The sequence below is a fragment of the Stutzerimonas urumqiensis genome (genome assembly GCF_003640395.1).
Lineage (GTDB): Bacteria > Pseudomonadota > Gammaproteobacteria > Pseudomonadales > Pseudomonadaceae > Stutzerimonas > Stutzerimonas urumqiensis.
In genome coordinates this window covers 336,870-450,410 of the sequence record NZ_RBZQ01000003.1, presented here as the reverse complement: position 1 = coordinate 450,410, position 113,541 = coordinate 336,870, and the positions used below count along the sequence as shown (strand labels likewise).

General features: G+C 67.5%; 100 protein-coding genes. 59 read left to right on the top strand and 41 right to left on the bottom strand.

Going from position 1 to position 113,541, the window contains the following annotated elements; translation table 11 throughout:
- The first annotated feature begins 6 nt into the window (after window positions 1-6).
- From D7325_RS08070 to D7325_RS08015, 12 genes are all read left to right on the top strand, one after another.
- The gene (locus D7325_RS08070) at window positions 7-663 is read left to right on the top strand and encodes a cytochrome c3 family protein (RefSeq protein ID WP_120995126.1); all 657 of its coding nucleotides are present in this window, start codon (window positions 7-9) and stop codon (window positions 661-663) included.
- A 3-nt stretch (window positions 664-666) separates the two neighbouring features.
- Complete coding sequence (locus tag D7325_RS08065) at window positions 667-3,627, top strand: TAT-variant-translocated molybdopterin oxidoreductase (protein ID WP_120995038.1); 2,961 nt, start codon at window positions 667-669, stop codon at window positions 3,625-3,627.
- Window positions 3,624-5,012 (top strand): NrfD/PsrC family molybdoenzyme membrane anchor subunit, encoded by a 1,389-nt coding sequence (nrfD, locus tag D7325_RS08060; RefSeq protein ID WP_120995037.1) that lies wholly within the window; start codon window positions 3,624-3,626, stop codon window positions 5,010-5,012. Before D7325_RS08065 ends, nrfD begins: the two co-directional genes overlap by 4 nt.
- On the top strand, window positions 5,005-5,532 hold the full coding sequence (locus tag D7325_RS08055; RefSeq protein ID WP_120995036.1) for a DUF3341 domain-containing protein: 528 nt from the start codon (window positions 5,005-5,007) through the stop codon (window positions 5,530-5,532). Before nrfD ends, D7325_RS08055 begins: the two co-directional genes overlap by 8 nt.
- A gap of 164 nt (window positions 5,533-5,696) precedes the next feature.
- Entirely contained in the window at window positions 5,697-6,197 is a 501-nt protein-coding gene (locus D7325_RS08050) for a c-type cytochrome (RefSeq protein WP_245962047.1), read from the top strand.
- A complete protein-coding gene (locus D7325_RS08045; protein ID WP_120995035.1) occupies window positions 6,194-7,213 on the top strand; it encodes a hypothetical protein in 1,020 nt (339 codons plus the stop codon). The genes D7325_RS08050 and D7325_RS08045 overlap by 4 nt, the downstream gene beginning before the upstream one ends.
- Window positions 7,210-7,641: a hypothetical protein gene (locus D7325_RS08040; protein ID WP_120995034.1), complete on the top strand. Its 432-nt coding sequence runs from the start codon at window positions 7,210-7,212 to the stop codon at window positions 7,639-7,641. Before D7325_RS08045 ends, D7325_RS08040 begins: the two co-directional genes overlap by 4 nt.
- Entirely contained in the window at window positions 7,641-8,447 is an 807-nt protein-coding gene (locus D7325_RS08035) for an SCO family protein (protein WP_120995033.1), read from the top strand. Before D7325_RS08040 ends, D7325_RS08035 begins: the two co-directional genes overlap by 1 nt.
- Window positions 8,437-9,432 (top strand): cytochrome c oxidase subunit II, encoded by a 996-nt coding sequence (gene coxB, locus D7325_RS08030; RefSeq protein ID WP_120995032.1) that lies wholly within the window; start codon window positions 8,437-8,439, stop codon window positions 9,430-9,432. The genes D7325_RS08035 and coxB overlap by 11 nt, the downstream gene beginning before the upstream one ends.
- Window positions 9,429-11,054 (top strand): cytochrome c oxidase subunit I, encoded by a 1,626-nt coding sequence (locus tag D7325_RS08025; protein WP_120995031.1) that lies wholly within the window; start codon window positions 9,429-9,431, stop codon window positions 11,052-11,054. Before coxB ends, D7325_RS08025 begins: the two co-directional genes overlap by 4 nt.
- A complete protein-coding gene (locus D7325_RS08020) occupies window positions 11,041-11,688 on the top strand; it encodes a cytochrome c oxidase subunit 3 (protein ID WP_120995030.1) in 648 nt (215 codons plus the stop codon). The genes D7325_RS08025 and D7325_RS08020 overlap by 14 nt, the downstream gene beginning before the upstream one ends.
- A complete protein-coding gene (locus D7325_RS08015) occupies window positions 11,685-11,942 on the top strand; it encodes a hypothetical protein (protein ID WP_120995029.1) in 258 nt (85 codons plus the stop codon). Before D7325_RS08020 ends, D7325_RS08015 begins: the two co-directional genes overlap by 4 nt.
- A 148-nt stretch (window positions 11,943-12,090) precedes the next feature.
- On the opposite strand, the gene D7325_RS08010 is transcribed toward D7325_RS08015, so the two are convergent.
- On the bottom strand, window positions 12,091-12,591 hold the full coding sequence (locus D7325_RS08010) for a tRNA (cytidine(34)-2'-O)-methyltransferase (RefSeq protein ID WP_120995028.1): 501 nt from the start codon (window positions 12,589-12,591) through the stop codon (window positions 12,091-12,093).
- Between D7325_RS08010 and D7325_RS08005 the strand changes: the two genes are divergently transcribed.
- Window positions 12,590-13,036, top strand: coding sequence for a hypothetical protein (locus D7325_RS08005; protein WP_120995027.1), 447 nt, complete (start codon window positions 12,590-12,592; stop codon window positions 13,034-13,036). The genes D7325_RS08010 and D7325_RS08005 overlap by 2 nt on opposite strands.
- A gap of 42 nt (window positions 13,037-13,078) precedes the next feature.
- Here D7325_RS08005 and D7325_RS08000 read toward each other — a convergent pair whose 3' ends face one another.
- A complete protein-coding gene (locus D7325_RS08000) occupies window positions 13,079-14,791 on the bottom strand; it encodes an AMP-binding protein (protein ID WP_120995026.1) in 1,713 nt (570 codons plus the stop codon).
- Between the two features lie 258 nt (window positions 14,792-15,049).
- Here D7325_RS08000 and D7325_RS07995 point away from each other — a divergent pair, with 258 nt between their 5' ends.
- The 8 genes from D7325_RS07995 (at window position 15,050) to D7325_RS07960 (ending at window position 25,320) form a co-directional block, all read left to right on the top strand.
- Entirely contained in the window at window positions 15,050-15,994 is a 945-nt protein-coding gene (locus D7325_RS07995) for a LysR family transcriptional regulator (RefSeq protein ID WP_120995025.1), read from the top strand.
- Window positions 15,995-16,141: 147 nt separating this feature from the next.
- Window positions 16,142-16,405 carry a DUF2790 domain-containing protein gene (locus D7325_RS07990; RefSeq protein WP_120995024.1) on the top strand — a complete coding sequence of 88 codons (264 nt, stop codon included), beginning with the start codon at window positions 16,142-16,144 and terminating at the stop codon, window positions 16,403-16,405.
- A gap of 368 nt (window positions 16,406-16,773) precedes the next feature.
- The gene (locus D7325_RS07985; RefSeq protein ID WP_120995023.1) at window positions 16,774-18,111 is read left to right on the top strand and encodes a lysine N(6)-hydroxylase/L-ornithine N(5)-oxygenase family protein; all 1,338 of its coding nucleotides are present in this window, start codon (window positions 16,774-16,776) and stop codon (window positions 18,109-18,111) included.
- On the top strand, window positions 18,108-19,307 hold the full coding sequence (locus tag D7325_RS07980; protein WP_120995022.1) for an MFS transporter: 1,200 nt from the start codon (window positions 18,108-18,110) through the stop codon (window positions 19,305-19,307). The genes D7325_RS07985 and D7325_RS07980 overlap by 4 nt, the downstream gene beginning before the upstream one ends.
- A complete protein-coding gene (locus tag D7325_RS07975; protein ID WP_120995021.1) occupies window positions 19,297-19,875 on the top strand; it encodes a GNAT family N-acetyltransferase in 579 nt (192 codons plus the stop codon). The genes D7325_RS07980 and D7325_RS07975 overlap by 11 nt, the downstream gene beginning before the upstream one ends.
- Window positions 19,872-21,734 (top strand): IucA/IucC family protein, encoded by a 1,863-nt coding sequence (locus D7325_RS07970; RefSeq protein WP_281273498.1) that lies wholly within the window; start codon window positions 19,872-19,874, stop codon window positions 21,732-21,734. The genes D7325_RS07975 and D7325_RS07970 overlap by 4 nt, the downstream gene beginning before the upstream one ends.
- A gap of 123 nt (window positions 21,735-21,857) precedes the next feature.
- Window positions 21,858-23,033, top strand: a complete 1,176-nt coding sequence (locus D7325_RS07965; protein ID WP_120995020.1) for an aromatic ring-hydroxylating oxygenase subunit alpha — start codon at window positions 21,858-21,860, stop codon at window positions 23,031-23,033.
- 97 nt (window positions 23,034-23,130) lie between these two features.
- Entirely contained in the window at window positions 23,131-25,320 is a 2,190-nt protein-coding gene (locus D7325_RS07960; protein WP_120995019.1) for a TonB-dependent siderophore receptor, read from the top strand.
- Here the strand turns inward: D7325_RS07960 and D7325_RS07955 are convergent.
- The 5 genes from D7325_RS07955 to D7325_RS07935 form a co-directional block, all read right to left on the bottom strand.
- Window positions 25,314-26,243 (bottom strand): ABC transporter substrate-binding protein, encoded by a 930-nt coding sequence (locus tag D7325_RS07955; RefSeq protein WP_120995018.1) that lies wholly within the window; start codon window positions 26,241-26,243, stop codon window positions 25,314-25,316. The two genes, D7325_RS07960 and D7325_RS07955, sit on opposite strands and share 7 nt — an antisense overlap.
- Window positions 26,240-28,246 carry a Fe(3+)-hydroxamate ABC transporter permease FhuB gene (fhuB, locus tag D7325_RS07950; protein ID WP_245962046.1) on the bottom strand — a complete coding sequence of 669 codons (2,007 nt, stop codon included), beginning with the start codon at window positions 28,244-28,246 and terminating at the stop codon, window positions 26,240-26,242. Before fhuB ends, D7325_RS07955 begins: the two co-directional genes overlap by 4 nt.
- Entirely contained in the window at window positions 28,246-29,013 is a 768-nt protein-coding gene (locus D7325_RS07945) for an ABC transporter ATP-binding protein (RefSeq protein WP_120995017.1), read from the bottom strand. The genes fhuB and D7325_RS07945 overlap by 1 nt, the downstream gene beginning before the upstream one ends.
- Window positions 29,007-29,762, bottom strand: coding sequence for a siderophore ferric iron reductase (locus D7325_RS07940; RefSeq protein WP_120995016.1), 756 nt, complete (start codon window positions 29,760-29,762; stop codon window positions 29,007-29,009). Before D7325_RS07940 ends, D7325_RS07945 begins: the two co-directional genes overlap by 7 nt.
- A gap of 123 nt (window positions 29,763-29,885) precedes the next feature.
- Window positions 29,886-31,103, bottom strand: a complete 1,218-nt coding sequence (locus D7325_RS07935; RefSeq protein ID WP_120995015.1) for a M24 family metallopeptidase — start codon at window positions 31,101-31,103, stop codon at window positions 29,886-29,888.
- Window positions 31,104-31,344: 241 nt separating this feature from the next.
- Here D7325_RS07935 and D7325_RS07930 point away from each other — a divergent pair, with 241 nt between their 5' ends.
- The 7 genes from D7325_RS07930 (at window position 31,345) to D7325_RS07900 (ending at window position 39,758) form a co-directional block, all read left to right on the top strand.
- Window positions 31,345-31,908, top strand: coding sequence for a helix-turn-helix domain-containing protein (locus D7325_RS07930; RefSeq protein WP_120995014.1), 564 nt, complete (start codon window positions 31,345-31,347; stop codon window positions 31,906-31,908).
- A gap of 232 nt (window positions 31,909-32,140) precedes the next feature.
- Window positions 32,141-33,739: an ABC transporter substrate-binding protein gene (locus D7325_RS07925; protein WP_120995013.1), complete on the top strand. Its 1,599-nt coding sequence runs from the start codon at window positions 32,141-32,143 to the stop codon at window positions 33,737-33,739.
- A gap of 90 nt (window positions 33,740-33,829) precedes the next feature.
- Complete coding sequence (locus D7325_RS07920; protein ID WP_120995012.1) at window positions 33,830-34,840, top strand: ABC transporter permease subunit; 1,011 nt, start codon at window positions 33,830-33,832, stop codon at window positions 34,838-34,840.
- A 9-nt stretch (window positions 34,841-34,849) separates the two neighbouring features.
- Window positions 34,850-35,761 (top strand): ABC transporter permease subunit, encoded by a 912-nt coding sequence (locus tag D7325_RS07915; protein ID WP_120995011.1) that lies wholly within the window; start codon window positions 34,850-34,852, stop codon window positions 35,759-35,761.
- 43 nt (window positions 35,762-35,804) lie between these two features.
- Complete coding sequence (locus D7325_RS07910; RefSeq protein ID WP_120995010.1) at window positions 35,805-36,833, top strand: ABC transporter ATP-binding protein; 1,029 nt, start codon at window positions 35,805-35,807, stop codon at window positions 36,831-36,833.
- Window positions 36,823-37,842, top strand: coding sequence for a peptide ABC transporter ATP-binding protein (locus D7325_RS07905; protein ID WP_120995009.1), 1,020 nt, complete (start codon window positions 36,823-36,825; stop codon window positions 37,840-37,842). Before D7325_RS07910 ends, D7325_RS07905 begins: the two co-directional genes overlap by 11 nt.
- Window positions 37,843-38,177: 335 nt before the next feature.
- Window positions 38,178-39,758 carry an aldehyde dehydrogenase (NADP(+)) gene (locus D7325_RS07900; RefSeq protein WP_120995008.1) on the top strand — a complete coding sequence of 527 codons (1,581 nt, stop codon included), beginning with the start codon at window positions 38,178-38,180 and terminating at the stop codon, window positions 39,756-39,758.
- A 659-nt stretch (window positions 39,759-40,417) separates the two neighbouring features.
- On the opposite strand, the gene D7325_RS07895 is transcribed toward D7325_RS07900, so the two are convergent.
- On the bottom strand, window positions 40,418-41,206 hold the full coding sequence (locus D7325_RS07895) for an IclR family transcriptional regulator (RefSeq protein ID WP_120995007.1): 789 nt from the start codon (window positions 41,204-41,206) through the stop codon (window positions 40,418-40,420).
- A 99-nt stretch (window positions 41,207-41,305) separates the two neighbouring features.
- Here D7325_RS07895 and hmgA point away from each other — a divergent pair, with 99 nt between their 5' ends.
- Both hmgA and fahA read left to right on the top strand, forming a co-directional pair.
- A complete protein-coding gene (hmgA, locus tag D7325_RS07890) occupies window positions 41,306-42,619 on the top strand; it encodes a homogentisate 1,2-dioxygenase (protein ID WP_120995006.1) in 1,314 nt (437 codons plus the stop codon).
- The gene (gene fahA, locus D7325_RS07885; protein ID WP_120995005.1) at window positions 42,616-43,920 is read left to right on the top strand and encodes a fumarylacetoacetase; all 1,305 of its coding nucleotides are present in this window, start codon (window positions 42,616-42,618) and stop codon (window positions 43,918-43,920) included. The genes hmgA and fahA overlap by 4 nt, the downstream gene beginning before the upstream one ends.
- Before the next feature lie 27 nt (window positions 43,921-43,947).
- On the opposite strand, the gene D7325_RS07880 is transcribed toward fahA, so the two are convergent.
- The 6 genes from D7325_RS07880 to glnA form a co-directional block, all read right to left on the bottom strand.
- Window positions 43,948-44,346, bottom strand: a complete 399-nt coding sequence (locus tag D7325_RS07880) for a DoxX family protein (protein ID WP_120995004.1) — start codon at window positions 44,344-44,346, stop codon at window positions 43,948-43,950.
- 143 nt (window positions 44,347-44,489) lie between these two features.
- Window positions 44,490-45,917 carry a nitrogen regulation protein NR(I) gene (gene ntrC / locus D7325_RS07875; RefSeq protein WP_120995003.1) on the bottom strand — a complete coding sequence of 476 codons (1,428 nt, stop codon included), beginning with the start codon at window positions 45,915-45,917 and terminating at the stop codon, window positions 44,490-44,492.
- On the bottom strand, window positions 45,914-46,996 hold the full coding sequence (glnL, locus tag D7325_RS07870) for a nitrogen regulation protein NR(II) (RefSeq protein ID WP_120995002.1): 1,083 nt from the start codon (window positions 46,994-46,996) through the stop codon (window positions 45,914-45,916). The genes ntrC and glnL overlap by 4 nt, the downstream gene beginning before the upstream one ends.
- Window positions 46,997-47,162: 166 nt before the next feature.
- Window positions 47,163-47,798, bottom strand: a complete 636-nt coding sequence (locus D7325_RS07865) for a DUF4124 domain-containing protein (RefSeq protein WP_120995001.1) — start codon at window positions 47,796-47,798, stop codon at window positions 47,163-47,165.
- Window positions 47,795-48,361, bottom strand: a complete 567-nt coding sequence (locus tag D7325_RS07860; protein ID WP_120995000.1) for a DUF4124 domain-containing protein — start codon at window positions 48,359-48,361, stop codon at window positions 47,795-47,797. Before D7325_RS07860 ends, D7325_RS07865 begins: the two co-directional genes overlap by 4 nt.
- 459 nt (window positions 48,362-48,820) lie before the next feature.
- Entirely contained in the window at window positions 48,821-50,224 is a 1,404-nt protein-coding gene (glnA, locus tag D7325_RS07855; protein WP_120994999.1) for a glutamate--ammonia ligase, read from the bottom strand.
- Window positions 50,225-50,552: 328 nt separating this feature from the next.
- Between glnA and thiI the strand changes: the two genes are divergently transcribed.
- Both thiI and typA read left to right on the top strand, forming a co-directional pair.
- Window positions 50,553-52,040 (top strand): tRNA uracil 4-sulfurtransferase ThiI, encoded by a 1,488-nt coding sequence (thiI, locus tag D7325_RS07850; protein WP_120994998.1) that lies wholly within the window; start codon window positions 50,553-50,555, stop codon window positions 52,038-52,040.
- Between the two features lie 114 nt (window positions 52,041-52,154).
- Window positions 52,155-53,975 (top strand): translational GTPase TypA, encoded by a 1,821-nt coding sequence (gene typA / locus D7325_RS07845; RefSeq protein WP_120994997.1) that lies wholly within the window; start codon window positions 52,155-52,157, stop codon window positions 53,973-53,975.
- A gap of 309 nt (window positions 53,976-54,284) precedes the next feature.
- Here the strand turns inward: typA and D7325_RS07840 are convergent, their stop codons facing one another.
- The 3 genes from D7325_RS07840 to D7325_RS07835 form a co-directional block, all read right to left on the bottom strand.
- Window positions 54,285-55,226, bottom strand: a complete 942-nt coding sequence (locus D7325_RS07840) for a DNA/RNA non-specific endonuclease (protein ID WP_120994996.1) — start codon at window positions 55,224-55,226, stop codon at window positions 54,285-54,287.
- 306 nt (window positions 55,227-55,532) lie between these two features.
- On the bottom strand, window positions 55,533-55,676 hold the full coding sequence (locus D7325_RS19265) for a hypothetical protein (RefSeq protein WP_245962045.1): 144 nt from the start codon (window positions 55,674-55,676) through the stop codon (window positions 55,533-55,535).
- Window positions 55,677-55,811: 135 nt separating this feature from the next.
- A complete protein-coding gene (locus tag D7325_RS07835; protein WP_245962044.1) occupies window positions 55,812-56,597 on the bottom strand; it encodes a serine hydrolase domain-containing protein in 786 nt (261 codons plus the stop codon).
- 147 nt (window positions 56,598-56,744) lie between these two features.
- Between D7325_RS07835 and D7325_RS07830 the strand changes: the two genes are divergently transcribed.
- The 4 genes from D7325_RS07830 (at window position 56,745) to D7325_RS07815 (ending at window position 60,246) form a co-directional block, all read left to right on the top strand.
- Window positions 56,745-57,203 (top strand): DUF3859 domain-containing protein, encoded by a 459-nt coding sequence (locus tag D7325_RS07830; RefSeq protein WP_120994995.1) that lies wholly within the window; start codon window positions 56,745-56,747, stop codon window positions 57,201-57,203.
- A 184-nt stretch (window positions 57,204-57,387) separates the two neighbouring features.
- Window positions 57,388-58,158, top strand: a complete 771-nt coding sequence (locus tag D7325_RS07825; protein WP_120994994.1) for a substrate-binding periplasmic protein — start codon at window positions 57,388-57,390, stop codon at window positions 58,156-58,158.
- A 1-nt stretch (window position 58,159) separates the two neighbouring features.
- Entirely contained in the window at window positions 58,160-59,500 is a 1,341-nt protein-coding gene (locus D7325_RS07820; RefSeq protein WP_218565176.1) for a GGDEF domain-containing protein, read from the top strand.
- A 14-nt stretch (window positions 59,501-59,514) separates the two neighbouring features.
- Window positions 59,515-60,246, top strand: coding sequence for a substrate-binding periplasmic protein (locus D7325_RS07815; protein ID WP_245962043.1), 732 nt, complete (start codon window positions 59,515-59,517; stop codon window positions 60,244-60,246).
- 87 nt (window positions 60,247-60,333) lie between these two features.
- On the opposite strand, the gene sugE is transcribed toward D7325_RS07815, so the two are convergent.
- On the bottom strand, window positions 60,334-60,654 hold the full coding sequence (sugE, locus tag D7325_RS07810) for a quaternary ammonium compound efflux SMR transporter SugE (protein ID WP_120994993.1): 321 nt from the start codon (window positions 60,652-60,654) through the stop codon (window positions 60,334-60,336).
- 567 nt (window positions 60,655-61,221) lie between these two features.
- Between sugE and D7325_RS07805 the strand changes: the two genes are divergently transcribed.
- Entirely contained in the window at window positions 61,222-61,803 is a 582-nt protein-coding gene (locus D7325_RS07805; protein ID WP_120994992.1) for an antibiotic biosynthesis monooxygenase, read from the top strand.
- A 38-nt stretch (window positions 61,804-61,841) separates the two neighbouring features.
- On the opposite strand, the gene D7325_RS07800 is transcribed toward D7325_RS07805, so the two are convergent.
- Both D7325_RS07800 and D7325_RS07795 read right to left on the bottom strand, forming a co-directional pair.
- On the bottom strand, window positions 61,842-62,855 hold the full coding sequence (locus D7325_RS07800; RefSeq protein WP_120994991.1) for a sensor histidine kinase: 1,014 nt from the start codon (window positions 62,853-62,855) through the stop codon (window positions 61,842-61,844).
- A 9-nt stretch (window positions 62,856-62,864) separates the two neighbouring features.
- Window positions 62,865-63,278 (bottom strand): response regulator, encoded by a 414-nt coding sequence (locus D7325_RS07795; protein WP_120994989.1) that lies wholly within the window; start codon window positions 63,276-63,278, stop codon window positions 62,865-62,867.
- 155 nt (window positions 63,279-63,433) lie between these two features.
- Between D7325_RS07795 and D7325_RS07790 the strand changes: the two genes are divergently transcribed.
- Complete coding sequence (locus D7325_RS07790; protein ID WP_120994987.1) at window positions 63,434-64,165, top strand: carbonic anhydrase; 732 nt, start codon at window positions 63,434-63,436, stop codon at window positions 64,163-64,165.
- A gap of 25 nt (window positions 64,166-64,190) precedes the next feature.
- Here D7325_RS07790 and D7325_RS07785 read toward each other — a convergent pair whose 3' ends face one another.
- Together D7325_RS07785 and D7325_RS07780 are read right to left on the bottom strand one after the other, a co-directional pair.
- A complete protein-coding gene (locus D7325_RS07785) occupies window positions 64,191-66,149 on the bottom strand; it encodes a response regulator (protein WP_245962042.1) in 1,959 nt (652 codons plus the stop codon).
- Window positions 66,150-66,276: 127 nt separating this feature from the next.
- Window positions 66,277-68,172: a sigma-54-dependent Fis family transcriptional regulator gene (locus D7325_RS07780; protein ID WP_120994983.1), complete on the bottom strand. Its 1,896-nt coding sequence runs from the start codon at window positions 68,170-68,172 to the stop codon at window positions 66,277-66,279.
- Window positions 68,173-68,428: 256 nt separating this feature from the next.
- Between D7325_RS07780 and D7325_RS07775 the strand changes: the two genes are divergently transcribed.
- The 7 genes from D7325_RS07775 (at window position 68,429) to D7325_RS19050 (ending at window position 75,598) form a co-directional block, all read left to right on the top strand.
- A complete protein-coding gene (locus tag D7325_RS07775; protein ID WP_120994982.1) occupies window positions 68,429-69,511 on the top strand; it encodes an ABC transporter ATP-binding protein in 1,083 nt (360 codons plus the stop codon).
- A gap of 10 nt (window positions 69,512-69,521) precedes the next feature.
- Entirely contained in the window at window positions 69,522-70,619 is a 1,098-nt protein-coding gene (locus D7325_RS07770) for an ABC transporter ATP-binding protein (RefSeq protein WP_120994980.1), read from the top strand.
- Window positions 70,616-71,479: a carbohydrate ABC transporter permease gene (locus tag D7325_RS07765; RefSeq protein WP_120994979.1), complete on the top strand. Its 864-nt coding sequence runs from the start codon at window positions 70,616-70,618 to the stop codon at window positions 71,477-71,479. The genes D7325_RS07770 and D7325_RS07765 overlap by 4 nt, the downstream gene beginning before the upstream one ends.
- 7 nt (window positions 71,480-71,486) lie before the next feature.
- Complete coding sequence (locus D7325_RS07760; RefSeq protein WP_120994978.1) at window positions 71,487-72,287, top strand: carbohydrate ABC transporter permease; 801 nt, start codon at window positions 71,487-71,489, stop codon at window positions 72,285-72,287.
- Between the two features lie 10 nt (window positions 72,288-72,297).
- Window positions 72,298-72,570 carry a DUF2160 domain-containing protein gene (locus tag D7325_RS07755; RefSeq protein ID WP_120994976.1) on the top strand — a complete coding sequence of 91 codons (273 nt, stop codon included), beginning with the start codon at window positions 72,298-72,300 and terminating at the stop codon, window positions 72,568-72,570.
- A gap of 41 nt (window positions 72,571-72,611) precedes the next feature.
- Window positions 72,612-74,351, top strand: coding sequence for an ABC transporter substrate-binding protein (locus D7325_RS07750; RefSeq protein ID WP_120994975.1), 1,740 nt, complete (start codon window positions 72,612-72,614; stop codon window positions 74,349-74,351).
- A gap of 446 nt (window positions 74,352-74,797) precedes the next feature.
- Window positions 74,798-75,598, top strand: a complete 801-nt coding sequence (locus D7325_RS19050) for a DUF6968 family protein (protein WP_162988018.1) — start codon at window positions 74,798-74,800, stop codon at window positions 75,596-75,598.
- 65 nt (window positions 75,599-75,663) lie between these two features.
- On the opposite strand, the gene D7325_RS07740 is transcribed toward D7325_RS19050, so the two are convergent.
- The 4 genes from D7325_RS07740 to D7325_RS07725 all read right to left on the bottom strand — a co-directional run bounded on the left by D7325_RS07740 (window position 75,664) and on the right by D7325_RS07725 (window position 78,563).
- Window positions 75,664-75,999, bottom strand: coding sequence for an EthD family reductase (locus tag D7325_RS07740; protein WP_120994972.1), 336 nt, complete (start codon window positions 75,997-75,999; stop codon window positions 75,664-75,666).
- A gap of 56 nt (window positions 76,000-76,055) precedes the next feature.
- Window positions 76,056-76,589 (bottom strand): lactoylglutathione lyase, encoded by a 534-nt coding sequence (gene gloA / locus D7325_RS07735; protein ID WP_120994970.1) that lies wholly within the window; start codon window positions 76,587-76,589, stop codon window positions 76,056-76,058.
- Window positions 76,590-76,832: 243 nt separating this feature from the next.
- The gene (locus D7325_RS07730) at window positions 76,833-77,507 is read right to left on the bottom strand and encodes a DUF2238 domain-containing protein (RefSeq protein WP_120994969.1); all 675 of its coding nucleotides are present in this window, start codon (window positions 77,505-77,507) and stop codon (window positions 76,833-76,835) included.
- Between the two features lie 45 nt (window positions 77,508-77,552).
- Window positions 77,553-78,563 (bottom strand): SDR family oxidoreductase, encoded by a 1,011-nt coding sequence (locus D7325_RS07725; RefSeq protein WP_120994967.1) that lies wholly within the window; start codon window positions 78,561-78,563, stop codon window positions 77,553-77,555.
- A 184-nt stretch (window positions 78,564-78,747) separates the two neighbouring features.
- On the opposite strand from D7325_RS07725, the gene D7325_RS07720 reads away from it, so the two are divergent.
- Window positions 78,748-78,930, top strand: coding sequence for a hypothetical protein (locus D7325_RS07720; protein ID WP_162988017.1), 183 nt, complete (start codon window positions 78,748-78,750; stop codon window positions 78,928-78,930).
- A gap of 15 nt (window positions 78,931-78,945) precedes the next feature.
- Here D7325_RS07720 and D7325_RS07715 read toward each other — a convergent pair whose 3' ends face one another.
- From D7325_RS07715 to D7325_RS07700, 4 genes are all read right to left on the bottom strand, one after another.
- The gene (locus tag D7325_RS07715; protein ID WP_245962041.1) at window positions 78,946-79,998 is read right to left on the bottom strand and encodes a hypothetical protein; all 1,053 of its coding nucleotides are present in this window, start codon (window positions 79,996-79,998) and stop codon (window positions 78,946-78,948) included.
- A gap of 20 nt (window positions 79,999-80,018) precedes the next feature.
- Window positions 80,019-80,519 carry a curli production assembly protein CsgB gene (locus D7325_RS07710; protein ID WP_120994964.1) on the bottom strand — a complete coding sequence of 167 codons (501 nt, stop codon included), beginning with the start codon at window positions 80,517-80,519 and terminating at the stop codon, window positions 80,019-80,021.
- Window positions 80,520-80,642: 123 nt separating this feature from the next.
- Window positions 80,643-81,029, bottom strand: a complete 387-nt coding sequence (locus tag D7325_RS07705; RefSeq protein WP_120994963.1) for a CsgE family curli-type amyloid fiber assembly protein — start codon at window positions 81,027-81,029, stop codon at window positions 80,643-80,645.
- Entirely contained in the window at window positions 81,017-81,601 is a 585-nt protein-coding gene (locus D7325_RS07700; protein WP_120995119.1) for a helix-turn-helix transcriptional regulator, read from the bottom strand. The genes D7325_RS07705 and D7325_RS07700 overlap by 13 nt, the downstream gene beginning before the upstream one ends.
- Before the next feature lie 287 nt (window positions 81,602-81,888).
- Here D7325_RS07700 and D7325_RS07695 point away from each other — a divergent pair, with 287 nt between their 5' ends.
- The 4 genes from D7325_RS07695 (at window position 81,889) to D7325_RS07680 (ending at window position 86,471) form a co-directional block, all read left to right on the top strand.
- On the top strand, window positions 81,889-83,577 hold the full coding sequence (locus D7325_RS07695; protein ID WP_120994962.1) for an OPT family oligopeptide transporter: 1,689 nt from the start codon (window positions 81,889-81,891) through the stop codon (window positions 83,575-83,577).
- A gap of 99 nt (window positions 83,578-83,676) precedes the next feature.
- Window positions 83,677-84,033: a hypothetical protein gene (locus D7325_RS07690; RefSeq protein WP_120994961.1), complete on the top strand. Its 357-nt coding sequence runs from the start codon at window positions 83,677-83,679 to the stop codon at window positions 84,031-84,033.
- 64 nt (window positions 84,034-84,097) lie between these two features.
- Window positions 84,098-84,370, top strand: coding sequence for a hypothetical protein (locus D7325_RS07685; protein ID WP_120994960.1), 273 nt, complete (start codon window positions 84,098-84,100; stop codon window positions 84,368-84,370).
- A gap of 166 nt (window positions 84,371-84,536) precedes the next feature.
- On the top strand, window positions 84,537-86,471 hold the full coding sequence (locus D7325_RS07680) for an autotransporter domain-containing SGNH/GDSL hydrolase family protein (protein ID WP_120994958.1): 1,935 nt from the start codon (window positions 84,537-84,539) through the stop codon (window positions 86,469-86,471).
- Between the two features lie 583 nt (window positions 86,472-87,054).
- Here D7325_RS07680 and D7325_RS07675 read toward each other — a convergent pair.
- From D7325_RS07675 to D7325_RS07660, 4 genes are all read right to left on the bottom strand, one after another.
- Window positions 87,055-88,236 carry an acetyl-CoA C-acetyltransferase gene (locus D7325_RS07675; protein WP_120994957.1) on the bottom strand — a complete coding sequence of 394 codons (1,182 nt, stop codon included), beginning with the start codon at window positions 88,234-88,236 and terminating at the stop codon, window positions 87,055-87,057.
- A 172-nt stretch (window positions 88,237-88,408) separates the two neighbouring features.
- Window positions 88,409-89,881 (bottom strand): efflux transporter outer membrane subunit, encoded by a 1,473-nt coding sequence (locus D7325_RS07670; protein ID WP_120994956.1) that lies wholly within the window; start codon window positions 89,879-89,881, stop codon window positions 88,409-88,411.
- Complete coding sequence (locus D7325_RS07665; RefSeq protein WP_120994955.1) at window positions 89,874-93,038, bottom strand: multidrug efflux RND transporter permease subunit; 3,165 nt, start codon at window positions 93,036-93,038, stop codon at window positions 89,874-89,876. The genes D7325_RS07670 and D7325_RS07665 overlap by 8 nt, the downstream gene beginning before the upstream one ends.
- Window positions 93,035-94,297: an efflux RND transporter periplasmic adaptor subunit gene (locus D7325_RS07660; protein WP_120994954.1), complete on the bottom strand. Its 1,263-nt coding sequence runs from the start codon at window positions 94,295-94,297 to the stop codon at window positions 93,035-93,037. Before D7325_RS07660 ends, D7325_RS07665 begins: the two co-directional genes overlap by 4 nt.
- Before the next feature lie 313 nt (window positions 94,298-94,610).
- Between D7325_RS07660 and maiA the strand changes: the two genes are divergently transcribed.
- From maiA to D7325_RS07645, 3 genes are all read left to right on the top strand, one after another.
- A complete protein-coding gene (gene maiA, locus D7325_RS07655; protein WP_120995118.1) occupies window positions 94,611-95,243 on the top strand; it encodes a maleylacetoacetate isomerase in 633 nt (210 codons plus the stop codon).
- A gap of 150 nt (window positions 95,244-95,393) precedes the next feature.
- Window positions 95,394-96,473 carry a 4-hydroxyphenylpyruvate dioxygenase gene (gene hppD, locus D7325_RS07650; protein WP_120994953.1) on the top strand — a complete coding sequence of 360 codons (1,080 nt, stop codon included), beginning with the start codon at window positions 95,394-95,396 and terminating at the stop codon, window positions 96,471-96,473.
- Between the two features lie 312 nt (window positions 96,474-96,785).
- On the top strand, window positions 96,786-98,837 hold the full coding sequence (locus D7325_RS07645; RefSeq protein WP_120994952.1) for a TonB-dependent receptor domain-containing protein: 2,052 nt from the start codon (window positions 96,786-96,788) through the stop codon (window positions 98,835-98,837).
- Window positions 98,838-99,282: 445 nt separating this feature from the next.
- Here D7325_RS07645 and D7325_RS07640 read toward each other — a convergent pair whose 3' ends face one another.
- The 5 genes from D7325_RS07640 to oscA form a co-directional block, all read right to left on the bottom strand.
- Window positions 99,283-100,275: a sulfate/molybdate ABC transporter ATP-binding protein gene (locus tag D7325_RS07640; RefSeq protein ID WP_120994951.1), complete on the bottom strand. Its 993-nt coding sequence runs from the start codon at window positions 100,273-100,275 to the stop codon at window positions 99,283-99,285.
- Window positions 100,272-101,147, bottom strand: a complete 876-nt coding sequence (gene cysW / locus D7325_RS07635; RefSeq protein WP_120994950.1) for a sulfate ABC transporter permease subunit CysW — start codon at window positions 101,145-101,147, stop codon at window positions 100,272-100,274. The genes D7325_RS07640 and cysW overlap by 4 nt, the downstream gene beginning before the upstream one ends.
- A gap of 10 nt (window positions 101,148-101,157) precedes the next feature.
- Complete coding sequence (gene cysT, locus D7325_RS07630) at window positions 101,158-101,976, bottom strand: sulfate ABC transporter permease subunit CysT (protein WP_120994949.1); 819 nt, start codon at window positions 101,974-101,976, stop codon at window positions 101,158-101,160.
- Between the two features lie 400 nt (window positions 101,977-102,376).
- Window positions 102,377-103,384 carry a sulfate ABC transporter substrate-binding protein gene (locus D7325_RS07625; protein WP_120994948.1) on the bottom strand — a complete coding sequence of 336 codons (1,008 nt, stop codon included), beginning with the start codon at window positions 103,382-103,384 and terminating at the stop codon, window positions 102,377-102,379.
- Window positions 103,385-103,564: 180 nt separating this feature from the next.
- Window positions 103,565-103,747, bottom strand: a complete 183-nt coding sequence (gene oscA, locus D7325_RS07620; protein WP_120994947.1) for a sulfur starvation response protein OscA — start codon at window positions 103,745-103,747, stop codon at window positions 103,565-103,567.
- Window positions 103,748-104,000: 253 nt separating this feature from the next.
- On the opposite strand from oscA, the gene D7325_RS07615 reads away from it, so the two are divergent.
- Together D7325_RS07615 and D7325_RS07610 are read left to right on the top strand one after the other, a co-directional pair.
- Complete coding sequence (locus tag D7325_RS07615; RefSeq protein ID WP_120994946.1) at window positions 104,001-104,582, top strand: RBBP9/YdeN family alpha/beta hydrolase; 582 nt, start codon at window positions 104,001-104,003, stop codon at window positions 104,580-104,582.
- Window positions 104,583-104,655: 73 nt separating this feature from the next.
- Entirely contained in the window at window positions 104,656-105,294 is a 639-nt protein-coding gene (locus D7325_RS07610) for a peroxiredoxin (RefSeq protein ID WP_120994945.1), read from the top strand.
- A 67-nt stretch (window positions 105,295-105,361) separates the two neighbouring features.
- Here the strand turns inward: D7325_RS07610 and D7325_RS07605 are convergent, their stop codons facing one another.
- Window positions 105,362-106,468, bottom strand: a complete 1,107-nt coding sequence (locus D7325_RS07605; protein WP_120994944.1) for a catalase family protein — start codon at window positions 106,466-106,468, stop codon at window positions 105,362-105,364.
- 422 nt (window positions 106,469-106,890) lie between these two features.
- Here D7325_RS07605 and D7325_RS07600 point away from each other — a divergent pair, with 422 nt between their 5' ends.
- Genes D7325_RS07600 through D7325_RS07585 form a run of 4 tightly spaced genes read left to right on the top strand, consistent with a single transcriptional unit; the run spans window position 106,891 to window position 112,024 of the window.
- On the top strand, window positions 106,891-107,745 hold the full coding sequence (locus D7325_RS07600) for a c-type cytochrome (protein WP_120994943.1): 855 nt from the start codon (window positions 106,891-106,893) through the stop codon (window positions 107,743-107,745).
- A gap of 55 nt (window positions 107,746-107,800) precedes the next feature.
- Entirely contained in the window at window positions 107,801-109,168 is a 1,368-nt protein-coding gene (locus D7325_RS07595) for a cbb3-type cytochrome c oxidase subunit I (RefSeq protein ID WP_120994942.1), read from the top strand.
- A complete protein-coding gene (locus tag D7325_RS07590) occupies window positions 109,168-109,986 on the top strand; it encodes a CbbQ/NirQ/NorQ/GpvN family protein (RefSeq protein WP_120994941.1) in 819 nt (272 codons plus the stop codon). Before D7325_RS07595 ends, D7325_RS07590 begins: the two co-directional genes overlap by 1 nt.
- Window position 109,987: 1 nt before the next feature.
- Window positions 109,988-112,024 (top strand): nitric oxide reductase activation protein NorD, encoded by a 2,037-nt coding sequence (locus D7325_RS07585; RefSeq protein WP_120994940.1) that lies wholly within the window; start codon window positions 109,988-109,990, stop codon window positions 112,022-112,024.
- A 63-nt stretch (window positions 112,025-112,087) separates the two neighbouring features.
- On the opposite strand, the gene D7325_RS07580 is transcribed toward D7325_RS07585, so the two are convergent.
- Window positions 112,088-113,437 carry an esterase-like activity of phytase family protein gene (locus D7325_RS07580; RefSeq protein ID WP_120994939.1) on the bottom strand — a complete coding sequence of 450 codons (1,350 nt, stop codon included), beginning with the start codon at window positions 113,435-113,437 and terminating at the stop codon, window positions 112,088-112,090.
- Window positions 113,438-113,541: the final 104 nt, after the last annotated feature.

The following is a 113,541-nucleotide window of genomic DNA, read 5'->3' as shown; positions in this document are numbered from 1 at the left end:
TCGCCGATGGCACAGCTCTTTCCCCGCAGCGCGGACATGTGGTTCCGCGTGGTCCTGTTCCTGCTGTTCGGCGGGCTGATCGCGCTGTTCGCTGCGTGCGTCGTCTTGCAGCGCTCGGATTACCGCACCGACGAGGGCTGGACGGTGGACCAGCCGGTGCCCTTCAGCCATGAGCATCATGCCGGTGTGCTCAGGATCGACTGCCGCTACTGCCATGACAACGTCGAGACCAGCGCGGTGGCCGGCTTGCCACCGACCCACACCTGCATGAGCTGCCATTCGCAGCTGTGGACCGGCGCCGAGATGCTGGCGCCGGTGCGCCAGAGCCTGGCGCAGGGTGAACCGCTGCGCTGGAACCGCGTGATCGAACTGCCGGACTACGTGTTCTTCCACCACGGCGTACATGTGAACGCCGGCGTGGGGTGCGTCGAATGCCACGGCCAGGTCGACCGCATGCCGCTGATGTACAAGGCCAAGCCCCTGACCATGAGCGGCTGCCTCGACTGCCATCAGGACCCGGCGCCGCGTCTGCGACCGCGCGAGGCGGTGACGGATATGAACTGGCAGTACGAAGGCGATCGCCGCGCGCTCGGCGAGGCGCTGATGCGCAAGTACCACGTCAGGGCCGGCAACCTGACCCATTGCTACACGTGCCACAGGTAGGTCATGGACACTCGACACGACGCCAACCCACAGGACCGCACGCCCCTCGACTGGGCCGCGATCCGCGAGCGGCTGGAGGGCGAGCGCGGACCCAGGTACTGGCGCAGCCTCGAGCAGCTCGCCGACGAGCCGGCCTTCGCCGACTTCATCGAGGCCGAGTTCCCCTCGGTTGCCCCGCAGATGGATCGCCGCCGCTTCCTCCAGGTGATGGGCGCCTCGCTGGCGATGGCCGGGCTGGCCGGTTGCGGCAAGCCGGAGCAGGGCGTGCCCTATGTCGTCCAGCCGGAGAAGATCGTTCCCGGCGAGGCGCAGTGGTACGCCAGTGCGGTGACCTTCGCCGGCTATGCCCAACCGGTGCTCGGCCGCACCCATGTGGGCCGTCCGACCAAGCTCGAAGGCAACCCGGAGCATCCGGTCAGCCGTGGCGCCAGCACCGCCTTCACCCAGGCAGCCATCCTCCAGCTGTACGACCCGGACCGCTCCCAGGCGCCGCGTTACAAGGGTGTCCACAGCACCTGGGACAGCGTCCAGCTCGAAGCCAGCACACTGGCCGAGCGGCTCGACCGGCAGCAGGGCCGCGGCCTGCACCTACTGCTCGGAGCCAGCAGCTCGCCGACCCTGCGCCGCCAGCTCGGCGAATTGCTGCAGCGCTGGCCCGAGGCGCGGCTGTACCGGCATGAACCCTTCGAGGGCGATCACTATCTCGCGGCCGAGCGGGCGTTCGGCCGACCCGTCGAAACGCACTACCGCTTCGAACAGGCCGAGTGGGTGCTGAGTTTCGAACACGACTGGATGGGTGCCGGCCCGCGCGAGCTGCCGCATGCGGTGCGCTGGGGCGAGCGCAAGCGCCGCGCGACGGATGGCGAGGGCGAGGCCCGTTTGCTGGTGGTCGAGTCGGTGCCGACCCTGACCGGCGCCAAGGCCAGCGAGCGCAAGCGCATCGAGCCGGACGAGCTGCCGCGCTACCTCCAGGCACTGGCGACGGCGCTCGGCGAAGGCGCCGGCCCCGCCGAGCCGTTGCCGGCCGAACGTCAGCGCTGGATCGAGTCAGTCGCCCGAGAGTTGCAGGCGCGGGCCGGACGTTGCCTGATCACCGCCGGTGAGCGCACGCCGGTCGATGTGCAGGCCGCGGTGCACCGGCTCAACCGGCAACTCGGCAATGTCGGCCGCACGCTGTACTACACCGATCCGGTGGTCTGGCTCGATGTAGGTGAGCAGCGTCTGGACGACCTGCCGGCACTGGTCGAGGCCATGCGGGCCGGCGCGGTCGAGGCGCTGTTCATGCTCGGCTGCAACCCGGTCGACACGGCGCCGGCTGACCTCGGCTTCGAGCGCGCGCTGGATGCCGTGCCGCTGCGCATCCATGCCGGCCTCTATTACGACGAGACGGCGGCGAACAGCCACTGGCACCTGCCGCTGACCCACGACCTGGATGGCTGGCATGACAGCCGCGCCGCGGACGGCAGCGTCTGTCTCGGCCAGCCGCTGGTGCGTACTTTCTACAGCAGCCGCACGCTGCCCGAGCTGCTGGCGCTGTTGCAGGGCGACCTCAACCCCAGCGGCCGGGCCGAGCTGCGCAAAACCTGGCGGGCACTCGACGAGGCCGCCTGGCGCCGGGCGCTGGAGCTTGGCTTTCTGCCCGACACGGCCCTTGCGCCGGTCGAGGTGAGCGCCGGGCCAATCGCCTGGGAAACGCCGCCCGCCAGGGTCGAGGGGCTGACGCTGCGCTTTCTGCCCGACCCGAGCGTATGGGACGGGAGACTGGCCAATCTCGGCTGGTTGCAGGAGCTGCCCAAGCCGATCACCAAGCTCACCTGGGACAACGTCATCGGCGTTTCGCCCGCGCTCGCCGAGGCGCAGGGGCTCGCCAACGGCGATCGGGTGCGGGTCACGCTCGGGCACAACGTGGTGGTCGGCCCGGTCTGGATCATGCCGGGGCAGGCCGAGCGGACGCTGAGCCTTTATGCCGGTTATGGCCGGACCCGCGCCGGGCGCGTCGGCGATGCGCTGGGATACGGTCTCGCGCCGCTGCGCACGGCGGCCGAGCCCTGGCTGCGCCGTGGCGCGGCGCTGGCGCGGACCGGCGAGCGCCAGCCGCTGGCCACGACCCAGTCGCATCACATCCCGCACGGCAAGGAGATCATCCGGAGCGAGCCACGCGAGACGGCCTACCGCAAGGCCGCGGACAAGCCGACGGTGCGGGCCGAGCCGCGCAAGACGCTCTACCCGTCGACGCCGCCGAACGAACCGGTCTGGGGCATGACCATCGACCTGGAGCAGTGCATCGGCTGCAACGCCTGCGTGGTCGCCTGCCAGGCCGAGAACAACATCCCGGTGGTCGGCAAGGAGCAGGTCGCCAAGGGCCGCGCCATGCACTGGCTGCGGGTCGATCACTACTACACCGGCGACCCGGCCGAGCCCGAGTCCTCGGCCTTCCAGCCGGTGCCCTGCATGCACTGCGAGCAGGCGCCGTGCGAGGTCGGCTGCCCGGTCAATGCCACCGTGCACGGGCCGGACGGGCTGAACGAGCAGATCTACAACCGCTGCATCGGTACCCGCACCTGCGCGTCCTACTGCCCGTACAAGGTGCGCCGTTTCAACTGGTTCGACTGGACCGGCGACGACGAGCCGTCGATCCAGCACCAGCGCAACCCCAACGTCACGGTGCGCTCGCGCGGCGTGATGGAGAAGTGCACCTACTGCGTGCAGCGCATCACCGAGGCGGGCATCGCCGCGCGGATCGAGGACCGCCCGGTGGCCGACGGCGAGGTACAGACCGCCTGCCAGCAGGCCTGCCCGACCCAGGCGATCGTCTTCGGCGACCTGTCCGACCCCGGCGCGCGGGTGCTCAAGGGACGCGACACGCGGCGCCACTACGCGCTGCTGGAGGAACTGGGCACGCAGCCGAAAACCACCTACCTGGGCCTGGTCGAGCTACCGAAGATCGGCGAGGGCAAGGCATGAGCCGCGCAGACGCCGATCCCCATTACCCTGGCGCCGACACGCCGCACTTTCTGCCGCGGCAGATGCCGCTTGGCGAGGTGTCCGACCGGGTGCTGGCCATCCCGGTGGACTTCGCCCCCTATCGCCGGGCCTGGTGGGCGCTGTTCATTTTCAGCTGCCTGCTGCTCGGCCTGTTCGTCGCCTCGGCGGTGGTGGTGCTGTGGCGCGGGCCGGGCGTCTACGGCAACGACAACCTGGTGAACTGGGGCTTTCCGATCCTCAACTACATGTGGTGGCTGGGCATCGGGCACGCTGGCACCTTCATCTCGGCGATGCTGTTGCTGCTCGACCGGCCTTGGCGCAACTCGCTCAACCGCCTGGCCGAGCTGATGACGATCATGGCGGTGGTCTGCGCCGGCATCTACCCGATCCTGCACCTGGGCCGGCCATGGCTGTTCTACTGGAGCGCGCCCTACCCGAACACCATGGAGCTGGGGCCGCAGTTCAAGAGCCCGACGGCCTGGGATTTCTTCGCCGTGCTCGGCTACCTGCTCGTCTCGCTGATGTTCATCTACATCGGCGCCATCCCGGATTTCGCCTCGGCGCGCGACCACGCCCGCAAGCGCCGCTACAAGGTCTTCTATGGCCTGCTGGCGCTCGGCTGGCGCGGCGCCTCCTCGCACTGGGCGCACTGGCGGCGGGCCTACCGCTTCGTCGCGCTCTTGGCCATTCCGCTGGTGTTCGCGGTCTCCAGCGGCTACTCCTTCCTGCTCGACCTCGCGCCGGAAACCGGCTGGCACTCGACGGTGTTTCCGCCGTATTTCGTCGCCGGCGCGATCTTTTCCGGCTTCGCCCTGGTGATCGTCATCGCCCTGGGTCTGCGGCGCTTCTTCGGCTGGCAAGCGCTGATCACCGTCAGGCATCTGGACGTGCTAGGCGTGCTGCTGCTGGCCAGCGGCTGGATGACCGCCTACGGCTATTTCGCCGACACCTTCATCGCCTTCTATTCGGGCAAGGAACACGAGATCACCGTGACCATGGCCCGCCTCGCCGGACCGATGGCCTGGAGCTGGTGGGCGGCGATCTTCTTCAACCTGGTCTGCCTGCAAGCGCTCTGGTGGCCGCAGGTGCGGCGCAACGGCAAGGCGCTGCTGGCGATCGCCGTCGGCGTGCTGATCGGCATGTGGTGCGAGCGCTGGATGCTGATCATCGTCCCGCCGACCCGCGACTACCTGACCTCGATGTGGCACAGCTTCAGCCCGACGCTCTGGGACTGGGCCCTGTTCATCGGCACCTTCGGGCTGTTCCTCGTGCCGTTCTGCCTGTTCATGCGCCTGTTGCCGATGATCTCGACCTTCGAGGTCAAGGAAGCGCTGCACCGCTACCGCGGAGGAGCCGATGACTGAGCGCCGCTACGGCCTGCTAGCCGACTACGCCCATCCGCAGCAGCTGATCGAGGCGGCCCGCGCGGCCCGCTCGGCGGGCTACACCCGGCTGGAAGCCTATAGCCCCTTCCCTCTGCCGGAGCTGGAGCCGGTGCTTGGCCAGGACAGCAACCGGGCCTACTGGGCCGGCATTCTCGGCGCGCTCGCCGGCGGTGGGTTGGGCCTTGCCATGCAGCTCTACGCCAACTGGAGCTACCCGCTCGATATCGGCGGCCGGCCGCTGATCGCGCTGCAGGGGTTCGCCGTCGTCACCTTTCTCATGACCGTCACCGGCGGGGCGGTCGGCGCGCTGTTCGGCGTGTTGTTCCTTTGCCGGCTACCGCTGCTGCACCACCCGCTGTTCGAAATGGAGGCATTTAAACGGGCTACGGATGATCGCTTCCTCCTGTGCATACGGGCGGACGACCCGCTGTTCGACGAGACCGGGACAGCCCTCTGGCTCGCCGAGCGCGCGGTGTCCGTCAGCGAGGTGCCGGCATGACCACGGACCGATTGAGCGCTACTGCGCTTGGCCATGCTGCGTTGAAAGCCACCTCGAAATGCTCACGTACGCTCCGTTTTCTCGGCATCTTTCGCCTTGCCTGCCCGTCGCTCGCTACGCGTTCGGCTGGAAGGTGGTTCGGCGTGTTCCTACCGGTTTGCGTTTTGACGCTTGTTGCCGGCTGCGACCAGATGGCCCGGCAGCCGCGCGCCGATGCCCAGGAGGCGAGCCGGTTCTTCCCCGACGGCAAGGTCAACCAGGCCCCGCCGGTGGGTACAGTGGCGCGCGGCGAGCTGGCCCGGGACGCCGTGCTGGCCGAGCGTCCGCCGCTGACGGCCGCCTTGCTGGAGCGGGGCGAAGAGCGCTACCGCATCAACTGCGTGCCCTGTCACGGCCTGGCCGGCGATGGCCTCGGCACGGTGGTGCAGCGCGGCTTTCCCAGGCCGCCGGATTTCGCCGAGCCGCGCCTGGTGCAGGCGCCGGACCGCCACTTCCTGAAGGTCATCGAGCATGGCTATGGCGTGATGTACAGCTACGCCGCGCGGGTGAAGCCGGCTGACCGCTGGGCGATCGTCGCGCATATCCGCAGCCTGCAACTGGCGCGTACCGCTGACGTGAAGGCGCTGCCCGAGGAAGACCGCCGTGCGCTGGAGGCCCGGCCATGACCGCCTTCGAACGGATCGGCCCGGCACGCATGCGCGCCATCGCCTGGGCTGCGCTGATCGTCGGGGCGACCGGGACGCTCGCCGGCCTGCTGCTCGCACCGCGCGAGACCCTGGCCGCCTGCGTCGCCAGCCTGCTCGGGCTGGCCGGCATTCCGCTCGGGGCGCTGGCGCTGGGCCTCGCGCTGGCGCCGGTCAGCGGCAGTGCGCGCGACCAGCTCTGGCCCTGGACGCTGGTCGCGAGCCGGGCCATGCCGGCGCTGCTGCTGATGGTGTTGCCCGGGTTACTTGGCGCCGGGGTGATCTATGAGTGGATGCACCAGTACAGCAACGGCTTTCGTGCGCTCTGGCTGTGGTGGCCGAGCTTCGTCGTGCGCGGGCTGCTTTATGTCGGCCTGTGGTGGGCGCTGGCGCGCTGGCTGTTGCCGACCACGCTGCGCAATCCGGCCGGCGCCGGGCTGGGGCTGATCGCGGCGGTCTTGAGCGTGTCGCTGGCGGCCTTCGACTGGGCGCAATCGATGGCGCCGCACTTCGCGTCGAGCATCTTTGGCCTGCTCTGGCTGGGCCGGCTGATGCTGTCGGGCATCGCCGCCTGCATCCTGCTGTGCCTGTTCACCGGCGCCACGCGGCCGAGCGTGCTGCGCGGGTTGCTGTCGGCGGCGGCGCTGGCCTGGCTCTACCTGCATTTCATGCAGTACCTGATCGTCTGGTACGGCAACCTGCCCGAAGAGGTGCGCTGGTACCAGGTGCGCGGGCGCGACTGGCCGCTGCTGACCTGGCTGGTGGCGGCGCAGAGCCTGGTGTTCGTCGCCACCTGGTGGCCGCTCTCCGCGCGCCGCCTGCCGCTGGCCGTATTGGCCGTCTGCACGCTGCTGCTGGGGCTGGCCGAGGGCGCCTGGCTCAGCCTCGCGAGCCTGTCCGATCTGCATGCGCTGTGGACGATGTTGGGGATGGTCGCAGCGGTAGCTGCTGGCGGCGGGCTGATGGGAGTGCTGATGCTGCCGAGGAGGTCCGCATGAGCGTGCCGGTCGATCCGCGTTCGAAAGACGATGGCTTCGAACACCATGACGCGAACGTCAAAGTGCTGCTGGTGATTGGCTTCGGGCTGCTGGCGACACTGGCGATCTCGATGCTCGCCGTCGGCCTGCTGGTCGGCTACTACGGCTCGCAGGCCGAAGCGCCGGTGACCGCGCTGGAGCGCGAGCGGGTCGTGCCGCCGCCGCCGCGGCTCGCAACGGCGTTTCGCCTCGGTCGCGAGGGCCGGATCGGCGAGGCCGAGCAACGCCTGGGGGACTACGCATGGGTCGACCGGGACGCGGGCGTGGCGCGCATTCCACTGGAGCGCGCACGCGCACTGCTGCTCCAACGGGGCTGGCCGACGCCGGCCGAGGACAAGGCTGCGGACGACCTGCGCCTGCGACAAGCCAAGCAGCGGAGCGATCCCTGATGACCCGCCTGTGGCTGTTCGTCTCGCTGCTGCTGGTGTTGGCCGTGCCGGCGCATGCGGCCGAGCCGTTCGATCCGTTCGACGCAGCCGGTATCGATCCGCGTCCCGGTGCGCAGCTGCCGCTGGACGTCCCCTTCACGAACGACCGCGGCGAGTCGGTCACGCTCGGCGAGTTGCTCGACGGCCGCCCGGCGGTGCTGGTGCCGGTCTATTTCAACTGCCCGAACGTCTGCGGCGCGCAGCTGGCCAGCCTGTTCAACCTGCTGGGCGCCGTGCCCTTCGCGCTGGGCGAGGACTACGTGGTGATCGCCTACAGTTTCGACCCGCGCGAGACGCCGGCCGACGCCCGTGCCGAGCGCGACAAGCTGGCCAGACGCTGGCCGGCGCTGGCCAACTCGGACGCCGTACACCTGCTCACCGGGCCGGAGACGGCGAGCCGTGCGGTCAGCGATGCGCTGGGCTTTCGCTACCGCTGGGATCAGGCCATCCAGGAATACGCCCATGCCTCGGCAATCGCCACCCTGAGCCCGGACGGGCGGCTGGTGCAGTGGCTCTACGGGCTCGGCTACCAGCCCAACGACCTGCGGCTGGCGTTGACCGATGCCGGGGAAGGCCAGGTCGGCGACTTCGCCGATCAGCTGTTGCTGCTCTGCTACCACTACAACCCGCGCACCGGCGGCTACGACAACTGGGTGATCGGCGCCTTGCAGATCGGCGGTACCGGCACGGCGGCGGCGTTGCTGGGCTTCATCGGCCTGTCGCTCTGGCGCGAGCGCAAGCAACGGGAGGGCGGCGATGGACGATGAATTCCTGCGCCTGTGGCCGCAGGCCGCCTCGGACCATGCGCATGCCATCGACTGGCTGATCTGGTCGTTCACCGGAATGATGGCGATCTTCGTGGTGCCGGTGTTCGTGCTGACCATCCTGTTCGCCATCCGCTATCGCAAGGGCACGCGGGTGTCGCGCGACCATCGCCCGCGCGGCAGCATGAAGGTCGAGATGACCTGGATCGTGCTGCCCTTCATCGGCTCGATGATCATCTACCTGGTCTCGGCGCGGCTGTACTACGAGGTGAAGACGCCGCCGGCCGATGCGATGGTCATCCAGGTGGTCGCCAAGCAGTGGATGTGGAAGTTCCAGCACCCCGGCGGCCAGCGCGAGATCAACACGCTGCATGTGCCGGTCGGGCGGCCGGTGCGGCTGAACATGATCAGCCAGGACGTCATCCACAGCCTGTATTTCCCGGCCCTGCGCATCAAGCAGGACCTCCTTCCGGGCCGCTATACCGCGCTGTGGTTCAGCGCCACCGAGACCGGCCGCTACGAGGCGTTCTGCGCCGAATACTGCGGCACCGACCATTCGAAAATGCTCGCCACGCTGATCGTGCAATCGCCGCAGGAATACCAGCGCTGGCTATCGCAGTCCGGCGCCAGCGAGTCGCTCGCCGAGCAGGGCGAGGTACTGTTCCGCCAGTTCGGCTGCAGTGGCTGTCACGGCCCGGCCGCGGTCGCGAAGGCGCCGACGCTGGAGGGTCTGTACGGCCGTCGCGTCGCGCTGCACGACGGTACATCGGTGATCGCCGACCAGGCCTATATCCGCGACAGCATCCTGCTGCCGCACAAGCAGCTCGTCGCCGGCTACGAGCCGATCATGCCGAGCTTCTCGAACGTGATCGATGAGGAAGGCGTGCTGCGCCTGACGGCCTACATCCAGTCGCTGGGCGAGGGTGAACAGGGCGAGCCGCACGCCGACAGCCCGCGCAACCCGCCGCCCGAGGAGACCGCCCCGTGAGTCAGAAGAACCCCGCCGCCGATCGCGCGCCCAGTTACCTGGCCGACGAGCACGGGCTGCGCACCTGGCTGCTGACCACCGACCACAAGCGCATCGCGATCCTCTACCTGATCAGCGTCACCGCGTTCTTCTTTCTCGGCAGCCTCGCCGCCAGCCTGGTGCGGATCGAACTGGTCACGCCCGAGGGCGATCTGCTGAGCCCCGACGGCTACAACCGCGCCTTCACCCTGCACGGCGTGGTGATGGTCTGGTTCTTCCTCATCCCGTCGATCCCGGCGGTGTTTGGCAACTTCCTCATTCCGATCATGATCGGCGCGCGCGACATGGCCTTCCCGAAGCTGAACCTGTTCAGCTGGTACCTGCTGGTCGGTGGCGGCAGCTTCACGCTCTACGCGCTGCTCGCCGGCGGCGTGGCGACCGGCTGGACCTTCTATACGCCGCTGTCGACCATGTTCAGCAACGGCCACGTGGTGGCGGTGATTCTCGGGGTGTTCATCGTCGGCTTCTCGTCGATCCTGACCGGCCTGAACATCATCGTGACCATCCACCGACTGCGCGCGCCGGGCATGACCTGGTTCCGCATGCCATTGTTCTGCTGGTCGCTCTACGCCACCTCGGTGATCCTGGTGCTGGCCACGCCGGTGCTGGCGATCACCCTGCTGCTGGTGGCCGCCGAGCACCTGTTCGGCATCGGTGTGTTCGACCCGCGGCTGGGCGGCGATCCGCTGCTGTTCCAGCACCTGTTCTGGTTCTACAGCCACCCGGCGGTGTACATCATGATCCTGCCGGCGATGGGGGTGATGAGCGAGCTGGTCACCGCGGCGGCGCACAAGCGTATCTTCGGCTACAGCTTCGTCGCCTACTCGAGCCTGGCGATCGCGGTGATCGGCTTCATGGTCTGGGGCCACCACATGTTCGTCGCCGGGCAGTCGATGTACGCCAGCATGGTGTTTTCGCTGCTGAGCTTCCTGGTCGCCATCCCCTCGGCGATCAAGGTCTACAACTGGACCGCCACGCTCTACAAAAGCAACCTGACCATCGATGCACACTTTCTCTATGCGCTGACCTTCATCGGCCTGTTCGTGATCGGCGGCATCACCGGGCTGTTCCTCGCGCTGCTGGCGGCGGACGTGCACGTGCACGACACCTACTTCGTGGTGGCGCACTTCCACTACATCATGGTCGGCGCGGCGGTGGCCGGGTTCTTCGGCGGGCTGCATTTCTGGTGGCCGAAGATGACCGGGCGGATGTACTCGCAGCTGTGGGGCAAGATCGCCGCGGTGATGATCTTCTGCGGCTTCAACCTGACCTTCTTCCCGCAGTTCCTGCTCGGCTACCTGGGCATGCCGCGGCGTTACCACAGCTACCCGGAAGACTTCCAGTTCCTGCACGTGCTGTCCTCGACGGGCGCGGCCGTGCTGGCGGTGGGCTACGTCATGCCCTTCTTCTATCTGCTCTGGTCACTGCGCTATGGCCCGCAGGCCGAGGACGATCCCTGGGACGCGGCCGGCCTGGAATGGCGGACGTCTTCACCGCCGCCCACGCACAACTTCCTCGAGACGCCGATCGTCGATTTCGATGCCTACGAATACCCGCCCGAGGCGACCCATGGACGTTCGTGAGCAGTACCTGGCCGAGCCCTACCAGACGGCTGCCCAGCAGCGCGAAGCCACCTTTCTCGGCATGTGGGTGTTTCTCGCGACCGAAATCATGATGTTCGGCGGGCTGTTTCTGGTCATCTACTACTACCGCCTGCAGCACCCTGTAGGGGTTGGCGAGGCGGTGCATCACCTGCATTCGATCCTGGCCGCCTTCAACAGCGCGCTACTCCTGACCGGCAGCCTGTGCATGAGCCTGATGGTGCAGGCGTCGCGCCTGGGCGATTACCGGCGCGTGCAGCGGCTGCTCCTGCTGACGGCGTTCTTCGGGCTGGCCTTTCTGGCCGTGAAAGGCTTCGAGTACGGCTGGGAGTATCGCGAGGGCCTGCTACCCGGCATGGGGCCCGAATCGCCGCTGAAGGAGCCTGCGGCACGGCTGTTCATGAATATCTACCTGTTCGCCACGGGGCTGCACGCGGTGCATGTGACCCTCGGCGTCACGATCATCCTCGGCATGGTGGTGCGCATCCACTTCGCCCATATGAAGCTGCCCGAGCGCGCGATCACGCTGGAGATGGTCGGGCTCTACTGGCATCTGATCGACGTGATCTGGATCGTCCTTTACCCCTCGCTCTACCTGGTCGGGAGGGCGGTATGAAGACGCGCAAGCTGCTGCTCATCTACGCCGGGCTGCTGATGCTGCTGGCCATCGGCGCCACGGTGGCGATCCAGTTCCCGCAATGGGCGATGCTGGCGCTTGTGTGCGCCGCGGGGCAGGCGATCCTGCTGCTGTTCGGCCTGGCCGAACTGGGCACGCACACGCCGCTGGTACGCTTTTTCGCGTTCGGCGCAGGCTTCTGGCTGGTGCTGATGTTCACCCTGTCGATCGCCGACCTGCTGACACGCGGGTAGCGGCCGGTCGGTTCGGGATCGGTGGGTGACGCTGCGCGGTTACCCACCCTAGGTCAGCATCGCTTCGGTGCGGGTGCGGGTGCGGAGGGTGGAAAACGGCGCAGCCTTTTCCACCGTCGGGTGCGGAGGAAATCCAGCGCTTCGGCGATCAGCGCGCGCTCATGGGAAAGCCCAGCTGCCGCCAGCCCTCATAGACCGCCACGGCCACGGTGTTGGAGAGGTTCAGGCTGCGGCTGTCGGGCTGCATCGGCAGCCGGACGCGCTGCTCCGGCGGGAAGGCGTCGCGGATTTCCGCTGGCAGGCCACGACTTTCAGGGCCGAACAGGAAGGCGTCGCCCGCGCGGTAGCTCACCTCGTGAAAAGGTTGCGATCCCTTGGTGGTGAACGCGAACACCCGCGGCCCGCCATCGGGCCCGCGCACGCCAGGGTGCGGCAGGCCGAGGCTGTCGAGGCAGGCCTCGAGCGTGGCATGGCGTTGCAGGCTGGCGTATTCGTGATAGTCCAGGCCGGCGCGGCGCAGTCGCTTGTCGTCCAGTTCGTAACCCAGCGGCTCGATCAGGTGCAGCCGGCAGCCGGTGTTGGCGCACAGCCTGATAATGTTGCCGGTGTTCGGAGGGATCTCCGGCTGGAACAGGATGACGTGGAACATGGCGGATACCGAGGCGGACGAGGTTGCGCATTCTAGGGCTACCGACGCCGAGCGGCGACGCTTGCGCTGGCAGTTCTTCGGCTCGCTGGTCCTGCTGGGCCTGCTGTTCGGGCTGATGCTGGGCCGCCTGGTCGATCGTCAACCGACGCTGCAAGGCCTGGCAGCGCGCGACGGCGGCCTGGTGTTGCACCTGAGCGGCCAGGCGGATATCCGCGATGAGCACCGTGCCGGCGTCTACGTCGTGCTGATCGAGGCGCGAGCCTCCGGCGAGACGAAGCGCGGACAGCTCGAACTCGGCGGGCAGCCCGTCAACTGGCAGCTGCGCGAGACCGAGGCAGGGCTGTCGCTGCGGCTGATCGCCGCGCGCCCGCTCACCGGCCGCTGGCACGGCGAAGCGACCGACGACGGCTGGCAGCTGCGGATCGAGGTCGAGCCGGCCCGCTGAGCGCGGCCGGCAGCACATATTCGCGCGACAGCCGATCGCGACTCAGGCGACGCCCGCCGGGGCGCTGGCGAAATCCTCCTCGAAGTATTCGTTCGGCTCGCGCCCACCGGCTTCTCGGCGGCGAGCCTCCTGCGCGCGCAATTCCACGCGGCGGATCTTGCCGGACAGCGTCTTGGGCAGCTCGCTGGCGAACTCCAGCCGCCGCACACGCTTGTAGGGGGCCAGGTGGTCGCGGGCGAAAGCGAGGATATCGGCCGCCAGCTCGGCGCTCGGTTCATGGCCGTGGCTCAAGGTGAGCACCGCCTTGGGCACGCACAGGCGCACCGGATCGGGGCTCGGCACGATCGCCACCTCGGCGACCGCCGGGTGCTCGATCAGCACGCTTTCCAGCTCGAACGGGCTGATGCGGTAGTCCGACGCCTTGAAGACGTCATCGGCGCGGCCGACGAAATGGATGTAGCCCTCGCTGTCGCGCATCGCCGTGTCGCCGGTGCGGTAATAACCGCCACGGGTGACCTCGGCGGTTTTCTCGGGGCTGTCTTCGTAGCCGCACATCAGGCCCAGCGGCGCCGGGTCCAGCCGCAGCGCGACTTCGCCTTCCTCGGCGGGGTTGCCGTCCGGGTCGAGCAGGGCGACGCGATAGCCCGGTAGCGGGCGGCCCATCGAGCCCGGCTTGAGCGGCTGGCCCGGCGTGTTGCCGATCTGCGCGGTGGTTTCGGTCTGCCCGTAGCCGTCGCGCAGCGTCAGGCCCCAGGCGTCGCGGACCTGCTCGATGATTTCCGGGTTGAGCGGTTCTCCCGCGCCGATCACCTCGCGCAGGCGCAAGCGCCCACGGAAGGCCGCCAGGTCTTCCTGGATGAGCATCCGCCAGACCGTCGGCGGGGCGCAGAGGCTGGTGATCCCGTGGCGCTCGAGCGTGCGCAGCAGCACCGGCGCGCTGAAACGCGCCACGTTATGGATGAACACGCAGGCGCCGGCGTTCCAGGGCGCGAAGAAACAGCTCCAGGCATGTTTCGCCCAGCCCGGCGAGGAGATGTTCAGGTGCACGTCGCCGGGCCGCAGGCCGATCCAGTACATCGTCGACAGGTGCCCGACCGGGTAGCTCTGGTGGCTGTGCAACACCAGCTTGGGCTTGGAGGTCGTGCCGGAGGTGAAGTACAGCAGCAGCGGATCGGTGGCGGCGGTCTCGCCATCGGGCTCGAAGGCGTCGGGCTCATGGGCGGTTGCGGCGAAATCCAGCCAGCCCTCGGTCGGATCGCCGATGCAGATGCGCGTATAGCCGCCGTCGATCGACTCGAACTTGTCGCAATGCGCGCAGCCGACCAGCACATGGCCGACGCGGCCGCGTTCGAGCCGGTCGCGCAGGTCGGCGGGCGTCAGCAGGCCGGTCGCCGGAATCACCACGGCGCCGAGCTTGAAGGCGGCCAGCATGGTTTCCCAGAGCGCCACCTCGTTACCGAGCATCAGCAGGATTCGCTCGCCGCGCTTCACGCCGTGGCGCCGCAGGAAGTTCGCCACCTGGTTCGAGCGACGCGACAGCTGCGAGAAGCTGTAGACCTCCTCGGTGCCTTCCTCGCAGAGGATGCGCAGCGCCGGCTGGCTGTTGCCGCGCGCCATGACGTCGAAGTAGTCGAGCGCCCAGTTGAATCGATCGAGCGTCGGCCAGCGGAAGCCGGCCACCGCGGCGTCGTAGTCGTCGGCATGCTCGAGCAGAAAGTCGCGGGCGGTGAGAAAGGCCTGGGTGTTCGGATTCATCGTGATCTCCGTCCTGTACGGCGCCCATCCGGCGCCAGCTCGGGTGAAAGGGCGCGGGCGCAGCAGTGGCCCGGATGTACGGCGTGGCGTGCTCCGAGGGCAGAGGGCGAGTGCTGAAGCGGTGGCGTGCAGGGGCTGGGAAACGGGCGCATGGCTGGCTCTTGTTGTCATTGCGCGGCCCTGACGGCGCCGCGCTGGTCGTTCTGGAGTATAGATATGCAAACTTGTCCGCCAGTCATGTAGAAAAACCGAAGCGATATGCAAAAACCTCACATCACGCCCGGCCAGCTGAACTGGGACGACCTCAAGCATTTCCTGGAAGTGGCCCGCAGCCGCAAAGCGACGGTGGCGGCGGCGCGCCTGGGCGTGGACTACACGACCGTGTCGCGCCGGATTCGCGCGCTGGAACAGGCGCTCGGTGCGCTGCTGTTCGAGAAGTCCCGCGGCACGGGCTTCGTCCTGACCGCGGAAGGCCAGCGCCTGCTGGGGTTCGCCGAAACCTTCGAAAGTACCCTCCAGGCCGCCTGCGAGCAGGTGTCCGGCGCGGGCCTGTCGTTGTCGGGAAACGTGCGGATCGGCTCGACCGAGGGCTTCGGCAGCTTCTTCGTGACGCCGCAGATCAGCCGGTTCCAGCAGCGCTACCCCGACATCTCGGTGGATGTGGTCGCGGTGCCGCACTTTCTCAGCCTGTCCAAGCGCGAGGCCGACATCGCCATCTCGCTCGAACGGCCGACCAGCGGCCCGTACATCTGCTCGCGCCTGTGCGACTACCGGCTGCGGCTGTATGCGACGCCCGCCTACCTCGCCGCGCACCGCCCGATCGGCGCCCTGGGCGATCTCGAAGGTCACCCGTTCTGCGGCTATGTCGACGACCTCGCCTTCAGCCCGCAGCTGCTATATCTCGATCGCGTGGTCCCGCGCGCCGCGAGCCGCCTGCGCAGCACCAGCGTGATCGCGCAGTACCAGGCGGTGCTGCAGGGCGACACGCTGGGCATCCTGCCGTGCTTCCTGGCCGCGCCGGACGAGCGGCTGGTCGAGGTGCTACCCGAGCAGGTCGAGGTGCTGCGGCAGTTCTGGATGTACTACCGGGAGGATCTGGCGAAGCTGCGGCGTATCACGCTCGTCGCGGAATACCTGCGTGCCTGCGCCGAGCGCAACCACGCCTTCCTGCTCGGCGAGGAACGGTCAATGCGCTTCGATTGAGCGCAGCGGCTTAAGCATTCGAGGCGTCTGGGCAGACATCGATAGGCTCGATGGGCACTAGCAGGCGCATCAATTTCAAGCATAAGAACCGTGGTGGTTAGATCGAACCTGTCCCGGCGCGTCGCGCCAATCGATAGGAGAACCACCATGAAACTCATCGCTGCCACCCTCGCTACCCTGACTGCAATCGCACCGCTGGCCTTTGCCGGCACGGCAGAAAAGCCGACCGACCACCACCCGGCCATCACTTACGAATATGGCCAGCCGCTGGACGTGAAAAAGGTCCTGTCGATCACCGATACCTCGCAGGCGGTAGGCATCGTGCCGGTCACGCTGGTGTACGAAGACAGCCAGGGCACGGTCCGCGAGGTGCAGTTCGTCCAATATGGCAGCGCGGGCCGTGAAGGCTGATGGCGCATGCTTTTTCGGACGCAACAAAAAAGGCGCGGGGTTTTAGCCCGCGCCTTTATGTCTTTCCTGTCCTGCCCTGGGTCTTCGTCCTGAAGCGCCGCATCCTTGCAACGTCCTGACCCGCGTCCTGCGGGCTGGTGTCTGTCCTCGACACCTGCAATTAAGTCTACGCAGGCAAGGGGTGAGCAAGAATGGACGAAGTCGGCTCATCGTGTAAGCCATTCGCCATAGCCGCGTCTGCGCCGGAACCGCAGCGCCCGAACAGGGTCTTCGGCCAGATGAAGATAATACTGTTTCTGATTTGACAATGATTCTCATCAACTCTAGCCTCCTCGGACCTCGACAGGTCGCTGCGGAGATGAGAGACGATGAATGAATCGACCTACGATTTCATCGCGATTGGCGTTGGGCCCTGCAACCTCGGGCTTGCTTGCCTGACCGCGCCGCTGTCCGGCGTGCGTAGCCTGTTCCTCGAGCGCAAGCCGGCCTTCAGTTGGCATCCGGGCATGCTGCTCGATGGCACCACGCTGCAAAACCCCTTCCTCGCCGATCTGGTCTCGATGGCCGATCCGACCAGCCCGTTCAGCTACCTCAACTACTGCAAGCGACAGGGCCGGCTCTACACCTATTACATCCGCGAGAACTGGTACCTCGATCGGCAGGAGTTCGACCGCTACTGCCGCTGGGCCGCGGCGCAGCTCGATAACCTGCGTTGCGGGCACGAGGTGCAGGGCATTCGCCATGAGCCGGCGACCGGCCAGTATGTCGTTCGCGGGCGGCGAATCGAGGACGGCGGGACGTTCGAATACCGCGCCCGCAAGCTCGTGATCGGCATTGGCGGCGTGCCGTGCTTCCCCGACGGCTGCGGTGCGCTGGATCGCGAACACCTGGTCCACAGCAGCGGCTACCTCGCCGAACGGGCGCGCTTGCAGGCCGGGCGCAGCATCACGGTCGTCGGCAGCGGGCAGAGCGGGGCGGAGGTCTATCACGACCTGCTGCAAGGCTCCGAGCGTCACGGCTACACGCTGAACTGGGTCACCCGCGCGCCGCGCTTCTTCCAGATGGAAGACGCCAAGCTCACGCTCGAACTCATCACCCCCGAATACGGCGACTACTTCTACGACCTCGACCCGGCGACCAAGGCCGAGGTACTCGACGACCAGCGCAGCATCTACAACGGCATCAACCAGTCGTTGATCGAGCGCCTCTACGCCTTGCTCGACGAGCGCCGCCACCGCGACGCGCCGCCGACGCGACTGCTGACCTGCATGGCGCTCGAAGCCTGCCGCCGTGCGCCGGACGGCCGCGGCTGGGAGCTGGATTTCCGCCACACCCAGCTCGGCCGGCGCTACCGCCACCGTGTCGACGGCGTGGTGTTCGCCACCGGCTATCGCCATCAGGTGCCGGCCTTCGTCGAGGGCATCCGAGCGCGCATCCGCTGGAACAGCCAGGGCCAATATGCCCCCTCCAAGCGCTGGGCGGTCGATCACCACAACCGCGAGATCTTCGTGCAGAACGTGGGGCTGCAAAGCCACGGCCTGACCAACCCCGACCTCGGTCTGGCGTGCCACCGCAACAGCCGGCTGCTGGCCGAGCTGACCGGCCACGACCATTACCCGAGCGAGCCGCGCACCGCCTTCCAGGATTTCGCGCCGGGCGAAGACAGCGGCTTCGTCGCCTTGGAACGGGAGGCCGTCGGCTCGTGACGCTGCGTACGACCATCCTGATCATGTCGGCCTTCGGCGTGATCAGCGACTCGATCCTGATCGCCTTCTACCCGCAGTTCTTCGAGCTGCGCTATGGCCTGACCAGTTCGGTGCACGTGGGTGCCTACATCGCCGCCATCTCCATCGCGGTGATGTGCATGCTGCCGTTCTGGGCGCGGGTGGCGCGGTGCGTCGAGACCATGCACCTGCTGGCCTATACCCAGCTGGCCGCCACCACCTTCTGCCTGCTGGCGATCTGGGCGCCGACGGTCGAGGCGTACTGGCTGCTGACCATGCTCATGTTCATGACCAAGGCCAGCTACCTGCTGATGTTCCCCTACCTGATGCGCCTGGAGCCGGCCGACCGGCACAGCGTGACCATTGGCCTGCTCTCTGTGGTGATTCATATCGGCGCGATCTTCGGCGCCGCGGTGGGCGGGCTGGCGCTGCAGGAGTTCGGCCCGCGGTTCTGCGTCGCGCTGATGGCGGCCGGCGATCTCGCGCAGTTCGGGCTTTGCACCTACCTGATCCGCAGCGGGCGAGTGGTGCGGGTGCTGTCGAGTGACGAGACCGAACGGGCCGCGCCGGCGCCGCGCCGCACGCCTGAGGCCCTGGCGGCGCTGCTCAAGCTGAGCCTGCTGATGTTCCTGTTCGACTTCAGCGCCTACCTGGTGCGGCCGTTCTTCACAGTCTACTGGGAAGCGCGCACCGGGATCGCCGAACAGATGCTCACCGGGCTGGTGTTCGCCATTCCGGGGATCGTCGCACTGCTGGCGCTCGCCGTTCGCTACCGGATCGCCAGCCCGCCACGCTGGGTCGACCACACGCTGTTCAACCTGCTGCTCGGCGCGGTGGGCCTGGCGCTCCAGGCCAGCCCTTCGCCCTGGCTGATCATCGTCGGTCGTTGCCTCTACGGCTGGGCGCTGTATCAGGTGATCGTCAAGCTGGAGGTCACGCTGTTCAAGGTCAGCACGCCCGAGGTCTATGCGCGCGATTTCGGCGTGACCAACTTCTTCCAGAACCTCGGCGTGCTGCTGTCGTCGTTCAGCGCCGGCTACCTGGTCGCGCTCGTTGGCGTGCCGACGACCTTCGCCATTGCGGCCGCCGGAATGGTGCTGACCGCCGTGATCGATCGCGGCTGGTTCGGCGTCGACCAGCGCCACCGCGCCACAGAGCAGGCCTGCCATGCAACCTGAATGGATAACACCGTCCGATAACCGGCTGGCGCTGAACCCGGCCTTCGCGCTGCGACCGCTGGCGATCGAGCAGGACGTCGCGATCATCCAGCCCTGGTACCAGATGGATTACGCGCACTTCTGGAACATGCAGAACATGAGCGTCGAGGCCACCGCCGCGTTCTACCGCGAGGCGGCGCAGCGTGGCCTCGACGCCTACCTCGGGTTCGACGATGGCGCACCGGCGTTCGTCGTCGAGTGCTACGACCCGGCGCGCGATCCGCTCGGCGCGTGCTACCCGGTTCAGCCGGGCGACATCGGCATGCATTTCTTCGTCGGGCCGGCCCAGCGGCCGATCCGCCACTACACCCGCGACGTGCTGCGCACGGTCATGGCCTTCCTGTTCGACGCGCTGGGCGCCGAGCGGGTGGTGGTCGAGCCGGACGCGCGCAACGAGCGGGTGCACCGTCTCAACCGGCTGGTCGGCTTCGTCGACGCCGGGACCGTCCAGCTGCCGGGCAAGACGGCCCGGCTGGCGTTCTGCACGGCACGCGATTTCGCTCACTCACTGGAGGAACAGGCCCCATGACGATGTCTCCAAGCCTCGATCGCCCCGCGTCGGCGGTCACGCATCTGCACCCCGACGTCTGGCGCAAGGTCAACCGGCTGCTGGTACGCAAGGCCATCGCCGAGTTCGCTCACGAGCAGGTGTTCGAGCCAGAATGGCTGGCCGAAGCATCGCGCGCCGGCTGGGGTCGTTACGCGCTGGTGGCTGACACGCAGGGCTGTCGTTATCGCTTCGAGGCGCGGCGGATGGCGCTGCGGCATTGGCATGTGGATGCCTCCACCATCGAGCGGGAGGTCGATGGCCAGGCCCAGCCGCTGGACGCCCTGACCTTCGTCATCGACTTCAAGCGCACGCTGGGGATTCCTCCGGACAAACTGCCCGTCTACCTCGACGAGATCAGCAGCACGCTCTACGGCGCCGCCTACAAGCACGAGCGACCGGCACTGACCAGCGCGGAGCTGGCCGACGCCGACTACCAGACGGTCGAGGCGGCGATGATCGAAGGTCATCCGGGCTTCGTCGCCAACAACGGCCGGCTCGGCTTCGACGCGCTCGACTACCATGCCTATGCGCCGGAAACCGGCTCGCGTTTCGCCATCGTCTGGCTCGCCGTGCACCGGGACAACGCCCACTTCGCCTCGGTCCCCGGACTCGATCACGAGACGCTGCTACGCCAGGAGCTGGGCGAGCGCCAGCTCGTCGAATTCCGTCGCCAGCTGGCCGGCGACGGGCTCGATCCGGCGCATTACCTGTTCATGCCGGCGCACCCCTGGCAGTGGTTCAACAAGCTGTCGATCATGTTCGCCGCCGACATCGCCGAGCGCCGCATCGTGCCGCTCGGCCTCGGTGACGACCGCTACTGCGCGCAGCAGTCGGTGCGCACCTACTTCAACAGTTCGCAGCCCGGCCGTTGCTACGTGAAGACCTCGCTGTCGGTGCTGAACATGGGCTTCATGCGCGGCCTGTCGCCGTACTACATGGCCGGCACGCCGGCGATCAACGCTTACCTCGACCGCCTGATCAGCGCCGACCCGGTGCTGCGCGACTATGGCTTCGGCATCCTCCGGGAGGTGGCGTCGGTCGGTTACCGCAACCGCTATTACGAAGCGGCGCTGGAGACCGACAGCCCCTACAAGAAGATGCTTTCGGCGCTCTGGCGGGAAAGCCCCATGCCGCGGCTGAAGACCGGCGAGCGGCTGATGACCATGGCCGCGCTGCTGCATGTCGATCCGCAGGGTACGCCCTTGCTGCCGGAACTCATCCGCCGTTCCGGGCTGGCGCCGCAGGCCTGGCTGCGCCGCTACCTGCGTGCCTTCCTGGAGCCGGTGGTGCACTGCTTCTATGCCCACCACCTAGTGTTCATGCCGCACGGCGAGAACCTCATCCTGGTCCTCGAAGGCCATGTGCCGACGCGCGTGTTCATGAAGGACATCGCCGAGGAGTCGGCCATCCTCGACAAGGACGCGAAGATGCCCGCCGGGCTGGAGCGCCTCGCCGTCGACGTGCCGGAGGACTACAAGATCCTCGGCATCTTCATCGACATCTTCGACGGCGTGTTCCGCCACATGAGCCAGCTGCTCGACGACAGCGGCTGCCTGGCCGAAGACGCCTTCTGGCGCACCGTGGCCGAGTCGATCCTCGACTACCAGCGCGCGCACCCGGCGCTGGCCGAGCGTTTCGCGCGGTACGACTTCTTCGCGCCGACCTTCCTGCACTCGTGCCTCAACCGCCTGCAACTGAAGAACAACCTGCAGATGGTCGACCTGGCCAACCCGGCCGGCAGCCTGATCATGGCCGACCCGCTGGATAACCCGGTCGCGCCCTATGCGCCGGTGCGGTCGCCGCGAGGCGCCACGCGCGAAGAGGCGCTGCCGGTCTAGCGCCGTCATTGGCAACCGGCCCCTCGGGGCCGAACGCTCCGGGCGATGCCGGGGCAAGGCCTCCGGCTGCCTGCACGGCGCCGGAGCGAGCAGCGCGGGTCACCCGTGCGAAGGAGCCTTTGCATGTTCAATCCCAACCGACTGGCCGTCGCTACGGCGCGTCCGGCCGTCCAGGCACCCCAGCTGCCGGTGGGCGATTACTGCGATCCGGCCGTCTACGAGCGCGAACAGGCGCTGGTCTTCCGACACAGTGCCCGCTACGTCGGGCATGAAAAGATGGTCCCGCGGCCCGGCGACTGGTACGCCCTGCCGCAGGACGAGCACGCCCGCGTGCTGGTGCGCAACGAACAGGGCGTCGAGCTGATCTCCAACGTCTGCCGGCACCGGCAGGCGGTGATGCTCGGCGACTATGGCCCGGACAGCGATCCCTGCGCCATTCGCCGCGGCAACCTGCGCGCGACCGGCGGACGCATCCTCTGCCCGCTGCATGCCTGGACCTACGACGACCGCGGCCTGATCGTCGGCGCGCCGAAGTTTCCGGAGCGGCCCTGCCGCAACCTGCCGCGCTACCCGCTGTTCAACGTCGGCGGCTTTCTGTTCGAGGGCGAGCGCAATCCGGCCGACGACATCGGCCCGCTGTTCGACCGCCCGGAGATGGATTTCGCCGGTTACGAGCTCGATCACGTCGAGGTGCATCCCTGCCGGTGCAACTGGAAGACCTTCATCGAGATCTACAACGACGACTACCACATCGCCTCCTTCCACCCCGGCTTGCGCCGCTACGTGCACAGCGGCGGCCTGAGCTGGGAATACGGTGACTGGTACAGCCTGCAGCGCATCGCGGTGACGCCCAACCTCGCCCGCGCCGGCACCGAGGCCTACCGCGCCTGGCACGAGGGCCTGCTGGCGCACTGCGGCGGGCAATCGCCCGCGTTCGGCGCCATCTGGGCCAGTTACTACCCGACCCACATGATCGAGGTCTTCCCGCACGCGCTGGTGCTCTCGACGGTGTACCCGCAGGGCGTCCACGAGACGCTCAACGTCGTCGAGTTCTATTACCCGGCCGAGCTGCGCCAGACCCACCGCGACCTCTGCGAGGCGCACCGCGTGGCCTACCTCGAGACGGCCCTGGAAGACGACGAGATCGCCGAGCGCACTGACGCCGGCCGCCGGGCGCTGTATCGCCGCGGCGAAGAGGACAGCGGGCCCTACCAGCTACCGCTCGAAGAAGGCATGCAGCACTTCCACCGCTGGTACCGCGCGGTGATGCAACGCGTGCCCGAACCGGGCCTGGCATGACGCCGGCCCTTCACCCACACGAGGAACGGACGCCATGCACTGACCACGACTCCCTTTCGCAAGCACCCGATCAGTCACTCACAAGAATGCCAATCCAATGACCGAACACTCTTACTCGCTGACCACTCAACCGGCCGGGCCGCGGGCGCGGCTGTCCGCCCTGGCGCTGGCCTGCCGGCTGGCCCCCTTCGCGCTGCTGCTGGCGCCGGGCGCCGGCTTCGCGCAACAGACGGACGATCCGCTGGTACTCGACCCGGTGGATGTCACCGCCGAGCGCGCGGCAGTGCCGAACGTCACCGAGCGCAGCGATTCCTACACCATCGGCGCGACCAGCACCGCGACGCGCCTGGACCTCGCACCGCGCGAGACGCCGCAGACTGCCATCACCCTCACGCGTGAGCAGCTCGAGGACTTCAACCTGACCAACGCCACCAGCGCGCTGCAGGCCGCCGGCGTCAACGTGCAGCGGGTCGAGACCGACCGCACCTACTACTCGGTGCGCGGCTTCGACGTGTCGAACTTCCAGATCGACGGGATCGGCCTGCCGTTCAGCTCCGAAGAGCAACTGGGCGACATCGATACCTTTCTCTACGACCACATCGAAGTGCTCAAGGGCGCCAACGGCCTGACCGCCAACCCCGGCAACCCGGCGGCGACCGTCAACTTCGTGCGCAAGCGCCCGACCCGCGACTTCCAGGCCGAGGCCGCGCTGAGCTACGGCTCCTGGGACACGGTGCGCGGCGAGCTGGACGTCTCCGGCCCGCTGGACGAGGCCGGTCGCATCCGCGGTCGCGTGCTCGCCGTGCAGCAGGACGGCGACTCCTACCTGGACCGCTACTCGCTGGAGAAGACGGTGTTCTCGGCCATGCTCGAAGCCGACCTGAACGACCGCAACACCGCGCTGTTCGGTTATTCGGAGCAGCGCAACCGGCCCAACGGCATCATGTGGGGCGCCCTGTCGGTGTACGACAGCGAAGGCGATCCCATCGACTACAGCCGCTCGAAGAGCTTCGCCCCGGACTGGGCCTATTGGGACACGAAGGACAAGCAGGCCTTCGCCGAGCTGACCAGTTGGCTGGGCGGCGGCTGGCAATCGCGGGTGTCGCTGAACTACCGGGAAATCAGCTCCGACGCCGAGCAGTTCCTCGCCTATGGCGTGCCGGACGCAGACACCGGGGCGGGCCTGTTCACCTACGCCTCCAAGTACGACCGCATCGAACGGCAACTGCTGGGCGATGCCTACCTCAAGGGCCCGTTCCAGCTGTTCGGTCGCACCCACGAGGCGGTCGTCGGTACCAACTGGTCGCGCTCGACCACGCGCTGGTCGTCCTACGATGACGCCTTCAACATCCCGCTGCCGGCCGGCTTCGATGGCGACTATCCGCGGCCGGACTTCGACAACGGCCTGACCAGCGGCGCGGACTACACCACCTATCGCCGTAGTGTCTATGGTGCCGGGCACTTCAGCGTGACCGACCGCCTCAAGCTGATCCTCGGCGCCAACCACACCCGGCTCGACAGCAGCGGCTATCAGACCGGCGACGAGCACAGCTACGCCGAATCGAAGACCACGCCCTACGCTGGCGTCACCTACGACTTCGGCGGGCATTATTCGGCCTACGCCAGCTACACCAAGATCTTCAGCCCGCAGCACCTCTTGGGCGCGGACCTGACGTTGCTCGATCCCATCGAGGGCGACAGCGTCGAGGGCGGCGTCAAGGGCGAGTGGTTCGAGGGCCGGCTGAACGCCAGCGCCGGGGTATTCCGCACCGAGCAGGAGAACACGCCCGAGTACGGCGGTTTCGACAGCGGTGCGGGGGTGTCCTACTACAACACCGTGGACGCCATCTCCAAGGGCTACGAGCTGACGCTCGCCGGGCAGATCACCGACAACTGGGAGGCCAGCGCCGGGTTCACGCACCTGTTCTCGCTGGAAGACAAGGAAGGTCGCACGGTGCGCACCTATGTGCCGCGCAACTACCTCTACGTCGCCAGCACTTACCAAGTGCCGCAGGTGCGCGGGCTCGAGGTCGGCGGCAGCTTGATCTGGCAGGACGACACTTCACGGGAGCAGGGCGCCACGGCGGCCGGCGAAACCATCGTCACCCGTCAGGACGCCTATGCGGTGGTCAATGCGATGGCCAGCTACGACATCGACGAGCACTTCAATGTCGCGCTCAACGTCAACAACCTGTTCGACGAGGAGTACTACACCAGCCTCTACTGGGAGCAGACCTACTACGCGGCGCCGCGCAACGCGACCGTCACCCTGACCTGGGCCTACTGAGCCGGCTCGGTCGAGTCGGACCCGCCCGCCGCCTGCACGGCGGTGGGCGGGATCTCCAGCAGGGCCTCGGTAATGGCTTCGGCCAGGAACAGCACGCAGAACACGCCGCCGTGGGTCCAGGTCGAGCGCATCCCGGCGAAGCGTCCCGCCCGGACGAAGGGCATCCCCTGCCACAGGCGACTGTCGAACAGGCGCTCCCCGCCCGGAAAGGGCTCGATGTGTACCACCACGCCCCGGTCGATCTCGCTGAGCACCGTCACCGGCAGCTGCAGGTTGCCCCAGCGGCTGACCGGCGTGTCGTAGGCGCTCTCCAGCCCGAGCAGTTCCAGCGCATGCCGGGGCATGGAGTTGGGGCCGTAGACAAGCACGGCGGTCGGTGTCGAGAAACGCACCACCGTCACCGCCGGCAGCGACTCGCCGAAATGCGCGTGCAGCCGGTCGCGCAGCTCACCCAGCCGTGCATCCATTGCCGCCAGCGTCGCGCGTGCCCGGTCGAGCCGGCCGACGCGTTCGGCCAGCGCCAGGTAGTTCTCGCGCTGCATGGCGTAGTTGTCGCGTTCCTGCGTGAAATCGCCGTAGGACACCACGGGCGCGATGCGTTCCAGCTTGTCGCGCAGGTCTTCGAGCAGCGGGGTGATGACGATCAGGTCGAGGTCGAGCTGGGCCAGCAGTTCGAGGTTCGGCTCGGTCCGCGTGCCGACCTCGACCGCCGACTCGGGCAGCGTCGGCCGCACGACCCAGGCGCGGTAGTCGTCGGCATCGGCCACCGCGACCGGCTCGAGGCCGAGCATCAACAGGTGCTCAATCGGCTCCCAGCTCAGCGCGGCGATGCGCGGCGCCTCGTCCGCACGCGCGGGGGCGCCGAACGAGGGGGCGCCGAAGAGGATCGCCAGCAGGCTGAAGAGCGCGAGCAGGATCTTCATGCGACGCGGTGCCGGATCAGCAGGTAAAGGAAGTACAGCCCGCACAGGATCGAGGCCACCAGGCCGACCGGTATTTCCAGCGGGTACAGCAGCGAGCGCCCCAACCAGTCGGACACCAGCATCAGCCAGCCGCCCAGCAGCGCCGCCAGCAACAGTTGCGGCACGACCCGGCGAGCGCCGAGCAGCGCGGCCATGTGCGGGGCGAGCAGGCCGAGAAAGGCCACCGGACCGAGCAGGCTGGTGACCACCGCGCACAAGAGCGACACCAGCAGCAACAACGCCAGCCGGGCGCGGCCGACATCCAGCCCGCGGCTCAAGGCCACGCCGTCGCCGATCGACACCAGTGTCAGCGCGCGGTGGAAGGCCAGGCTGATGCCGACCAGCAGCACCACGGCGACGCTCAGCACGATCGCCTCGCCGGCTTCGACGCGGTAGGTCGAGCCGGCCAGCCAGCCGAGCAGCGCCAGCGCGTCGCCCTGGCCGCGGGTCAGCCCGATCTGCAAGGCGGTGTTCAGCAGGGCGGCCAGCGACACGCCGACCAGCACCATGATGCCGGGCGAATAGCGGTGCCGGCGGCCGAAGACCAGCAGCAGCCCGAGCACCAGCAGGCTGCCGCCGAAGGCTGCGATGGGCGCGATCAGCTGCATCTGCCCGGCGCCGAACAGCATCACCGCCGCGACCACGGCGAGCGTGGCGCCGGCCGTCAGCCCGAGGATGTCGGGGCTGGCCAGCGGATTGCGCAGCAGGCGTTGCAGCATCATCCCGGCGACCGCCAGGCCGCAGCCGGCCGCGACCGCCGCCAGCAGCCTGGGCCAGCGCAGCGACCAGAGCAGTTCGGAGGGCCAGCCGAACGTCCAGCCCTGCGGTCCGCGCGCGAGCAACAGCCCGAGCAGCGCCACCGTCGTGCCGGCCAGGAGCAGCCACGCAAGTCGCCGTCGATCGAGCCGTTCGGCGCCGGGCGGCAGTGCGAGGCTTTGCCGGTCTTCGGCGCCGAGCTGGCGGCGGGACAGCCACAGCAAGGCCGGTGCGCCGATCAGCGCCGCCGCGGCGCCGCTGGGGATGAGTTCGGAAAACCAGCGGTTCAGCACCAGCGTCACGGCATCGGCGCCCAGCAGCAGCAGCGCGCCCAGCAAGGCGCTGTAGAGCAGCTCGTCGCGGGCGGTGCGGGCGCCGCACAGGCGGGCGAGGTTGGGCGTGATCAACCCGATGAAGCCGATCAGCCCGACCGCGGTGATCGCGACCGACGTCAGCCACAGGCAGGCGAGAAACAGCGCCAGCATCACCGGCCAGAGCGACAGCCCGCGCGCTCGCGCACCCGCGCCACCGAGCTGGAGCAGGGTCAGCGGGCGCGGCGCCAGGGCGATCAGCACGAGGCCCACCAGCAGCTTCGGCCACAGCCACTGCACCCAGTGCCAGTCGATCTGCCCAAGGTCGCCGGCGCCCCAGATGAACAGGCCCCGGCTGTGCTGGTTATGCACCAGCAGGATGGCCGTCGCGATGGCGCCGAGCAGCAGGTTCAGCGCCATGCCGGCCAGGATCACCGGCAGACCGGCCGAGCCGTTGCGCCCGGCGATCAGCAGCGCCAGCCCGACCGCACCCAGCGCGCCGCCGAGCGCGGCCCAGTGGCCGTGCGTCGCGGCCAGCGCGGGCGCGAGCACGGCGGTGGCGGTCAGCCCCAGCCAGGCCCCGGAGGCGGCGCCAAGCGTCATCGGCGAGGCCAGGCGGTTCTGCGTCATGCGTTGCAGCACGCTGCCCGACAGTCCCAGTGCCGCGCCCACCAGCAGCGCCATCGTCAGGCGCGGCAGGACGGACAGGCCGAACTCCAGCGCGTCGAAGGTGCCGGCCGGCGGCGGGCGCAGCGACCAGCGGTCCAGCGGCCAGTGGGTCATGCCGAGGTTCAGGTGCAGCGCGGCCAGCACGCCGAGCGCCAGCAGGGTGACCAGGTAGCGGCCGGGCAGGTGGGTCGGCTTCCACGGCGCGGTGTTGGTCGCGACGGCCTGCACTAGCTCACCACGGCGATGCGGCGGGCCTGTCCGGGTTCCTCGACCAGCCGGATGTCGACGTCATAGAGCGCGCTCAGGCGCTCGGCCGACAGCAGCTGCTCGGGCGTCCCGTCGAAGAAGCACCGCCCGCGTTTGAGCGCGACGATGCGATCGGCGAAGCGCGCCGCGAGGTTGACGTCATGCAGGATGGCGACGATGGCGCGCCCGGTTTCCCGGTTCAACGCGCGCAGCAGGGCCATGAGCTGGTACTGGTGCGCCAGGTCCAGCGCCGAGGTCGGCTCGTCGAGCAGCAGCAGCGGCGCTTGCTGGGCCAGCAGCATCGCCACCCAGGCACGCTGGCGCTCGCCGCCGGAGAGGCTGTCGGCGAGATGGTCGGCGTAGTCGGTGATGTCGGTCTGGCGCAGCGCGCGGTCGATCGCCTGTTCGTCCTCGGGCTGCCAGCGCGCCAGCAGGCCGCGCCAGGGAAAGCGGCCCAGGCGGACCAGTTCGCGCACGGTCAGCCCGGCCACCTCCGGCATCTGCTGCGGCAGGAAGGCGACCTTGCGGGCGAAGGCGCGCTGGCCGTAGCTCGCCAGCGGTTTGCCGTCCAGCGCGATGTGCCCGCGGTCCGGGGCGAACTGCCGGGCGATCAGGTTCATCAGGGTCGATTTGCCCGAGCCGTTGTGCCCGAGGATGACCGTGAAGCTGCCGGCGCCGAACTGCAGCCTGTCGAGCGCCAGCACCGTCCGACCGTCGCGCCGGACCTCGATGGCCTCGAGGCTCAGCATGTGGCCGCCAGCGTGCGCAAGCGCTGCAGGCGTTCGTCCGCCGCGAGCTTCGGGCAGCTGTCACAGAGCTCGCCGTCGGTGCGGCGGAAATGCTGGCAGCACACCTTGCGGCCCATGCCCAGGCACTGGCGGCCGTCGTCGAGCGCCAGCGGCACCAGCGCGCCGCCGCCCGGCAGGCCGAGTGCTTCGAGCCAGGTGCACTCGGCGTCCAGCAGCGCCTCGTTGGGGATCGGTTCGTGCCGCTGCGCCAGCAACAGGGCCGCGCGCAGGCAGTCGGCGACCAGCAGGCGCGCCATCTTCGGGTAGATGGACGCGACGGCGTTGAATTCGGCCAGCTGGCTGTCGACGAACGCCTGCAACTGCTCGCTGGCGCAGGCCACCAGCGCGCGCTGGTCGCCGCGGTACGGACAATGAGCCGGCAGGCGAAAGCCATACACCGAGCCGTCGGCGACCGATTGCCCCATCTGCGCCAGGCAGGGCGCACGACCGCACAGGTGAACCGCCAGCAGGCTGAGGTAGATCGGCTGCCAGATCAGCAACGACCAACTGCGCGCCGACCAGTAGTGCGGGCCGGCCTCGGGATGGGCGCGCTGCCAGTGGCCATGCAGCGCGGCTACCTGGGCGGCGTTGCCCGGTCGCCCGCAGCTCAGCTGGTGCCCTTGCGGCGCACCGACCTCGCCCGTCAGCCCAGGCAATACGCGGGCAGCGACATGCAGCACTTGAATCAGGTCGTGGCAATCCTGGGACATGACGTCGAACCGCGCCGATCATTACAAACGCGAAGAGTCTACGCCCGTTATTGAGAATGATTCAAATCTGGCGGGTATTCGAACGGCTCGGCGCCGCCGCCGATGGTGGCCATCCAGAACGCACTAGCCCAGGCCGAACGGGTCGTCGAGGCTGTGGCTCGGCTCGGTGAACCAGCGCGGCCCGGTTTCGCTCATGTAGAAGTGATCCTCCAGGCGTACGCCGAACTCGCCGGGCACGCAGATCATCGGTTCGTTGCTGAAGCACATGCCGACGTCCAGCGGCGTGCGGTCGCCGCGTACCAGGTACGGCCCTTCATGGATGTCCAGGCCGATGCCGTGGCCGGTGCGGTGCGGCAGGCCCGGTAGCTGGTAATCCGGTCCGAGGCCGTTGGCTGCCAGCGATCGGCGCGCGGCGGCGTCGACGGCTTCGCAGGGTTCGCCGAGCTTCGCGGCGTCGAACGCGGCCTGCTGGGCGGCCTTCTCCATGGTCCAGATCGCGCGCTGGCGCTCGTTCGGCTCGCCGAAGACGTAGCTGCGGGTGATGTCGGACAGGTAGCTGTGCAGCCGGCAGCCGGTGTCGATCAGCACCATGTCGCCCTTTTTCAGCGTCTGCGGATGCTTGACGCCATGCGGAAAGGCGCTGGCCGCGCCGAACAGCACGATGCAGAACACCGAGCCGCCGCCACTGACGCGCCGGTGCGCCTGGTGGATGAACTCGACGACTTCGTCGGTGCGGATGCCTTCGCGCAGGATGCTGGCCGCCGCCTGCTGCACGACGAGGGTCATGTCCTTGGCGCGCTGCATGAGCGCCAGCTCGGCCGGCGACTTGCGCTGGCGCAACGGCGCGGTGACCGGCGCGGCATCGATGAAGCGGTAGTCGCTGCCGGCCTGGCGGATGCCCTCGGCCATGAAGAACGGCAGCGTGCTGCTGAGCCCGATCCGCGTGCGGCCGGTCTGCGGGATGCGCTGGCGCAGGCGCGCGACGAGCAGGCGGAACGGGCATTCATGCTCCTGCCAGGTGAGGATCTCGCCGGGTACGACCTGGAAGTCGCGCACCGTGCCTTCCTCGAAGGCGGGCGCCAGGTATTTCAGTTCGCCGTCGGCCGGCAGCAGGGCGCCGACCAGGCGCTCGCTCGGGCTCCAGCGCACGCCGGTGAAGTATTCGAGGTCGCTGCCCGCGGCGAGAAACACCGCGGCGATGTCCAGCTCGCGCAGCCGTGACTGGGCACGGGCGATGCGGGCCTGGTACTCGCTCAGGCCGATCGGCTCGGCGCCATGGGTCATGTCGCTGAGCCGGGCGAGTGCCTGCTCCGCCGTGCTGCCGCCAATGCCAAGGGTCATGCCTGTCTCCGATGAGCGATCCCGGCGGAATTTAAGTACAGCTTAAATCCGGAAGGCAAAGATTTTCTTCGCCAGGATGTTTGCGAACGAGCCGCGACGCGCAGCGCAGCCACCCTCATCCGGGCAGGCAGGGCGCGTGCCAGAGCGTTCGCGACCGCTCGTACAGCCTCTGACTCTCCGGTGCTGGCGCTCGCCCGTTGCGCTGGCCGTATACTGGCCACTTTCCCCACAGGCCGCTCTCATGACCGTCGACCGCATCGGTGAACGCCTGCGCCGCTATCGGCGCGCCGCGAAGAAAACCCTCGACCAGGTCGCCCGCGAGTCGGGTCTGACGGCGAGCTTTCTCTCCCAGGCCGAACGCAACCTCACCGGCGTATCGATCTCCTCGCTGGCCAACATCGCCCAGTCGCTGGGCATTCCGCTCAACGTCCTGTTCGACCAGCCCGAGCAGCCGCAGCCCGATTCCCACCAGGGCGAGCGGGTGCGCTACACCATCGAGGGCCAGCCGCTGACCTATGAGCGCCTGTCGAGCAGCTTCCCCGGCAACCAGCTCAATGCGGTGAAGGTGAGCGTGCCGATCGGGTATCGCTCCGAGCTGATCAGCCACGACGGTTCCGAGTTCGCCTATGTGCTGTCGGGGCAGATCCGCTACACCGTCGACGGGCGCGAGTACCCGCTCGGCCAGGGCGACTCGATCCACTTCGATGCCAGCAAGCCGCATTACTTCGCCAATGCCGGCGAGGCCGTGGCCGAGGTGCTGACCGTCACCACGATGCGCCTGTTCGACGACCGGTCGACCCACTGAGCGACGGGCCCGCCACGGTGCGTTGAGCCTGCCTGGCGTATTCAGCTTGGCTTAATTTGTGTTGACCCTGTTTTTAGCATGACTTAATTTCTGGGCCACCTGGCTGCCCGAAAGAGCAGCCTTTTGCGGTTCGCGACGTCAGGGCGATCCCCGGCGAGCCGCCATGCAGTGCGTTACCTGTCTCGGTCCACGAGACCGACCCTCAGACCCCAAGAACAACAATGAGGTTTGCATGCGCAAGAATCTTCTCGTCCGCGGCCTGGCCGCCGGACTGGCCCTCAGTTCCTCAGCGACCTTCGCGGCCAGCAACCTGGTGTACTGCTCCGAGGGCAGCCCTGCCGGTTTCGACCCGGGCCAGTACACCACCGGCACCGACTTCGACGCCAACTCCGAAACCGTCTTCAACCGCCTGGTGCAGTTCGAGCGCGGCGGTACCCGCGCGCTGCCGGCCCTGGCGACCGAGTGGGAGGTCAGCGACGACGGGCTGACCTACACCTTCAAGCTGCGGCCCGGCGTGAAATTCCACACGACCGACTACTTCGAGCCGACCCGCGAATTCAACGCCGACGACGTGCTGTTCACCTTCCAGCGCATGCTCGACAAGAACCACCCGTTCCGTAAGGCCTACCCGAGCGAGTTCCCGTACTTCACCGACATGGGCATGGACGAGAACATCGCCAAGATCGAGAAGCTCGACGACCTGACGGTGCGCTTCACGCTCAACCACGTCGACGCCGCCTTCATCCAGAACCTGGCGATGAACTTCGCCGCGATCCACGCGGCCGAGTACGCCAACCAGCTGCTCGAGGCCGGCAACCCGGAGCAGATCAACCAGAAACCCATCGGCACCGGCCCGTTCGTCTTCAGCCGCTACCAGAAGGACGCGCAGATCCGTTTCAAGGGCAACGACGAATACTGGGCGCCGGAAGAGGTGAAGATCGACAACCTGATCTTCGCCATCACCACCGACGCCTCGGTCCGCGCGCAGAAGCTGCGGGCCAACGAGTGCCAGATCACCCTCAACCCGCGTCCGGCCGACATCGAGACGCTCAAGGCGGACCCGAACATCGAGGTCCCGAGCCAGCCCGGCTTCAACCTCGGCTACATCGCCTACAACGTCACCCACCCGCCGCTGGACAAGGTCCAGGTGCGCCGCGCGCTGGACATGGCGGTGGACAAGAAGGCCATCATCGACGCGGTCTACCAGGGCGCCGGGCAGCTGGCGGTCAACGGCATGCCGCCGACCCAGTGGTCCTACGACGAGAGCATCGAAGCCGTCCCGTACGATCCCGAGAAGGCGCGCCAGTTGCTGCGCGAGGCGGGCGTCGAGGAAGGCACCGAGATCACCCTCTGGGCGATGCCGGTGCAGCGCCCGTACAACCCCAACGCCAAGCTGATGGCGCAGATGATCCAGGCCGACTGGGCCAAGGTCGGCGTGAACGCGCGCATCGTCAGCTATGAATGGGGCGAGTACATCAAGCGCGGCCACGCCGGCGAGCACGACGCCATGCTGATCGGCTGGACCGGCGACAACGGTGACCCGGACAACTGGCTGGGCACGCTCTACGGCTGCGATGCGGTCGGCGGCAACAACTGGTCCTACTGGTGCGACGAGGCCTACGACAAGCTCATCAAGCAGGCCACCAAGATCACCGACCAGGCCGAGCGCACCGAGCTGTACAAGCAGGCGCAACAGCGGCTCAAGGACCAGATGCCGATCTCGCCGATCGCCCACTCGACGGTCTACCAGCCGATGCGCACCAGCGTCGAGGGCTTCCAGATCAGCCCGTTCGGGCGCAATTCCTTCTATGGCGTGACGAACGAGCGCTGATCGCGCGGCGGGGCGCGTCGTCGCCCCGTCTGTCGCACAGCCCAACGCACCGACGCCGGTCCGCCGGCGTGCAGAGGGGAGTTCCCGACGATGCTTGGATTCATAGCGCGCCGGTTCGGGTTGCTGATCCCGACCTTTTTCGGCGTGACCCTGCTGACCTTCGCCCTGATCCGGATGATTCCGGGCGATCCGGTCGAAGTCATGATGGGCGAGCGGCGGGTCGATCCCGAGCTGCACGCCGCGGCGATGGAGCGGCTGGGCCTGAACAAGCCGCTCTACCTGCAGTACATCGATTACGTCGGTGCCCTTCTCCAGGGCGACCTCGGCGAGTCGCTGCGCAGCCGCACCAGCGTGTGGAAGGAATTCACCTCGCTGTTCCCGGCCACCCTCGAGCTGGCGCTCGCCGCGCTGCTGTTCGCCACGACGCTGGGGGTGCTGGCCGGCGTGATCGCCGCGCTGCGCCGCGGTTCGCTGCTCGATCATGGCGTGATGGGGCTGTCATTGACCGGCTACTCGATGCCCATCTTCTGGTGGGGGCTGATCCTCATCATGGTCTTCTCGGTGTGGCTCGGCTGGACGCCGGTCTCCGGTCGGATCGACCTGCTCTACGACATCCCGCCGGTGACCGGCTTCATGCTGATCGACACCCTGCTCAGTGGCGAGGAGGGCGCCTTCACCGATGCGCTGATGCACTTGATCCTGCCGGCCATCGTGCTGGGCACCATCCCGCTGGCGGTGATCGCGCGGATGACCCGCTCGGCCATGCTGGAGGTAATGCGCGAAGACTACGTGCGCACCGCCCGCGCCAAGGGCCTGTCGCCGGCGCGGGTGGTGTTCGTGCACGGCCTGCGCAACGCGCTGATCCCGGTGCTGACGGTGCTCGGCCTGCAGGTCGGCACCCTGCTGGCCGGCGCCGTGCTGACCGAGACGATCTTCTCCTGGCCGGGCATCGGCAAGTGGCTGATCGAGGCGATCGGCGCACGCGACTACGCCGTGGTGCAGAACGGCATCCTGCTGGTCGCCTGCCTGGTGATCCTGGTGAATTTCACGGTCGATGTGCTCTACGGGCTCGCCAACCCGCGCATCCGCCATCAGCACTGAGGGCAGACGATGGACATCACCCAGAGCTTTCCGGCGGCCGAACCGGTCGTTCACTACCCCTCGCCGACGCGTGAGTTCGCCGCGTCGTTCATGCGCAACAAGGGCGCCGTCGGCGGGCTGCTGTTCATGCTCCTGCTGGTTTGCTGCGCGGCGTTCGCCCCCTGGCTGGCGCCGCACGATCCGCTCGAGCAATTCCGCGATCACCTGCTGACGCCGCCGATGTGGCAGGAGGCCGGCAGCGCGCGCTTCCCGCTGGGCACCGACGAGCTGGGCCGCGACATGCTTTCGCGGCTGATCTTCGGCGCGCAGCTGTCGCTGCTGATCGGTCTCGCCTCGGTGGTCTTCTCGCTGATTCCCGGCATCCTGCTCGGGCTGATCGCGGGCTTTTCGCCGACCCGCGCCGGGCCCTTCATCATGCGCCTGATGGACATCATGCTGGCGCTGCCGTCGCTGCTGCTGGCCGTGGCGATCGTCGCCATCCTCGGGCCGGGCCTGATCAACACGATCTTCGCCATCGCGATCGTCTCGCTGCCGTCATACGTGCGCCTGACCCGCGCCTCGGTGATGACCGAACTCAACCGCGACTACGTCACCGCCTCGCGGCTGGCCGGCGCGGGCACCTTGCGGCTGATGTTCGTCTGCGTGCTGCCCAACTGCATGGCGCCGCTGATCGTCCAAGCCACGCTGAGCTTTTCCTCGGCGATTCTCGATGCCGCCGCGCTCGGCTTCCTCGGCCTGGGCGTCCGGCCGCCGACCCCCGAGTGGGGCACCATGCTGGCCTCGGCGCGCGACTACATCCAGAGCGCCTGGTGGGTGGTGGCGCTGCCGGGGCTGGCGATCCTGCTCAGCGTGCTGGCGATCAACCTGCTCGGCGACGGCCTGCGCGATGCGCTCGATCCGAAGCTGAAGAACGCGGCATGACCGCCGTCCACCGCGCGCTCGTCCGAGCGCCCAGGAGCCCCGCATGAGCCTGCTCGACATCCGTAACCTCAGCGTCCGCTTCGGCGATGCCGACGCGCCGCCGGTGGTCGATGGCCTGGACCTGTCCGTCGACCGGGGCGAAGTGCTCGCCATCGTCGGCGAATCGGGGTCGGGCAAGTCGGTCACCATGATGGCCCTGATGGGCCTGATCGATCCGCCCGGCGTGGTCAGCGCCGACCGGCTCGCGTTCGCCGGCCAGGACTTGCTGTCGCTCAAGGGCAAGCAGCGTCGGCGGCTGATCGGCAAGGACCTGGCGATGGTCTTCCAGGATCCGATGACCGCGCTCAACCCGAGCTACACGGTGGGCTACCAGATCGAAGAAGTGCTGCGCGCGCACCTCGGCCTCAAGGGCCGGGCGGCCCGCGAGCGGGCGCTGGCGCTGCTCGAGCAGGTGGAGATTCCCGCCGCGGCGAGCCGTCTCGATGCTTACCCGCACCAGCTTTCGGGTGGCATGAGCCAGCGGGTGGCGATCGCCATGGCCATCGCCGCCGAACCGCAACTGCTGATTGCCGACGAGCCGACCACCGCGCTCGACGTGACCATCCAGGCGCAGATCATGGCGCTGCTGCTGCGCTTGCAGCGCGAACGCGACATGGGCTTGATCCTCATCACCCATGACCTGGCCGTGGTCGCCGAGACCGCCCGGCGCGTCTGCGTGATGTACGCCGGCCAGGCGGTGGAGCAGGGCGAGGTACCGGCGATCTTCGAGGCGCCGACCCATCCCTACACCGAGGCGCTGCTGGCGTCGGTACCGGAACATGCCGACAGCCGCCGGCTGGCGACGCTGCCCGGCATCGTTCCGGGGCGCTACGACCGGCCCGAGGGCTGCCTGCTGTCGCCGCGCTGCCCCTATGCGCGCCCGCATTGCCAGACGCGCCCGGCCCTGATGCCGCATGCGCGCGGCGCGGTGCGCTGCTTCTTCCCGCGCAACCTGGCGGCCGGCGAAATCAACCCGCTGGCGCCCGGTCGGCACCGCCGCAGCCCGCCCAAGGGAGACCTCCATGCCTACTGATGCTTCGACCGAGAGCGTTCTGTCCGCACGCGACCTGACCCGCCACTACCACCTGTCGCGCGGGCTGTTCAAACCCGGCGCCACGGTGCGCGCGCTCAATGGCGTGTCGTTCGAGCTGGCGGCCGGCGAGACGCTGGCGGTGGTCGGCGAGTCCGGCTGCGGCAAGTCGACCCTGGCCCGCGCGCTGACCCTGATCGAGCCGCCGACCGAAGGCTCGCTGCGCATCGCCGGCACCGAGGTCGCCGGTGCCAGCAAGGCCGAGCGCCGCCAGCTGCGGCGCGACGTGCAGATGGTGTTCCAGAATCCCTACGCCTCGCTCAATCCGCGGCGCAAGATCGGCGACCAGCTCGCCGAGCCGCTGCTGATCAACACCGACCTGTCGGGCGCCGAACGGCGCGAGCGGGTGCAGGCGATGATGCAGCAGGTCGGCCTGCGCCCCGAGCACTACCAGCGCTACCCGCACATGTTCTCCGGCGGGCAGCGCCAGCGCATCGCCCTGGCCCGCGCCATGATGCTGAACCCCAAGGTGCTGGTCGCCGACGAGCCCACGTCGGCGCTGGATGTGTCGATCCAGGCGCAGGTGCTCAACCTGTTCATGGACATGCAGGAGCAGTTCGGCACCGCCTACGTGTTCATCTCGCACAACCTGGCGGTGGTGCGTCACGTCGCCGATCAGGTGCTGGTGATGTACCTCGGCCGACCGATGGAGATGGGCCCGGCCGAGCGGATCTACGGTCGCCCGCTGCACCCGTACACCCAGGTGCTGCTCGCCGCGACGCCAAGCATCCGCCCCAACCCGGACAAGCCGCACATCCCGATCAGCGGCGAACTGCCCAATCCGCTCGACCCGCCCAGTGGCTGCGTGTTCCACAAGCGCTGCCCGCACGCGACCGAACGCTGCCGGACCGAAGTGCCGGTCCTGCGCCCGCTGGACGAGCGCCAGGTCGCCTGTCACTACGCCGAGGTGACCGCCGGTACGGTCGCCGCACCGGCCCGCGCGGCGGGCTGACCGCCGGATCGCGTCCGTTCGTCGAGAGGGCCGGTCGGCTTGATCGCCCGCGTCAGCGCCCTCCAGGCGCCGTGCAGGTGGGGTCGGCGCGCTAGTGACACGACCGCGAAACCGCGAGTTTTCGCTTAGTTGTACGATGACATGGGAATTTGCAATACACTGTCGTGGTCTCACTGCCTCCGCCATGACGCACAGCCATGCGAGCTGGCGGGCTGTCGCAGGCTTTCTTCGCCCAACGCATCGCGCCCGAGGCGCCGGCGGAATCCGGTAAACGGGCTCGGTTGTCAGATGACCTTGGGCCGCTACGTGCCATCAACGAACAGGAGATCACTCGCATGACGGACATTCTGGGCCACAACTACATCGCCGGCCGTCGCAGCGCGGCAGGCAGCGTCAGCCACCAGAGCTACGACGCCACCACGGGCGAAGCACTGCCCCACCGCTTCATCCAGGCGACCCCGGAAGAGGTCGATGCCGCGGCCCGTGCCGCCGCCGAGGCCTATCCGACCTACCGTGCCCTGCCGGCCACCCGTCGCGCCGAATTCCTCGAAGCCATCGCCGACGAGCTGGACGCGCTGGGCGATGACTTCGTCGCCTTGGTGACCCGCGAGACCGCACTGCCAGCCGGCCGCATCCAGGGTGAGCGCGGCCGTACCAGCGGCCAGATGCGCCTGTTCGCCCAGGTGCTGCGCCGTGGCGATTTCTACGGTGCGCGCATCGACCGCGCCATGCCCGACCGCAAGCCGCTGCCGCGCGTCGACCTGCGCCAGTACCGCATCGGCGTGGGCCCGGTTGCCGTGTTCGGTGCCAGCAACTTCCCGCTGGCGTTCTCCACCGCCGGCGGTGACACCGCCGCTGCGCTGGCCGCCGGTTGCCCGGTGGTGTTCAAGGCCCACAGCGGCCACATGGCGACCGCCGAGCGCGTGGCCGATGCGGTCATTCGTGCCGCCGAGAAGACCGGCATGCCGGCCGGCGTGTTCAACATGATCTTCGGCGCCGGCGTCGGCGAAGCGCTGGTCAAGCACCCGGCCATCCAGGCCGTCGGCTTCACCGGCTCGCTCAAGGGCGGTCGCGCCCTGTGCGACATGGCCGCGGCACGCCCGCAGCCGATCCCGGTGTTCGCCGAGATGTCGAGCATCAACCCGGTCATCCTGCTGCCTGAAGCCTTGAAAACCCGCGGCGCCAACATCGCCAACGAACTCACCGCGTCCGTCACCATGGGCTGCGGCCAGTTCTGCACCAACCCGGGCCTGGTGATCGGCATTCGCTCGCCGGAATTCAGCGCCTTCCTCGACGCCTTCACCGCCTCGATGGCCGAGCAGCCGCCGCAGACCATGCTCAACGCCGGCACGCTCAAGAGCTACGTCAAGGGCCTGGAACACCTGCACGCGCACCCGAAGATCGAGCACCTGGCCGGTCAGGCGCAGGACGGCAACCAGGCGCGGCCGCAGCTGTTCAAGGCGGACGTGAGCCTGCTGCTGGACGGCGACGAGCTGCTCCAGGAAGAAGTCTTCGGCCCGACCACCGTAGTTGTCGAAGTGGCCGACAAGGCCGAGCTCGAGCGTGCGATCCAGGGCCTGCATGGCCAGCTGACTGCCACGCTGATCACCGAGAAGGCGGATCTGGACACCTTCGGTGGGCTGCTCGCGCTGCTCGAGCAGAAGGCCGGTCGCGTGCTGTTCAACGGCTACCCGACCGGCGTCGAGGTGTGCGACGCGATGGTTCACGGCGGCCCGTACCCGGCGACCTCCGACGCGCGCGGCACTTCGGTCGGTACCCTGGCGATCGATCGCTTCCTGCGCCCGGTGTGCTACCAGAACTGCCCGGACGCCCTGCTGCCCGAAGCGCTGCAGAACGCCAACCCGCTGGGCCTCGCCCGGCTGGTGGACGGCAAGACGACGCGCGACGCGCTCTGATCGTCTATCCGGCGGCCGACCGACAGGTCGCGCCGCCACGACCCACGTGGAGGTGTCGGTGTCGGCGCCTCCGCTTTGCCCCGCTTCGGCGGGGCTTTTTTTGCGCACCGCCCAGGCGCCGAGCGTTCAGGGCCGCTGCCATCGAACCGGGCCCGGCGCCCGCTACCGTCATCTGTAGGGTGGGCTTCAGCCCACCGATGACCATGGATGTGTCTGGTGGGCTGAAGCCCACCCTACGACCGGCCTCGCGGCTTACGAATCGCCCGATGCGTCACTGCGGGCCTCGCAGGGTGCATTCGCGAAGCAATGCACCGGGTTTCGCGCCGGCGTGGCCTCTGGCGGATTGTTCGCTTCGCTCCTGAATCCGCCCTACGGCCGAAATCCGTTCGCTCGCAGGTCCGCGCCCCTGTAGGAGCCCGCTTGCGGGCGATCCGGCGAGCATCGCCGGCAAGCCGACGCCGCGGCCAATGCCGGTCGGACCGGAGATCGCAGCCTGTAGAGCGGCTTTAGTCCACCAGGCCTACCCCTGTTTAGGCGCGGACGTCGCCTTGGCGTGGCGTTGGGGTGCATTCGCGAGGCAATGGACCGGGGGTTTCGCCGTGGCGTGGCCTTTGGCGGATTGTTCGCTTCCGAATCCGCCCTACGTCGTCGAGGCACGGTCAGCGCGTTGGGAAGTCGCCACCCATCCGCAGGCTGATCTGCCGGGCGGTATCCAGCAGCGCCCGGGCCGCTTCGCCGTCCGGGGCTGCGGTGAAGCCGGGCTCGGCGCCGACCACGGTCAGTACGCCGGCCAGCCGCCCGCCGGCCGCGAACAGCGGCGCCGAGAGGGCGTTGACCCCCGCCATCAGCAGGCCGTGGATGTGCTGGATGTGCTGGCGGCGAAGGCTTTCGGTCATCGCCGCCAGCGTGGCTTCGTCCGGCGCGCCGGGCTGCGCGCGCTCCGCCTCGCGCAGGGCGGCGGTCTCAGCGTTCGGCAGGAAGGCGTTGAACACCAGCCCGGTGGACGAGCCGAGCAGCGGCAACACCGAGCCGACCTGAGTGACCAGGGTCACCGCGCGCACCGCCTGCTCGACATGCACGACGGTCGGTCCGTGGTTGCCCCAGACGGCGAGAAAACAGGTCTCGTTGACCCGGTCGCGCAACTCGACGAGCGCTGGCGCGGTCACCTTGACCACGTCGAGCCGCCCGATCGCCGCGAGCCCGACGAACAGCGCCGCCGGGCCGAGGCCGTAGTGATTGGTGGCGGCGTCCTGCTCGGCGAAACCACTGGCGATCAGGGCCTGGAGGTAGCGATGAACCTTGCTCGCCGGCATGCCGACGTGCTCGGCCAGCCGGGACAGCGACGTGGCCGGCGCCAGTTCCGCCAGGCCCTTGAGGATGTCGGTGCCGACTTCGGCGGCCTGCACTTTCTGTCGCCGGGGCGCGGCTTCTTCGATCTCGCCAGTCATCACTGAGCCTCTGCGGGAAAGGCGGCTTTATAGCTTGACGCTCGTGGCGGTTCAAATTACGTTTTGCGTAACCAGGTTACGCCATTAGCGAGAACGGCCATGCACGAACAACAACAATCCGAGACGCCGCTTGCCTACCAATCGGGCTTCGGCAACGAGTTCGCCAGCGAAGCCCTGCCCGGCGCGCTGCCGGTCGGGCAGAACTCGCCGCAGAAGGTCCCCTATGGCCTGTACGCCGAGCTGCTGTCCGGCACCGCGTTCACCGTGCCGCGCAGCGAGGCGCGCCGGACCTGGCTGTATCGCCTGCGGCCTTCGGCCAAGCACGGTGCCTACCGGCGGCTGGAGCGCCAGCTCGGCGGTGCCGAACTCGGCCCGGTCACGCCCAACCGCCTGCGCTGGAGCCCGGCGCCCGCTCCCGACGCGGGTACCGACTTCATCGACGGCCTCGTCCGCATGGCGGCGAACACCGAGGCCAGCCAGCCCAACGGTGCCAGCCTCTATCGCTACGCGGCCAACCGCTCGATGGAGCGGGTGTTCTTCGATGCCGATGGCGAGCTGCTGATCGTCCCGCAGCAGGGCGTGCTGCACCTGCATACCGAGCTGGGATTGCTGGAAGTGGCGCCGCTGGAGATTGCGGTGATTCCGCGGGGCATGCGCTTTCGGGTCGAGCTGCCGGAGGGCGAGGCGCGCGGTTACCTCTGCGAGAACCACGGCTGCGCGCTGCGTCTGCCTGACCTCGGACCGATCGGCAGCAACGGCCTGGCCAATCCGCGCGACTTTCTGGCGCCGGTCGCCCGTTACGAGGACCGCGACGGACCGGTCGAACTGGTGCAGAAGTTCCTCGGCGAACTCTGGGCGACCGAGCTCGACCACTCCCCGCTGGATGTGGTCGCCTGGCATGGCAACAACGTGCCCTACAAGTACGACCTGCGCCGCTTCAACACCATCGGCACGGTCAGTTTCGACCATCCGGACCCATCGATTTTCACGGTGCTGACGTCGCCGAGCGCCATCCACGGCATGGCCAACATCGACTTCGTGATCTTCCCGCCGCGCTGGATGGTGGCCGAGAACACCTTCCGGCCGCCGTGGTTCCACCGCAACCTGATGAACGAGTTCATGGGCCTGATCCAGGGTGCGTACGACGCCAAGGCGGACGGCTTCTCGCCCGGCGGCGCGTCGCTGCACAACTGCATGAGCGCGCACGGGCCCGATCACGTGTCGACCGAGCAGGCCATCCGCGCCGAACTCAAGCCCCACAAGATCGATCACACGATGGCCTTCATGTTCGAGACCGGCCAGGTGCTGCGCCCGACGCGTGACGCGCTGGCGTGCGCCAGCCTGCAAGCCGACTACGACAGCTGCTGGGCCGGCCTGGCCAAAACCTTCGACCCGAACGGATATCCGCAATGACCGCATCCCCGATGACCAGCTGGGTGGCCTCCGCCAACGACCACCCGGATTTCCCCCTAGCCAACCTGCCGTTCGGCGTCTTCAGCCGGGACGGCGTGAGCCCGCGCGGCGGCGTGGCGATTGGCGACTGTATCTTCGATCTCGGTGTCGCCTGCGACATGGGCCTGTTCACCGGCGAAGCGCTGACGGCGGCCCAGGCGGCCAGCGGCGATTGTCTCAACGGTTTCTTCGCGCTCGGCGCACCGGCACGGCGCGCGCTGCGTGACGCCTTGCTCGGGCTGCTGGCCGAGGACGGCGCCGGGCGCCGCCAGGCCGAGGCCCTTGGCGAACGGCTGCTCCAGCCGATGGCGGCGTGCCGTCTGCACCTGCCGGCGCGCATCGGCGACTACACCGATTTCTACGTCGGCATCCACCACGCCACCAACGTCGGCAAGCTGTTCCGCCCGGACAATCCGTTGCTGCCCAACTACAAGTACGTGCCGATCGGCTATCACGGGCGCGCATCGACCGTCGGCGTCTCCGGGCAGGCGGTCCGGCGGCCCAACGGGCAAACCTTGCCCGCCGGCGCCAGCGAGCCGGCGTTCGGCCCGAGCAAGCGCCTGGACTATGAGCTGGAGCTGGGCATCTGGATCGGGCCGGGCAACGCGCAAGGCGAGCCGATCGGCATCGACACGGCGCACGAGCGGATCGCCGGCGTGTGCCTGCTCAACGACTGGTCCGCGCGGGACGTGCAGGCCTGGGAATACCAGCCGCTCGGGCCGTTCCTGTCGAAGAGTTTCGCCACCACGGTGTCGCCCTGGGTGGTGACGCCCGAAGCGCTGGCGCCCTTCCGCTGCGCCCAGCCGGCGCGGCCGGAAGGCGATCCGCAACCGCTGCCCTATCTCTACGATGAACGCGACCAGCAGCAGGGTGCGCTGGATATCGAGCTCGAAGTGCTGCTGCTGACCGAGCGGATGCGCACCGAGGGCCTGCCCGCCGAGCGCATCACCCTGAGCAGCACCCGCAACATGTATTGGACGATGGCGCAGATGGTCGCGCACCACAGCGTCAATGGCTGCGCCTTGCAGCCGGGCGACCTGTTCGGCTCGGGAACCCTGTCCGGCGAGCGGCCGGACAGCTGCGGCAGCCTGCTGGAGATCACCCAGGGCGGCAAGCAGCCGTTGTCGCTACCCAACGGCGAGACCCGGACGTTTCTGGAAGATGGTGATGAAGTGATCCTGCGTGCCCGCTGCGTGCGCGACGGGCAGGCGCCGATCGGTTTCGGCGAATGCCGGGGCAGGGTGTTGCCCGCGCGCGCCTGACCCTGGGCCGGCTGCGCGGGCGGACGGTCAGTTCCAGCGACCCGAGGTGCCGCCGACGCTCAGTCGGCCGGCGCCGAGCAGGGCGACCGCAATCGCGCCGAACAGGAACATGCCTTGCAGTTCGAGCGCCCAGCCGCCCATCTTGGTCAGCTCGAACAGTTGGCTGGCGTGCGCCAGGGCGATGGCGAAAACCATGTTGCCGGCGATGACCAGCGCGGCCGGGCGGGTGAACAGGCCGAGGATGACCAGCGCAGGAGCCACCACCTCACCCAGGTAGACGCCGTAGGCGAGCACGGCCGGCAGGCCTTGCCCGGCGAGCATCCCGGCGATGCCATCGACGCCGCTCTGCAATTTGTGCAGGCCGTGGAGCAGGATCAGTACACCTACCGCCAGTCGTAGAACCAGCTTGCCGATATCGTTGGTCATTGTCGTCATTCCTTGTGCACGCCGAGGCGTAGTGTCGTTGTGGAAGCGATCGTGCCGCAGCTGCCAAGGCGGCGGCAAGCGTTGCGGTAGACCGGCCCGCGCCGGGGGTGGTTGCGTGGCGGGCGCCGGTCGCGGCTGGCCGCTCAGGCCTCGTCGCCGTCCTCGTCGTCGCCGCCCATGCCCAGCTCCTTGATCTTGCGCGTGAGGGTGTTGCGCCCCCAGCCGAGCAGGACGGCCGCATCACGACGGCGCCCGGCGGTGTGCTTGAGCGCCGTCTCGATCATGATCCGCTCGAACATCGGCACCGCCTCGTCGAGCAGGCCGGACTGCCCGCGCGCCAGCGCCTGGTCGGCCCATAGGCGCAGGGCCTGCTCCCAGTTGCTGGTCGGCGGCGCCTCGGCCGCCTGGTTGAGCAGCTCTGGCGGCAGGTCGTTGACGTGCACGTCGCGGCCGGACGCCATGACCGTGATCCAGCGGCAGGTGTTCTCGAGCTGGCGCACGTTGCCGGGCCAGGGCAATTGGCGCAGGTAGTCTTCGGTCTCTGCCTTGAGCAGCTTGGGCTCCACGCTCAGCTCGCGCGCCGCGCTGGCGAGGAAGTGCCGCGCCAGGGCGGGGATGTCCTCGCGACGGTCGGCCAGCCGCGGGATGTGGATGCGGATGACGTTCAGGCGGTGGAACAGGTCCTCGCGAAATTTGCCGGCCTGCACCAGGGCTTCGAGGTCCTGGTGGGTGGCCGCGATGATGCGCACGTCGACCCGCACCGGCGTGTGCCCGCCGACCCGGTAGAACTCGCCATCGGCGAGCACGCGCAGCAGACGCGTCTGGGTGTCGGCCGGCATGTCGCCGATCTCGTCGAGGAACAGGGTGCCGCCGTCGGCCTGCTCGAAGCGCCCGCGCCGCTGGTTGGCCGCGCCGGTGAAGGCGCCCTTCTCGTGGCCGAACAGCTCGGATTCCATCAGGTCCTTCGGAATCGCCGCCATGTTCAGCGCGATGAAGGGCGACACAGCGCGCGGGCTGTGGCGATGCAGCGCATGGGCGACCAGCTCCTTGCCGGTGCCGGATTCGCCGTTGATCAGCACGGTGATGTTGGAGTGCGACAGCCGGCCGATGGCGCGGAACACCTCCTGCATCGCCGGCGCCTCGCCGATGATCTCCGGCGTGCGCGACTCGGGGCTGGGCGCGTGGGTCGCCTGCTGCTCGCGGGCATGCAGGGCGCCGCGCTTGACCAGCGAGACGGCCTCATCGACGTCGAACGGCTTGGGCAGGTACTCGAACGCGCCGCCCTGGTAGGAGGCCACGGCGCTGTCGAGGTCCGAATGCGCGGTCATGACGATCACCGGCAGCCGCGGGTAGCGCTCGCGGATCTGCGCGAGCAGCTCCAGCCCGCTGGCACCGGGCATGCGGATGTCCGACAGGATCACGTCCGGCTGCTGGCGCGCGAGCTGGGCGAGCACGCCGTCGGCGCTGTCGAACGAGCGGGTGATCATGCCTTCCTGTTGCAGCGCCTTTTCCAGCACCCAGCGGATGGAACGATCGTCATCGACGATCCATGCGGTTTCGCTCTGGCTCATGCGGGGTTGGCTCCTGACTCCAGCGGCAGAAAGATCGAGAACGCGGTGTGCCCCGGATGGCTTTCGCATTCGATCAGGCCCTGGTGCTGGCTGATGATGTTCTGGGTGATCGCCAGGCCCAGCCCGGTGCCGTCCGGGCGACCGCTGACCATCGGATAGAAGAGAGTGTTCTGCAGCTCCGGCGGGATGCCCGGCCCGTTGTCGATGATCTCGATGCGCGCGACCAGCCGGTGGCGTACATGGCCGATGGTGAACTGCCGCAGCGTGCGGGTGCGCAGGGTGATGCGGCCGATGCCCAGGTCGGTGTGCCCGGCCAGCGCCTGCATGGCGTTGCGCACGATGTTGAGCACCGCCTGGATCATCTGCTCGCGGTCCAGGCACAGCTCGGGAATGCTCGGGTCGTAGTCGCGTACCAGTGTCACGCCGCCCTGGCTCTCGGCCTCGATCAGGCTGGCGACGTATTCCAGCACTTCATGAATGTTGGTCATCGACAGCGACGGCAGCTTGTTCGACCCGAGCATGCGGTCGACCAGGTTACGCAGCCGGTCGGCCTCCTCGATGATAACTTCGGTGTAATCGGTCAGGTGCGCGTCGGCCAGTTCGCGCGCCAGCAGCTGCGCTGCGCCGCGGATGCCACCCAGCGGGTTCTTGATCTCGTGCGCCAGGCCGCGGACCAGCAGCTTGGTCGTCTCCTGCGTGGACAGCTGCGCTTCTTCCTTGGTGATCCGCAGCAGTCGGTCGCGCGGGTGAACCTCGAGCAGCAGCATGGTCTCGCTGCGGGTCGGAATGGGTGTGACGGCGTAATCGACGGTCAGGCTCTGGCCGGTCGCCGAGGTCAGCACCGCCTCGCGCTTGGTGAAGGGGTGCGCCAGCTCGACGGCCTGGCGCAGCGCCGACAGGGCTTCGGCCGACTCGGTGAACAGTTCGCTGATGAACTGGCCGTGGCTGCGCTGGCCGCTCACGGCCAGGAGCATCTCGGCGGCCGGGTTCATGTATTGCAGCCGCAGTCGCGCATCCAGCAGCAAGGTGGCGGTGGTCAGGTTCTCGAGCAACAGATGCTGTAGCGCGTGGTTGATCATGGCGGTCTGCGTCTGGACGTTGATTGCTCGAATGCAAGAAGCAAACCAGGCGCCCTGTCGTGGCGTCCGCGGCGTGGATTGGGGCCTGTTCGAGCGAATCGGAGGGCGACGGGGCGCTCAGGGGCGGTCGCGGGACTATAGCGCACCAATACGGTGCGCGGCGGGCTCACAAAAAGGGCACGAAGGGGATGTTCTTCTCGACCGGCTTGTCCTTCAGCGGGCATTCGGGACGCACGCCGTAGTCGTCCTTCTGGCAGGGCTGGGCGCGGCGGCGCTGTGCCAGCGACATGCGCTTGATGTGTACCGGCTGGCTCGGGCTGGCGCCGAGCACGCTGCCGTCGGGGCCGAGAATCTCGACCACCAGGGTATGGGTGCCGCGGTCGATGTTGCTGAGGCTCAGGGTGCCGTTCCCGCTCTCGGCCGCGGGCGTGCCATCGAGCAGCAGGCGAAAGTGATCGCCGGGGCGCAGCGGCGGCTCGCTGGTGGCGACGACATTGAGGTTGCCCTGGTTGTCTCGGCGGGTGTCGTCCGGGGCCGGCGACACGATGCTCACCGACTGGTAGCGCGCGGGCGACAGCTTGCGGGTGACGATCGGCGCGCGTTCGGCGGATTCGGCGTGGGGCGCCGGCGGCGCAGGCGGGGGCATGGCGTTGGTCGGCGACAGCTCGACGCTGCGCGCGTCATGACCGCGCGGACGATCGGTGAACACCCGGTTGCCGTGCTCGTCGATGTAGGTATAGACCTGCGCGGAGGCCCAGAGCGGCAGCAGCGCCAGGAGCCAGGCGGCGCGGGACCCGATCACGGTTTAGCACCGCCGGCGGGCGGAGCCGGGGGACGCTTGAAGGCCGGGCTCGAGGTGTGCACGCGCTGCACCGTAAAGGTGCGTGGCTCGCTGCGCTGGACGATCTCGCTGCCGCTGAGCACGACGACCTGAAGCGTATGTTCGCCGCGGGCCACGCCGCTCATCTGGATCGACGTCGCCGTCCCGGTGCGGACCGGCGTGCCATCGAACAGGAAGCGCAGGCGATGCGAGGGCATCAGCGCCGGCTCCAGACGGACCCCGACGGTGAAGCGGCCGCCGTTGGCGCGCAGCGCCGCCTCGTCATCCGGGACACCGGTCAGCTCGAGCACGCGGTAGGGCGCGGCGTCGACGGCCGATGCCTCGGGCTGGTTGTCCAGCAGGACTTCGGGTTCAGGGATGTCGATGGTGTTGGCCGGGTCGATCTCGACCGGCTTCACGGCGACGCCGTCCGGCGGCTGGTTGGTGAACACCGGGTTGCCGTTTTCGTCGAGGTAGCGATAGATCTCGGCAGTCGCCGGGCTTGCCAGGCAGAGCATGGCGCAGAAGAGGAGGGCACGTCGCATCGCAGGCTCCGGTTCGTGGAATGACCGAAGCCTTGCACCGGTCCAGCCTGCTGGCAAGCCGCATCGGCCGACATTGCCGTCTGGCTCCCACCTGCCGAAACGAGAGACGCCACTCTTTTGCCCAGCCATCGCAGGGTGGATGACGGCGCAGCCTCATCCGCGCGGCCCGGCGCGCTGAACACGGCCCATCGCTCCTTGCGCACTTCGGGCGGCCGTGGCGGAAAACGCTTCGCGGTTTTCCACCCTACGGTTGGCGCGTCGGATCGATCGGCTCTTGCCCAGCCTTTGTAGGGTGGATGACGGCGCAGCCTCATCCACGCGGTGGCGTTGAACGCGGCGCATCGATCCCTGTGCATGTCGGGGTCGCGGTGAGACGCTTCGCGGCTTTCCACCCTGGGGCTGGTTCTGAAACGAAAGAGGCCTCCCGAAGGAGGCCTCTCTTGTCGATCGCCGACTGGCTTAGACGCTGTAGTACAGGTCGTATTCCAGCGGGTGCACGAAGGTGCGCACCTTGATCTCTTCTTCACTCTTGAGCTCGATGTAGGCATCGATGAAGTCGTCGGTGAAGACGCCGCCCTTGGTCAGGAAGGCGCGGCCCTTGTCCAGCTCTTCCAAGGCTTCCTTGAGGCTGCCGCATACCTGCGGGATTTCCTTGGCCTCTTCCGGCGGCAGGTCGTACAGGTTCTTGTCGGCCGCATCGCCGGGGTGAATCTTGTTCTGGATGCCGTCCAGGCCGGCCATCAGCAGCGCGGCGAAGCACAGGTACGGGTTGGCAGCCGGGTCCGGGAAGCGCGCTTCGATACGACGGCCTTTCGGGCTGTTGACGTACGGAATGCGGATCGACGCGGAGCGGTTACGCGCCGAGTAGGCCAGCATCACCGGGGCTTCGAAGCCGGGAACCAGACGCTTGTAGGAGTTGGTGGCCGGGTTGGTGAAGCCGTTCAGTGCCTTGCCGTGCTTGATGATGCCGCCGATGAAGTACAGGGCGGTTTCCGACAGACCGGCATAGCCTTCGCCCGCGAATGTGTTCTTGCCGTCCTTGGAGATCGACATGTGCACATGCATGCCCGAGCCGTTGTCGCCGTACAGGGGCTTGGGCATGAAGGTCACGGTCTTGCCGTAGGCGTCGGCGACGTTGTGCACGCAGTACTTCAGCGTCTGCACTTCGTCGGCCTTGGCGACCAGGGTGTTGAAGCGCACGCCGATTTCGTTCTGGCCGGCAGTCGCCACTTCGTGGTGATGAACTTCGACCACCTGGCCCATTTCTTCCAGGGCGTTGCACATGGCGGTACGGATTTCGTGGTCGTAATCGACCGGCGCTACCGGGAAGTAGCCGCCCTTGACGCCCGGACGATGGCCCTTGTTGCCGCCTTCGATGTCGGCGTCGGTCATCCAGGAGGCTTGCTCGGAATAGATCTTGAACATCGAGCCGGAGATGTCGGACTTGAATTTCACTTCGTCGAAGATGAAAAACTCGGGCTCCGGGCCGACGAACACGGTGTCACCGATGCCGGTCGACTTGAGGTATTCCTCGGCGCGCTTGGCGATGCCGCGCGGGTCGCGCTCGTAGCCCTGCATGGTGCTGGGCTCGATGATGTCGCAGACCAGGATCAGGGTCGGCTCTTCGGTGAAAGGGTCCAGGACGGCGGTGCTGTCGTCCGGCATCAGGATCATGTCGGAGGCTTCGATGCCTTTCCAGCCGGCGATGGAGGAGCCGTCGAACATCTTGCCATGCTCGAAGAAATCGTCGTCGGCGTCGCGGGCCGGCATGGTGAGGTGCTGCTGCTTGCCTTTGGTATCGGTGAAGCGCAGGTCAATCCACTTCACATCGTTATCTTTGATCAGTTGAAGCGACTTCGACATGGTTGTCTCCAAGTAGTGGAAAGCGAAGGCAGTGCTTTCGAATCAGGATGAAGCCGGGTGGCGATGCTCCGCCAAGGCGACCTGCCTCACAAGGGAGCAATTAGTATGCCAGCGCCCAATGAGTGGGCTGCCGCGCGCCGTGGCGGTCTGGTTTGCGCGGTTCGGTCCACTATCGGCCTAAGTGGTGCCCTGAAGTGGTGCAGACCGCAGTCGGCCTGTTCCGTTTTGGTGCGCAGCGTCGAGCGGGCATAAAACCGACTAAAGGTCGAGTGCTTTCCGGTATACTCCGCGCCCCTCTTTTTGCCGCGTCCTGCGCGCACCGCCTCTCATGAAGCTGATCGTCAAGGTTTTCTCCGAAATCACCATCAAGAGCCCGCCGGTGCGCAAGCGGTTCATTCGCCAGTTGGGGAAGAACATCCGCACCGTGCTGCGCGACCTTGACCCGGACGTTTCGGTGGAAGGGGTGTGGGACAACCTCGAGGTGGTCAGCCAGGTGACCGAGCCGAAGGTGCTGCGCGAGATCACCGAGCGATTGGCCTGTACGCCCGGCATCGCCCATTGCCTGGAAGTGCACGAATACCCGCTGGGCGACTTCGACGACATCCTCGCCCGGTGCAAGGCGCACTACGGCGAGCGCCTGCCGGGCAAGGTCTTCGCGGTTCGCTGCAAGCGCGGCGGCAAGCATCCGTTCAGCTCGATGGATGTCGAGCGCCACGTCGGCAGCCAACTGCGCCAGCAATGCGGTGCGGCCGGCATCTCGCTGAAGCAGCCCGAAGTGGTGGTGCGGATGGAAATCCGCGATCAGCGCCTGTTCGTCATCGACAAGCAGCACGACGGGATCGGCGGCTACCCGCTCGGCGCGCTGGAGCAGACGCTGGTGCTGATGTCCGGCGGTTTCGACTCGACGGTCGCCGCCTACCAGATGATGCGCCGTGGCCTGCTGACGCACTTCTGCTTCTTCAACCTCGGCGGTCGCGCCCATGAGCTGGGTGTGATGGAAGTGGCGCACCACCTGTGGAGCCGCTTCGGCCGTTCGCACCGGGTGCTGTTCGTCAGCGTGCCGTTCGAGGAAGTGGTCGGGGAGATCCTCGCCAAGGTCGACAACAGCCAGATGGGCGTAGTCCTCAAGCGCATGATGCTGCGCGCCGCGACCCAGGTTGCCGAGCGTCTGGAGCTCGATGCGCTGGTCACCGGCGAGGCGATCAGCCAGGTGTCGAGCCAGACCCTGCCGAACCTCGCGGTGATCGATTCGGCCACCGACATGCTGGTGCTGCGCCCGCTGGTCGCCAGCCACAAGCAGGACATCATCGACACCGCCGAGCGGATCGGCACCGCCGAGTTCGCTCGGCACATGCCCGAATATTGCGGGGTGATCTCGGTGAACCCGACCACCCGCGCCAAGCGCTACCGCGTCGAGCACGAAGAAAAGCAGTTCGACATGGCCATCCTCGATCGCGCCCTGGCCGGCGCCCGGCAGATGACGGTCGACCGCGTGATCGACGAGCTGGGCCGGGACGTGCGGGTCGAGGAAGTCGCCACGGCCACGCCTGGGCAGGTCATCCTCGACATTCGTCACCCCGACGCCACTGATGACGAACCCTTGGGTATCGAAGGGGTCGAGGTACAGGCGTTGCCGTTCTACGCGGTCAACAGCCGATTCAAGGATCTCGATGCCAACCGCCAGTACCTCCTGTACTGCGACAAAGGTGTCATGAGCCGCCTGCATGCTCACCATCTGCTGAGCGAAGGGCACACGAACGTGCGGGTCTATCGGCCCGCCAACCAGAAGCCGGAAGCCGGAAGCGCACCTGCATGAGCAACCGTCTGACCAGCCGCATCGTCATTCGGCGCAAGCACCCTCCCGACCGTGGGCGGTGCCGTGCCCTTGTTTCCAGCCTTCAGCTTCCCGCTTCTTATTAGGTAGAACCCAGTGATCGAGAAACTCAGAAACATCGCCATCATCGCCCACGTCGACCACGGCAAGACCACGCTCGTCGACAAGCTGCTCAAGCTGTCCGGTACCCTTGACCGCAAGGAAGCCGAAAGCGAGCGCGTGATGGATTCCAACGACCAGGAAAAGGAACGCGGCATCACCATCCTGGCGAAGAACACCGCCATCAAGTGGAACGGCTTCAACATCAACATCGTCGACACCCCCGGCCACGCCGACTTCGGCGGTGAGGTCGAGCGCGTGATGAGCATGGTCGACTCCGTGCTGCTCGTCGTCGACGCCCAGGACGGCCCCATGCCGCAGACCCGCTTCGTGACCCAGAAGGCGTTCAAGGCCGGCCTGCGTCCGATCGTCGTGGTGAACAAGATCGACCGTCCCGGCGCGCGCCCGGACTGGGTCATCGACCAGATCTTCGACCTGTTCGACAACCTCGGCGCCACCGATGAGCAGCTGGACTTCCCGATCGTCTACGCGAGCGCCCTGAACGGCATCGCCGGCCTCGACCACGAGAACATGGACGACAACATGGACGCCCTGTTCCAGGCGATCGTCGACCACGTGCCGGCGCCTGTGGTCGATGTCGACGGCCCGTTCCAGATGCAGATTTCCCAGCTCGACTACAACAGCTTCCTCGGCGTGATCGGCATCGGCCGCATCACCCGCGGCAAGGTGAAGTCCAACACCCCGGTCGTGGCGGTCGATGCCAAGGGCAGCAAGCGCAATGGCCGGATCCTGAAGATCATGGGCCACGCCGGCCTGCAGCGCGTCGAAGTGCCGGAAGCCGAGGCGGGCGACATCGTCTGCGTCAGTGGCATGGAGGAGCTGTTCATTTCCGACACCCTGTGCGACCCGCAGAATGTCGAAGCGCTGCCGCCGCTGACCGTCGACCAGCCGACCGTGAGCATGACCTTCCAGGTCAACGACTCGCCGTTCGCCGGCAAGGAAGGCAAGTTCGTCACCAGCCGCAACATCAAGGAGCGCCTGGAGAAGGAACTGCTGCACAACGTGGCGCTGCGCGTCGAGCCCGGCGATAGCCCGGAGAAGTTCAAGGTCTCCGGCCGCGGCGAGCTGCACCTGTCGGTGCTGATCGAAACCATGCGTCGCGAAGGCTTCGAGCTGGCTGTCGGCCGCCCGGAAGTGGTGATCATCGAGAACGAAGCCGGCGAGAAGCAGGAGCCGTACGAGAACGTCACCATCGACATCGAAGAGCAGCATCAAGGCTCGGTGATGGAGCAGATGGGCCTGCGCAAGGGTGATCTGTCCAACATGATCCCGGACGGCAAGGGCCGCGTGCGCCTGGAATACACCATTCCGGCGCGCGGCCTGATCGGCTTCCGCAACAACTTCCTGACCCTGACCTCCGGTACCGGCATCCTGACCTCGACGTTCAGCCACTACGGCCCGATCAAGGCCGGTGAAGTGACCAACCGCCAGAACGGCGTGCTGGTGTCGATGGCTACCGGTACCGCGCTGACCTACTCGCTGGAAACCCTGCAAAGCCGCGGCAAGCTGTTCCTCGGCCCAGGCGACGAGATCTACGAAGGCCAGCTGGCCGGCATCAACAGCCGCGACAATGACCTCGTGATCAACCCGACCAAGGGCAAGAAGCTCGACAACATGCGCGCCTCGGGCAAGGACGAAGTCATCGCGCTGGTCCCGCCGATCCGCTTCACCCTCGAGCAGGCGCTGGAATTCATCGCCGACGACGAGCTGGTGGAAGTCACGCCGAAGTCGATCCGCCTGCGCAAGAAGCTGCTCAACGAAAACGACCGCAAGCGCTACGAGCGCGCCAAGGTCTGATCGGACCGCAGTGAAACAAGGGCGCCTTCGGGCGCCCTTGTCGTTTTCGCAGGCACGAGCTTGCGGGCGAATGCACTCGAGTACGGACAATCCCATCGCACCATCTTTCAGATGGCCTAGGAATCCTGACGCTCGAAGAGGACAGCTTCGCCAGCGAAGCCCGGCTGTCCGCGACGAGCATGTCTGGTCGGCCGGCCTTCGTTTCAGCACCGGTCCTGATCGCACAGCGTTGGTGAGGCTGGCCGAAGCTAGCCGCACCTGAATAGTCGCCGTGCCGGCTTCGGCCATGGCAACGCTGGCGCACACTACTTATATCCGTAGGTCGCCTAGTTCGCGCAGCTCCGCCTCGATCCGCGTGCCCGTCGCGCGTTCTTCGTTGGAGAAGCCGTCGTAGTTGGACAGCTCACCGAAGTCGAGGCCGGTCAGGCGTTCGATGTGCAGGACGCTGCGCTGGTAGGTTCGGAAGCGTCCGAAAAGGGCGGTGAGGCGACCGAGCTCGGCGGACTGATCGATCATGTAGGCGGTGGCCGAAGGTTTGCCGTCTTCGCCGAGGAAGGCGACCACCTTCCAGAAGGCGCGTGGGATGGGCACGCCGCGGTAGGTCGGGTCGTCCTCGGCGAAAACCGGGCCGCTGAAGACGGTGGCGCGGGCGCGCCAGCGGCGGGTGTTGTCGAGCAGGTAGTTCTCCAGGTCCAGCCAGTTCTTCTGGTTGAAGCCGGCCATCTGCGGCGAGCAGTTGGTGAAGTGGAAGGTGTCGGCATTGGCCTGCTCGGCTTCCGGGCCCCAGTTGGGGTCCTGTCGGCGCACGAGATGGCCGCGGTCGAGCAGGTTGTCGGCGTAGAGGAATTCGCCCACCTGCGCATCGCTCGGGATGCGTCCGTCGTAGGCCCAGCGATCCTTGCTGCGGGGGACGTCCACCAGCGCGCTGCCTTCGATATTGACGCCAACCAGCAGGGCCAGTCGGCGGTTGCGTGACATCGTGATGGAGAAGTGGGTGTAGTCGAGTCGGTGCTCGGCGCTGCCGGGGATTGGCAGCACGTCGGTCTGCAGGCCTTCGGTCGCGCGTGGCCACGGCACCTGGAACGCGCCCAGGAACCCGGGCGCGTATCCGCTGCGGTCGGCAAGGGCTTCGGCCGGTGTGATGTGCTCAGACGAGCGCGTGGCGATGGCTTGCACGGCGCCGGGTTCGCCCAGTGGGCGCATGTCGGCGAGGCGTGGGCGATACAGCAGCTGGGCATCAGGTGTGGACATAGAGCCTCACGAGGCGAGCGGATGGACAGGCCTGTTCGACCCTAGCGAGGCTTTGTGACGCTTCGATGCACCGGAGCAAGCGGGCGGATAGGCGAGTCCGCCCGCTTGGCTGCGAAGGGACCGGCTGCTTTCAGGTCCGTAGCTTTGGGGTTGAGGCAAGTCGATGCGGCGAGGAGAAAGACACGCTGGCGGGCCGACACGCCAAGTGCTCACGGCCTTCGTAAGCTACCTCGAGCGGCAGCCCCCTGACGGCGCCGTCGCGGCAGACACACCCACGTTCGGCTGGCCAGCTGCCCGTACCTCAACTCAGCTTTCGGCCGGATCCAGCTTGGCCGACCGATCGGCACGAACGGCCGTGATGATGTCGCCAAGCAGCCGGTGCAGCGCATCGCGGTGGCCTGACACCCCGCCGGAAGGTTGCTGGGGGTCGGATGTCATGACCACGGTCATGTCGAGCCCAGGCAATACGTAAACCATCTGCCCGCCATAGCCCCAGCCATACCGCACCGGCTCGCCTTGCAGCGCGGTGATGAACCAGCCGTAGCCATAGCCGTGCCCGGTGTAGCGCGAGCGTGTGCGCGGTGTTCAGGACGCTTCGATCCAGTCCTCGGACAGCACGCGCTCGCCGGATGCGGTGACGCCGCCTCGGCGGTACAGCTCGCCGAATGCGAGGAGCGAACGTGGTGTCATGGCCATCTGGTTGCCGCCCAGGTAGATGCCTTGCGGACCGCGCGTCCAGGCGGTGATGTCGAAGCCCTCCAGCGGGCCGAGCCATCGACGCGCCAGTTGCAGGGTCGATTGGCCCGTCGTGCGGGTGAGAATCGCCGACAGCAGATGGGTCGAGCCGGTGGAGTAAATCATCGAGCCACCCGGCTCGTCCTCGAAGGGCCGTGCCAGTGCTGCCCGGACCCAGTTGCGGCTCGCCACCCAGGCGCCGTAGTGGCGACCGGAGGTCGGGCCCAGGCCCGCTTGCATCGACAGCAGGTGACCCACCGTGAGCTGCCTCAGGCGCGGATCGGGGCTGGCCGGCAGGTCGGATTCGAGCAGCTCGGCCACCCGTTGGTCGGTGCCTTCGAGCACGCCCTTGTCGATGGCGATGCCGACCAGCGCCGACACCACCGTCTTGGAGGCGGACTTGATGTTCGTCGGCTCGGTGGTGGCGTGCCCGCGGTAGCCACGCTCGGCGACGATTCGGCCCCCCTGCGCGACGATGACGGTCTGCAGCGGCCTGAGCTGTTCAGCCTGATCGAGGAGGGTGTTCAGATCGGTAGCCGCCTGTGGCGGCGGACCAAGAAGAGCCAGCAGCATCAGACCGATGGCGGCCAGCGAACCTCCAGTCACGGGACGACGGCGGCGGTGAGTCCGGAGCATGGCAGTGGCCGTGTGGTCGTGGATGATGAGGTTTGACCGCCAACCCCGGCCAGACGTGCCGCGCCACCGGCGCCACGCCTGGTGCGAACGTCACGCGACTGTCATCGGCATGTCATAGCCTCGCGGCTTTCCAACCTGGAGGCCGCCATGCCCCGTTTTCTCATCCTTGTGTCCCTACTGCTGTCGTCTGGCCTGGCCGCCGCCGACGTTCGGGTCGTCGGCCCGGTCGAGGCGGGTGTGTTCGAGAGCCAGCTCAAAGACCCGCAGCCGGGCGAGCGGGTGCTCAGCCGTAGCGATCAGCGCATCATTCCCACCGAAGACGTGCCCGCGAAACTCGGCACCAAGTTCGGACTGCGCTTCAGTCTCGAGGGCAAGCGGGCGGACGACACGCCACTCACGCTCCTGTACCTCACGCCCGGCGTGGTGAGCCCGGACGGCGAGCGGCATGACCGGTTCGAGGTGACCCAGGCGCTGGTGCCGGGCGCGCCGCAGGATGTCATGGCATTCGAATTCACCGAGCACCATGAAGTGGTGCCCGGCGAATGGCATTTCCTGGTCTTCCAGGGCGATCGCAAGCTCGCCGAGCAGCGCTTCCAGGTGCGTTGAAGCACTCCGGCTGGCGGGCCTTCCGTCGGCCGGAACGATTTGCTGCTTGAAAAAGGTGACGTTGCGCTGAAGTTGCGTCGCCCGCGGCCGAAAACGTGGATTGCCAGAGCAGTCGCGACGGGTAGCACCCGGCGATTGCCATCGTCCACGCAATTGCGGGCATTGCCCGAAAGGTCGCTTCGTCATGGCGTACACGCTGTTCCGCCGCCTCGGTGTCTGCCTGCTCCTGTTGACCTGCCTGCAAGCAACCGCAGCGCCGACGACTGCGCAGCCGGTGATCACCGTGGTCACCGAAGAGCTCCCGCCCTACAACATGACCATCGATGGAAAGGTCACCGGCATGTCGACCGAGGTGGTCGAGGCCGTGCTCGCCGAGGCTGGCGTGCAGGCGACGATCCGGTCGATGCCCTGGGCGCGCGCCTACGACATGGCGCTCAATGCCGAGAATGTGCTGATCTACTCCATCGCCCGCACGCCGCAGCGCGAGGATCTGTTCAAGTGGGTCGGCCCGTTCGCCGAGATGAAGATGCACCTGTACTCGATGCCGGGCACCCACTACGACATCAGGACGCTCGACGACGCCCGCCAGTACCAGATCGCAACCGTCAAAGACGACGTCGGCGAGCAGTACCTGGTCGCCCAGGGCTTCGTCATTGGCAAGAACCTGCAATCGAGCAACAAGTACGAGCACAACTACGCCAAGCTCAAGGAAGGCCGTGTCCAGCTGTGGATTTCCAACGAGCTGAACGCCCACTGGCTGGTTCGCCAGGGCAGCGGTGATCCGGCACAGCGGGCCGTGCCGCAACTGGCGATCGACCTTGGCGGGCTGAAGAACTCCCTGGGAATGGCCTTCAGCCGCCAGACCGACGATGCGCTGGTGCGTCGCGTGAGCGAAGCGCTCGAGCGCGTGCGGGCCGACGGTCGCTACGACGCGATCATGCGCAGGTGGCAATAGCGTGAACGCCGCCGGGCCAGCATCGGGCGCGGTCGATTCCGCGCGCGGGAGCCGCTCGCTCGGGCGGCGGCTGGTGCTGGCGACGCTCGGGTTCTGCCTGCTCTTCACGCTGCTGACGGTGGGTGTGCGCACCTGGTCGGCCTGGAACGATACGCTGGAGGAGATGAACGCCGAGCTCGCGCTGATCGACCAGGTGTTCAGCAGCACGCTGTCCAAGGCGATCTGGGAACTGGATGACAGCGCCCTGAACAGCCAGCTCGACAGCCTGGTGCAGGCCGCGCCGGTCGGCCGCGTCGAGTTGCAGATCATCCGCGCGGGGCGGCCACCCGAGGTGAGGGCGCGCGAGCGCGAGGCGCGTGGCGGCGCCCGGTTGGCGCCGTCGCTGCAGCGGCCGTTGGGCTACGAGCCCTATGCCGGCGAGCTGGAAACCCTCGGCACCCTGACGCTGGAAGGCAACGAACGGCTGCTCTGGCGTCGGCTGTTCGACGAGATGACCAGCATCGTGGTGACCCAGGCGATCCAGTCGCTGCTGCTGGCGGGCCTGATCATGTGGCTGTTCCATGTGACGGTCACGGTGCATGTGCGCCGCATCGCCCGTCACCTGGCGCAGCTCTCGCCGGACACGCTCGGACGCCGCCTGCGGCTGGGCCGCTCGCCCGATCGGCATGACGAGCTGAGCCTGCTGGAGGTCGGCGTCAACGGCCTGCAGGACAAGCTATCCAGTTACCTGGCCCGACAGCACCAGGCCGAGCTGGACCTCGCCGCGCACCGCGACCGTCTGGCCGAGCTGGTCGCGGAGCGGACCGCCGAGCTGAGCGAGGCCAACGCACGCCTGGAAGAACTCAGCCGCAGCGATCCGCTGACCGGCCTAGCCAACCGGCGCGCCTTCGACGAGCTCAAGGACGTCGAGTTTCGCCGTGCGGCGCGGCTTGGCCAGCCGCTCACGGTGCTGATGTGCGACGTCGACTTCTTCAAGCGCTACAACGATACCTACGGGCATGCGCAGGGCGACCAGTGCCTGCGCGTCATCGCCGAAACCCTGAGCGGCGTCTTCGCCCGCGCCGGCGAGGTGGTCGCCCGTCTCGGTGGCGAGGAATTCGTGGTGCTGCTGCCCGGCTCCGATGCCGCCGCGGCCCGTCGCTCGGCCGAACGGGTGCAGCAGCGGTTCGCCGAGCGTGCGCTGGCCCACAGCGGCTCGCCTATTTCCCCGCACGTCACGCTGAGCATCGGCCTCGCGGAGTTCGACGCCGAGGCCATCGACCATTTCGACCTGTTGCTGCACCGCGCCGACGAGGCCCTGTATCGGGCCAAGTCGCAGGGCCGCAACCGCATCGCCGACTGATTGCGAGGCCCCCGATGATCATCCGTCCCATCGCCTGGATTGCACTGTCGCTCGGTCTGCTCGGCAGCGCCGCCCGGGCGGACGACGTGCGCGTGGTCACCGAGGAGACCGCCTACAGCTACCAAGAGAACGGCCAAGTGGTCGGCTCCGCCACCGAAGTCGTGCGGGCGACCCTGCGGCGTGCCGGGCTCCCGGACGATCGCATCGCCATCTACCCCTGGGCGCGGGCCTATCGCCTGGCGTTGAGCGAACCGGGCGTGTTGATCTACCTGATCGCGCGCACGCCCGAGCGCGAGATGCTGTTCGAGTGGGTCGGCGAGATCATGCGCATCGACTATCACCTCTACAAACTGCGCGAGCGCCGGGATATCGAAGTCGCGGAGCTGGACGACGCGCGCCAGTACCGCATCGGCGTGCTGCGCGATGACGTTCGGCATGCCTATCTCAAGGCGCATGGCTTCACCAAGCTGGTGGTGTCGGCGCACAACAGCGACAACTTTCGCCAGCTGATCAATGGCCAGGTCGACCTCGTCCCGATGCCCGAGCACGACATTCGCACGCTCTGTGCCGAGCACGGCATCGATCCCGCGCGACTGGAGAAGGTTGCCGCGCCCAGCGTGCCGACCCGCCTGTACATGGCGTACAGCCGTCAGACCGACGAAGCCACCGTGCTGCGCACCCGCGCCGCGTTCGAGCACCTCCAGGCCGAGGGGATGGTCGAGCGGACGATGGCCACCGAGCCATGAAGCGGCGCGCCGTTTAGCCGTGCGTTTTCTTGCATGCCGGCAACCTCGGCGGATTGTTCGCTGCGCGCCTGAGTCCGCCCTGCGGGTCTACGCCGCGGTCGAGAGTTTCAGTCCGGCGATGCCGGCGACCACCAGGATGATGCTGACCAGCTTCAGCGGCGTCACCGTCTCGTGGAACAGCACGACCCCGGCAATGGCGGTGCCCACGGTGCCGATGCCGACCCACACGCCGTACGCCGTGCCGATCGGCAGCGTGCGCAAGGCGGCGCTCAGCAGGTAGAAGCTGCCGACCATGGCGGCGAGGGTGACGAGCGAGGGCACCAGGCGAGAGAAGCCTTCGGTGTACTTGAGGCCGATGGCCCAGACGATTTCAAGCAGGCCCGCGAGGACGAGATACAACCAGCTCATGGCATGACTCCATGCAAGGCAGGGCCGTCCCCGCAAAGAGATACGCCGCGGGGTCGTCCCCGGTGCGGTGCGAACCGGCCGTTCGCAGCGCCGAGCATTCTAGCCGTCATGCCTTCGGGTACAAGCCCGAGGCCCTTGCCGGTGCGGGTGTAAAAACGGAGCCCAACCCGGCACGCCCGGCCGCCCGACCGATGCGGCACACCCGGCCATGCATTGCCGTGTCGGCCTGCATGGCAGTCACGCGCTGCCCGGCAATACCCCGGCGCAACGAGCAGCCGTGCAGCTCTTCAGTCTGGATCGCGGCAAACAGGCCGGTGTTCGCGAGCCGACCGCCCGGCGTGATCCGCTCGTTTTCGCACGATGCCCTCTTGCGTGCGCCCGGCGCTTGCGTCAGCCTGCGCGCCGCGCTCGGGGCTATCCGCCTCGCGGGCCGGACGAGGGTTCGGCCCTGGACGCCGTCGGCATGCCGACGGAGCGATCCCTGCGTGACAACTACCGCCGTGCACTACCCCGCACGACGTTTGCCGAATGCCCTATCCGGGCCGACGGTCTGTCTGGAGATACACGATGTCTACCGAACCGGTCACCCTGCTGGTGGCGCGCCGCGTGCGCAATGGGCGCTACCACGACTTTCTCGCCTGGCTGCACGAGGGCGAACAACTGGCCACCGACTTCCCCGGCTACCTCGGCTCGGGCGTGCTGGCACCGCCTGCGGGCGATGACGAATACCAGATGATCTTTCGCTTCAGCGACGAGCAGACCCTCGCCGCCTGGGAGCACTCGGCCTCGCGGCGAGCCTGGCTGGAGCGTGGCCAGGACCTGTTCGCGCATCCGCACGAACATCGCGTCAGCGGCATCGACGGATGGTTCGGCCCGGCGGACTGGCGACCGCCGCGCTGGAAGCAGAGCGTGGCGATCTGGCTGGCGTTCTTTCCGGTGTCGCTGACCTTCAACGCGCTGCTGGGCGAATCGCTCGACCGCCTGCCCCTGCTGGCGGCGGTGCTGGTCAGCACGCTGGTGCTGACGCCGCTGATGAGCTACCTGTTCATTCCGCTGTCGACGCGCTTGCTGGCGCCCTGGCTGGCGCGTCAGCCGAGTGCCCGCCCGCGGGTCGATCGCACCGCGGCGGGGCGTTCGTCGCTGCGCTGAGGGAGGCGCGGCGTCTGGTTACCGCGCCGGATCGGCGATCAGTTCCGCTCGAGGTCCGGGGTGAAGCGCAGCGTCACGCACGCACCGTCGCGATTCTCGCGGATGAGCTGGGCGCCGCACCGGCCCGCCAATGCTGAAACCAGCCCGAGCCCGCGCAGGCCCTTGCCTGGGGCGGGCTCGTTCAGCAGCGCCGGCGCAAAGCCAGCCCCGCTGTCGCGCACGACCAGCCGCGCGCGGCCGTCATCATCCCGTCCGACCTCCAGCTGCACCCTATCGCCGCCGCCGTGCTTGACGATGTTGGTGATGAGCTCGTTGACGATCAGCCCGAGATCCGAGGCCATCTGGAACGACACCGCCACCGATTGCGTCTGCGCGACGAGCGTCATGTCGGTGCGTCCTTCGGCGTCGAGTACGGTACGCGCGAGCGTCGGCAGGTAGCTGCCCAGATCGACCTGGCCGCCGGTGTTGCGGTGCAGCTGGTCCTGCACCGCGCCGACGCCCTGGATGCGCGAGATGGCCGTCTGCAGCAGCTCGCGCGCCTCATCGCCCTGCGCGCGGGCCTTCGACAGCTGCAGGAACGAGAGGATGAGCTGGAGGTTGTTCTTGACCCGATGGTTCAGCTCCGCCAGCAGCACGCGCTGGTGATCCTCCAATTCGCGCTGCTCGGTGATGTCCACGCAGCTGCCGAAGTAACCGGCGAATTCGCCGTTGCGGTAGAAGGGCGCCCCGTTGTCCAGGAACCAGCGGTACACGCCATCGCGACGCCGCAGCCGGTACGGCATGGTGAAGCGTTCGCGCGCATCGAACGCGGCGGTGTAGGTCGCCACGCAGCGATCGAAGTCGTCGGGGTGCACGTCCTCGGCCCAGCCATAGCCGAACAGCTGTTCCTGGCTGCGGCCGACGAAGTCCTCCCAGGGCTTGTTGAACCAGTCGCAGAGCTTGTCCGGGCGTGAGCGCCAGATCATGACCGGGGCATTGTCGGCGAGCTCGCGGAACTCGGCCTCTCCCATCCGGATGTCGGCGTACGGTGCGGGCCGTTCAGGCGATTGCATGCGGGGTCCTTAGCGGGGCGATTTGACGAACAGTTCAAGCGTAGCGGGTGGCGGCGGTACTGCCAGGCCGTCGATGAGGGCCCGGGCGACGTCGATCGTGCGCAGCAGGTCGTCGAGCCTGAACGGCTTGCCGAGCAGGCCGAGGGCGGCGTCGCGGTTGTCTTCGGCCACCTGCCGCTGGCCGCTGACAAACACCGAGACGATGCCGTACTCGGCGCGCAGGCGCCGCGCCAGCTCGATGCCCTCGTCGCGCCCGGCCAGGTTGATATCCACCAGCGCGAGGTCGACAGCACTGGCGCTGGCCAGCTCGAGTGCCTGCGTCACGCCATGGGCCGGGCCGACTACCTGATGGGCGCCTTCTTCGAGCACCGCGGCGGCGGTCAGCGCGAGGATGGGGTCGTCTTCGACGAGGAGGATGCGCATCAGGGGCCTTGAGTGGGTGGTGGAAGGGTATCGACGAGCGGATCGCGGCAATCGGCCCGCTCGCGGTCGAACGGGAAGGTCGCCGTCATCCGGCAAAACGGCCGGCGATCATACACGCCCGGTCTTCGGGCGTTGCCAACCATCCCGGAGGTGACATGAACAACAAAGCACTATGCCTCGTCGCGGTGCTCGGCAGTAGCGGCGCATTCGCCGCGACGCCGGGCGTCCATTGGACCTACGCGGGCGATGAAGGTCCCGAGAACTGGGCCCGACTGACCCCCGAATTCGCGGCCTGCGCCGGCAAGAACCAGTCGCCGATCAACCTCGAAGGCATGCTCGAAGCCGACCTCGAACCGCTGAACCTGAGCTACAACACGTTGGCCAGCCAACTCGCCAACACCGGCCACGTGATCCAGGCCGCGTACGAGCCGGGCAGCTACCTGACCCTTGACGGCCGGCGCTTCGAACTCATCCAGTTCCATTTCCACGTGCCGAGCGAAAACCACGTCCAGGGCCGCAGCTTTCCGCTCGAGGGCCATCTGGTGCACGCCGACCCCGATGGCCGCCTCGCCGTGGTCGCGGTGATGTTTGAGGAAGGCCGGGACAGCGCGGCGCTCGCGCCGCTGGTCGCCGCCCTGCCGGACCCGGGGAAAACCAAGCCCATCACCCCGGCCGTCGACGCCACTGCGCTGCTGCCCGAGGGGCTGGAGTACTACCGCTTCAACGGCTCGCTGACCACGCCGCCCTGCACCGAGGGCGTGCGCTGGCTGGTGCTCAAGGAGCCGGTCTCGGCCTCGGCGGGACAGATCGAAGCGCTGCGCGCGGCCATCGGCCACCCGAACAACCGGCCGCTGCAACCGCTCAACGCGCGCATTCCCCTGCAATGAACGGCGCCGGCACGCAGGCGGATGTTCACGCATCCGGGCGCGCCGGTTCATCGACGATCGCCTCGATCCGGGCGGCGAGCGCATCCATCGGGAAGGGCTTGATCATCAGGTGCATGTCCGGCGCCAGCGCGTGGTTGCCGACGGCCATGCTTTCGGCATAGCCGGTGATGAACAGCACCTTGAGCCCCGGACGCAGCTCGCGTGCGGCATCGGCCAGCTGGCGGCCGTTCATGCCGCCCGGCAGGCCGACGTCGGAAATCAGCAGATCGATCGGCGCGTCGGAGCGCAGGACTTTCAGTGCACCAGCGCCATCGGCGGCTTCAAGTGCTTCGTAGCCCAGCTCGCCGAGGACATCGAGGATGAGCATGCGGATCAGGGGTTCGTCGTCGACCACCAGCACCCGGTGGCCGGCGCTGGCGCGTCGCTCGCCGGCCTGCCCGGCCTCGCCCTGAGGTTCGACCGGGCCGAGGTGGCGCGGCAGCAAAATGCGCACGCGGGTTCCCTTGCCGGGCTGCGATTCGATCAGGGCCTGGCCCTCCGACTGCTGGGCGAACCCGTAGATCATCGACAGCCCGAGCCCGGTGCCCAGGCCCATCGGCTTGGTCGTGAAGAACGGATCGAAGGCCCGCGCCGCCACTTCGGCGGTCATGCCGGTGCCGGTATCGGCGACGGCGATTTCCACGTATTCGCCCGGCATGAGCACCGCCCGCTTGGCCGCTGCCTCGTCGAGCTGGAGGTTGGCGCTGGTGATCGTCAGCTCGCCGCCATCGGGCATGGCGTCGCGGGCATTGATGCAGAGGTTGAGCAGCGAGCTTTCCAGCTGATGGAAATCGCAGCGGGTCGCCCACAGATCAGGAGACAGCGCCGTGCGCAACAGGATCGACGGACCGACCGTGCGTTCGACCAGGTCGAGCATGTCGGTGATCAGCGTGTTCGCATCCACCGGGCGCGGGTCCAGGGTCTGTCGGCGGGAGAACGCCAGCAGCCGGTGCGTCAGCGCGGCGGCACGGGTGGCGGCGGTCAGCGCGGTGTTGAGGTAGCGATCGACGTCCTCGACGCGCCCTTGCCCGAGGCGCGTCTGCACCAGCTCCAGGCTGCCGGTGATGCCGGTCAGCAGGTTGTTGAAGTCATGCGCCAGGCCGCCGGTGAGCTGGCCGACGGCCTCCATCTTCTGACTGTGGCGCAGCAGCCCCTCGGCCTGGCGCAGGGCCTCGGCCTGCTCCTTGATAGCGCTAACGTCGCGCACCGTGGAATAGATGAGCTCGCCGCGACGCACGCTGTTCCAGGACAGCCAGCGGTAGCTGCCGTCCCGATGGGACAGGCGGTTCTCGAACCCCTGCACGACTTCGCCCTCCTGCAACGAGCGGAAGGCGGCGAGGGTGGCGTCGCGGTCATCGGGGTGGACGAAATGGTGGAAGGGCTGGCGGCGCAAGTCGTCCTTGCTCCAGCCGAGCACGCGCACCCACGCCGGGTTGAGGCTGACGAAATGGCCGTCCGGCCTGCGCGTGCACAAGAGATCGGGCGAGGCCTGCCAGATCTGGTCGCGTTCGCGGGTGCGCTCCTCGATCCGCTGTTCCAGGCTGCTGGCGACCTTGTGCAGCTGGCCCAGGCTGCGTCGCAGCGCGGCGCATAGCGCCACGATGCCGCCGGTCACCACCAGGAACAGCCCGCCGGCCGTCCACTGCTCGGCGGTGAGCAGGAAGCTGAAGGGCTCGCCGACGAACAGGTAGCACGCCGCGAGGGTCGCCAGCACCGTGGCGAACAACCCCGGCCAGAAGCCGAGCATGAAGCCGACCGCCATCAGCACCGGGATGAACATCAGGTAGGGCAGCCCCATCACCGGGAAGGCCAGGCGCGCCAGGGCGGCGATCGCCACGACGGCCGTCGCGCCGACGAGGCGGGACGCGAGCGGGATGCGCCGATAATCCGGGAGCCGGCGCGCCATGTCCGCCAGCAGGGAGGAATTGCGAGTGATCGTGAGCATGCCTGGGTAGCGGTCCGCCAGCTTACGACCGCCGATCATCGTACGGTCTCGCTATCTCCGATACCCCGCATCGCGCCAAGTTCGACGCGCCGGGCGTCGCGTGCCGGATATGCGACGCATGCCCGGTTCAGGCGTTGCCGTTGTGCAGCCCCTGTTCGCGCAGGCGCTTGTACAGCGTGTTGCGGCTGACCCCGAGCTGCCGCGCCAGGTGCGAAATGTTGCCGCCGCAGGCCGCCAGCTGCGCCGGCAGGTCCCCGGCCAGCCGCACCAGGTCGGTGACCGGCGCGCAGCCGTGATCCGCCGCGCGCTGCTCGCCGCCCAGCGCGAGGTCGGCGAAGAAGTCGTCGGGCAGGTGCTCGGGCCGGATCGGCTCGTCATCGGCGAGCACCAGCGCGACCTGAATCACGCTGGCGAGCTGGCGCAGGTTGCCGGGCCAGGGATGGCGCTCGAACAGCGCCAGCACCTCGTCGTCGAGCCCGTCGGGCTGGTGCGGTTCGCGGTGCATCGCCAGCACGCGCTGGAACAGCGCCGCCTTGTCGGTCCGCTCGCGCAGCGGCGGCAGGCTGATCGGCAGCCCGGCGATCCGGTAATAGAGGTCGCGCCGGAAACGGCCGGCCTCGACGTCGGCGCGCAGCGAGCGGTTGGTCGCCGAGATCAAATGAATGTCGACCGGGTACGACTCGCTGCTGCCCAGCGGCCGGACCCGCCGCTCCTGCAACACGCGCAAGAGTCGCGCCTGCACGCCGGGCGGCATGTCGCCGATCTCGTCGAGGAACAGGATGCCGCCGTCCGCCTTGCGGATCAGGCCCAGGCTGCCCTTCGGGTTGGCGCCGGTGAACGCGCCTTTTTCGTAGCCGAAGAGCTCCGCCTCGACCAGCTCGGCCGGGATCGCCGCGCAATTGACCGCCACCAGCGGCCGCTCGGCGCGCGTACTCGCCCGGTGCAGCGCCTTGACCAGCACCTCCTTGCCGACCCCGGTCTCGCCGTGCACGAGGATCGGAATGTCGCGGTCGAGCATGCGCTCGGCCTGGCGCAGCGCCTTGTGCACGCGCGGGTCGCCGAGGTCGATCGCGCGCAAGTCCAGCGTGCCGCCTTCGCGCTCGGGCGATACCGGCCGGGCCGCCGGTGCGCTCGGCGGCAGGCGGAAGTCGCGCGCCTGCACGCGCGGCCGGCGCGGTCGGGTGATCAGGCCGTGAAAGCGCGAACGCCCCGCCGCGCGCAGCACAAAGGGTTGCCCTTCGGGCTGGTCGAGCAATTGCATCAGCGACACGTCGAACAGTTGGGTGAGGTTCATGCGCGTCAGCCGCACGCCCAGCAGGCTGTCGGCACGGCGATTGGCCGAGACCACCTCGCCGGCCTCGTCGAACACCAGGAGGCCCGCCCACTGGCTGTCGAGGTTGTCCTGGCTGATGGTGACGGTGAGCTGGAAATAGTCATCGCCGAACAGGCTGAGGATCAGCCGGTTCTCTACCGCCTGGCTCATGACCTTGACCATGCCCAGGGTGTGGGCCGGTGGCAGGTAGCTGTCGCTGGAGACGTCGAGCACGCCGATCAGCCGGCGCTCGGCGTCGTAGAGCGGCGAGGCGGAGCCGGCCATGAAGCGGTTGGCCTTGAGGAAATGCTCGTCGCGCTGGATGTGCACCGACTCGCCGCTGGCCAGCACGGTGCCGATCGCATTGGTGCCGATGCCGCGCTCCTGCCAGCTGGCGCCGGGCACGAAGCCGCCGGCCCGCTCGGGCTCGATGAAACGACGGTCGCCCCACGAATGCAGCAGCCGCCCCTGGCTGTCGGCCAGCATGATCAGGCAGTTCGAATTGGCGAGGATGTTCTCGTAATAAGGCAGCACTTCGCGCTGGGTCGTGCTGACCAGCAGGTGCTGGCTGTCGAGGAGGGCGGCGACTTCGCCCTCGCCCGGCCGGTCGAAGCGCGGCGGCGTGCTGTGGGTAAGGCCGTAATCGAGGCAGCGGTTCCAGGAGTCGCGGATCAGCGCGTCATGGGAACTCACCGTGGCGGTGTCGGACATGGGTGCCTTCCGTATGCGTGTCTTGTTCTTGTTCTGCGGTCGCGTCGAGGCGTGCCGGGCTTAGACAGTCTTGTTCAGTCCTGTTCAATGTCAACGTTCAGTTGTGTTCACACCTGTTCATTTCCGATGGTCGGTCAGGCGGGCTGAAGACCGCACCTCTCGAAAAACCAAAGCCAGAACAGTCGCTTAGCGAGAAGCCAGGCGGCTGGCACGTTTCGCGCATTGTCGAGCGGCATAACAACGAGAAGGATGCGTCATGTCGCTCACGCTGGAACATGTCTCCAGGGTCGTCGATAACGAGGTCTACATCGACGATGCCTGCCTGACCTTCGAGCCGGGTTCGTTCAATGTGCTCATCGGCCGGACCCTGTCCGGCAAGACGTCTTTGATGCGGCTGATGGCCGGCCTCGACAAGCCCACCCGCGGGCGGCTCTTGATGAACGGCGTCGACGTCACCGGCGTGCCGGTCCGCAAGCGCAACGTGTCGATGGTCTACCAGCAGTTCATCAACTACCCGACGCTGACGGTGTTCGACAACATCGCCTCGCCGCTGCGCCAGGCCGGCGTCGCCAAGGGCGAGATCGAGCGCAAGGTGCGCGAGACGGCCGAGATGCTGCACATCGAGGGCTTCCTCGGGCGCTACCCGCTGGAGCTGTCGGGCGGCCAGCAGCAGCGCACCGCGATGGCTCGCGCGCTGGTCAAGGACGCCGACCTCGTGCTGTTCGACGAGCCTCTGGTGAACCTCGACTACAAGCTGCGCGAAGAGCTGCGCCAGGAAATGCGCGAGCTGTTCAAGACGCGCCGCACCATCGCCATCTACGCCACCACCGAGCCCAACGAGGCGCTGGCCCTGGGCGGCACCGCGACCATCCTGCACGAAGGCCGGGTGATCCAGAGCGGCCCGACCACCGAGGTCTACCAGCGACCGCAGCAGGTGCTGGCGGCCGAGCTGTTCTCCGAGCCGCCGATCAACCTGATCGATGGCCGCATCGCCGACGGCGAGGTGGCGCTCGAGGACGACCTGCACTTCGCGCTCAACGCCGACCTCGCCGGCCTCGGCGAAGGCGCCTACCGCTTCGGCGTGCGCCCGAGCCACATCGGCCTGGTGCCGTCCAACGATGACGACCTCGAAGTCTCGGGCGTGGTCGAGCTGGCCGAGATCAGCGGATCGGAAACCTTCCTGCACGTGCGCAACGGTCGCTTCAGCCTCGTGTTGCACCTGCAGGGCGTGCACGACTACCCGGTGGACTCGCCGATCCGCGTGTACATCCCGACCCACAAACTTTTCGCGTTCGATGCCCAGGGCCGTCTCGCCCAGGCGCCGAGCCGCCGCTACTGAGGGCGCGAGCATGGCCGAAATCCGCCTGCATCGACTGGCGCACAGCTACAGCCGCACGCCGCGCGGCGCCGAGGACTACGCCATCCGTTCGATGGACCACGTCTGGGAGCAGGGCGGTGCCTACGCGCTGCTCGGCCCGTCCGGCTGCGGCAAGTCGACCCTGCTGAACATCATTTCCGGGCTGCTCAGCCCGTCCGAGGGGGAGGTGCAGTTCGACGGTCGCGCGGTCAACGACCTGAGCCCCGAGCAGCGCAACATCGCTCAGGTTTTCCAGTTCCCGGTCGTCTACGACACCATGACGGTGTTCGACAACCTGGCCTTTCCGCTGCGCAACCAGGGCCTGCCGGAGACGAAGGTCACGAGCAAGGTGCGCGAGATCGCCGAGGTGCTGGAGCTGCAGCCGCTGCTGGACAAGAAGGCGCGCAACCTCACGGCCGACGAGAAGCAGAAGGTCTCGATGGGCCGCGGGCTGGTGCGCGACGACGTCTCGGCGATCCTCTTCGACGAGCCGTTGACGGTGATCGACCCGCACCTGAAATGGAAGCTGCGGCGCAAGCTCAAGCAGATTCACGAGCAGTTCAACATCACCATGGTGTACGTCACCCACGATCAGCTGGAGGCCTCGACCTTCGCCGACAAGATCGCGGTGATGTACGGCGGGCAGATCGTCCAGTTCGGCACGCCGCGCGAGCTGTTCGAGCGGCCCCGGCACACCTTCGTCGGCTTCTTCATCGGCAGCCCGGGGATGAACCTGGTGGACGTGCAGCCCGACGGCGACGCCGTGCGCTTCGGCGCCACCCGCCTGCCGCTGCCCAACGGCATGGCGGCGACGCTCCCCGCGCTGGCCGGCAAGCGCCTGCAACTGGGCATCCGGCCGGAATTCGTGCACGTCAGCGATGAGCCGAGCGCCGGGGCGATGCCGGTCGAGGTGGTGCACGCGGCGGACCTCGGCACCTACAAGATCCTGACGTTCCGCCTGGACGGCACGCTGTTCAAGGCGCGCCTGTCCGAGGAGCAGCGGGTGCCCGAGCAACATGCCTACGTGGCGTTCCCCTCGCAGTGGACGCTGCTCTATGCCGACGATCTCCTGGTGGAGGGCCACGCATGAAGGTCCAGAACAACCACGCCTGGTGGCTGGTGCTGCCGGTGTTCGCGCTGGTCGCGTTCAGCGCCATCCTGCCGATGATGACGGTGGTCAACTACTCGGTGCAGGACATCTTCGACCCGACCACGCGCTTCTTCGTCGGCACCGACTGGTACGAAAAGGTGCTCACCGACCCGCGCCTGCATGACTCGCTGCTGCGCCAGTTCATCTTCTCGGCCTGCGTGCTGGCGATCGAGATTCCGCTGGGCATCGCGGTCGCGCTGTCGATGCCGACCAAGGGCCGCTGGGCCTCGCTGTGCCTGATCGTCCTCGCCATTCCGCTGCTGATTCCGTGGAACGTGGTCGGCACCATCTGGCAGATCTTCGGCCGTGGCGACATCGGCCTGCTGGGCTGGGCGCTGAACGCGCTGGGCTTCTCCTACAACTACGCCGCCGACACGCTGGACGCCTGGGTCACGGTGCTGGTGATGGACGTCTGGCACTGGACCTCGCTGGTCGCGCTGCTGTGCTATTCGGGGCTGCGCGCCATCCCGGACGTCTACTACCAGGCTGCGCGCATCGACCGCGCCTCGAGCTGGGCGGTGTTCCGCCACATCCAGCTGCCCAAGCTCAAGAGCGTGCTGCTGATCGCGGTGATGCTGCGCTTCATGGACAGCTTCATGATCTACACCGAGCCGTTCGTGCTCACCGGCGGCGGCCCGGGCAATGCCACGACCTTCCTCAGCCAGACGCTGACGAAGATGGCCGTCGGCCAATTCGACCTCGGCCCGGCAGCCGCCTTCTCGCTGATCTACTTTCTCATCATCCTGCTGGTGTCCTGGCTGTTCTACACGGCCATGACGCACGGCGACCAGAACCGCTGAGGCCGTCATGAACGCACGCAAACTCGTCGTCCTGCTCGCCTATGTGCTGTTCCTGCTGGTGCCGATCTACTGGCTGCTGAACATGTCGTTCAAGAGCAACACGGAGATTCTCGGCGGGCTGACCTTCTGGCCGCAGCAGTTCACGCTGGACAACTACCGGGTGATCTTCACCGATCGCAGCTGGTACAGCGGCTACCTCAACTCGCTGTACTACGTGTGCCTGAACACGGTGATCTCGCTCTGCGTGGCGCTGCCGGCGGCCTACGCCTTCTCGCGCTATCGCTTTCTCGGCGACAAGCACCTGTTCTTCTGGCTGCTGACCAACCGCATGGCGCCGCCGGCGGTGTTCCTGCTGCCGTTTTTCCAGCTGTATTCCTCGATCGGCCTGTTCGACACGCACCTGGCGGTGGCGCTGGCGCACTGTCTGTTCAACGTGCCGCTGGCGGTGTGGATTCTCGAAGGCTTCATGTCCGGCGTGCCGAAGGAAATCGACGAGACTGCCTACATCGACGGCTACAGCTTCCCGAAATTCTTCCTGCGCCTGTTCCTGCCGCTGATTCGCTCGGGCATCGGCGTGACGGCCTTCTTCTGCTTCATGTTCAGCTGGGTCGAACTGCTGCTGGCGCGCACCCTGACCTCGGTCGACGCCAAGCCGATCGTCTCGGTGATGACCCGCACCGTGTCCGCGTCGGGCATCGACTGGGGCGTGCTGGCCGCCGCCGGGGTGCTGACCATCCTGCCGGGCGTGCTGGTGATCTGGTTCGTGCGCAATCACGTCGCCAAGGGCTTCGCCCTCGGCCGGGTATGAGGAGACCGACATGAACTGGATGGCCTGGACCCAACCGACCGCGATCTTCTTCGCCGTCATCGCCCTCATGCTGATCGCCATGACCGTCTGGGAGCTGCGCTCGCCGAGCGCGCCACGGCGTGGCTTCCTGCCGATCGCCACCACCCGCGGCGACCGGCTGTTCATCGGACTTCTGGGCAGCGCCTACTGGCACCTGATGGTGATAGGCCTGACCGACTGGAGCATCTGGATAGCGACTGCGCTGTCCGCCGTGTGGCTGTTTGCAGTGATGCGCTGGGGCTGAGCCGCGTGCCACCCCGACCCCAAAACCCAAAGGAGGTGTCTATGTTCGAGAACAACAACAAGAACCGACATGGCGTGGCGTTGCTTGCCCTGCTGGCGTTGTCGGGTCTGTCCGGCGCGGCCTGGGCCGACGCCTACGAAGACGCGGCGAAGAAATGGATCGAGTCGGAGTTCAACCCGTCCACGCTCACGCCCGAGCAGCAGATGGACGAACTCAAATGGTTCATCAAGGCCGCCGAGCCCTATCGCGGCATGGAAATCAACGTCGCGTCCGAGACCATCACCACCCACGAATACGAGTCCAAGGTGCTGGCCAAGGCCTTCAGCGAGATCACCGGCATCAAGCTGCGTCACGACCTGATGCAGGAAGGCGACGTGGTCGAGAAGCTGCAGACCCAGATGCAGTCGGGCAAGAACATCTACGACGGCTACATCAACGACTCCGACCTGATCGGCACACACTTCCGCTACGGCAAGGCGGTGGCGATCAGCGACATGATCGAGAACGAGGGCAAGGCCGCCACCTCGCCGACGCTGGACCTCGACGATTTCATCGGCATCTCCTTCACCACCGGCCCGGACGGCAAGATCTACCAGCTGCCCGACCAGCAGTTCGCCAACCTCTACTGGTTCCGCGCCGACTGGTTCGAGCGGCCGGAGCTGAAGAAGCAGTTCAAGGACCTCTACGGTTACGAGCTGGGCGTGCCGGTGAACTGGTCCGCCTACGAGGACATCGCCGAGTTCTTCACCGAGCACGTCAAGGAAATCGACGGCCAGCGCGTCTACGGCCACATGGATTACGGCAAGAAGGACCCGTCGCTCGGCTGGCGCTTCACCGACGCCTGGTTCTCGATGGCCGGCGGCGGCGACAAGGGCCTGCCCAACGGCCTGCCGGTGGACGAGTGGGGCATTCGCGTGGAGAACTGCCGGCCGGTCGGCTCGAGCATGTCGCGCGGCGGCGCCACCAACGCGCCGCCGGCGGTCTACGCCACCCAGAAGTACGTCGACTGGCTGCGCCAGTACGCGCCGCCGGAAGCCCAGGGCATGACCTTCTCCGAGGCCGGCCCGGTCCCGGCGCAGGGCAACATCGCCCAGCAGATCTTCTGGTACACCGCCTTCACCGCCGACATGACCAAGCCCGGCCTGCCGGTGGTCAACGAAGACGGCACGCCCAAATGGCGCATGGCGCCCTCGCCCAAGGGCCCGTACTGGGAAGAGGGCATGAAGCTCGGCTACCAGGACGCCGGCTCCTGGACCTTCCTCAAGTCGACCCCGGAAGAACGCCGCCTGGCCGCCTGGCTGTACGCGCAGTTCGTCACCAGCAAGACGGTGTCGCTGAAGAAGACGCTGGTCGGCCTGACCCCGATCCGCGAGTCTGACATCGAGTCCGACGCCATGACCGAGATCGCGCCCAAGCTCGGCGGGCTGGTCGAGTTCTACCGCAGCCCGGCCCGTGTGCAGTGGTCGCCGACCGGCACCAACGTGCCCGACTACCCGCGCCTGGCGCAGCTGTGGTGGCAGTACATCGCCGAAGCCGCCAGCGGCGACAAGACCCCGCAGGAAGCCCTCGACGGCCTCGCCGAAGCGCAGGACAACATGCTCGCGCGCCTCGAACGGGCCCAGGCCGACTCCGAGTGCGGACCGAAGATGAACGAGCCGCGTGACCCGCAGTACTGGCTCGACCAGCCCGGCTCGCCGAAGCCCAAGCTCGCCAACGAAAAACCCCAGGGCCAGACCGTCAGCTATGACGAGCTGATCAAATCCTGGGAACAGGTGGACTGACCGGCACGCCGCCACCAAGCCGGCCCGCTGGCGATCGGCAACCCACCGCCGATCGCCAGCCCCCCGACCGCGGCCGCACCGCCGCGGCATTCGGAGGCGCCGGGTTCCTGCTGTCGATGGGCCTGGTCTCTTAGCCCCACGGCGCCTCGGCCCCGTTATTCAACATTTCGGCCGTTTGCCTGATCGCTGAGACGGGCTTCAGCCTTCAGCGACAATCTCGAAAGCTGTCGATTCTTCAGGAACCGGTATCCGCCCGCATAGACGCGCTTGGTGCGGATGGAATACTTTCTAAGCTGAACCTGATCGGGTAATTTTGCTTGTAATGATTGCGGTCATAGTGGCGCCTTGGACATTCCCCTAAAAAGGCTTCGCATAATTTTTGAAATTTTATGCTTCCGGAAGCTGCCGTAGTTCATATCTGTTAAATGTTGCGAGGACGCCTGCTGATGACTAAGTTGCTCAGATGGAGTAATCCTTACAACGTTGATCTGTCGCGGCACTATCTCTATTACATTGAGGTTAAGTCTGAGTGGGCAGAGTTTAGGTATGTAGGGAAGGCTTCGGCACCGGGCCGAATGAATGCGTATTGGCACAATGTGGAGAAGGCCCTCACAGGCCGGCCCAAGCGGCCGGCTAAAAAACGGAATGGCGTGCCGCAATCAGCTCGCAATGTGCGGTTTCGATTTGTTCATTTAGTACTTGCTGCTGCAGTTCTAAAAGGGTGGAAGGTTTCTCACTACCCGCTGGAAAATTGCTCTAAAGAACAGCATCGTGCTCGCGAATTAGAGCTGATCGCTCAAATGAATTGCAATATGAATGATGGGCCTAGTTGGTTGGTGGAAGACTTATATGGTTTGGTGGATGATCTTGCCCAGCGCTATGGCGCTCAGCCTTCTATAAGCCAGTCTATGAGCGATCTTCCACTTATTCCCTCAAGATTTACTTCGGTCGTTGCGTCCCGTGAGTTGCAATTGGTGCAGGGCGATACAACTACACCACTGTTGTTCGAGGTGGGTTCCCCGGTTCGGGATGTGCCGACCGTCGCCGGCTTCGACTGGCGTTGCCCTGTACGCGTCACCGAAGGCGCATCCAGGCGAGAGCGGCAAGTCTGTGGGGTCGACTCGTTCCAAGCGCTGGAGTTAGCGCTGAGGTGGGTGGCGAGCGAAGCCGACGCCATTCGTGAAGGAGGCACCCATGTCCTGTTCTTTGGCGAGAGGATCGATAACCCCTCTGATGCAGCGTCTTAAGCACGGTGATTGGCCGACGTATTGCAATCAATCTTGCATCGGGCCATCCAGTTCGATGCGTCGATTCAAACTGCCGAGGCGGATGGCTCCCCAACCACCACTTCGCTGATCTGCACGATAGGTGTCAGGTCGGTGTAGTTGGCGATGTCGGCGCCGATTTCTTCGGCGTGGGGGCCGAAGGCTGATTGGAAGGCGGCCAGCGATTCGCAGTGGATGTGGCACAGGGCGACGTAGGGTGCGCGGTCTTCGGGGGTTGGGCCGGAGAGGCCCTTGTCGACGGTATAGTACAGGCACGCCGCGTCCAGGCGGGCCTGGACGAGCGGCATGTGGCGGTCGCGGTAGTAGTCGTGATCGAAGCGGGCGCCGGGCGTGTTGGGGTACATGACGCTGACTTTGATCATCGGGGCGATTCCTTGAGGGTGGGGGTGCAGGCTTGGGCGCCTGCGCAGAGCGTAGCTCAGGCGGAGCGGCCCATCTCGCCGTTCAGGCCGGGCTGGACGATTTCGATCCAGTAGCCGTCCGGGTCGCTGATGAAGGCGACGTTCTTCATGCCTTTGTCGAGGCGTTTGACGAAGGGCACGCCGAGTGATTCGAAACGCTCGCAGGCGGCGATGACGTCCGGCACGGCGAAGCAGATATGGCCGAAGCCGCGTGGGTCGGCGTTGCCGTTGTGGTACTGGCTGTCGTCCTTTTCGGTGCCCCAGTTGTGGGTCAGTTCGAGCACGGATTGCCGGCCGAAGGTGTAGCGCTGCCGTTCGGCCACGTCGTCCGGCACCTGTTCGCCGGCGGTCATGGCGAGGAAGTAGAGCGAGAAGCGGCCTTCTTCGAAATCGAGGCGACGCAGCAGGCGCATGCCGAGTACGCGGGTGTAGAAGTCCAGCGAGCGCTCGGGGTCCTTCACGCGCAGCATGGTGTGGTTGAACACGTACTGCTGGGTGACGGCGTCGGGTTGCTGGCAGACGCCGGGTTGGGTTTCGGTGTTGAAGCTCATGCGTGTCTCCGCGGCTTTGAAAGGTGGCGGCCGTGCGGCGGCAGGGCGCGTCGCACCCGGCGGCAGCGCGGGACGCCCAGGGTACAGGCCTTGGCGTGGGTGGCCGTACGACGGCTATTGGCGTCCCTGAAGTCGAATGCGGGCGCCTGTCGTGTGTCGGGTAGACCGTGCAGACGAGCCAAGGTGCAGGGCGATAGCCGCTGGCTTTCCGTCGTCGAATGGCCGGTGCACGCCGCCACACGATCAATCGCAGCGGTGCGAAACCTGGCCGGGCGCTGCGGGCCGCGTCGGCTGTCCGGCGCTCGCTGGCTGGAAGCGTTTCAGGCTGCGGTCGTGCACGGGGGCGAACAGCGTCAGGGCGGTGATCGCGCCGAGCAGGGCGCAGAACATGTCGGCCTGCGTGTCCCATTCATCGCCCTGCATGCCGAGGAATTGCTCGGCGCCTTGCCCGAGGGCGAGGGCGGCCCACCATTCGATCAGCTCGTAGACGGCGCTCGCCGCCATCGCCACGCAGGCGCAGAGAAAGGCGAGCATGCGCGGTCCGTTGATCAGGCGCAGGCGGATGAGAATTTCCCGCGCCAGCAGCGTCGGTGTCAGCCCCTGCATGAAATGCCCGAGCCGGTCGTAGGGGTTGCGGCTGAGTTCGAGCCAGTCCTGTATCCAGAACCCGAGCGGCACGCGGGCGAAGCTGTAGTAGGCGCCGACGATCAGGCCCAGGCCATGCAGGGTGATCAGCACATACAGCAGGCTGGACAAGGGAAAGCGGTCATGCGTGGCAACCAGCAGCGGCAGGAGGATCAGCGCCGGGGTGATCTCCAGCACCCAGGTCAGGCGGTCGTGCGGTGAGATGGCGGACAGGGCGATGGCCAGGCAGAGCAGCGCGATCAGCGAGCGTTCGAGCAAGGTGCGGTGACGCATGGAGGGCTCCGGTTAGAGCGGAGGAGGCCGGCGGGCGGCGCCGGTTCAGGATCGTTTGCGCGCGAGCAACGACAGCACCGTCATCGCGCCCAGCACCACGGCGGCGGTGGTTGCGACCGGGTGTTGCGCCGCCTTGGTGTAGAGGCTGCGGCTGAGAACCAGACCGGGGTACTGCCCGCTCGCCCGGCCGGACCCGCCCGCGCCGACGTTCGCGCTGTGCAGCGAGCCTTCCCGGTTGTCGTCGGGCCGGCCGCTCTGCAGCGACTGGTAGAGCACCGTGCGGCGTGCCCAGTCCATCAGGTGTGGAAAGAGCTGCGTGGCGCGGGTCAACAGGTTCGCGTTGCCGATGTATACGTCCCGCTGCGGGTGTTCGGCTGCATGCAGGATCGCCCGGGCGACCACCTCCGGCGCGTAGACCGGCGGCGGCAGGCTGGGGGCGCTGTCGAGGTAGTTCTTTGAGTGATCGAGGAACAGGGTGTCCGTCCCGGATGGCCTGATCAGCGAGACCGAAACCGGCAGCCCGGCCTGCTGCACTTCGACCCGCAGCACGTCGGTCAGCGCTTTCACCGCATGCTTGCTGGCGCTGTAGCTTGCATGGAAGGGCAGCGCAGTCTCCGACTCGACGCTGCCGACGTTGAGGATCGCGCCGCCGCGCTGCCGCAGGTGCGCGAGGGCGACGGTAGAGCCGTAGTGCGTGCCCCAGAAATTGGTCTGCATGACGCGGTAATGATCCTCGTCGGGCACCTGATCGAGCCGGCCCCATACGGACGCGCCGGCGTTGTTGATCCAGGTGTCGAAGCCGCCGAAGCGCTCGATCGTCTGCTGTGCCACGCGCTCGACCGCCGCTCGCTCGCCGACGTCCGCAACGACATGCATCACCCGACCTCCGCCGTCCAGCTCGCGCTCGATCTGCGCCAGGGCCGCTTCGTTACGCGAAACCAGGACCACGCGGGCACCGGCTTCGGCGGCCAGGCGGGCGGTCGCCAGGCCGATGCCGCTCGACGCGCCGGTGATGACGATGACCTGTTCGGACAAGGGTTTAAGCGACACGGACATGGCGGTTTCCTTTTCGGTGGTGAGTAGGGCGGGCGTGCCGTGTAGATCAGAAGCGCATCGGGCGCGGGCGGTTCCATGCGCGGGATCGACGGTTGCCTGCTCGGCGCCAAGGGACGCCTCGGGTACTGGCGTGCCTGGCCGGGGCGGGTTGGCGTTGCACGGCCAGCTCGGCAGCGATCGGGCGATGCGCTACATCACCACGGGCCGCGGGCTGCTCGATGGCCTGGTCGCGCTATCCGGGCTCGCATCGGTGCGGGAGGGGTCGACCTTCGTATGGCTGCTCATCGCGCCGCGTGGCATTGCCTTCGGCAGGCGCTTGGTTGGACGGAGCGGGATTCGACCGGAGGGAATCGCGGCCGGCCGCTGAGGGCCGGCCCGCAGGTCATTGCTGGACGAGGTGGCTGACGTTGCCGTTGCCGTTCTGCAGGATGGTGGCGTTGAAGTTGCTGATCGTCTCGGGCGAGCCGAGCTGGCGGATGCTGGCCTCGTTGGCCGAGCCGACCTGTTCGATGGTCGCGGTCGCAGCGGCGACGGTCTGCTCGATGCTGGCGGCGTTGTCCGATCCGGTCTGGCGAACGTAGGCGGCGTTGGACATGTATTCCTGGCTCACCGTCACGGTGTTGCCGTCGCCGATCGAATAGCCCTCGATCCGCCCGCCGTAGCCGTTCTGGAACACCGTGAGCTGGTTGCCGTTACCGGTCTGGTCGAAGTCCAGCACGTTCTGGTAGTCGGCCTGGTAGATGTCCGCGACGTTGCCGTCGCCTTCCTGGTCGAGCGCCAGGCGGTTGCCGTCACCCTGATCGATGTCGGCCAGGTTGGCGTCGCCCCGCTGGTTCACGGTCAGCCGTGCGCCTTCGTAGTAGGTGCGCTGGATGAAGGCCAGCTCGTTGCCGTTGCCGACCTGCTGCACCTGCGCGACGGCATAGCCCTCCTGAGTGGCGACCAGGCTGTTGGCGTCGCCTGTGGCCGAGGCGGTGAGCTGGTTGGCGCGCCCGGTCTGGTCGACGTCGACGAGGTTGGCATTGCCTTCCTGGTACACGGCGGCGGCGTTGCCAAAGGCATTCTGCGCCTGGCGGACGTCCGCGCTGTTGCCAGCACCGATCTGGATCACGCTGACGGTGTTGTCTTCGGCGGTGTCGCCCTGGAAGGTCACGGCGAAGTTGCGCTCGCCGGTCTGCTGGATGTCCGAGGTGTTGCGGTTGCCTTCCTGCACCTGCTGCGCGGAGCCGTCGAAAGCGTTGTCGAGCGTCGTGCGGGCGGTGTTGCCATCGCCGTACTGCATCTGCGAGGTCCGGTTGCCGTCGTTCACGCCGGTCTCGGTGTAGGCGGCGACGTTATCGAGGCCGATCTGGTCCTGCAGCAGTTCGTTGTCGGCAAGCGCCGGGTTGGCAAGCGAAAGCAGCACGGCGGCTGCGAGTGGTTTGAGACGGTACATGGTTCACCTCTGGTCGATTATTAGCGGTGCTGGATGACCTCCACTGTCTGGCCGTTTCCGTACTGGATGACGGTGCTGCTCAATCCGTCGCCAAGTTGCTCGATGGTGGCGCTGTTGTAATCGCCATGCTGGTGGATGGCGGCGTCGTTTCCGCTGCCGATCTGGCTGATCGCGGCGAGATTGCCGGTGCCGATCTGCTCGATCAGCGCCGTGTTGTAGGCGCCCTGCTGGAGGATGAACGCCTGCTGCGCCGTGCCGTTCTGCAGGATGTAGGCGAGCTGATCGGCGCCCGTCTGGGTGATGGCGGCTTCGTTATCCTGCCCCAGTTGCAGCACGCCCGCAGCGTAGGCCTGGATGGTCTGCAGCTGGGCCGGCAGCGACAGCACGGCCGGCGCTGGGGCGAGGTCGGCGTTGTCCAATAGATCGGCCGCCGGAACATCGGCTGCCAGCAGGGGTTGGCCGAGCAGGCCGAGCGATAGGCAGGCGCAGCGCAGCGTGCTGCACAGGGAAGGGAGGCCCATGAGTGAGTCCTCGCGACCTGATCGGTCGAAATGATCGGTTGATTGTGGGCCGCGGCCGGGCCGAGGCCATCCATCCAACGGTGTAAATCCGGTGCCAAACACCGAGCGGCGGCTTAATCCCCGCTACAGCTCGCCGCGGTCCAGGTCGTAGGTGTCTTGCAAGAGGCTTTGCAGGCGCTCGCGGGTGACGGCCTCGCGCACCTGTGCAGCGGCCTGCTCGGCCAGTTCCTCGATCTGCGACGCGTTGGGTTGCAGGAAGCGGCGATAGAGGATGCGTCCCTCGTGCTCGACCCACACCAGGCTGCCCCAGCGGGCCGAGGGGCGCTCGCGCACCACCAGGTTGTAATCCAGTTCGCCGCTGTCCTGCAGGCTGCTGCTCAGGTAGCGGTGAAAGTCATGCCCGAAGCGGGAGATGGTGTTGTCGATCACCAGCCCCGAGATTTCCGGCTCCACCGCCCGCGCCGGCGCGGTGAGCGCCAGCAGCAGCGCGAACAGGATCAGGCGTGGCATGGGTCCGGCCAGTCGAGCCGGTCACGCAGCATGAACGCCGCCTCGGCCCGGTTGGAGGCGCCGATCTTGCGCAGCAGGTTGTGGATGTGGCTCTTGATGGTGTGCGGGCTCAGGCAGAGCTGCTCGGCGATCTCGGCGTTGGACAGGCCCTTGCCGGCCAAGCTCAGGATCTCGCGCTCGCGCAGCGTGAGCGACGCCTTGCTCTCGGCGAGCTGGCGCATGCGCCGCCATTGGCTCAGCAGGCGCTCCATCAGCGGGCGCGGCAGCCAGTCGCCGCCTTCGAGCAGCGCCTCGATACCCGAAAGCAGCTGTTCGCGGGTCGAATGGCTATAGAACACGCCGCGAATGTTGGGGTACTGGTCGATGAGTTTTTCCGCCTGCTCGGGGTTGATGTTCACCAGCGCCGCGGGCGTATCGGGCGCCAGGCGGCCGAGCAGGCCGGTGAGTTCGTCGAGATGCTTCTGCCCGGCATCGATCAGGAACAGGCGCGTGTTGCGCAGCACCGAGCGGGGCGGATCGGCGAGGACGACATTCAGTTGCGCCCGCTCGCCGAGGAAGTGCCGAAAGAACAAGCCCAGCAGTTCGTTGTTGGTCAGCAGTGTGATGATCGAGGCAGTGGAATCCCGGGGGGTCAGTTCCGCGTCCATGGTCGGTCCCTTACCAGTGGGGTGGTTCGCTATGAAAAAGTCTACAAACGACCCGGCTTTAGGGGTTTAGTTCAAGGTTCGCCGCCAGTTTAGGCACTAATTCGCCAAAATATCGCCACTCGTTCAGTGAGGTGACGAACGGATGACGCTTCGCTGGCTAGGCGAGTCGCCTGTCTGGGCTAAGGTTGGCGGACATCCAGATGGAGCGGCCGATGGCTGATGACCGTGAACTGACCCTGCGCGCGCTGCTCACCGGGCTCGTGCTCGGCGCGCTGCTGACCCCCTCGAACATCTATTCCGGCCTGAAGATCGGCTGGTCCTTCAACATGTCGATCATCGCGTTGCTGGTGGGCTTTGCGATCTGGCAGGGGCTGGCCGCGCGGCTGGGCGGCCCGAGGTGGAGCCGTCTGGAGAGCAACATCACCCAGACGTCGGCGTCGGCAGCGGCGTCGATCATTTCCAGCGGGCTGGTCGCACCGATACCCGCCTACACGCTCATCACCGGTGAGTCGCTGCCCTGGGGCGCGCTGACCGCCTGGGTCTTCTCGGTGAGCCTGCTGGGCGTCTGGGTGGCCTGGTACCTGCGCCCCTCGCTGATCGTACGTTCGGCGCTGCGCTTTCCCGAGGGCATGGCGACGCTGGCGACGCTCGAGCAGGTCTACGGGCACGGTCGCGAAGCATCGAAGCGGCTCGCGGTGCTGGCGGGTGCCGCGTCGCTGGCGGCAGCGGTCAAGCTGGCGGACCTGGCCTGGCGCCTGCCGCGCTGGGCGCCGAGCCCGAGCCTGGAGCGGCTGACGTTCGCCTTCGAGCCGTCGCTGTTGCTGGTCGGCTTCGGCGGCATCGTCGGGTTGCGGGTCGGCCTGTCGCTGCTGGTCGGTGCGCTGCTGGCCTGGGGCCTGATCGCGCCCTGGCTGGTCGCCGAGGGGCTGGTGCGGCTGCCGCCCGATGCCCAGGGGCCGCAGTTCGCGCTGTTGATCGAGTGGCTGCTCTGGCCAGGCGTGGCGCTGATGGTCTGCGCCACGCTGGTGTCGCTGGGCGTGCGGACGCTTCGCGCGCCCGATCGCAGGACGCGCACCGGACCACGCCGCCTGAATGCCCGGCCACTGCTGGGCCTGCTGGTCGCCGGCGGGTTGGTGGTGTCGCTGCAGGTCGGCCTGTTCGGCATCGGACTGCTCATGGCGCTGCTGTCGATTCCTCTGTCGGTACTGCTGGCGATGGTCGCGGCACGGGTGGTGGGCGCCACCGGCATTCCGCCGATCGGCGCGATCGGGCAGGTCTCGCAGCTCGGTTTCGGCGTGCTGGCGCCAGGGCAGGTCGCGATCAACCTGATGAGCGCCAACACGGCCGGTGGCGCGGCGGGCCAATGCACCGATCTGCTCAACGACTTCAAGGTCGGCCATGCCCTGGGCGCGCATCCGGGCCGGCAGGTGGTAGCGCAATGCCTGGGCATCGTCATCGGCAGCCTGGTCGGCGTGGTCACCTATCAGGCGCTGATCCCCGATCCGCAAGCGATGCTGATCACCCCCGAGTGGCCGGCCCCGGCGGTGGCCACCTGGAAGGCCGTCGCCGAGGCGCTGACCGGCGGGCTCGCGGTGCTGACGACGGACGTTCGCCTGGCGATGCTGGCCGGCGCGGTTGCCGGGCTGTTGCTGGGCCTGCTCGATGCCCTCGCGCCGCCGCCACTGGAGCGCTGGCTGCCCAGTGCCGCGGCGCTCGGATTGGCCTTCATCATCCCGGCGTCGATTTCCCTGACAATGGCTTTTGGCGCGCTCCTGGCCTGGCTGTTCATGGCGCGCTGGCGCAGCCTCGGCGAGCGCTTCGTCATCGTCGCCGCGGCCGGCCTGGTCGCAGGCGAGAGCATGGCCGGAGTGGGCGTTTCGCTGTGGCAACTGCTGAGCTGACGGACGGTGCGGCATTGCTGCGGCCAGCCGACGAGCGCACAGAACCTTTGTTCCGCGCGCGTGCCGACCGTGGGTAACACTCACATCGAGGGCTTCATCATGGGCATCGCAACGATCACGGCGCTCACCTTCGCCGGGCTGATATCGGCCGCGGGGCTGGCACAGGCCAATGACGACATGGAGCACGACCAGCACGACGGACTCACCGAACAACGGTCGCAAGGCCTCGGGACCGGCATCGGCACCGGCGCGCTCGACATGGATGACGAAGGCGGCCTGGACGATGACATGGACAACGACACCGATCGTCCCGATCCGGGCGTCAGCACCGGAACCGGCGCCGGAGCGGCCGGCGGTATGGGCGGCTCCGGTGGTGCGGGCGGCGCGGCCGGCGGTTCGACCGGTGGCGCGGCCTCCGGTGGTTCAGGCGCCGGCGGTGGCGCTGGCGGAAACTGACGTCGCGACGGGAGCGCCCTAGCGGCGCTCCTCTCGCTTTGCCGATACCCACCCGGAGGTCGCCATGCCCGGTTACTCCATGAAGTCGCAGCTGGTTCCGCTGGTGTTCGCCGCGTTGCCGATGGTCGTCCTGGCCGATCAGCCGGACAAGGCCCGGGTCGGGCCGCTGGATACGCGCGAACCGCGGCAGGAGGTGATCGAACGCCAGGAGCAGGCGCCGGGCGAGCGGCCCACGCCCCAGCCCGATTCGCCGCCGGAGGAGCGGCTGGATCCGGCAGCGCCTACGCCGTCCGAATCGCCGTCGGAGCCGAGGCCTTCACCGGAACGTTCGTCGTGACCATCTAGTCGGCGATTGCCTGCTCGTTCACCGCTTTTATAAGGTTTTTCGCCGCTCGCGCTGGGCTAGACTCCAGGCGCCGCCCCTGCGGGCGGCCGGCCGACCCGTGACGGATCGCCGACAAACCGGCACTAACGCTCGACCAAAAACAATAAGGAGCGAATCGATGCGTGGCATTCTCAAACCGCTGGCAGCGGCCCTGGCCGTGGCCGCGCTTCCAGGCATGGCGCAAGCCGAGCCCTTTTCCCAACTGGTGATCTTCGGTGATTCGCTGAGCGACAGCGGTCAGTTCCCCGATGTCGGCAGCCCGCTGTTCAGCGGCTTCCCGACCGGCGGGCTGCGGTTCACCAACCGCACCGGGCCGACGTACCTGCCCAACAACACCGAATACATCGGCAAGGTAAGCACCCAGTTGCTCGCCGAACGGCTGGGTTTGCAGGCCCTGCCCTCGACGCCGATTCTGCCGAGCCTGATCACCGGCAACCCGGACGGCACCAACTATGCGGTCGGCGGCTATCGCACCGACCAGATCCTCGCCTCGATCGTCGCCGAGGACGGCTCGGTGGTCGATCCGGGCCTGCCCGGCATCGCACCGCGGGTGCGTGACGGTTATCTGGTCGACTATCCCTCGGTCGATGGCGACACGCTGTTCTACCTCAACGGCGGCGGCAACGACATCTTCCAGGGGCGCAACGTGGATGCGGCCAGCGCCGCCCTGGTGGCAGCCGACCTCACGGCTGGCGTCGCCGCGCTTCAGGCGGCCGGGGCGCGCTACATCATCGTCTCGGACCTGCCGGACGTCGGCGCCACGCCCGCCGGTATCGGCAGCGGTGCCAGCGCGTTCTGGACGGCCCGCACCCGCGACTTCAACACCGCGCTGGACGCGCAGCTGGCGGCACTGGGCGGCAACATCATCCGCACCAACTTCAACGGCCTGCTGACCGAGGTACGTGCGGACCTGGCGACCTACGGCTTCGATCCGGCCGTGGCGCAGACGGCGTTCTGCTTCGACGGCAGTGGCGCCACCTGCTTCGAGCATCCGGTCTACGGCCAGACCGGCACCGCGCCCGATCCGGATCGGCTGATGTTCAACGATGGCGTGCACCCGACCACGGCAGTGCAGCGGATTTCCGCCGATTACCTCTACGCGCTGGTCGCCGCGCCGTGGGAGATCACCTTGCTGCCGGAGATGGGCCTGTCGTCGCTGCGCGCGCACCTGCGCCAGCTCGACAACCACCTCGCCGCCAGCCGTGGCCATTGGCAGCCTGTGGGGCACTGGTCGCTGGCTGTCGATGGCGGCTACGGGCAGCCCAACTACGACGGCGACGAGGGCGGCGTCGAGGGCGACGGTCGCAGCCTGACGCTGGGTGTGACCGCGAGCCATCGTCTCGATGAACACTGGCTCGCCGGCGTGCGGCTGAGCGCAGGCGACAACCGCCTGGAGCTGGGCGAGGCGGACTCGCGTTACGACATGCGCAGCCTGCTGGCCAGCGGTTTCGCCCGTTACGAGCAGGACCGCGTGTTTGCGGATTTCTCCGCCTCGGCCGGTCACCTCGGCTACGACGACCTGCAGCGCAGCTTCGCGCTGGGCATCGCGCAACGCACCGAGAAGGGCGACACCGACGGCTGGGTCTGGGGCCTCGGCGCCAAGGCCGGGTTGAACCTGTTCCAGCCGGGCGAAGCGTTGAAGGCCGGACCCTTCGTCGGGGTGAGCTACCAGCGCGTCGAAGTCGATGGCTACGACGAGCGCGGCAACCGCTCCACCGCCCTGAGCTATGACGAGCAGGAGCGGCGGTCGCTGCAGCTCTCGGCCGGTGTCTTCGTCGACTACGCCATGAGCCCGCGCACCCGCCTGCTTGGCGAAATCGCGCGCATCTCGGAGCGCGAGGACGACCCGGACGAGCTGCGCCTCGGCCTGACCAGCGTGCCGGGCAACCGCTTCACGCTGCCGGGCTACGTGCCGCCGGAAGGCCAGACCCGCTTCGGCGTGGGCCTGGTGCACACGCTGGATGACGGCCTGTCCCTGCGTGCGCACTACGACTACCTCGGCCAGGACGACCACCAGCAGAGCCTCGCCCTCTCGCTGGCCTGGCAGATGTAGCGCAGAGGGCGGGTCGCGCGCGACCCGCCCGTTCAAGCCGCCCCGCGATGCGGCCAAACCGCCGGCGTGGTTGCAGATCGCCCGCAAGCGGGCTCCTACGAAAGACGTGTCGGTGTCGGCGGCGAGGACGGCGCGGATGCCTGTGTAGGAGCCCGCTTGCGGGCGATTGCCGGTGTATCGGCGGTAGCAGCGTCGTAGGGCGCATTCGCGAAGCAATGCACCGGTGGTTTCGCACGGACTCAGGCGGATTGTTCGCTTCGCTCCTGAATCCGCCCTACGTCGGTTGTCGTCCTGCAAGCTGGCATCGGCGCCGGGATCGCCCGCAAGCGGGCTCCTACGAAAGACGTGTCGGTGTCGGCGGCGGGCGCGGCGGGGTGCTGTGTAGGAGCCCGCTTGCGGGCGATTGCCGGTGCACCGGCGGTAGGCGGTTCGGTGGTAACGACCAACCGTTCGGAGGTGTCCTCAACCAGTAACCATGAATGTGTCCGGTGGGCTTAAGCCCACCCTACGCCCTACGCGCGGCCTCGACGGGTCTTCGGGACATACGAATCGCCCGCGCTCCCTGCGGGCCTCGTAGGTGCGATCAGTCTCGCTCGATCGCCAGTGCCACGCCTTGGCCGCCACCGATGCAGAGGGTCGCAAGGCCCTTCTTGCCGTCGCGGCGGATCAGTTCGTGCAGCAGCGTCACCAGCACGCGGCAGCCGGAGGCGCCGATCGGGTGGCCGATCGCGATGGCGCCGCCGTTGACGTTGACCTTGTCGGCGTCCCAGCCCAGTTCCTGGCCCACCGACAGTGCCTGGGCGGCGAAGGCTTCGTTGGCTTCGATCAGGTCGAGGTCGGCGAGTGACCAGCCGGCCTTTTCCAGGCAGCGTCGGGTGGCCGACACCGGGCCGATGCCCATGATCGCCGGGTCGACGCCGGCGCTGGCGTAGCCGGCGACCCTCGCCAGGACCGGCAGGCCGAGCGCGGCGGCTTTCTCGGCGCTCATCATCAGCACGGCGGCCGCGCCGTCGTTGAGGCTCGAGGCGTTGCCGGCGGTGACGCTGCCGTCCTTCTTGAACGCCGGCTTGAGTGTGGCGAGCGACTCGGCGGTGGTGCCGTCGCGGGGCTGCTCGTCGGTGTCGAACACCAGCGGCTCGCCCTTGCGTTGCGCAATCGAGATGGGGGTGATCTCGTCCTTGAAGCGACCGGCCTGGATAGCGGCGACGGCCTTCTGCTGCGAGCCGGCCGCGAACGCATCCTGCATTTGCCGGCTGATGCCGTACTGTTCGACGAGGTTCTCCGCCGTGATGCCCATGTGGTAATCGTTGAAGGCGTCCCACAGGCCGTCGGTGATCATGCTGTCGATCAGCTGCCCGTGGCCCATGCGCAGGCCGGTCCGCGCCTTCGGCAGGACGTAGGGCGCGAGGCTCATGTTCTCCTGGCCACCGGCGATGATGACGTCGGCGTCGCCACAGCGGATCGCCTGCGCCGCCAGGTGCAGCGCCTTGAGACCCGAGCCGCAGACCTTGTTCAGCGTCAGCGCCGGCACGCCGACCGGCAGCCCCGCCTTGATCGTCGCCTGGCGGGCAGGGTTCTGGCCGGCGCCGGCGGTGAGTACCTGGCCGAGGATCACCTCGTCGACCTCGGCGCCATCGAGGCCGGTCTGTTCGAGCAGGCGGCGAATGACCGCTGCGCCAAGCTCCGGTGCGGGGATGTTGGCCAATGCGCCCTGGAAGCTTCCGATGGCGGTGCGGGTCGCGGCGACGATGACGGCTTCTTTCATGAACGGCTCCGTGGGCGAGGGCGGCGCAGGCGCCGCGAAGGTGAACGGTAGCGCCGATAGTAGGCCAAGGCCTGCCGCGGACGCTCGTCGGGAACCGGTCGGTCGCGCTCGCCGGTCACTGGGCTTCCGGCTGCAACGAGCGCTGCATGGCGATGCCGTCCGCCTGGCGCGCTCAGCGGTCTCCGTAGTCGTTGCGGTCGACGGGCAGGCCGCCGCCCAGCGCGATGTACAGCTCCACGAGGTTCTGCACCTGCGCCCGCAGCGTCTGGATGAGCGTCTGGCGGGCGTCGAACAGGTTGCGCTCGGCGTCCAGCACCTCGAGGTAGTTGACGACCCCTTCGGCGTAGCGGGCGTTGGCCAGGTCGGCGATGTGCTGCAGGGTGGCGACGTTCTTGCGCTGGGCCAGCAGTTGCTCGGCCAGGTACCGGCGCCCGGCCAGGGCATCGGCGACTTCGCGGAAGGCGGTCTGGATGGCCTGCTCGTACTCGGCGATCGCCACGGTTTCGCGCGCCTCGGCGACCGTCAGGTTGCCTTCGTTGCGGCCCCAGTCGAACAGCGGCAGGGTGATGCTCGGGCCGATGCTCCAGGTTTCGTTCGCGCTGCCGATCAGCCCGGACAATTCAGTGGAGGCATAGCCGAAGCTGCCGGTCAGCGAGATCTGCGGGAAGAACGCGGCCCGCGCGACCCCGATGTTGGCGCGCGCCGCCCGCAGCCGCTGCTCGGCGCCGATGATGTCAGGCCGCAGGTAGAGCAGGTCCGAGGGCAGGCCCGCGATCAGCCGTGTCGGCGGCAGCTGTTCGCCGAGCGGCACCGGCGGCGGCAGCGTTTCGGGCAGTTCGCCGCCGACCAGCACGGTCAGGTAGTTCAACTGTTCGGCGCGGATCAGGCGCAGGTTGGCCAGTTCGGTTTCGGCCTGGGTCAGCAGCGCGGCGGCCTGGTGGAATTCGAGCGCCGAGGTCACGCCGGCCTTGAGGCGCAAACCGGCGAGTTCCAGCGTCTCGCGGCGGGTGCGCAGAGTTTCGAGGGCCAGTTCGATGCGCTGATCCGCCTCGCGAATGGCGAGGTAGGTGGCGGCGACGTCGCCGATCAGTGACAGGTGAAAGGCGCGCCGGGCCTGCTCGGTGGCCAGGTACTGGGCCAGCGCTGCCTCGCTCAGGTTGCGCACGCGGCCCCAGAAGTCCAGTTCGAACGCCGACACGGTCAGCCCGACGAAATAGCGCTCGGTAATGACGCTTCCCGCGCCAGCGCCAGCGGCCGAACCCGCTCCGGTACCCGCTCCGGCGCCGGCGCTGCTGGCCCCGGACGCGCCGGTCGCATAGCGGCCGCGGGTGGCTTCGGCGCCGAGGCCGAGGGTCGGGTAGCGTTCGGCGTCCTCGATGCGGTACTGGCCGCGCGCTTCCTCGATGCGCGCGGTGGCGATCCGCAGGTCGCGGTTGTTCGCCAGCGCTGCCTCGATCAGTTCGCGCAGGCGCGGGTCGTCGAAGAATGCGCGCCATGCGAGATCGGCCGGAACGACGCCTTCGACCGGTTCGGGCTGGTAGTCCGGGTACTGCGGCGGCGTCGGCAGCGCGGGGCGCTCATGTTCGGGCGCGAACTGGCAGCCGGCGAGCAGGGTGCCCAGCAGCAGGAAGGCGGCCTTACGCATGGTCGGTGGCCTCCTGCCCGTGGAAGGCGTCGCTGGCCTTTTCCTGCTGGCCGGGCGGGCGGCGCTTGGTCAGCCAGCGGCGCACGGCCAGGTAGAACAGCGGGATGTAGAACAGCCCGAGCACCGTCGCCATGATCATGCCGCCCATCACCCCGGTGCCGACCGCGATGCGCCCGGCCGCGCCGGCGCCGCTGGCCAGCACCAGCGGCAGCATGCCGAGCACGAAGGTCAGCGAGGTCATCAGCACGGGCCGGAAGCGCATGCGCACCGCGTTCATGATCGCCTCGTGCAGCGGCTTGCCGTCGGCTTCCTCTTCGATGGCGAACTCGACGATCAGGATCGCGTTCTTCGCCGACAGGCCGATGATGGTCACCAGCCCGACGTTGAAGTACACGTCCGCCGGCAGGTCGCGGACCATGGCGAAGAGCACCGCGCCGAGCACGCCGAACGGCACCACCAGCAGCACGGCGATCGGCACCGTCCAGCTCTCGTAGAGCGCGGCGAGCACCATCAGCACCACCAGCAGCGAGATGCCGAGCAGCAGGCCGACCTGGCCCGAGGCCTGCTTTTCCTGGTAGGACGCGGCGGTCCATTCGTAGGCGAAGCCGGGCGGCAGCTTGTCGGCGAGCTGCTCCATCGTGGCCATCGCGATACCGGACGAATAGCCCGCCGCGGCGCTGCCGGCGATGGTCACCGAGGGGTAGCCGTTGTAGCGCTGCAACTGCGTTGGCCCGGCCGTCCAGCCGACGGTGGCGAAGGCGCCGAAGGGCACCACGTCGCCTTCTTCGTTGATCACCTTCAGGTCGAGCACGTCCTGCGGGGTCATGCGGTAGGGCGCGTCGGCTTGCAGGAGCACCTGCAGGACCCGGCCGTCGCGGTTGAAGTCATTGGCGTAGGCGCTGCCGAAGGCGATGCTCAGCGCCGCGTTGACCTCGCTGATCGGCACGCCCAGGGCGCGGGCCTTGATCCGGTCGACGTCGACCCGCAGGCGCGGGGCGTCATCGCTGCCTTCGGGGCGCACGCCTTCGAGGACGGGGCTCTGATTGGCGTCGGCGATCAGCTGGTTGCGGGCGCGCAGCAGCGCTTCGGGGCCGAGTCCGGCGCGGTCCTCGAGCTTGAAGGTGAAGCCGCCGGCGACGCCGAGCGAGGGGATCGAGGGCGGGTTGAGGGCGAAGACGCGCGCTTCCTTGATCGTCGAGAAGGTCCCCATCGCCTGGCGCACCAGGGCCATCGCGCTCTGGTCGTCGCCGGGGCGTTCCTCCCAGGGCGCCAGGCTCACGAAGGACATGGCGTGCGCCTGGCCCTGGCCGAAAAAGCTGAAGCCGTACACCACGGTGACGTCCTCGACGACCGCCTGGTCGGCGTAGAACGCCTTGATGTCTTCCATGGCGTCTTCGGTGCGCTTGATCGTCGAGCCCGGCGGTGCCTGGACCACGGTCATCACCGAGCCCTGGTCCTCGTCCGGCAGGAAGCTGCTCGGCATGCGCAGGTAGAGGAACGCGGTCAGCGCCAGGAGCGCGGCGAACAGCAGCAGGTAGATGAGGGGGTGCGCCAGCACGTGCCCGACGCCGCGGTGGTAGCGGTCGGTGCCGCGCGTCATCCAGCGGTTGAACGGGCGGAACAGCCGCGCGCTCCAGTCCGGCCTGTTCGCATCGTTCGCCTTGAGCAGGTTCGCGCACAGCGCCGGCGTCAGCACCAGCGCAAGGATGGTCGAGATGATCACCGCCACGGCCAGCGTGACCGCGAACTGCCGGTAGATGCCGCCGGTCGAGCCGGGGAAGAAGGCCAGCGGCACGAACACCGCGACCAGCGCCAGGCTCGTCCCGATCACCGGCGCGGTGACCTGGCCCATCGCCTTGACCGTCGCCTCGTACGGAGGCAGGTCTTCTTCGTCGATGAGCCGCTTGACGTTCTCCACCACCACGATGGCGTCGTCCACCAGCACGCCGATCGCCAGGATCATGCCGAACAGCGACAGCAGGTTGAGCGAGAAGCCCAGCAGCCACAGGCCCAGGCAGGTGCCGGCGAGGGTGATCGGGATGACGATGGTCGGGATCAGCGTGGTGCGCCAGTTCTGCAGGAACACCAGCATCACGATGATGACCAGCACCATCGCCTCGATCAGCGTGTGCAGCACTTCCTCGATCGAGGCGGAGATGAACGGCGTGGTGTCGAACGGCACCGACCAGCTCACGCCCTCGGGAAAGCCCGACGACAGGTCCTGCATGCGCTGCTTCACCGCCGCGGCGGTTTCCAGCGCGTTGGCGCCGGGCGCCAGCTGCACGGCCATGCCGGCGGCCGGTTCGCCGTTGATTTCCAGCCGGGTGGTGTAGTCCTGCGCGCCCAGTTCGACGCGCGCGACATCGCCCAGACGGATCGAGGAGCCGTCCGGGTTGGCGCGCAGGATGATCGAGGCGAATTCTTCGGCCGTGGTGAAGCGGCCCCGGGTCTCCAGCGGCGCATGGAACTCGACGCCTTCGGCCAGCGGCAGCGCGCCGATCGCGCCACCGGCCGCCTGGCTGTTCTGGTCGCGCACCGCGCCGAGCACCTGGCCGACGGAGAGGTCGAAGCTGGCCAGGCGGTTCGGATCGAGCCAGATGCGCATCGCGTAGGGCGAGTAGAACTCCCGCACATCGCCCACGCCCTGCACCCGGCGCAGCTCGTCGACCACGCGGGTGGTGGCGAGATGGCCGAGTTCGAGCGTGCCGATCTCATCGCTGGACGAGCGCAGCGCGATGATCAGCAGGAAGTCGCTTGACGCCTGCACCACCTGGATGCCCTGGCGCCGGACTTCCTCGGGCAGCCGTTGTTCGATGCGGCTCAGGCGGTTCTGCACCTCCATCTGCGCGATGTCGATGTCGGTGCCGGGCGCGAAGGTCAGCTCGATCGAGGCGGTGCCGTTTGAGCGGCTGGTGGAGTCCATGTAGAGGACGCCCTCGACGCCGTTGAGCGCCTGCTCGATGACCTGGGTGACGTTGGTTTCCAGCACGCTCGCATCGGCGCCGGGGTAGGTCACGCCGATGGCCAGGCTCGGCGGTGCGATCGAGGGGTATTGCTCGACCGGCAGGCTGCGCAGCGCCAGCAGGCCGCTGAGCAGGATGCCGAGCGCGATGACCCAGGCGAAGACCGGGCGGCGGATGAAGAAGGTGGGCGTCATCGGGCGCCCTCTGCAGGCGCGGTTTGCGCGTCCTCGCCCGCGGCTTCGGCGGGCGGCGGCGCGCCGGCGGCGCTGTTGGGCGCCTTGTCGGGCGAGAGTGCTTCGGCCTTGCTGTCGGCATCTTCCTCGGCGCGGCCGACCGGCACGGTGCGCACCGGCATGCCGTCGCGCAGGTTCTGCCAGCCTTCGACGATGACGCGGTCGCCGGCTTGCAGGCCGTCATCGATGATCCACCGGCTGCCGACCATCTCGCCGAGGTCGACGCTGCGCACCTGCGCCTTGCCGTCCTCGCCGACCACCATCACGGTGGCGCCGCTATCGTTCACCATCACCGCCCGCTGCGGCACCGTCAGCCCGCCGGCCCGCGTACCGGCGTGCACCCGGGCGCGCACGAACTGGTTGGGCAGCAGCACGCGGTCGGGGTTGGGAAATTCGGCCCGCAGCGTCACGGTGCCGGTGGACTGGTCGATCGTCATCGCCATGAAGTCGAGGTAGCCGACGTGCGGGTACTCGCTGCCGTCCTCGAGGGTCAGGCGGACTTCGACCTCGTTCTTGCTCGGCAGGTCGAGCGCGCCGGAGGCCGCCTTCGCGCGCAGGGCGAGCAGGTCCGAGCTGGACTGGGAAAAGACCACATGCACGCGCTGAAACTGCTCCACGCGGGTCAGCAGCGTGGCCTCGGTCGCGCTGACCAGGGCGCCGACCGTCACGTTGGCGAGGCCGGCCAGGCCGTCGATGGGCGACTCGACCGAGGTGTGTTCCAGATCAAGCTTGGCCGCCTGCACCTGTGCCTCGGCCTGCGCGGCGTCGGCCCGAGCGGTGCGCAGGTTGGCCTGTGCGGAGTCGAATTCCTGCTCGCTGATGGCGCCGCGATCGACCAGTCCGCGATAGCGCTCGACCACCTGCTCGGCATTGGCGGCGGTGGCCTGGGCTCGTTGCAGGGCCGCCACGGCCGCATCCAGCGCGGCCTTCATCTCGCGCGGATCGATCACGAACAGCAGCTGCCCGGCCTTGACCTCGGTGCCTTCTTCGTAGGTCCGCTCCTGGATGATGCCGGTGACCCGCGCGCGTATCTCGGCGATCTTCATCGCCTGGACGCGGCCGGGCAGTTCGATGATGTTCGGCACCGGCTGGGCCTGCAGGGTGGTGATCGCCACTTCCGGTGGCGGCGGCGCCGGGGGCGTCGGGTTTTCTTCGCTGCAAGCGACCAGCGTGAGCGCGGCCAGGCAGGCAAGCGCACGGGGGTACGGGAAAAGCCTCATCGGTGGGTCCCTTGGCGGTCGCAGCGAAGGGCTGCGAGGGCGGAACGTCGGGTCCTAGTTCTCGACCGCGCTGCGCCATGAGCGTTCGTGAATTTTTCGATGGCCCCGGCGACGGCGCTGCAGCGAGGCGCCTCGGGCGCTCTGGCTGGGCTTACTGTCCGCTTCGGCAGCTATATTCGTACGGCGAGGCAGGCGACCGCAGGCTTGACGCCTGCCTCGCCTTTGACGCACATTCCGCTAAACGTAATGCGGTTACGCAAAATAACAACAGGCGCTCCTACCAGGCGCCGCCTTGCACGGAGCCATGCCGATCATGGAGCTCTACACCTACTACCGCTCCACCTCGTCCTACCGCGTGCGTATCGCGCTGGCACTCAAGGGGCTGGCGTTCGATGCCGTCCCGGTCAACCTGATCCGCGACGGCGGCGAGCACCACAAGCCCGAGTACCGGGCGCTCAATCCGCAGGGCCGGGTGCCGACGCTGCGCACCGAGGACGGTGGGCTGATCATCCAGTCCCCGGCCATCCTCGAGTACCTCGAGGAGCGCTATCCCGAGCCGCCACTGCTGCCGCACGACCTCGAAACGCGAGCCCGCCATCGTGCGGTCGCCGCGTTGATCGGCTGCGATATCCACCCGCTGCACAACGCCTCGGTGCTCAACCGCCTGCGCGGGCTCGACGTGCCCGAAGCCGAGGTGATGGCCTGGATCGGCCACTGGGTCGGACAGGGGCTGGGCGCGGTCGAGCAGTTGATCGGCGATGACGGGTTCTGCTTCGGCGAGCTCGGCCTCGCCGACGTCTACCTGCTGCCGCAGCTGTATGCCGCACGGCGCTTCGAGGTGGACATTTCACGCTTCTCGCGCATCCTTCGGGTAGAAGCGCTCGCGCTGGAACACCCGGCGTTCCAGGCGGCGCATCCCGATGCGCAGCCCGATAAACCGGAGTAACCGGTCACCATGAAGACGCTCGGTTCACGACTCCTGATGGGTGATCACCTCGCACGCAGCGTGCGGGGCATCTCCTGCGCGCCGCCACGGCACAGGCACTGACGTTTCCGTTTTTTGCCTTGTCCCGTTGCAGCCTGAAAGGAGCCGATCATGGCCGACCTCTTTGAAAACCCCATGGGCCTCATGGGTTTCGAATTCATCGAATTCGCCTCGCCCACCCCGAACGTCATCGAACCCGTGCTGGAAAGCATGGGCTTCTCCCACGTCGCCAACCATCGCTCGAAAGATGTGGCGCTGTATCGCCAGGGCGAGATCAACGCCATCGTCAACCGCGAGCCGAAGAGCCACGCCGCCTTCTTCGCCGCCGAGCACGGCCCGTCGGTGTGCGGCATGGCCTTCCGCGTGAAGGACGCGCACCAGGCCTACGCCAAGGCGCTGGGGCTCGGCGCGCAGGCGGTGGACATGCCGACCGGGCCGATGGAGCTGCGCCTGCCGGCGATCAAGGGCATCGGCGGCGCGCCGCTGTACCTGATCGACCGCTTCGGCGAAGGCAGCTCGATCTATGACATCGACTTCGTCTTCCTTGAGGGTGTCGACCGCCATCCGGTGGGCGCGGGCCTCAAGCTCATCGATCACCTGACCCACAACGTCTACCGCGGCCGCATGGCCTACTGGGCCGATTTCTACGAGAAGCTGTTCAACTTCCGCGAGATCCGCTACTTCGACATCAAGGGCGAGTACACCGGCCTGACCTCCAAGGCCATGACCGCGCCGGACGGCATGATCCGCATCCCGCTGAACGAGGAGTCCAGCAAGGGCGCCGGGCAAATCGAGGAATTCCTCATGCAGTTCAACGGCGAGGGCATCCAGCACGTGGCCTTCCTCACCGATGACCTGATCAAGACCTGGGACGCGCTCAAGGCCCGCGGCACCACGTTCATGACCGCGCCGCCGGATACCTACTACCAGATGCTCGAAGGCCGCCTGCCGAACCACGGCGAGCCGGTGGACGAGCTGAAGTCGCGCGGCATCCTGCTCGACGGCACCTCCGAGGGCGGCGAACGCCGGCTGCTGCTGCAGATCTTCTCGGCCACGCTGCTCGGCCCGGTGTTCTTCGAATTCATCCAGCGCAAGGGCGACAGCGGCTTCGGCGAGGGCAACTTCAAGGCGCTGTTCGAATCCATCGAGCGCGACCAGATCGAGCGCGGCGTGCTCAGCACGGCTGAGTGAGCCTGAGGGCTGGGCCGCCTCCGCCGGCCCAGCCCGTTTCCTTCCAGCCGCTTCGGGCGCCACCCTGTGGCCCCGTACCGTTGCGGCTGCTTCCGGCCTGTTCGGGCAATCCAGCCGATTCCTCCGCCAACGTGGCGTTCGCTACGCAGCGCCGCGAGCGCCTGCACGAGATCGAGCGTAAATGCGCTTTACTTTCAAATAAGAATAATTACTATCCAGGCGGCCTTGGCCATTCGATGGCTCTAGAAGGCACGTTTGCGGCCGAACCTTCGGTCGCGTTTTGAGGATGCAAGACGCCTGGGAGATGTTCGGATGATGGTTTCGACGCGTGACAGATTAGCGCTGGCGGTGAGCGTTGCCGCCTCGATGGGGGGCTCTGCCTGGGCCGAGGAGGCGCCCATCGAGCTGCAACCGACCACCGTGGTGACTGCCGCGGGCTACGAACAGAACATCGCCGAAGCGCCGGCGAGCATCTCGGTCATCACCCGCGAGCAGCTGGAAACGCAGTCCTACCGCGATGTCACCGATGCGGTGCGCAACATCCCCGGCGTCTACGTCACCGGCGGCGGCAGCATGCAGGACATCAGCATCCGCGGCATGTCGTCCAAGTACACGCTCTATCTCGTCGATGGCCGTCCGGTCTCGGCCGGTCGTTCGGTGAACACCAATGGCAGCGACGGCGGCAAGCAGATCGGTCTGCCGCCGCTGGCGATGATCGAGCGCATCGAGGTCATCCGCGGGCCGATGTCCTCGCTGTACGGGTCCGAAGCCATGGGCGGGGTGATCAACATCATCACCCGCAAGGGCGGCGATGAATGGGCCGGGACGGTCACCACCGAATACAGCCATTCGCTGAACGACGTGAACGAAGACGAGGCGCTCGCCAATTTCTACCTCGGCGGCGCGCTGGTGCCGGACCTGCTCGGCCTCAAGCTGCACGGGTCCTACATCCGCAACGAGGAAAGCGAGCTGGCCGGCGGTAGCGATAGCGCCGCCAGTACGCCCGACGGCAAGCGCCGGCAGGCAGGCGCCGAGCTCTACCTCACGCCCGATGAGCAGAACCGGTTCTCCGTCAGCTACCAGGCGTCGCGGCTGGACGAGACCTACCACCCCGGCATGAGCCTCGCCGACACCGCGACCGAGAACACCACCGAGTACGAAAAGGACGTCTATGTCCTGGCGCACGACGGTTTCTACGACAACCTCCAGGTCAACACCTACCTCCAGCATGACCAGTCCGAGCGCGTGCAGGACCTGACCAAGCGCGAGGAAATCACCACGCTGAACACCCAGGCGAGCTACTTCGCCGGGCGCAACGTGTTCACCTTTGGCGGTCAGTACAAGTACGAAGACTTCGTCGACGAAACCAACGGCCTGCTCAGTGCCGGCATTCCGGGCGCGACCGCGACGGTCGATCGCTGGCTGGCGGCCGTGTTCTTCGAGGCCGAGTGGGGCCTGACGGAGGATTTCGCCCTGACAACTGGCCTGCGCTACAACGACGACGAACTGTTCGGCGGCTACCTGTCGCCGCGCGTCTACGGCGTCTACCAGTACACGCCGAACCTGACACTCAAGGGCGGCGTGTCGACCGGCTACCAGCAGCCCGGCCTGGCCGATGCCACCGAAGGCTTCGGGCGCGGCACCGGGGGCGGCGGCTCGCCTGCCCCGCATTCGCGCGCGCTGATCATCGGCAATCCGGAGCTCGAGCCGGAAACCAGCACCAACTACGAAGTCGGCTTCGTCTACGACGACCCGGCGCTGGGCCTGAACACCAGCATGATGCTGTTCCACACCGTCTATAAGGACAAGATCGCCGAAACGCGGCTCTGCGAGACGGACACCGACGGCTCGGGCGCCAACCGGAACAACGTCGCCGCGTGGGCCTGCCCGTACGGCGGCAACAACTACTATTTCCTCAGCACCCGCATGAACGTCGACGAGGCGACCATGCAGGGCGTCGAGCTGACCCTCGACTACCTGTTCAGCCCCAGCGTGCGCCTGAGCACCAGCTACACCTACACCGAGTCCGAGCAGAAGACCGGCGAGTTCAAGGGCGAGCCGCTGAACAAGCAGCCCAGGCACATGGCCAACGCGCTGCTCAACTGGGCGATGACCCCGCGCCTGAGCAGCTGGATACAGGCCAACTACCGCAGCGAGACCAGCGACTACATCGGCCGCACGAGCATGTCCGAAGGCACGCCGGGGTATGGCTTCGTCGATGTCGGCGGCGTGTACGCGCTCACCGATAACGTCGACCTCAAAGCCGGCCTCTACAACGTCGCCAACAAGGAAGTCACCAACGAGGACTACGGCGTGGTGCTCGACGGCCGCCGGCTGATGGTGGGTATGACGGTCGACTTCTGATGGCGCCGCACCCTGTCGCGGCGGGGTGCGGCAGGCGCCGGGGGCAACGGATGTGATGGGTGTGCTCAACGGCGCGGAGCGCCGACGCTTTGTGTAGGAGCCCGCTTGCGGGCGATCGGGCTGCCGGGGTGGGGCGATACCGCGCGGTTGGGGCTGCGAAGAGCATCGCCCGCAAGCGGGCTCCTACGAAGGCGTTCGGCAACGGCAACGGCAACGGCGGGGTGCGGTGGCGCCGGGGGCAACGGATGTGATGGGTGTGCTCAACGGCGCGGAGCGCCGACGCTTTGTGTAGGAGCCCGCTTGCGGGCGATCGGGCTGCCGAGGTGGGGCGATACCGCGCGGTTGGGGCTGCGAAGAGCATCGCCCGCAAGCGGGCTCGTACGAAGATGCCCGGCAGCGGCAATCTCGCCGGGTCGCGCATGGGCGGACGCGGTGCGCGGTGCGGTCATGGGGTCCGGTATGCCGTCCGTGGCGCTTCGCCCGGATGGAAATGGAGCAGGGCGCCGCGATCGAACCCGCCCGAGGCGAGGGCTTGCGGTCCGAGCGTCACCTCGATGCCTTGCGCCTGGCCCGGTACTTCGAGCGTCACGCGAAGCAGCGGGCCGATCTGACGGCATTCACGCACGGTGCCGGTGCGATAACCCGGCGCAGGGTGCGTGGAAAGGCGCACCTCGTGCGGGCGGAACAGCAGCGGGCCGTCGTCCGTTTCCAGCCGGTTGGCATCGCCGAGGAAGTGATAGACGAACTCGCTGGCGGGGTTGGCATAGACCTCTGCCGGCGTGCCGATCTGCTCGATCACGCCCTTGTTCATCACCACGATGCGGTCGGCCACTTCCATCGCCTCGTCCTGGTCATGGGTGACGAACACGCTCGTCAGATGCACGTCCTCGTGCAGGCGCGCCAGCCAGCGGCGCAGTTCCTTGCGCACCTTGGCATCCAGTGCGCCGAACGGCTCGTCGAGCAGCAGCACGCGGGGTTCGACCGCCAGCGCGCGGGCCAGGGCGATGCGCTGGCGCTGGCCGCCAGAAAGCTGCTCGGGGTAGCGGTCGGCCAGCCAATCGAGCTGCACCAGGCCCAGCAGTTCGCGGACCTTGTCGGCGATCGCGGCGTCGCTCGGGCGCTGCCGTTTCGGCTTCATGCGCAGGCCGAAGGCGATGTTGTCGAACACCGTCATGTGGCGGAACAGCGCGTAGTGCTGGAAGACGAAGCCGACGTTGCGGTCGCGCACGTCGTGGCCGGAGACGTCCTCGCCGTGGAAGACGATGCGGCCGCTGTCCGGCGCTTCCAGCCCGGCGATGATGCGCAAGAGGCTGGTCTTGCCGCAGCCGGACGGGCCGAGCAGGGCGACCAGCTCGCCGCTCTGGATGTGCAGGTCGATCGCCTTCAGCGCCTGGAATTGGCCGAAGCGTTTGTTGACGTTGCGAACTTCGATGCTCATGGCTGTGCTCCGGTCCTCAGGTGCGCAAGGCGCGATTCGCTCCACTGCTTGAGCAGCAGGATCACCAGCGCCAGGGCCAGCAGCAGGCTGGCCACGCTGAACGCGGCGACGTGGTTGTATTCGTTGTAGAGAATCTCGACGTGCAGCGGCAGGGTGTTGGTCAGCCCGCGGATGTGCCCGGACACCACCGACACCGCGCCGAACTCGCCCATCGCCCGTGCGGTGCAGAGCACCACGCCGTAGACCAGGCCCCAGCGGATGTTCGGCAGGGTGATGTGCCGGAACATCTGCCAGCCGCTGGCGCCGAGCAGGCGCGCGGCTTCCTCCTCGGTGCTGCCCTGCTCCTGCATCAGCGGGATCAGTTCGCGGGCGACGAAGGGCACGGTGACGAACAGCGTGGCCAGCACAATGCCCGGCACGGCGAAGACGATCTGGATATCGCGATCACTCAGCCACTCGCCGAAATAACCTTGGGCGCCGAACAAGAGCACGTAGATCAGGCCGGCAATGACCGGGGAGACCGAGAACGGCAGGTCTATCAGGGTCACCAGCAGGCTCTTGCCGCGGAACTCGTACTTGCTCACGCACCAGGCGGCGGCGACGCCGAACACCAGATTGAGCGGCACCGAGAGGCCCACGGCAAGCAGGGTGAGCTTGAGCGCGGCCAGGGCATCAGGCTCGAGGATCGCCGTGAAGAAGGTGCCGACCCCCTGCTTCAGCGCTTCGCTGACGACGATCACCAGCGGCAGCAGCAGGAACAGCGCGAAAACCAGCCAGGCGGCGAGGATCAGCAACCGGCGCCCCAGGGCATTGCCACGACGCGCGGCCTTGGCGGAGGCGCTGGCTGTCGCGGGTAACGAAACAGAAGACATGACCACCTCCTCAGGAACGCGCGATGCGGCGCTGCAGCAGGTTGATCGCCAGCAGCAGGATGAAGGACACCATCAGCATCAGCACGCCGATCGCCGTGGCGCCGGCATAGTCGTACTGGTCCAGCTTGACCATGATCAGCAGCGGCAGGATCTCGGTCTTCATCGGCATGTTGCCGGCGATGAAGATCACCGAGCCGTACTCGCCCACGCCACGGGCGAAGGCCAGGGCGAAGCCGGTCAGCCAGGCGGGCAGCAACGCCGGCAGCAGCACATGGCGGGCCACCTGCAGCGGACGCGCGCCGAGGCAGGCGGCGGCTTCCTCGACCTCGCGCGGGATGTCGGCCAGCACCGGCTGGATTGTGCGCACCACGAACGGCAGGGTGACGAAGGTCAGCGCCAGGGTGATGCCCAGCGGGCTGTAGGCGATCTTGAAACCCAGTGCGGCGGCGAACTGGCCGACCGGGCCGTTCGGCGCGTACAGCGCGGTCAGCGCAATGCCGGCCACCGCCGTGGGCAGGGCGAAGGGCAGGTCGATCATCGCCTCGATGACCTTGCGGCCGGCGAAGCGATAACGCACCAGCACCCAGGCCAGCAGCGTGCCGATGACGCCGTTGAGTACGGCGGCGGCGAAGGCGGTGCCAAAACTCAGCTCGAGCGCCGCCAGCACGCGCGGCGCGCTGACGATGGCGACGAACTGCGCCCAGTCGAGTTCGGTGGTCTTGAGAAACAGCGCACCCAGCGGAAGCAGGACCAACAGGCTGAGGTACGCCAGGGTGCAGCCCAGCGTCAGGCCGAAGCCGGGTATGACGGGGGAAGGTCGACTGGACATGTTTGCGGCTCGATCGATGGAGAGTAGAAAGCCGGAAAGTCGTAGGGTGGAAAACGCGCAAAGCGCTTTTCCACGCGCATCGCGCCCACGCCTGTTGTGTGCAGGCCGGTGCCTCGAACGCGTGGATGGCTTCGGCCATCCACCCTACGAATCCCGAACTGGCCGTAGGGTGGAAAACGCGCAAAGCGCTTTTCCACGCGCATCGCGCCCAAGCCTGTCATGCAGGCCGGTGCCTCGAACGCGTGGATGGCTTCGGCCATCCACCCTGCGAATCCCGAACTGGCCGTAGGGTGGAAAACGCGCAAAGCGCTTTTCCACGCGCCACACCCGCGCCTGTCGTGTGCAGGCCGGTGCCTCGAACGCGTGGATGGCTTCGGCCATCCACCCTACGGATTACCGCTTAGTGCGCCTGGTAGATCTGGTCGAACACGCCGCCATCGTTGAAGAATTTCGGCTGCGCGACCGTCCACCCGCCGAAATCACCGTCGATGGTGACCAGCTTGAGCGCGGGGAACCGATCCTTGAACTCGGCGGCCACGCGTTCGTTGCGCGGGCGATAGAAGTGCTTCGCGGCGATGCGCTGGCCTTCCTCGCTGTACAGGTAGTTCAGGTAGGCCTCGGCGACTTCCCGCGTGCCCTTGCGCTCGACGTTCTTGTCGACGACCGCCACCGGCGGCTCGGCAAGGATCGACAGCGACGGCGCGACGATCTCGAAGCCGTCGCCGCCCTGCTCCTTGAGCGCCAGGAAGGCCTCGTTCTCCCAGGCCAGCAGCACGTCGCCGATGCCGTTGTTGACGAAGGTGACGGTCGAGCCGCGCGCACCGGTGTCCAGCACCGGCACGTTCTGGTAAAGCGCCTCGACGAAGGCCTGCGCCTGCTGTTCATCGCCGAATTTCTGTCGGGCATAGGCCCAGGCGGCGAGGAAGTTCCAGCGCGCGCCGCCGGAGGTCTTCGGATTCGGCGTGATGACCTCGACGCCCGGTTTGACCAGGTCGTCCCAATCCTCGATGCCCTTCGGGTTGCCCTTGCGCACCAGGAACACGATGGTCGAGGTGTAGGGCGTGCTGGCGTTCGGCAGACGCGACTGCCAGTCCGCGGGGATCAGCTTGCCGATCCGGTGCAGTTCGTCGATGTCGCCGGCCAGCGCCAGGGTCACGACGTCGGCGCGCAGGCCGTCGATCACCGCGCGGGCCTGTTTACCCGAACCGCCGTGGGACTGCCGGACCTCGATCGGTTCGTGGCCCTGGGCCTGCCAGTGTTCGTTGAAGGCTTCGTTGAATTCCGCATAGAGCTCGCGCGTCGGGTCATAGGACACGTTGAGCAGGGGCTCGGCGGCCGAGGCCGGGCCGGCGGTTAGGACGGCGAGCGCGCCTGCCAGGGTGGCGAGCGCCAGGTGTTTCGCGAACATGTGTTGCTCCTTGTGCGCGCCAGGGCGCGCAGGCGAATGCGGGTATGCGTGGGTGGTGTCGCGGTTCAGCGGGGCATTCGCCAGCAACAGCGGCGGTACCGGTGCGTGTTCATGCGGACCTCAATCAGTCTCGGGTTCATGTCACGCCCTCCGGTGGTCCAGTCGGGCTGGTCTTTGAATTCAGGACGTGGAGCGGGCTGGCGCCTGCAGGCGGATCCTTTCCTTGCGTTCGATCTGCACGACCTGGCCGTTGTGCACGGTGATTTCCACCGAGCCGAAGCCAAGGCCTTTCAGGGCAGTCTGGATCGCACGCAGCAGCTGGGCTTCGTCCGGGCCATCGATGGGGCGAAGGGTTGTGCTCATTGTTGTTCTCCAGGGGAGCCTTCGGGCGGTCGGTTGGCCTTGGCCGAGAGGCATGGAGCGGATACTAGGCAGGCGCTGGTTATTCTTAAAAATATTATTTAAGAACATTTATAGCGCTTAAAAGAATAAGCGGACTTAGCCATTCCTTGCCCTGACTGAGCTATTTAAGGAATAAGCAAATATCTTCTTATTACTTCAGTGCTACCGGCGTCAGCGCCTAGACTCGGCCCATTCGCTACTCAGGGAGGCGCACATGGGGCGCACATCGATCCGCTATCTGATCCTGCCCGGTTGGCACGGATCGCCCGACGACCACTGGCAAAGCCACTGGCAACGCCTGCTGCCCAATAGCGCGCGGGTGGAGCAGGCGGACTGGCACGCGCCGCAGAAGGCGGCCTGGATCGCGGCACTCGATCAGGCGGTCGAGGCGAGCAGCGAACCGACCGTGCTGGTGGCCCACAGCCTGGGCTGCGTGACCGTGGCGCACTGGGCGGCACAGGCGTCGGCCGCTCGCGTGGCGCGGGTCCGAGGCGCATTGCTGGTGGCACCGGCGGATGTCGAGCGTCCCGGCCGCCCCGACGCACTGCGCGATTTCGCGCCGCTTCCGCGGGCACGGCTGCCGTTTCCGAGCGTGCTGGTCGGCTCCGACAACGACCCGGCCATGGCCGCCGAGCGGGCCGTCGCACTGGGACGGGCGTGGGGCAGCGACGTGACCGTCCTGCCGAACGCCGGCCATATCAACGTCGCCTCCGGGCACCGGCACTGGGAACGCGGATTCGCCCACCTGTACCGGCTGCAGAGGCTCATCGAGTCGCAGCTGCGCAGAACCGCCTGAAGCGGACGCTGTGAAAACCACTGCGCCCGGCAGTCTGGCGCGGTCGTTCAACCAACCTCAGTGAGTACACACCATGAGCATCCGACTTGGCGACATCGCCCCCGATTTCGAACAGGACTCCAGCGAAGGCAGCATCCGCTTCCATGAATGGCTGGGCGACAGCTGGGGCGTGCTGTTCTCACACCCGGCCGACTTCACCCCGGTGTGCACCACCGAGCTCGGCTACACCGCCAAGCTGAAGGACGCGTTCGCCCAGCGCAACGTCAAGGCCATCGCGCTGTCGGTCGACCCGGTCGATTCGCACATCAAGTGGATCGACGACATCAACGAAACCCAGAACACCCGCGTCGACTTCCCGATCCTGGCCGACGCCGACCGCAAGGTCTCCGAGCTGTACGACCTGATCCACCCCAATGCCAACGACACCCTGACGGTGCGCTCGCTGTTCATCATCGACCCGAACAAGAAGGTGCGCCTGACCATCACCTACCCGGCCAGCACCGGGCGCAACTTCAACGAGATCCTGCGGGTGATCGATTCGCTGCAGCTGACCGACCATCACAAGGTCGCCACCCCGGCCAACTGGCAGGACGGCGACGAGGTGGTGATCGTTCCATCGCTCAAGGATGAGGACGAGATCAAGCAGCGCTTCCCCAAGGGCTACCGCGTCGTCAAACCCTACCTGCGCCTGACCCCGCAGCCCAACGGCTGAGCGAGGCGGGGGCGCACAAGCCGCCCCCGCCTAGAGTGGTCGCTGGTTGCGCCCGGCGGTGACGCGGTCAGTCGGCCAGGCGCGGCGGGCTCGATGGTTCGTGGATCGGGCAGCCGTTGTGCTGCGCACGGAAGCCTGCGGACATTTCGTAGGCCGGCTTGCGGCTGCGCATGATGCCGCCCAGCGGCTGGTGCGCGGCCAGGCCGTGCCAGGGGCTGAAGGACAGGCCGTCGTCGACCTGCGTGGCGCGGGCATCCGACCAGGCCGATTGCGGCGCGACCTCGATGCGGGCGATGGTCACGTACGGGCTTTCGTCTTCCGGCCAGGCGACGGTGGCGTCCTCGACCGGCATCTTCTCGATATCGGTCGCCAGCTGCACCCTGACCTCCCAGGTGCCGCCGTGCCGCGCGAAGAAGGCGACGATCGCCTCGCGCAGCCCGTTCGGCTTGCCGTCCAGGTCGACCGTCCGGCCGCTCAGTTCGGTGAGTTCGGGCGATACCGGCGCCACGCTGATCTTGCCGAAATAGGGGCCGTGACGCAGCGGCGCGACCGAATAGAAGGTGTCGCCCAGCGGGTGGGTCAAGGGATGGCCGCCCATGCTCGTGAGCGTCGCACTCTGGCCGCCGACCGATTCGAGCGCGCCTTCGGCGCCGCGCAGCACCGCCGAGAGCGCCTGCTTGGCCCGCGGCGCGCGGTCGGTGGTCTTGGCGATCAGCTTGAGCGAGCGGAGGAAGGCTTTCGGCGTGGGCGCGACGAAGGCGGGCGCGTTGACCAGCACGAAGTCCTGGGTCGTCGCGCCTTCGCTGTCCGGCAGCCGAGGCCCCTCGACCCCGATGACCTTGATCGCCAGGCCGCGCGGCGTCGATACCTTGTCATCGAGGATGTCGCCGGGGTTGGTCGAGAACCGCAGGATCACCGGCAGCCGGCCCGGCCGTGCGAAAGCCCCCTGGGCCAGCGCGGGCGGCAGGCCTTCGGGCACCACCAGCTCGCCTTGCAGCAGACCGTGGCTCTTGGCGTGCACGCTGCGAATCGCATGGCCGCCATCGGCGTAGGTGGTCTCGATGATCGAGTGCATCGCCTCGACCAGCTCGCGGACGGTATCCGGCTCGTCCTCGGGGATGGCTTCGAAACGGGGATCGAACGGCAGCGGGGTGACGGTCAGGCGGTCGGTCACGGTCGGCTCCTTGGCGGGGCAGGTGGCAAAGGGGGTGTCGAGCGAACGGTACGGCCTCGGTCGCACCGCGCTCGCTTTTGTCTGGACTGCGCCATGCCGCGCATCGTTCATGACCGTTCGCGATCCGTTCGCCCCTGGATCGACGCCGTCTTCGCTGGATCGGACCGGTCGACCCGGAGCAACGAATGGGCCGTTCGGCCTTTCGGCGGAACTCTTGCCGTCTCGGTTCATCACAGCCACGACGGTCTAAATCGCTGAGCAACAATTCCAATAGCTCTCATGGAGGCCCGATGAAGAATCTCCACGGCCCGTTGCGCATCCTGAGCCTGATCGTGCTGCTCCTCATGGCCAGTGCCATCGTCTATGCCTTCACCATGACGATCGTGCACTGGACCGGCATCAACGTCTGAGGAGCGCGAAGCATGAACAATCGACAAGCACGGCTTTTCGCCATATGGGGTACGGGCCTCTCGACGTTGCTGTTCCTGGGCATGACCCTGGACACCCATCGGCAGATTCCCGAGCTGACCAATTCGGAGAACATCACGCCGCAGGTCACCCACGGCATGGATGTGTGGCACAAGTACAACTGCATCAACTGCCACACCCTGTTCGGCGAAGGCGCCTACTACGCGCCCGATCTGACCAAGATCACCCAGCACCGCGGCGAGCCCTACCTGCAGGCCTACATGCGCGACCCATCGAAGTTCTACGACGAGCAGACGCATCGCCGCTTGATGCCCAAGCAGGACCTGAGCGAAGAGGAGATCACCGACCTGATCGCCTTCCTCGACTGGGTCAGCAAGGTCGATAACCAGGGCTGGCCGCCGCGCCCGATCCTGGTGACGGGTAGCTTCATACCGGGAACGGCGGCCGTGGCGGGTGTCGATGCAACCGGCACTCCCGCAGCGCCCGAGGGCACCACGCCGGTCGACCCGGGGGACGACATCCGCGCGCTGGGCGAGCATGTATTCCGCACGGCAAGCCCGGCCTGCATTGCCTGTCACTCCACCGCGCCGGGCGCCAACATGGCCGGGCCCACCCTGGCGGGCATCGCCACCCGCGCCGCCGAAACCATCGCCTCGCCCGATTACAAGGGGCAGGCCACGGACGTGGAAGGCTACATCCGCGAGTCGATCACCCAGCCCAGCGCCCATCTGGTGCCGGGGGACATGTACTCGGCCGGTGGCGTTTCCTTCATGCCGCCCGGGTATGGCGACGGTCTGAGCGCCGAGCAGATCGACCAACTGACGGCCTTCCTGGCAACACTGAAATGACGGCGGCCCCGCGCGCCTGACGCGGGTTCGGTGCCTCCATCGGGAGAGAACAACAATGCGCTACCAATCCCAATCGGTTGCCTACTGGTATTTCGCCGTGGCGATGGTGCTGTTCGGCCTGCAACTGGTCTTCGGCCTGCTGTCGGCGACCAAGTACCTCGGGCCGGACCCACTGCTCTACATCCTGCCGTTCGACGTGACCAAGGTGATCCACACCAACCTGCTGATCGTCTGGGTGCTGACCGGCTTCATGGGCGCGACCTACTGGATGATCCCCGAGGAATCCCGTACGGAGCTGCACAGCGTCAAGCTCGCCTACATCCAGCTCGGTTTGTGGACGCTGATGGGCGTGACCGCGATCATCGGCTACCTGTTTCGCTACGGCACCGGCAATAAGCTCTTGGAGCAGCCGTTGCCGCACAAGATCGTGATCGTCATCTGCATGCTGATCTTTCTCTACAACATCGGCATGACGATTCGGAAATCCGGGCGCTTCACCGCCACCGAAAGCGTGCTGATGATCGGCCTGGTCAGCTCGGCGATCCTGTTCTTCCCGGCGCTGCTGCACTACGAGAACTACACCGTCTCGATCTTCTACCGCTGGTGGACCATCCACCTGTGGGTCGAGGGGGTTTGGATGATGATCATGGGCGCCTTCCTCGCCTACCTGCTGATCCGCCTTTCCGGCGCCGATCGCGAGGTCATGGAGAAGTGGCTGTACGTAATCGTCGGGCTGGTCTTCATCGCTGGCATCATCGGCACGGCGCATCACTACTACTGGGTCGGCGTGCCGACCTACTGGCTGCCGATCGGCGGGTTCTTCAGTGCCCTGGAGCCGCTGGCGCTGGTCGGCATGGCGGCCTACGCCTATGGCGCCATGCGCCGCTCGGGCCTGGCGCATCCCAATACGCTAGCGCTGCACTGGACCATCGGCAGCGCTGTGTTCGCCCTCTTCGGGGCCGGTCTGCTGGGCCTCGCGCACACCTGGCCGAGTGTGAACAAGTGGACCCACGGCACCCTCATCACCGCCATGCACGGCCATGCCGCCTTCTATGGCGCCTACGCGATGATCGTGCTGGCCATGATCACCTACGCATTGCCATCGATGACCAACCGTCGCGAGCCGGGCAGCGCGATCGGCTACTGGGCCTTCTGGTTGCAGATTTCAGGCATGTTCGGCATGACCCTGTCGTTCGCCACCGCTGGCATCGGGCAGGTGTACCTCGAGCGGATCATGGGCATGGGCTACCTTGATGCGCAGCTCAAGATCCAGATCCACTTCGTCATGCTGATCTGTACCGCCTCGGTGTTCACCGTTGGCGTGGCGCTGTTCATCTATGACTTCTTCCGCCATGCACCGCGCTTCGCGACGACGCCCGACCCCGATGCGCGCATGCCGCACGCGTCGTCCGGGACGCTCTGATGGTCACAGGCAGCACTCTGCGCCAGGCCGGCTTCGAACGACCGGAGCCGGCGTTCTATCTGCCGTCGGGTGAGGAGGTCACGCTGTTCGAGCAGTGCCACGCGCGCCAGTTGGCGGTGCTGCTCAAGGGGCCGACCGGTTGTGGCAAGACCCGCTTCGTGGAACACATGGCCGCACGGCTTGGCCGGCCGCTGATCACGGTCGCCTGCCATGATGACCTGACCGCGAGCGACCTGATCGGACGCTTCCTCATCCGTCACGACGGTACCGTCTGGCAGGACGGCCCGCTCACCCGCGCCGTACGCGAAGGCGCCATCTGCTACCTCGATGAAGTCGTCGAGGCACGCCAGGACACCGTGGTCGTCCTGCATGCGCTGACCGATCACCGGCGCATCCTGCCGATCGACAAGACCGGCGAAACCCTCGCCGCCGCGCCTGGCTTCCAGCTGGTGGTGTCCTACAACCCTGGTTACCAGCGCCTGCTCAAGGACCTAAAGCCCAGCACGCGGCAGCGCTTCGTCGCGATCGACCTGGACTTTCCCGCCGCCGAGCAGGAGGCGCTGATCGTCCAGCATGAAAGCGGTGTCGACCTACCCACCGCGCGCGGCCTGGTGACGCTGGCGCAGCGCCTGCGCGGGCTACGCGACCGCGGCCTGGCGGAGGTGCCAAGCACCCGCCTGCTGATCGCCGCGGCTGCGTTGATCGCCGTCGGCATCGCGCCGAAGCTGGCGTGCCAGTCGGCGATCGTCTCGGCGTTGTCGGACGACGAGACGCTGGTCGGTGCGATGCGCGATCTGGTCGACGGCACCTTCGTCTGACGTGGCCGAAGCCGAGGAGGTTCTCACCGACGCCGCGCGCCATGCGACGGTGTTCGCCCAGCGCCTCTGGCGTCGCTACCAGGGGCCGCCGCCGATAACGCCAACCACCACGCTCGCCGACATCGCCGAGCGACTGGACCTGCTGATCACGGCGCTGCTGGGCGAGCACTTCGCTTTGCGCACGGCTCAGGCGCCGCCACGACCCACCCTGCTGGCCCGGCTGTTCGGCCGCGCGCCCCGACCCAGGTGCCGCACCCCGGTGCCGGGCACCGACGGCCGGCACCTCTGGCTACCGCCCGACCTGCGCCCGGCGGACATGGCGCAGGCCGCGACCTTCTACCGCGTCATGGCGCTACAACAGGCCGTGCGTGCCGTGCGCGGCAGCGCGACGCAGCTGCCGGCCGATTTGCCGCCGCCGCAGGCTGCGCTCTATCTGATCTGCGAAGCGCATGCCGCCGACAAGGCGCTGGTCTCGCTGATGCCGGGCATGGTCGATGCCGTGCAGGCGCTGCGCCGCTGGGCGCTGGCTCACCGACCGGCGCTGGGCGAGTTCTCGCCAGCACGTCGCCTGCTCGAAGGCGTGCTAAGGCGGGTGCTCGCAGAACGTTGCGATGCGCTCGATGCCGACTTGCCGCTCGGCCAATCGCCAGCCGAGTCCCTCGACCTGGCCCGATCACTGGCAGCCGAGCTGGGGCTCGATCGCTTTCCGGCGCGGGCATTTGGCGACCGGCCGCTGCTGCCGGACTGGTGGACCGGCGAGTTGTTACCCGATCGCATGCGGCCAGACGACAACCTGGCGCTGTCCGAGGGCCTCGACGAGCCGCCTGCGCCGAGCCCGCAGAGTGCGCGATTGTCCCGGCGCCCGGACGTGCGCGAGGCACGCGACGACGAGGATGACGACGCCGACAGCGGCGCCTGGATGATCCAGGCCGACGAACCTCACCCCTACGCCGAGGACCCGATGGGGCTCAATCGGCCCGTCGACCGGAACGATGCCGACGCCGAGGAGTACGGCGAGATGGTGTCGGAGCTGGCCCAGGCGCGGTTGGTCGCCACACCGGGAACGCCGCGCGAGGTGCTAATTTCGGATGATCCGCCGCCTGGCCGAACCCGTGTGGCGGCACCGGCCGCGGCAGCCGACGCGGGCCTTCACTATCCCGAGTGGGACTACCGCCTCGACGGCTACCGCCTGCCGGGCGCCACCGTGCGGGTGTTGCCGCCGGAGCAGGGGTCGCGTCAGTGGGTCGAGGCGACGCTGGCCAGCTATGGGCCGCTGCTCGAACAGATCAGCCGTCGCTTCGAGATGCTCCAGGCGACACGCCAGTGGCAGCGGCGGCAGGCCGATGGCGAGGAGATCGATCTCGACGCCTACGTCGCCGCCTACGCCGATCAGCACGGCGGCGGCGCGCTCGCCGAGTCGCTGTACCGCTCGCAACGGCGCCGCGAGCGCAGCCTGGCCATTACCCTGCTGGTCGATGCGAGCGGTTCTACCGACAGCTGGGTCGTGGCCAATCGCCGTGTGATCGATGTCGAGCGCGAGGCGTTGCTGCTGGTCGCCATCGCCTTGCAGCGGCTGGGCGAACCCTATGCGATCCAGGCGTTCAGCGGCGCCGGTCCGGGCGCCGTCACGCTGCGTGAGCTGAAGGGATTCAGCGAGCCCTATGGCGAGGAGGTCGCGCTTCGCATCAGTTCGCTGGAGCCGGAGCAATACACGCGTACTGGCGCGGCGATTCGCCATGCCTGCGCCGGCTTGATGCGACAACCGGCGAACCATCGGCTGCTGCTGTTGCTGTCTGACGGCAAACCGAGCGACCGCGATGAATACGAGGGGCGCTACGGTGTTGAGGACATGCGCCAGGCAGTGATCGAAGCCACCTTGCAGGGCATCTCCCCGTTCTGCCTGACCATCGACCGCCAGGGCACCGCGTACTTGCCGCGCATCTTCGGCGCCCAACGTTATGCGCTGTTGCCGCGCCCTGAACTGCTGCCGACCGTGCTGCTCGACTGGATGCGCCGGCTGATTACGCAGGGTGGCTGAGTCAGCCGCTGGTGCGATCCTGCCGAAGCGATCGCCGCCAGCGGTGTGCCCTGGACAACCGGCTCAGCCGGCCTTGTGCTCGCTCGAGGGCCGTTCGCAGCGCTTGCGGCGGTGGTCCTGCTCGGCCGGATGATCCATCCGCAACCCGGCCAGTGGCTGCTTCAGGCGGATTTTCAGCAGCTCGGTGGCGTCGGCCGCCAGCTCGCGCCCGCCGCCGCCAGGGAAGTTGTTGTCGTTCGCCACCAGCAGCGTCCAGGGATCGAGCGGCAGCACGCTCTCGATGGTGACGTAGGGGAAGGTGAAGCGGGTGTCGCCGTCGCCGTTGAGGTCGCTCGGATCGTCGAGGTTCATCAGGTCGACCAGCTCGGTCTTCTGCACCACGCCGCCGTTGCCGACGCGGCGGGTATCGATCAGGTAGATCTTCTTGAAGGGCACACCGCTGGTAGCGGTCGCGCCGTTGCGCTCGATCACCAGGAAGCGGTAGTCGTCCACGGCGGTCATGTCGCCGATGGCATGGCCGGCGGCCTGCAGCGGGTAGAAGTAGGTCCGCCCGGTGTAGCGCTCGGCCTCGATGTCGAACTCGTTGATGCGCAGGCGGTCGGCCGGATCGCCGGCGACCGGCTTCTCCAGCAGGGTGAACAGCCGATCGCCATGCGGCGTGATCGCCATGCCCTCGAAGCCGCCCGATCCGCCAAGGTTGGCCTGCACCCGGCCGGCGACCACGTCCGGGTGCTGCGGCGCGTAGACGCCGGGCAGCGGGATTTCGCTGCGCAGCACGGTGCCGTTGCGGTCGGTCTTGATCAGGAACGGACCGAACTCGTCACCGAACCACAGCGCGCAGTTGCGATCCTCACGGAAGGATTCGATGTCCAGGTCGGCGCCGGTCAGCAGGCGGCCGAAGCGGATCGACGGATCGACCGGCGGGAAGGCGGCGCTGCCGTAGTAATAGGGCTGCTCGGCTTGCAGCGGGATGGTCAGCTTGCCGTTGACGTCGTTGAGCGTGAAGCGCGCCGGCTCGGTGAAGCGTTCGAGCGGCAGCCCGTTGCCGAGGCTGCTGGCGCTGACCGTCCCGGTCCCGCCATCAGCCGTGCGGAAATCCGGCTTGACGCTGTACACGCGCAGCAAGGCGTCGGCCGAGTTGCCCTGACCGCCGAAGCCGTTGTCGCTCATGTACAGGTAGCTGCCGTCGACGCCCGGCAACACGGCGGAGAAGCCTTGCACCGGCTGGCGGTGTTCATAGGGCGGCAGGTAGGTCCCGTAGGCGTTGCCGCGGGTCATCTGGCCGGAGGTCGGGCCGTCGGCAAAGGTGTCCGGCGCCATCCGGGCCCAGCCGACAAGGGTGTTGCCGGCGGCGAAAGCGTGCGTCGAGAGCGCGGCGGCGAGGGCCACGGCAAGCGGTTTCAGGCAGTGCATTGAGAGGTCTCCATCCGAGTGGTCGCTGGCCTCCGGCGAACCGGAACGACGGCATCAGCGAGACCCTACGGAGCCGGTGTGTCAGGCGTGTGGCAATCGTGCGG

Coding starts and splice junctions, on each gene's coding strand:
- D7325_RS08070 (WP_120995126.1), top strand. CDS start 7: ATGGCACAGCTCTTTCCCCGCAGCGCGGACATGTGGTTCCGCGTGGTC.
- D7325_RS08065 (WP_120995038.1), top strand. CDS start 667: ATGGACACTCGACACGACGCCAACCCACAGGACCGCACGCCCCTCGAC.
- nrfD (WP_120995037.1), top strand. CDS start 3,624: ATGAGCCGCGCAGACGCCGATCCCCATTACCCTGGCGCCGACACGCCG.
- D7325_RS08055 (WP_120995036.1), top strand. CDS start 5,005: ATGACTGAGCGCCGCTACGGCCTGCTAGCCGACTACGCCCATCCGCAG.
- D7325_RS08045 (WP_120995035.1), top strand. CDS start 6,194: ATGACCGCCTTCGAACGGATCGGCCCGGCACGCATGCGCGCCATCGCC.
- D7325_RS08040 (WP_120995034.1), top strand. CDS start 7,210: ATGAGCGTGCCGGTCGATCCGCGTTCGAAAGACGATGGCTTCGAACAC.
- D7325_RS08035 (WP_120995033.1), top strand. CDS start 7,641: ATGACCCGCCTGTGGCTGTTCGTCTCGCTGCTGCTGGTGTTGGCCGTG.
- coxB (WP_120995032.1), top strand. CDS start 8,437: ATGGACGATGAATTCCTGCGCCTGTGGCCGCAGGCCGCCTCGGACCAT.
- D7325_RS08020 (WP_120995030.1), top strand. CDS start 11,041: ATGGACGTTCGTGAGCAGTACCTGGCCGAGCCCTACCAGACGGCTGCC.
- D7325_RS08015 (WP_120995029.1), top strand. CDS start 11,685: ATGAAGACGCGCAAGCTGCTGCTCATCTACGCCGGGCTGCTGATGCTG.
- D7325_RS08005 (WP_120995027.1), top strand. CDS start 12,590: ATGGCGGATACCGAGGCGGACGAGGTTGCGCATTCTAGGGCTACCGAC.
- D7325_RS08010 (WP_120995028.1), bottom strand. CDS start 12,591: ATGTTCCACGTCATCCTGTTCCAGCCGGAGATCCCTCCGAACACCGGC.
- D7325_RS08000 (WP_120995026.1), bottom strand. CDS start 14,791: ATGAATCCGAACACCCAGGCCTTTCTCACCGCCCGCGACTTTCTGCTC.
- D7325_RS07995 (WP_120995025.1), top strand. CDS start 15,050: ATGCAAAAACCTCACATCACGCCCGGCCAGCTGAACTGGGACGACCTC.
- D7325_RS07990 (WP_120995024.1), top strand. CDS start 16,142: ATGAAACTCATCGCTGCCACCCTCGCTACCCTGACTGCAATCGCACCG.
- D7325_RS07985 (WP_120995023.1), top strand. CDS start 16,774: ATGAATGAATCGACCTACGATTTCATCGCGATTGGCGTTGGGCCCTGC.
- D7325_RS07975 (WP_120995021.1), top strand. CDS start 19,297: ATGCAACCTGAATGGATAACACCGTCCGATAACCGGCTGGCGCTGAAC.
- D7325_RS07970 (WP_281273498.1), top strand. CDS start 19,872: ATGACGATGTCTCCAAGCCTCGATCGCCCCGCGTCGGCGGTCACGCAT.
- D7325_RS07965 (WP_120995020.1), top strand. CDS start 21,858: ATGTTCAATCCCAACCGACTGGCCGTCGCTACGGCGCGTCCGGCCGTC.
- D7325_RS07960 (WP_120995019.1), top strand. CDS start 23,131: ATGACCGAACACTCTTACTCGCTGACCACTCAACCGGCCGGGCCGCGG.
- D7325_RS07955 (WP_120995018.1), bottom strand. CDS start 26,243: ATGAAGATCCTGCTCGCGCTCTTCAGCCTGCTGGCGATCCTCTTCGGC.
- D7325_RS07945 (WP_120995017.1), bottom strand. CDS start 29,013: ATGCTGAGCCTCGAGGCCATCGAGGTCCGGCGCGACGGTCGGACGGTG.
- D7325_RS07940 (WP_120995016.1), bottom strand. CDS start 29,762: ATGTCCCAGGATTGCCACGACCTGATTCAAGTGCTGCATGTCGCTGCC.
- D7325_RS07935 (WP_120995015.1), bottom strand. CDS start 31,103: ATGACCCTTGGCATTGGCGGCAGCACGGCGGAGCAGGCACTCGCCCGG.
- D7325_RS07930 (WP_120995014.1), top strand. CDS start 31,345: ATGACCGTCGACCGCATCGGTGAACGCCTGCGCCGCTATCGGCGCGCC.
- D7325_RS07925 (WP_120995013.1), top strand. CDS start 32,141: ATGCGCAAGAATCTTCTCGTCCGCGGCCTGGCCGCCGGACTGGCCCTC.
- D7325_RS07920 (WP_120995012.1), top strand. CDS start 33,830: ATGCTTGGATTCATAGCGCGCCGGTTCGGGTTGCTGATCCCGACCTTT.
- D7325_RS07915 (WP_120995011.1), top strand. CDS start 34,850: ATGGACATCACCCAGAGCTTTCCGGCGGCCGAACCGGTCGTTCACTAC.
- D7325_RS07910 (WP_120995010.1), top strand. CDS start 35,805: ATGAGCCTGCTCGACATCCGTAACCTCAGCGTCCGCTTCGGCGATGCC.
- D7325_RS07905 (WP_120995009.1), top strand. CDS start 36,823: ATGCCTACTGATGCTTCGACCGAGAGCGTTCTGTCCGCACGCGACCTG.
- D7325_RS07900 (WP_120995008.1), top strand. CDS start 38,178: ATGACGGACATTCTGGGCCACAACTACATCGCCGGCCGTCGCAGCGCG.
- D7325_RS07895 (WP_120995007.1), bottom strand. CDS start 41,206: ATGACTGGCGAGATCGAAGAAGCCGCGCCCCGGCGACAGAAAGTGCAG.
- hmgA (WP_120995006.1), top strand. CDS start 41,306: ATGCACGAACAACAACAATCCGAGACGCCGCTTGCCTACCAATCGGGC.
- fahA (WP_120995005.1), top strand. CDS start 42,616: ATGACCGCATCCCCGATGACCAGCTGGGTGGCCTCCGCCAACGACCAC.
- D7325_RS07880 (WP_120995004.1), bottom strand. CDS start 44,346: ATGACCAACGATATCGGCAAGCTGGTTCTACGACTGGCGGTAGGTGTA.
- ntrC (WP_120995003.1), bottom strand. CDS start 45,917: ATGAGCCAGAGCGAAACCGCATGGATCGTCGATGACGATCGTTCCATC.
- glnL (WP_120995002.1), bottom strand. CDS start 46,996: ATGATCAACCACGCGCTACAGCATCTGTTGCTCGAGAACCTGACCACC.
- D7325_RS07860 (WP_120995000.1), bottom strand. CDS start 48,361: ATGCGACGTGCCCTCCTCTTCTGCGCCATGCTCTGCCTGGCAAGCCCG.
- glnA (WP_120994999.1), bottom strand. CDS start 50,224: ATGTCGAAGTCGCTTCAACTGATCAAAGATAACGATGTGAAGTGGATT.
- thiI (WP_120994998.1), top strand. CDS start 50,553: ATGAAGCTGATCGTCAAGGTTTTCTCCGAAATCACCATCAAGAGCCCG.
- D7325_RS07840 (WP_120994996.1), bottom strand. CDS start 55,226: ATGTCCACACCTGATGCCCAGCTGCTGTATCGCCCACGCCTCGCCGAC.
- D7325_RS19265 (WP_245962045.1), bottom strand. CDS start 55,676: ATGACCGTGGTCATGACATCCGACCCCCAGCAACCTTCCGGCGGGGTG.
- D7325_RS07835 (WP_245962044.1), bottom strand. CDS start 56,597: ATGCTCCGGACTCACCGCCGCCGTCGTCCCGTGACTGGAGGTTCGCTG.
- D7325_RS07830 (WP_120994995.1), top strand. CDS start 56,745: ATGCCCCGTTTTCTCATCCTTGTGTCCCTACTGCTGTCGTCTGGCCTG.
- D7325_RS07825 (WP_120994994.1), top strand. CDS start 57,388: ATGGCGTACACGCTGTTCCGCCGCCTCGGTGTCTGCCTGCTCCTGTTG.
- D7325_RS07815 (WP_245962043.1), top strand. CDS start 59,515: ATGATCATCCGTCCCATCGCCTGGATTGCACTGTCGCTCGGTCTGCTC.
- sugE (WP_120994993.1), bottom strand. CDS start 60,654: ATGAGCTGGTTGTATCTCGTCCTCGCGGGCCTGCTTGAAATCGTCTGG.
- D7325_RS07805 (WP_120994992.1), top strand. CDS start 61,222: ATGTCTACCGAACCGGTCACCCTGCTGGTGGCGCGCCGCGTGCGCAAT.
- D7325_RS07800 (WP_120994991.1), bottom strand. CDS start 62,855: ATGCAATCGCCTGAACGGCCCGCACCGTACGCCGACATCCGGATGGGA.
- D7325_RS07795 (WP_120994989.1), bottom strand. CDS start 63,278: ATGCGCATCCTCCTCGTCGAAGACGACCCCATCCTCGCGCTGACCGCC.
- D7325_RS07790 (WP_120994987.1), top strand. CDS start 63,434: ATGAACAACAAAGCACTATGCCTCGTCGCGGTGCTCGGCAGTAGCGGC.
- D7325_RS07785 (WP_245962042.1), bottom strand. CDS start 66,149: ATGCTCACGATCACTCGCAATTCCTCCCTGCTGGCGGACATGGCGCGC.
- D7325_RS07780 (WP_120994983.1), bottom strand. CDS start 68,172: ATGTCCGACACCGCCACGGTGAGTTCCCATGACGCGCTGATCCGCGAC.
- D7325_RS07775 (WP_120994982.1), top strand. CDS start 68,429: ATGTCGCTCACGCTGGAACATGTCTCCAGGGTCGTCGATAACGAGGTC.
- D7325_RS07770 (WP_120994980.1), top strand. CDS start 69,522: ATGGCCGAAATCCGCCTGCATCGACTGGCGCACAGCTACAGCCGCACG.
- D7325_RS07765 (WP_120994979.1), top strand. CDS start 70,616: ATGAAGGTCCAGAACAACCACGCCTGGTGGCTGGTGCTGCCGGTGTTC.
- D7325_RS07760 (WP_120994978.1), top strand. CDS start 71,487: ATGAACGCACGCAAACTCGTCGTCCTGCTCGCCTATGTGCTGTTCCTG.
- D7325_RS07755 (WP_120994976.1), top strand. CDS start 72,298: ATGAACTGGATGGCCTGGACCCAACCGACCGCGATCTTCTTCGCCGTC.
- D7325_RS07750 (WP_120994975.1), top strand. CDS start 72,612: ATGTTCGAGAACAACAACAAGAACCGACATGGCGTGGCGTTGCTTGCC.
- D7325_RS19050 (WP_162988018.1), top strand. CDS start 74,798: ATGACTAAGTTGCTCAGATGGAGTAATCCTTACAACGTTGATCTGTCG.
- D7325_RS07740 (WP_120994972.1), bottom strand. CDS start 75,999: ATGATCAAAGTCAGCGTCATGTACCCCAACACGCCCGGCGCCCGCTTC.
- gloA (WP_120994970.1), bottom strand. CDS start 76,589: ATGAGCTTCAACACCGAAACCCAACCCGGCGTCTGCCAGCAACCCGAC.
- D7325_RS07730 (WP_120994969.1), bottom strand. CDS start 77,507: ATGCGTCACCGCACCTTGCTCGAACGCTCGCTGATCGCGCTGCTCTGC.
- D7325_RS07725 (WP_120994967.1), bottom strand. CDS start 78,563: ATGTCCGTGTCGCTTAAACCCTTGTCCGAACAGGTCATCGTCATCACC.
- D7325_RS07720 (WP_162988017.1), top strand. CDS start 78,748: ATGCGCTACATCACCACGGGCCGCGGGCTGCTCGATGGCCTGGTCGCG.
- D7325_RS07715 (WP_245962041.1), bottom strand. CDS start 79,998: ATGTACCGTCTCAAACCACTCGCAGCCGCCGTGCTGCTTTCGCTTGCC.
- D7325_RS07710 (WP_120994964.1), bottom strand. CDS start 80,519: ATGGGCCTCCCTTCCCTGTGCAGCACGCTGCGCTGCGCCTGCCTATCG.
- D7325_RS07705 (WP_120994963.1), bottom strand. CDS start 81,029: ATGCCACGCCTGATCCTGTTCGCGCTGCTGCTGGCGCTCACCGCGCCG.
- D7325_RS07695 (WP_120994962.1), top strand. CDS start 81,889: ATGGCTGATGACCGTGAACTGACCCTGCGCGCGCTGCTCACCGGGCTC.
- D7325_RS07690 (WP_120994961.1), top strand. CDS start 83,677: ATGGGCATCGCAACGATCACGGCGCTCACCTTCGCCGGGCTGATATCG.
- D7325_RS07685 (WP_120994960.1), top strand. CDS start 84,098: ATGCCCGGTTACTCCATGAAGTCGCAGCTGGTTCCGCTGGTGTTCGCC.
- D7325_RS07680 (WP_120994958.1), top strand. CDS start 84,537: ATGCGTGGCATTCTCAAACCGCTGGCAGCGGCCCTGGCCGTGGCCGCG.
- D7325_RS07675 (WP_120994957.1), bottom strand. CDS start 88,236: ATGAAAGAAGCCGTCATCGTCGCCGCGACCCGCACCGCCATCGGAAGC.
- D7325_RS07670 (WP_120994956.1), bottom strand. CDS start 89,881: ATGCGTAAGGCCGCCTTCCTGCTGCTGGGCACCCTGCTCGCCGGCTGC.
- D7325_RS07665 (WP_120994955.1), bottom strand. CDS start 93,038: ATGACGCCCACCTTCTTCATCCGCCGCCCGGTCTTCGCCTGGGTCATC.
- D7325_RS07660 (WP_120994954.1), bottom strand. CDS start 94,297: ATGAGGCTTTTCCCGTACCCCCGTGCGCTTGCCTGCCTGGCCGCGCTC.
- maiA (WP_120995118.1), top strand. CDS start 94,611: ATGGAGCTCTACACCTACTACCGCTCCACCTCGTCCTACCGCGTGCGT.
- hppD (WP_120994953.1), top strand. CDS start 95,394: ATGGCCGACCTCTTTGAAAACCCCATGGGCCTCATGGGTTTCGAATTC.
- D7325_RS07645 (WP_120994952.1), top strand. CDS start 96,786: ATGATGGTTTCGACGCGTGACAGATTAGCGCTGGCGGTGAGCGTTGCC.
- D7325_RS07640 (WP_120994951.1), bottom strand. CDS start 100,275: ATGAGCATCGAAGTTCGCAACGTCAACAAACGCTTCGGCCAATTCCAG.
- cysW (WP_120994950.1), bottom strand. CDS start 101,147: ATGTCTTCTGTTTCGTTACCCGCGACAGCCAGCGCCTCCGCCAAGGCC.
- cysT (WP_120994949.1), bottom strand. CDS start 101,976: ATGTCCAGTCGACCTTCCCCCGTCATACCCGGCTTCGGCCTGACGCTG.
- D7325_RS07625 (WP_120994948.1), bottom strand. CDS start 103,384: ATGTTCGCGAAACACCTGGCGCTCGCCACCCTGGCAGGCGCGCTCGCC.
- oscA (WP_120994947.1), bottom strand. CDS start 103,747: ATGAGCACAACCCTTCGCCCCATCGATGGCCCGGACGAAGCCCAGCTG.
- D7325_RS07615 (WP_120994946.1), top strand. CDS start 104,001: ATGGGGCGCACATCGATCCGCTATCTGATCCTGCCCGGTTGGCACGGA.
- D7325_RS07610 (WP_120994945.1), top strand. CDS start 104,656: ATGAGCATCCGACTTGGCGACATCGCCCCCGATTTCGAACAGGACTCC.
- D7325_RS07600 (WP_120994943.1), top strand. CDS start 106,891: ATGAACAATCGACAAGCACGGCTTTTCGCCATATGGGGTACGGGCCTC.
- D7325_RS07595 (WP_120994942.1), top strand. CDS start 107,801: ATGCGCTACCAATCCCAATCGGTTGCCTACTGGTATTTCGCCGTGGCG.
- D7325_RS07590 (WP_120994941.1), top strand. CDS start 109,168: ATGGTCACAGGCAGCACTCTGCGCCAGGCCGGCTTCGAACGACCGGAG.
- D7325_RS07580 (WP_120994939.1), bottom strand. CDS start 113,437: ATGCACTGCCTGAAACCGCTTGCCGTGGCCCTCGCCGCCGCGCTCTCG.